Annotated in this window: 98 protein-coding genes and 2 pseudogenes (2 of these 100 running past the window's edge); 54 read left to right on the top strand and 46 right to left on the bottom strand. The window is 44.2% G+C overall.

What is annotated here, in order from left to right; genetic code table 11:
- The 18 genes from moeB to sps_RS03235 all read right to left on the bottom strand — a co-directional run.
- Positions 1-1,043 carry the 5' portion of a molybdopterin-synthase adenylyltransferase MoeB gene (moeB, locus tag sps_RS03150; protein ID WP_077751186.1) on the bottom strand. 379 nt of this gene lie to the left of the window's left edge, so the window shows 1,043 of its 1,422 coding nt (coding positions 1-1,043); the start codon lies at positions 1,041-1,043; the stop codon falls past the left edge of the window.
- Positions 1,044-1,133: 90 nt separating this feature from the next.
- Positions 1,134-1,565 (bottom strand): M67 family metallopeptidase, encoded by a 432-nt coding sequence (locus tag sps_RS03155; RefSeq protein WP_077751188.1) that lies wholly within the window; start codon positions 1,563-1,565, stop codon positions 1,134-1,136.
- A gap of 64 nt (positions 1,566-1,629) precedes the next feature.
- Positions 1,630-2,520 (bottom strand): PLP-dependent cysteine synthase family protein, encoded by an 891-nt coding sequence (locus sps_RS03160; RefSeq protein WP_077751189.1) that lies wholly within the window; start codon positions 2,518-2,520, stop codon positions 1,630-1,632.
- Positions 2,521-2,657: 137 nt separating this feature from the next.
- Positions 2,658-2,927: a DUF2897 family protein gene (locus tag sps_RS03165; RefSeq protein ID WP_077751190.1), complete on the bottom strand. Its 270-nt coding sequence runs from the start codon at positions 2,925-2,927 to the stop codon at positions 2,658-2,660.
- 64 nt (positions 2,928-2,991) lie between these two features.
- Positions 2,992-3,729 carry an 8-amino-3,8-dideoxy-manno-octulosonate cytidylyltransferase KdsB gene (kdsB, locus tag sps_RS03170; RefSeq protein ID WP_077751191.1) on the bottom strand — a complete coding sequence of 246 codons (738 nt, stop codon included), beginning with the start codon at positions 3,727-3,729 and terminating at the stop codon, positions 2,992-2,994.
- 127 nt (positions 3,730-3,856) lie between these two features.
- On the bottom strand, positions 3,857-4,927 hold the full coding sequence (gene kdnB, locus sps_RS03175) for a 3-deoxy-alpha-D-manno-octulosonate 8-oxidase KdnB (RefSeq protein ID WP_077751193.1): 1,071 nt from the start codon (positions 4,925-4,927) through the stop codon (positions 3,857-3,859).
- A 63-nt stretch (positions 4,928-4,990) separates the two neighbouring features.
- Positions 4,991-6,175 carry an 8-amino-3,8-dideoxy-alpha-D-manno-octulosonate transaminase KdnA gene (gene kdnA, locus sps_RS03180; protein ID WP_077751195.1) on the bottom strand — a complete coding sequence of 395 codons (1,185 nt, stop codon included), beginning with the start codon at positions 6,173-6,175 and terminating at the stop codon, positions 4,991-4,993.
- 198 nt (positions 6,176-6,373) lie between these two features.
- Positions 6,374-6,991, bottom strand: a complete 618-nt coding sequence (can, locus tag sps_RS03185) for a carbonate dehydratase (protein WP_077751196.1) — start codon at positions 6,989-6,991, stop codon at positions 6,374-6,376.
- Between the two features lie 168 nt (positions 6,992-7,159).
- A complete protein-coding gene (locus sps_RS03190; protein ID WP_077751198.1) occupies positions 7,160-7,579 on the bottom strand; it encodes a type 2 periplasmic-binding domain-containing protein in 420 nt (139 codons plus the stop codon).
- Between the two features lie 31 nt (positions 7,580-7,610).
- Positions 7,611-8,792 (bottom strand): porin, encoded by a 1,182-nt coding sequence (locus sps_RS03195; RefSeq protein WP_077751199.1) that lies wholly within the window; start codon positions 8,790-8,792, stop codon positions 7,611-7,613.
- Positions 8,793-8,990: 198 nt separating this feature from the next.
- Positions 8,991-9,830, bottom strand: coding sequence for an alpha/beta fold hydrolase (locus tag sps_RS03200; protein WP_077751201.1), 840 nt, complete (start codon positions 9,828-9,830; stop codon positions 8,991-8,993).
- A 124-nt stretch (positions 9,831-9,954) separates the two neighbouring features.
- Positions 9,955-10,617 carry a M15 family metallopeptidase gene (locus tag sps_RS03205; protein WP_077751202.1) on the bottom strand — a complete coding sequence of 221 codons (663 nt, stop codon included), beginning with the start codon at positions 10,615-10,617 and terminating at the stop codon, positions 9,955-9,957.
- 5 nt (positions 10,618-10,622) lie between these two features.
- Positions 10,623-11,753: a succinyl-diaminopimelate desuccinylase gene (gene dapE, locus sps_RS03210; RefSeq protein WP_077755528.1), complete on the bottom strand. Its 1,131-nt coding sequence runs from the start codon at positions 11,751-11,753 to the stop codon at positions 10,623-10,625.
- Entirely contained in the window at positions 11,750-12,094 is a 345-nt protein-coding gene (locus sps_RS03215; protein ID WP_077751203.1) for an ArsC family reductase, read from the bottom strand. The genes dapE and sps_RS03215 overlap by 4 nt, the downstream gene beginning before the upstream one ends.
- A gap of 235 nt (positions 12,095-12,329) precedes the next feature.
- Positions 12,330-12,839 carry a PTS glucose transporter subunit IIA gene (crr, locus tag sps_RS03220; protein WP_077751205.1) on the bottom strand — a complete coding sequence of 170 codons (510 nt, stop codon included), beginning with the start codon at positions 12,837-12,839 and terminating at the stop codon, positions 12,330-12,332.
- Positions 12,840-12,912: 73 nt separating this feature from the next.
- Positions 12,913-14,628, bottom strand: a complete 1,716-nt coding sequence (gene ptsP, locus sps_RS03225; RefSeq protein WP_077751206.1) for a phosphoenolpyruvate--protein phosphotransferase — start codon at positions 14,626-14,628, stop codon at positions 12,913-12,915.
- 43 nt (positions 14,629-14,671) lie between these two features.
- Positions 14,672-14,929 carry an HPr family phosphocarrier protein gene (locus tag sps_RS03230; RefSeq protein ID WP_077751208.1) on the bottom strand — a complete coding sequence of 86 codons (258 nt, stop codon included), beginning with the start codon at positions 14,927-14,929 and terminating at the stop codon, positions 14,672-14,674.
- 32 nt (positions 14,930-14,961) lie between these two features.
- Positions 14,962-15,348 carry an ACT domain-containing protein gene (locus sps_RS03235; protein WP_077751209.1) on the bottom strand — a complete coding sequence of 129 codons (387 nt, stop codon included), beginning with the start codon at positions 15,346-15,348 and terminating at the stop codon, positions 14,962-14,964.
- A 477-nt stretch (positions 15,349-15,825) separates the two neighbouring features.
- On the opposite strand from sps_RS03235, the gene sps_RS03240 reads away from it, so the two are divergent.
- Together sps_RS03240 and sps_RS03245 are read left to right on the top strand one after the other, a co-directional pair.
- The gene (locus sps_RS03240) at positions 15,826-16,533 is read left to right on the top strand and encodes a DUF3334 family protein (protein WP_077751210.1); all 708 of its coding nucleotides are present in this window, start codon (positions 15,826-15,828) and stop codon (positions 16,531-16,533) included.
- 137 nt (positions 16,534-16,670) lie between these two features.
- Positions 16,671-17,714, top strand: coding sequence for a LacI family DNA-binding transcriptional regulator (locus sps_RS03245; protein ID WP_077751212.1), 1,044 nt, complete (start codon positions 16,671-16,673; stop codon positions 17,712-17,714).
- 1 nt (position 17,715) lies between these two features.
- Here sps_RS03245 and sps_RS03250 read toward each other — a convergent pair whose 3' ends face one another.
- A complete protein-coding gene (locus sps_RS03250; protein ID WP_077751214.1) occupies positions 17,716-18,336 on the bottom strand; it encodes a 3'-5' exonuclease in 621 nt (206 codons plus the stop codon).
- A gap of 153 nt (positions 18,337-18,489) precedes the next feature.
- On the bottom strand, positions 18,490-20,583 hold the full coding sequence (gene fusA / locus sps_RS03255) for an elongation factor G (RefSeq protein ID WP_077751215.1): 2,094 nt from the start codon (positions 20,581-20,583) through the stop codon (positions 18,490-18,492).
- A gap of 365 nt (positions 20,584-20,948) precedes the next feature.
- Between fusA and sps_RS03260 the strand changes: the two genes are divergently transcribed.
- The 4 genes from sps_RS03260 (at position 20,949) to sps_RS03275 (ending at position 24,277) form a co-directional block, all read left to right on the top strand.
- A complete protein-coding gene (locus sps_RS03260; protein WP_077751216.1) occupies positions 20,949-22,091 on the top strand; it encodes a ribosomal protein uL16 3-hydroxylase in 1,143 nt (380 codons plus the stop codon).
- Between the two features lie 140 nt (positions 22,092-22,231).
- The gene (locus sps_RS03265; RefSeq protein WP_077751217.1) at positions 22,232-22,600 is read left to right on the top strand and encodes a hypothetical protein; all 369 of its coding nucleotides are present in this window, start codon (positions 22,232-22,234) and stop codon (positions 22,598-22,600) included.
- Entirely contained in the window at positions 22,590-23,144 is a 555-nt protein-coding gene (locus tag sps_RS03270) for a transcription elongation factor (RefSeq protein ID WP_077751218.1), read from the top strand. Before sps_RS03265 ends, sps_RS03270 begins: the two co-directional genes overlap by 11 nt.
- 131 nt (positions 23,145-23,275) lie before the next feature.
- Entirely contained in the window at positions 23,276-24,277 is a 1,002-nt protein-coding gene (locus tag sps_RS03275; RefSeq protein ID WP_237157980.1) for a transporter, read from the top strand.
- 54 nt (positions 24,278-24,331) lie between these two features.
- Here the strand turns inward: sps_RS03275 and sps_RS03280 are convergent, their stop codons facing one another.
- Both sps_RS03280 and sps_RS03285 read right to left on the bottom strand, forming a co-directional pair.
- Positions 24,332-26,833 (bottom strand): glycoside hydrolase family 15 protein, encoded by a 2,502-nt coding sequence (locus tag sps_RS03280; RefSeq protein ID WP_077751220.1) that lies wholly within the window; start codon positions 26,831-26,833, stop codon positions 24,332-24,334.
- A 55-nt stretch (positions 26,834-26,888) separates the two neighbouring features.
- Positions 26,889-28,481, bottom strand: coding sequence for an MFS transporter (locus sps_RS03285; RefSeq protein WP_077751221.1), 1,593 nt, complete (start codon positions 28,479-28,481; stop codon positions 26,889-26,891).
- 321 nt (positions 28,482-28,802) lie between these two features.
- On the opposite strand from sps_RS03285, the gene sps_RS27995 reads away from it, so the two are divergent.
- Entirely contained in the window at positions 28,803-29,117 is a 315-nt protein-coding gene (locus sps_RS27995; protein WP_149027207.1) for a hypothetical protein, read from the top strand.
- On the opposite strand, the gene sps_RS03290 is transcribed toward sps_RS27995, so the two are convergent.
- Both sps_RS03290 and sps_RS03295 read right to left on the bottom strand, forming a co-directional pair.
- Positions 29,073-30,566 carry a methyl-accepting chemotaxis protein gene (locus sps_RS03290; protein ID WP_169915665.1) on the bottom strand — a complete coding sequence of 498 codons (1,494 nt, stop codon included), beginning with the start codon at positions 30,564-30,566 and terminating at the stop codon, positions 29,073-29,075. The genes sps_RS27995 and sps_RS03290 overlap by 45 nt on opposite strands.
- A gap of 4 nt (positions 30,567-30,570) precedes the next feature.
- Positions 30,571-31,326 carry a substrate-binding periplasmic protein gene (locus sps_RS03295; RefSeq protein ID WP_077751223.1) on the bottom strand — a complete coding sequence of 252 codons (756 nt, stop codon included), beginning with the start codon at positions 31,324-31,326 and terminating at the stop codon, positions 30,571-30,573.
- Positions 31,327-31,695: 369 nt separating this feature from the next.
- Here sps_RS03295 and sps_RS03300 point away from each other — a divergent pair, with 369 nt between their 5' ends.
- Complete coding sequence (locus tag sps_RS03300; RefSeq protein WP_077751224.1) at positions 31,696-32,154, top strand: DUF4442 domain-containing protein; 459 nt, start codon at positions 31,696-31,698, stop codon at positions 32,152-32,154.
- 118 nt (positions 32,155-32,272) lie between these two features.
- On the opposite strand, the gene sps_RS03305 is transcribed toward sps_RS03300, so the two are convergent.
- Positions 32,273-33,172, bottom strand: a complete 900-nt coding sequence (locus sps_RS03305; protein ID WP_077751225.1) for a DMT family transporter — start codon at positions 33,170-33,172, stop codon at positions 32,273-32,275.
- A 217-nt stretch (positions 33,173-33,389) separates the two neighbouring features.
- Between sps_RS03305 and sps_RS03310 the strand changes: the two genes are divergently transcribed.
- Positions 33,390-33,794: a VOC family protein gene (locus sps_RS03310; protein ID WP_077751226.1), complete on the top strand. Its 405-nt coding sequence runs from the start codon at positions 33,390-33,392 to the stop codon at positions 33,792-33,794.
- Between the two features lie 162 nt (positions 33,795-33,956).
- On the opposite strand, the pseudogene sps_RS03315 reads toward sps_RS03310, so the two are convergent.
- Positions 33,957-35,943, bottom strand: a pseudogene (locus sps_RS03315) (glycoside hydrolase family 97 protein).
- A 324-nt stretch (positions 35,944-36,267) separates the two neighbouring features.
- On the opposite strand from sps_RS03315, the gene sps_RS29200 reads away from it, so the two are divergent.
- Both sps_RS29200 and sps_RS03325 read left to right on the top strand, forming a co-directional pair.
- The gene (locus tag sps_RS29200) at positions 36,268-36,402 is read left to right on the top strand and encodes an FMN-binding negative transcriptional regulator (RefSeq protein WP_077755530.1); all 135 of its coding nucleotides are present in this window, start codon (positions 36,268-36,270) and stop codon (positions 36,400-36,402) included.
- Positions 36,399-36,611, top strand: a complete 213-nt coding sequence (locus tag sps_RS03325) for a hypothetical protein (protein ID WP_077751227.1) — start codon at positions 36,399-36,401, stop codon at positions 36,609-36,611. The genes sps_RS29200 and sps_RS03325 overlap by 4 nt, the downstream gene beginning before the upstream one ends.
- 115 nt (positions 36,612-36,726) lie before the next feature.
- Here the strand turns inward: sps_RS03325 and sps_RS03330 are convergent, their stop codons facing one another.
- On the bottom strand, positions 36,727-37,197 hold the full coding sequence (locus sps_RS03330) for a hypothetical protein (protein ID WP_169915666.1): 471 nt from the start codon (positions 37,195-37,197) through the stop codon (positions 36,727-36,729).
- 198 nt (positions 37,198-37,395) lie between these two features.
- Here sps_RS03330 and sps_RS03335 point away from each other — a divergent pair, with 198 nt between their 5' ends.
- Positions 37,396-38,313, top strand: a complete 918-nt coding sequence (locus sps_RS03335) for an IS5 family transposase (RefSeq protein ID WP_077751229.1) — start codon at positions 37,396-37,398, stop codon at positions 38,311-38,313.
- A gap of 45 nt (positions 38,314-38,358) precedes the next feature.
- Here sps_RS03335 and sps_RS03340 read toward each other — a convergent pair whose 3' ends face one another.
- The 3 genes from sps_RS03340 to sps_RS03350 form a co-directional block, all read right to left on the bottom strand.
- Positions 38,359-39,090: a hypothetical protein gene (locus tag sps_RS03340; RefSeq protein ID WP_077751230.1), complete on the bottom strand. Its 732-nt coding sequence runs from the start codon at positions 39,088-39,090 to the stop codon at positions 38,359-38,361.
- Between the two features lie 506 nt (positions 39,091-39,596).
- On the bottom strand, positions 39,597-40,724 hold the full coding sequence (locus sps_RS03345; protein WP_077751231.1) for an ISAs1 family transposase: 1,128 nt from the start codon (positions 40,722-40,724) through the stop codon (positions 39,597-39,599).
- Between the two features lie 355 nt (positions 40,725-41,079).
- Positions 41,080-41,790 carry an SDR family NAD(P)-dependent oxidoreductase gene (locus tag sps_RS03350; RefSeq protein WP_077751232.1) on the bottom strand — a complete coding sequence of 237 codons (711 nt, stop codon included), beginning with the start codon at positions 41,788-41,790 and terminating at the stop codon, positions 41,080-41,082.
- 276 nt (positions 41,791-42,066) lie between these two features.
- Here sps_RS03350 and sps_RS03355 point away from each other — a divergent pair, with 276 nt between their 5' ends.
- From sps_RS03355 to sps_RS03370, 4 genes are all read left to right on the top strand, one after another.
- The gene (locus sps_RS03355; RefSeq protein WP_077751233.1) at positions 42,067-42,384 is read left to right on the top strand and encodes a heavy metal-binding domain-containing protein; all 318 of its coding nucleotides are present in this window, start codon (positions 42,067-42,069) and stop codon (positions 42,382-42,384) included.
- A 354-nt stretch (positions 42,385-42,738) separates the two neighbouring features.
- Positions 42,739-43,227, top strand: coding sequence for a hypothetical protein (locus tag sps_RS03360; protein WP_077751234.1), 489 nt, complete (start codon positions 42,739-42,741; stop codon positions 43,225-43,227).
- Positions 43,228-43,587: 360 nt separating this feature from the next.
- On the top strand, positions 43,588-44,250 hold the full coding sequence (locus tag sps_RS03365; RefSeq protein ID WP_077751235.1) for a potassium channel family protein: 663 nt from the start codon (positions 43,588-43,590) through the stop codon (positions 44,248-44,250).
- Entirely contained in the window at positions 44,247-45,614 is a 1,368-nt protein-coding gene (locus sps_RS03370) for a TrkH family potassium uptake protein (protein ID WP_077751236.1), read from the top strand. Before sps_RS03365 ends, sps_RS03370 begins: the two co-directional genes overlap by 4 nt.
- A gap of 145 nt (positions 45,615-45,759) precedes the next feature.
- Here the strand turns inward: sps_RS03370 and sps_RS03375 are convergent, their stop codons facing one another.
- From sps_RS03375 to sps_RS03390, 4 genes are all read right to left on the bottom strand, one after another.
- Positions 45,760-47,013 carry a D-amino acid dehydrogenase gene (locus tag sps_RS03375; RefSeq protein WP_077751237.1) on the bottom strand — a complete coding sequence of 418 codons (1,254 nt, stop codon included), beginning with the start codon at positions 47,011-47,013 and terminating at the stop codon, positions 45,760-45,762.
- Positions 47,014-47,110: 97 nt separating this feature from the next.
- Positions 47,111-48,238, bottom strand: coding sequence for a glycine cleavage system aminomethyltransferase GcvT (gene gcvT / locus sps_RS03380; RefSeq protein WP_077751238.1), 1,128 nt, complete (start codon positions 48,236-48,238; stop codon positions 47,111-47,113).
- An 82-nt stretch (positions 48,239-48,320) separates the two neighbouring features.
- Positions 48,321-49,709, bottom strand: a complete 1,389-nt coding sequence (locus sps_RS03385) for an alanine/glycine:cation symporter family protein (protein WP_077751239.1) — start codon at positions 49,707-49,709, stop codon at positions 48,321-48,323.
- Positions 49,710-50,228: 519 nt separating this feature from the next.
- Complete coding sequence (locus sps_RS03390) at positions 50,229-50,858, bottom strand: helix-turn-helix domain-containing protein (protein ID WP_077751240.1); 630 nt, start codon at positions 50,856-50,858, stop codon at positions 50,229-50,231.
- Between the two features lie 299 nt (positions 50,859-51,157).
- Between sps_RS03390 and sps_RS03395 the strand changes: the two genes are divergently transcribed.
- The 6 genes from sps_RS03395 (at position 51,158) to sps_RS03420 (ending at position 60,355) form a co-directional block, all read left to right on the top strand.
- Positions 51,158-52,525 carry an L-serine ammonia-lyase gene (locus sps_RS03395; protein WP_077751241.1) on the top strand — a complete coding sequence of 456 codons (1,368 nt, stop codon included), beginning with the start codon at positions 51,158-51,160 and terminating at the stop codon, positions 52,523-52,525.
- 16 nt (positions 52,526-52,541) lie between these two features.
- Positions 52,542-53,837, top strand: a complete 1,296-nt coding sequence (gene glyA / locus sps_RS03400) for a serine hydroxymethyltransferase (protein WP_077751242.1) — start codon at positions 52,542-52,544, stop codon at positions 53,835-53,837.
- A 104-nt stretch (positions 53,838-53,941) separates the two neighbouring features.
- Complete coding sequence (gene gcvH / locus sps_RS03405) at positions 53,942-54,328, top strand: glycine cleavage system protein GcvH (protein WP_218919625.1); 387 nt, start codon at positions 53,942-53,944, stop codon at positions 54,326-54,328.
- A gap of 15 nt (positions 54,329-54,343) precedes the next feature.
- Entirely contained in the window at positions 54,344-57,226 is a 2,883-nt protein-coding gene (gene gcvP / locus sps_RS03410; RefSeq protein WP_077751243.1) for an aminomethyl-transferring glycine dehydrogenase, read from the top strand.
- Positions 57,227-57,349: 123 nt separating this feature from the next.
- On the top strand, positions 57,350-58,423 hold the full coding sequence (locus sps_RS03415; RefSeq protein ID WP_077751244.1) for a porin: 1,074 nt from the start codon (positions 57,350-57,352) through the stop codon (positions 58,421-58,423).
- Positions 58,424-59,299: 876 nt separating this feature from the next.
- Positions 59,300-60,355 (top strand): GlxA family transcriptional regulator, encoded by a 1,056-nt coding sequence (locus sps_RS03420; RefSeq protein WP_077751245.1) that lies wholly within the window; start codon positions 59,300-59,302, stop codon positions 60,353-60,355.
- Between the two features lie 80 nt (positions 60,356-60,435).
- Here sps_RS03420 and nhaC read toward each other — a convergent pair whose 3' ends face one another.
- Complete coding sequence (nhaC, locus tag sps_RS03425) at positions 60,436-61,914, bottom strand: Na+/H+ antiporter NhaC (protein ID WP_077751246.1); 1,479 nt, start codon at positions 61,912-61,914, stop codon at positions 60,436-60,438.
- Positions 61,915-62,238: 324 nt separating this feature from the next.
- Here nhaC and glyA (sps_RS03430) point away from each other — a divergent pair, with 324 nt between their 5' ends.
- The 6 genes from glyA (sps_RS03430) (at position 62,239) to purU (ending at position 69,818) form a co-directional block, all read left to right on the top strand.
- Positions 62,239-63,504 carry a serine hydroxymethyltransferase gene (glyA, locus tag sps_RS03430; protein ID WP_077751247.1) on the top strand — a complete coding sequence of 422 codons (1,266 nt, stop codon included), beginning with the start codon at positions 62,239-62,241 and terminating at the stop codon, positions 63,502-63,504.
- Between the two features lie 57 nt (positions 63,505-63,561).
- A complete protein-coding gene (locus tag sps_RS03435) occupies positions 63,562-64,815 on the top strand; it encodes a sarcosine oxidase subunit beta family protein (protein WP_077751248.1) in 1,254 nt (417 codons plus the stop codon).
- 13 nt (positions 64,816-64,828) lie between these two features.
- Entirely contained in the window at positions 64,829-65,143 is a 315-nt protein-coding gene (locus sps_RS03440) for a sarcosine oxidase subunit delta (protein ID WP_077751249.1), read from the top strand.
- Positions 65,140-68,163, top strand: a complete 3,024-nt coding sequence (locus sps_RS03445; protein WP_077751250.1) for a sarcosine oxidase subunit alpha — start codon at positions 65,140-65,142, stop codon at positions 68,161-68,163. The genes sps_RS03440 and sps_RS03445 overlap by 4 nt, the downstream gene beginning before the upstream one ends.
- 100 nt (positions 68,164-68,263) lie before the next feature.
- Entirely contained in the window at positions 68,264-68,866 is a 603-nt protein-coding gene (locus sps_RS03450) for a sarcosine oxidase subunit gamma (RefSeq protein WP_077755532.1), read from the top strand.
- Between the two features lie 85 nt (positions 68,867-68,951).
- The gene (purU, locus tag sps_RS03455; RefSeq protein ID WP_077751251.1) at positions 68,952-69,818 is read left to right on the top strand and encodes a formyltetrahydrofolate deformylase; all 867 of its coding nucleotides are present in this window, start codon (positions 68,952-68,954) and stop codon (positions 69,816-69,818) included.
- 126 nt (positions 69,819-69,944) lie between these two features.
- Here the strand turns inward: purU and sps_RS03460 are convergent, their stop codons facing one another.
- Entirely contained in the window at positions 69,945-70,724 is a 780-nt protein-coding gene (locus sps_RS03460; RefSeq protein WP_077755533.1) for an AraC family transcriptional regulator, read from the bottom strand.
- A gap of 98 nt (positions 70,725-70,822) precedes the next feature.
- Here sps_RS03460 and sps_RS03465 point away from each other — a divergent pair, with 98 nt between their 5' ends.
- Positions 70,823-72,073, top strand: a complete 1,251-nt coding sequence (locus tag sps_RS03465) for an MFS transporter (protein ID WP_077751252.1) — start codon at positions 70,823-70,825, stop codon at positions 72,071-72,073.
- Positions 72,074-72,272: 199 nt separating this feature from the next.
- On the top strand, positions 72,273-73,619 hold the full coding sequence (locus tag sps_RS03470; protein WP_077751253.1) for a DEAD/DEAH box helicase: 1,347 nt from the start codon (positions 72,273-72,275) through the stop codon (positions 73,617-73,619).
- A gap of 133 nt (positions 73,620-73,752) precedes the next feature.
- Here sps_RS03470 and sps_RS03475 read toward each other — a convergent pair whose 3' ends face one another.
- The 3 genes from sps_RS03475 to sps_RS03485 form a co-directional block, all read right to left on the bottom strand.
- Positions 73,753-75,753: an alpha-amylase family protein gene (locus sps_RS03475; protein WP_077751254.1), complete on the bottom strand. Its 2,001-nt coding sequence runs from the start codon at positions 75,751-75,753 to the stop codon at positions 73,753-73,755.
- Between the two features lie 115 nt (positions 75,754-75,868).
- A complete protein-coding gene (locus sps_RS03480; protein ID WP_077751255.1) occupies positions 75,869-77,812 on the bottom strand; it encodes a glycoside hydrolase family 13 protein in 1,944 nt (647 codons plus the stop codon).
- Positions 77,813-77,937: 125 nt separating this feature from the next.
- Positions 77,938-80,757: a TonB-dependent receptor gene (locus sps_RS03485; RefSeq protein WP_077751256.1), complete on the bottom strand. Its 2,820-nt coding sequence runs from the start codon at positions 80,755-80,757 to the stop codon at positions 77,938-77,940.
- Positions 80,758-81,247: 490 nt separating this feature from the next.
- On the opposite strand from sps_RS03485, the gene sps_RS03490 reads away from it, so the two are divergent.
- From sps_RS03490 to sps_RS03505, 4 genes are all read left to right on the top strand, one after another.
- Positions 81,248-82,885, top strand: a complete 1,638-nt coding sequence (locus tag sps_RS03490; protein ID WP_077751257.1) for an alpha-glucosidase — start codon at positions 81,248-81,250, stop codon at positions 82,883-82,885.
- 85 nt (positions 82,886-82,970) lie between these two features.
- Entirely contained in the window at positions 82,971-84,248 is a 1,278-nt protein-coding gene (locus sps_RS03495; RefSeq protein ID WP_077751258.1) for a sugar MFS transporter, read from the top strand.
- 197 nt (positions 84,249-84,445) lie between these two features.
- On the top strand, positions 84,446-85,660 hold the full coding sequence (locus sps_RS03500) for an RsmB/NOP family class I SAM-dependent RNA methyltransferase (RefSeq protein ID WP_077751259.1): 1,215 nt from the start codon (positions 84,446-84,448) through the stop codon (positions 85,658-85,660).
- Positions 85,661-85,962: 302 nt separating this feature from the next.
- Positions 85,963-86,703: a cytochrome b/b6 domain-containing protein gene (locus sps_RS03505; protein WP_077751260.1), complete on the top strand. Its 741-nt coding sequence runs from the start codon at positions 85,963-85,965 to the stop codon at positions 86,701-86,703.
- 122 nt (positions 86,704-86,825) lie between these two features.
- Here sps_RS03505 and sps_RS03510 read toward each other — a convergent pair whose 3' ends face one another.
- Complete coding sequence (locus tag sps_RS03510) at positions 86,826-87,887, bottom strand: UDP-glucose--hexose-1-phosphate uridylyltransferase (protein WP_077751261.1); 1,062 nt, start codon at positions 87,885-87,887, stop codon at positions 86,826-86,828.
- Between the two features lie 305 nt (positions 87,888-88,192).
- Here sps_RS03510 and sps_RS03515 point away from each other — a divergent pair, with 305 nt between their 5' ends.
- Entirely contained in the window at positions 88,193-91,528 is a 3,336-nt protein-coding gene (locus sps_RS03515) for a DEAD/DEAH box helicase (protein WP_237157981.1), read from the top strand.
- A 76-nt stretch (positions 91,529-91,604) separates the two neighbouring features.
- Here sps_RS03515 and sps_RS03520 read toward each other — a convergent pair whose 3' ends face one another.
- From sps_RS03520 to sps_RS03530, 3 genes and pseudogenes are all read right to left on the bottom strand, one after another.
- Positions 91,605-92,291: a flagellin gene (locus sps_RS03520; protein WP_077751262.1), complete on the bottom strand. Its 687-nt coding sequence runs from the start codon at positions 92,289-92,291 to the stop codon at positions 91,605-91,607.
- Between the two features lie 174 nt (positions 92,292-92,465).
- Positions 92,466-92,841 (bottom strand): annotated as a pseudogene (locus tag sps_RS03525) (secondary thiamine-phosphate synthase enzyme YjbQ).
- 136 nt (positions 92,842-92,977) lie between these two features.
- Positions 92,978-93,952, bottom strand: coding sequence for a GGDEF domain-containing protein (locus tag sps_RS03530; RefSeq protein ID WP_169915668.1), 975 nt, complete (start codon positions 93,950-93,952; stop codon positions 92,978-92,980).
- A gap of 274 nt (positions 93,953-94,226) precedes the next feature.
- Here sps_RS03530 and sps_RS03535 point away from each other — a divergent pair, with 274 nt between their 5' ends.
- From sps_RS03535 to sps_RS03565, 7 genes are all read left to right on the top strand, one after another.
- The gene (locus tag sps_RS03535) at positions 94,227-94,907 is read left to right on the top strand and encodes a PepSY-associated TM helix domain-containing protein (RefSeq protein ID WP_077751264.1); all 681 of its coding nucleotides are present in this window, start codon (positions 94,227-94,229) and stop codon (positions 94,905-94,907) included.
- A 39-nt stretch (positions 94,908-94,946) separates the two neighbouring features.
- The gene (locus tag sps_RS03540; RefSeq protein ID WP_077751265.1) at positions 94,947-95,501 is read left to right on the top strand and encodes a DUF2271 domain-containing protein; all 555 of its coding nucleotides are present in this window, start codon (positions 94,947-94,949) and stop codon (positions 95,499-95,501) included.
- A gap of 116 nt (positions 95,502-95,617) precedes the next feature.
- Positions 95,618-96,460 carry a DUF4198 domain-containing protein gene (locus sps_RS03545; RefSeq protein ID WP_077751266.1) on the top strand — a complete coding sequence of 281 codons (843 nt, stop codon included), beginning with the start codon at positions 95,618-95,620 and terminating at the stop codon, positions 96,458-96,460.
- A 136-nt stretch (positions 96,461-96,596) separates the two neighbouring features.
- Positions 96,597-97,133 carry a TlpA disulfide reductase family protein gene (locus sps_RS03550; RefSeq protein ID WP_077751267.1) on the top strand — a complete coding sequence of 179 codons (537 nt, stop codon included), beginning with the start codon at positions 96,597-96,599 and terminating at the stop codon, positions 97,131-97,133.
- Positions 97,134-97,177: 44 nt separating this feature from the next.
- Positions 97,178-97,420 (top strand): DUF4266 domain-containing protein, encoded by a 243-nt coding sequence (locus tag sps_RS03555; protein ID WP_077751268.1) that lies wholly within the window; start codon positions 97,178-97,180, stop codon positions 97,418-97,420.
- A 94-nt stretch (positions 97,421-97,514) separates the two neighbouring features.
- The gene (locus sps_RS03560) at positions 97,515-98,810 is read left to right on the top strand and encodes a DUF3570 domain-containing protein (RefSeq protein WP_418346765.1); all 1,296 of its coding nucleotides are present in this window, start codon (positions 97,515-97,517) and stop codon (positions 98,808-98,810) included.
- 127 nt (positions 98,811-98,937) lie between these two features.
- Positions 98,938-99,825 (top strand): FAD:protein FMN transferase, encoded by an 888-nt coding sequence (locus sps_RS03565; RefSeq protein ID WP_077751270.1) that lies wholly within the window; start codon positions 98,938-98,940, stop codon positions 99,823-99,825.
- A 121-nt stretch (positions 99,826-99,946) separates the two neighbouring features.
- Here the strand turns inward: sps_RS03565 and sps_RS03570 are convergent, their stop codons facing one another.
- Positions 99,947-101,218 (bottom strand): GGDEF domain-containing protein, encoded by a 1,272-nt coding sequence (locus sps_RS03570; protein WP_077751271.1) that lies wholly within the window; start codon positions 101,216-101,218, stop codon positions 99,947-99,949.
- A gap of 355 nt (positions 101,219-101,573) precedes the next feature.
- On the opposite strand from sps_RS03570, the gene sps_RS03575 reads away from it, so the two are divergent.
- The 5 genes from sps_RS03575 to sps_RS03595 all read left to right on the top strand — a co-directional run bounded on the left by sps_RS03575 (position 101,574) and on the right by sps_RS03595 (position 106,659).
- Positions 101,574-102,749, top strand: coding sequence for a glycosyltransferase family 4 protein (locus tag sps_RS03575; protein WP_077751272.1), 1,176 nt, complete (start codon positions 101,574-101,576; stop codon positions 102,747-102,749).
- Between the two features lie 9 nt (positions 102,750-102,758).
- Positions 102,759-103,706 (top strand): glycosyltransferase family 2 protein, encoded by a 948-nt coding sequence (locus sps_RS03580; RefSeq protein WP_077751273.1) that lies wholly within the window; start codon positions 102,759-102,761, stop codon positions 103,704-103,706.
- Entirely contained in the window at positions 103,696-104,076 is a 381-nt protein-coding gene (locus tag sps_RS03585) for a GtrA family protein (protein ID WP_077751274.1), read from the top strand. The genes sps_RS03580 and sps_RS03585 overlap by 11 nt, the downstream gene beginning before the upstream one ends.
- A gap of 177 nt (positions 104,077-104,253) precedes the next feature.
- On the top strand, positions 104,254-104,889 hold the full coding sequence (locus sps_RS03590) for a class I SAM-dependent methyltransferase (protein WP_218919626.1): 636 nt from the start codon (positions 104,254-104,256) through the stop codon (positions 104,887-104,889).
- Between the two features lie 78 nt (positions 104,890-104,967).
- Positions 104,968-106,659, top strand: a complete 1,692-nt coding sequence (locus tag sps_RS03595) for a hypothetical protein (protein ID WP_077751276.1) — start codon at positions 104,968-104,970, stop codon at positions 106,657-106,659.
- Between the two features lie 42 nt (positions 106,660-106,701).
- Here sps_RS03595 and sps_RS03600 read toward each other — a convergent pair whose 3' ends face one another.
- Both sps_RS03600 and sps_RS03605 read right to left on the bottom strand, forming a co-directional pair.
- Complete coding sequence (locus tag sps_RS03600; RefSeq protein ID WP_077751277.1) at positions 106,702-108,738, bottom strand: sulfatase-like hydrolase/transferase; 2,037 nt, start codon at positions 108,736-108,738, stop codon at positions 106,702-106,704.
- Positions 108,739-108,791: 53 nt separating this feature from the next.
- Positions 108,792-109,088, bottom strand: a complete 297-nt coding sequence (locus sps_RS03605; protein WP_237157982.1) for a hypothetical protein — start codon at positions 109,086-109,088, stop codon at positions 108,792-108,794.
- 342 nt (positions 109,089-109,430) lie between these two features.
- Between sps_RS03605 and sps_RS03610 the strand changes: the two genes are divergently transcribed.
- The 7 genes from sps_RS03610 to sps_RS03640 all read left to right on the top strand — a co-directional run.
- Positions 109,431-110,915, top strand: coding sequence for a L,D-transpeptidase family protein (locus sps_RS03610; protein WP_169915670.1), 1,485 nt, complete (start codon positions 109,431-109,433; stop codon positions 110,913-110,915).
- On the top strand, positions 110,905-111,330 hold the full coding sequence (locus sps_RS03615; protein ID WP_077751279.1) for a helix-turn-helix domain-containing protein: 426 nt from the start codon (positions 110,905-110,907) through the stop codon (positions 111,328-111,330). Before sps_RS03610 ends, sps_RS03615 begins: the two co-directional genes overlap by 11 nt.
- Positions 111,331-112,052: 722 nt before the next feature.
- Entirely contained in the window at positions 112,053-112,250 is a 198-nt protein-coding gene (locus tag sps_RS03620; protein WP_077751280.1) for a Flp family type IVb pilin, read from the top strand.
- A 92-nt stretch (positions 112,251-112,342) separates the two neighbouring features.
- Positions 112,343-112,918, top strand: coding sequence for an A24 family peptidase (locus tag sps_RS03625; protein WP_077751281.1), 576 nt, complete (start codon positions 112,343-112,345; stop codon positions 112,916-112,918).
- A 2-nt stretch (positions 112,919-112,920) separates the two neighbouring features.
- Complete coding sequence (locus tag sps_RS03630) at positions 112,921-114,237, top strand: ATP-binding protein (RefSeq protein ID WP_077751282.1); 1,317 nt, start codon at positions 112,921-112,923, stop codon at positions 114,235-114,237.
- A gap of 42 nt (positions 114,238-114,279) precedes the next feature.
- Positions 114,280-115,086 carry a Flp pilus assembly protein CpaB gene (gene cpaB, locus sps_RS03635; RefSeq protein WP_077751283.1) on the top strand — a complete coding sequence of 269 codons (807 nt, stop codon included), beginning with the start codon at positions 114,280-114,282 and terminating at the stop codon, positions 115,084-115,086.
- 47 nt (positions 115,087-115,133) lie between these two features.
- On the top strand, positions 115,134-115,343 hold the beginning of the coding sequence (locus tag sps_RS03640; RefSeq protein ID WP_077751284.1) for a type II and III secretion system protein family protein. Its footprint extends 1,239 nt past the window's final position; the window shows 210 of its 1,449 coding nt (coding positions 1-210); its start codon is at positions 115,134-115,136; its stop codon lies off the right edge, out of view.

Raw genomic sequence — 115,343 nt, forward strand, 5'->3', positions numbered from 1 at the left:
ATGGATGGGGTATCGCCGCAGATGGGGCAGTCAGGGTTTCTGACTATGGCAAGAAACTCAAAATCCATGGCCAAGGCATCATATAAGAGCAGACGCCCGGATAGTGGGGAGCCGATACTGGTGATCATCTTGATGGCTTCGGTGGCTTGTATAGAGGCTATGATACTGGGTAATACACCGAGTACACCGCCCTCGGCGCAAGAGGGCACGAGACCTGGAGGTGGCGGAGCAGGATAAAGGCAGCGATAACAGGGACCGGCTTGATAGTTGAATACACTGGCCTGACCGTCGAAGCGAAAGATGCTGCCGTAGATGTTAGGTTTGTTGAGTAAGATACAGGCATCGTTGACCAGATATCGGGTAGGGAAGTTATCAGTGCCATCTATGATGATATTGTAGTCTTCAATGATCTTGAGTGCATTGTCTGAAGTGAGGCGTTCACAATAAACGGTGATGTTAATGTTTGGGTTGAGCCGCTCGAGACGCCGCTTAGCACAATCGACCTTAGGCTGTCCGATGTCATCGACGCTGAACAGCACTTGTCTCTGAAGATTAGATTCATCGACGACATCATCGTCCACAAGACCTAAGTGGCCAACGCCGGCGGCGGCCAGATAGAGTGCTAATGGGCATCCGAGTCCGCCAGCCCCGATGATCAAGATGCTGGCATTTTTCAGGGATTCTTGCCCTTGTATTCCAATTTCAGGCAAGAGGATATGTCGACTATAGCGACTGAGCTCATTGGGTGACAAAGGAGTATCGAGTTCGCTACCACCGGCAATGGCTGGGACTATCCTTACTTCACTGCCGGATTGGAGTTCAGTGTCTAGACCCTCTTGCTGACGGATATCTACCTTGTTGTGATACAGGTTAACAAAATTTCGTAAGTCACCTGTGTCATCCATGATCTGAGGTTTGATATCCGGATAGCGCTTAAACAGTTCATTGAGGGCTTCTTTTACTGTTAGGCCATCGAGTTCTATCTGCATCTGATTGTCGGTAAATCGGCGCAGTGGGGAAGGGATTTTCATTATCATCTTCATGACTCATCCTCTATTAGCATGACTTCTGCTTCTGATTGCCGGTAAATCGTCGTTGTGTGGAAGGGAGCTTAATTTTCATTATTTTCATTTTCATGATTCATCTTCTATTAACGTGTCTTCTGCATCAAATTGGCTGTGATCTTCCCTGAGTTGCCAGGAGCGATAACTGCTCACCTGGCCCTCAAGAACCGAAATGATGATGTAACTCAGCCCTGGCCAGGCATGTAAGCGGTCAAATTCGGAGGGATCATGGTTATGGTCTGGGTGAGAATGGACTATGCTGATGATATCTAGTCCCTGCTCATCGGCCCTGTCTTCTGCGTCTTGATACTGTAGAGGGTCGATAAGGAAACGCCGTGACTTTTCCACTAAGGTATTATGACAGGGGAGGTAATAGCTGGCCTTAGAGAATGCCAAGCCTGATTGTATACCCGTAATGAAGCCACAGCATTCATGGGGGTAACAGGTCTTAGCATGGGCTAAGAATTGAGCCTCGATTAATCTGGTTATTTCGATACTCATCTAAGCTCCTCTGGTTTGTCTAGTCAACAAGTTTTGGCTGACTGAATCGTTAAACTCGCCTTCATCACTGCCACAGCCCTGAACTGATATAGCGTTCACCTAAGTCACACAATAAGGTGGTGACGACGCCAGAAGATAGACTCTGCATTAACTTTTCACACGCGGCCAAGTAAGCGCCGGAAGACTGACCGAGGAAGTAGCCATAACTGGCCATCTTTAGACACATTTCCTTAGCTTCGTCGGCGCTGATGTCTACCCATTCATCGACTAGGCCAGCATCATAGATTGCAGGTATGATGTCCTCCGGTTGCCCCAGGGGCTTTAAGCCTTCTATGCCAGGCCAGACTTCTGGACGAACACCAACAATGCATATGTCGGCGTTAGTCTGTTTCAGCCGCCTAGCTATACCTGTTAATGAGCCGCCTGTACCGACACCGCAGACAAAGTGGGTGATAGGGTCGGGACTTTGCTGCAGTAGTTCGTTAGCGGTGCCGTGAAAATGAGCCTGGACATTGAATGGATTGCTGTATTGATCGCAGTAGAAATATTTGTCTTTTGAATCGGCATAAAGCCCACGCACATGACGTAGTGCCTGATCGTAGCCTTCTAGGGGATCGGTTTCGATGAGTGTCGCGCCATGGGCCAGTAAACGTTGCTTGCGTTCATTACTGGCGTTGCCGGGAATGACGATAGTGACTGGAAAACCCAGGGCGGCACCTATCATGCTGTAAGAGATACCGGCATTGCCGCTGCTGGAGTCGAGTATGGTTTTTCCTGATACTAGCTCGCCGGATCCAATGGCATTCAACAACATCGCTTTGACTGGCCTGTCTTTGAGGGACCCCCCAGGATTACGCCATTCGGCTTTAGCGAATAGTTTGATACGCTCTTGTGTTTTACTGAGAAAACTCAGATCCAGTAGAGGGGTATTCCCAATCAGCTCTAGTAGCGTCATGTCCATGTCTCATTATTTACTCAGACAGCAATGAGTATAGTGCATGAACTCGATAACAGAGCAGACGGGGATTTGTGCCTAGGAAAAAATGGCTAAGGAATAAACTGTGATTGGTCTAAGAGCTTAAATGCTTAGTGCTAATTTGATGTGCCAGATTTGCCATCTTTATTCGTCTTGTCATCTTCTAAATCATCGGTCTTAGTTGTCGGATTAACCGTGCTTTGATCGGATGGCTCTGAGTTTTCCTTATCCTTAGGGCTGGATGGCTTCTTCGTTTTAGCGCTGAGCTTAGTGTCTTTACCGAATTGAGTCATTTTATATTTAGCACTGTATTTGAGCACGGCAAGATTACTGGCTATCACGCCAATAACGAGAATGATGATGAGCCAAGTTTCAAGATCAGACATGAGTACCCTTAATCAATGTTCTCAAAGGAGTAAAACAAAGCCCGTAAGGTGGGCTTTGTCTTATTTAATCTACCGCCAGTCTTGCTTCACAGATGCGGATATCTTCAGGGGTATCGACCTCGGGTGAGTCGAAGGCACTGATAGCGACTTTGATCTTATGGCCATGTTCCAGTGCCCTGAGCTGTTCAAGCTTCTCAAGATCTTCTAAACGTCCTAATGGAAGTTTAGCAAAAGTGGATACGAAACTTCTGGTATAGGCATAGACGCCTAAATGCTTGTACACAGGATACTCGCTGGTGTCACGGCCAAAGGGAATACGAGCACGGGAAAAATATAGGGCATTAAAATCGTTATCGAACACCATTTTCACGTGTTTAGGATCGTCAAGTTCACTCTTCTCAGTGATCTCAAAACCTAAGGTGGCCATACCGAACTCACCGGGATGACGTTGGAACAAGCTAATGATCTGTTCGATTGAGATAGGATCGATCAACGGCTGATCGCCTTGAAGGTTGACAATAAGGTCATCATCTTTCAAGCCCAATTGGGTAATGGCATCTTCAATTCTGTCTGTACCTGAAGCGGCTTCTGGACTGGTCATTATTACTTTACCACCGAAGGCTTCAACAGCGTCTTTGATACGAACATCGTCAGTGGCCACATAGATGGAGGTCAGGCCTTTGGCTAATGATGCACGCTCAACAACATGCTGGATCATAGGCTTGCCGTTAATCGGGGCTAGTGGTTTTCCTGGAAAACGACTTGAACCATAGCGTGCCGGGATTAACAGGGTAACATTCATGGGATTTACCTATCATTTTACAATTCTAGTTCAATAGATGAGGGCTCAATTGAGCCCTCATTAGTAACAAGCAGTCAGCATTATTACATGCGATGACACATAGTGTGCCGTTAGCATCTCAATAGCTCTACATGCGACGATAGAGTGCAGTTAGCATCTCATCGGTGACTTTTTCTTCCCAACTAGGGCCATAGACATTTTCCCATAGTGGGCCCATGCTCTTAGCGACCTTAACCATCTTAGCGATAGTCTCATCGGGAAGATCTTTACAGATACCTTTCGGGATAGTGATGTTATGTTTTTCGATCATGGTACGGAATTCTGCAACCCCTTGAGGGTAGAAGTCTTCGAGTACATCGAAGGCGATACAGTTGCCTATACCGTGATGATAACCCAGTACGTAACCTAAACCGTAAGACACGGCGTGGCAGGCACCAACCTGGCTGTAGGCTATGCTCATGCCGCCCATGTATGAGGCCATCATCAACTTATCATCTTTCTCTGCATGATCGTCTATGTAGACTTCACGACAAAGATCCATAGATTTCTCAGCGAAGGCTTTAGCAAATTCGTTAAGGAATGTGCCCTGGAGTGATTCAACACAATGGATAAAGCAATCCATTCCGGTATAGAACCATTGATCTTTCTCAACACCATCGATAAGTTCAGAGTCCATAATGATCTGATCGAATACCGTGTAATCTGAGTTCAAGCCCAGCTTACGCACAGGTCCACACAACACTGCAGTGCGTGATGCTTCTGCGCCTGTGCCTGAAATTGTTGGAATACCAATATGGTGGATAGCCGGGTTCTTGATGAGATCCCAACCTTGGTACATGGCGCTGCCACCCGGATTGGTTAGCATCAAAGACACAGCCTTGGCTAAATCCAGAGTTGAACCACCACCCAGACCCACAACACTCACAGGAAGCTTACCATTGAAGGCTTGTACCTGTTCAGTTAATGCGTCGACTTGCTTAGTCGATGGCTCATCGTCAACGTTAACGTAGATAAGTAGATCATGGCCTTTAACGGAAACACGAGCCGCTAGCGGCTTGTCCTGATGCACATCATCCACAAGAAAAACGACGAAATCGTCTTCAGTCTTGCGCTCTTCGCTTAATACCAGATCTAGGTCTACGAATGAGCCACGTCCAAAAATCATTTTAGGCACGCATTTGAAATTTTTAAAACTCATTACAACATTCTCCGTTGAAATGTGAAATTGCGCCTTAATGTAAGGCGCAATTATAATATGGGGTTATGCGAAGGCTTTCTTTATGTTCTCGATGCGCTGGGCTATTTCTGCTTCAGTCCAGGAGAGTTTTATCAACATAGAGATGGTCTTGCTCATGATTGCATCAGACTTAGGCACCGAGACTTTAGTATAGTCTGGACGATCTTCGATTAATGTGATCGGCAGTGCAGAGCAAGATTTAAGCTCTTGAATGTGTTTCCAATTGCTTAGGTAATGCCAGTTGTTGATATACCAGTAGAAACAACCGTCAACGCCATTTTCAGCTAATTTTTTGTTGATCTCTATGGTGCGCTCTTCTGTTGGCATCATAAATGTTAGGAAACCAGCCGAATCACCTTCTGCATCAGGCAGCTCACGGAAGGTGATTTCGGCGATATCGCCAATGGCATCCTTGATGAGCTTCTTATGCTTGCGCTGGATCTCGATGATGGTATCGAGTTTACGAAGTTGTGCTAGACCCATGGCCGAGTTCATTTCTGAGATGCGGAAGTTGAGACCCATGATTGGATGGTCTTCGGCGCCGCGGTCGTTGCCCACATGGTCGTGGCCATGATCAGAGAACATATGAGTGTGATTGTAAATGGTTTCACTGTTAGTGATAACGGCTCCGCCTTCACCGCAAGTGATGGTCTTTACTGAGTCAAATGAATAACAGCCTACATCGCCGATTGTGCCAAGGGCTTGGCCCTTGTATGTGCCGCCGATAGCCTGACAGGCATCTTCTAGCAGAACAAGATCATGCTTATCACAGATGGCCTTTATTTCATCCATCTTACCCATAGAACCACACATGTGGACTAAGTTAACCGCCCTAGTACGGGGGGTGATCGCAGCTTCGATGCCTTCTGGTGATAGACAAAGTGTCTCATCAATCTCGGCAAAAACTGGTACTGCGCCGGCCATGAAAACCGCTTCTACTGAGGCGACAAACGTAAAGGGAGGGACGATAACCTCATCGCCGGCACCAATCCCCGCAGCGGCTAGTGCTGTTTGCAGTGCAGCTGTACCGCTTGAAAGAAGGTGAGCGTGATTCACATTCATTTTTTCACACAGTAGCTGCTCCATCTCACGCGTTTTCCAGCGGTCATTACGCATATGATCAAAGTTATAACGGAAAGTAAAACCGTTCTCCATTACGTCTGCAACTTCTTGCTTCTCTTCAGGACCAAATAATTCAAAACCGGGCATGGAAATTTCCTTAGAATTCGCTGCGCTTATCTGCGCGAGATATAAATCATAACTGAAGGATTATAACTGGGTTAGGCTAAAAACTGCGATGTTTATTAAGGATTATTTAATTAAAAAAGCAAGATATTGAAGAGATAGGGTAAAGCCTGTACATCAAGCCCCTAAATATTAGGGGATTTAAGGGCTGGTACAGATAAATTAATCGATTTCGGCTTTAAACTGTTCGTTGTCGACGGTAACATCAAGATCTGATAGCAAGCCATTTTCGACACTGTAAATCCACCCATGAACGGAGACATTCTGTCCTTTTGCCCAAGCATCTTGAACGATATTGGTGCTGCTGACATTGCCGACTTGTTCGATGACGTTGAGTTCACAGAGACGATCGAACTTCTCCTGTTCACCCAGTTGATTGAGCTCTGCGTTATGAAGGCGGTGAATATCTCTGATGTGCCCCAGCCAGTTATCGATAAGCCCGAGTCTTTGTTTACCCATAGAGGCTTTCACGCCGCCACAGCCATAGTGGCCGACAACCATGATGTGTTTCACTTTTAGCACTTCAACTGCATATTGCAATACAGATAAACAGTTGAGATCCGTATGAATCACCATGTTGGCGATATTTCTATGGACGAAAACTTCCCCAGGCATGAGATCGATAATTTGATTCGAAGGTACACGACTATCGGAGCAGCCAATCCACAGATATTCAGGGTTTTGCTGTTTCGCCAACAGCTCAAAAAAATCAGGCTTCTCTTGTACGATACGTTCGGCCCAACGGCGATTATTGTCAAATAGGGGTTTTAGTATTTTCATTTGTTCACAGAAATTAAGTAATTAAGAGTCGATTGTGACGAAAATGCATTCTAGCATCCTTTGTTCACTTTGGTGGTCTATTCAGTAAGATACAGGGTTAACATTAATTAACGATTAACAGAAGTTTTTAAATTTCTGTTAATCGAGTTGGTTTTTAGTGTGGAAGAGTTAGAAGGTGGCGACGACTTTGACACTGTTATTGACGGCTTGTGCGTCGACAAAGCCTATCATATTCGGGTTCGCACTGATGAGCTCCATGACATCAGCATTAGTATCAACGGCTATTGGCGGCTGACCCTGACCCGAAAATAGACGTTTAGACCAGTAGGATTTAAGCTGGCTCTCAGATTTATTGAGAACGTGTTTAACAAATGCCATCCTCTCAAGGCTTCCTTGTTTTTGATCCAGAGCAATAGCTTTAGAGCCACCGGGAAATGATTTGATCTTACCTAGATAAATTCTGGATATGTCTTGAATAGAGAGGCTAGCAGGATTAGAAGGGTGTACCACCACGGCCACTTCCGCCGTCGCCGCAAAACAGAACATAAGGCTGATCAGGGAGATAAAACAGCGAAAACATCTGTTCATTATGGACTCCTTATTCACTGCAAACAAATACTTAAAATACCATATCTACAGCCATTGCCAGCAGCTGCGAATCGCTGCCATCGCTATAGTCATCTGAGTAGTACGTGTATTCAATCTTCAGGGCTGCAGATGGATGAAAATCCCAGCGGGTGCCCACTATGTAATAGCTACTGTCCTCTTCTTGAGCCTTTAAGGCTGCTTGTGTGCCAAATAAGAGTGGCGCCAAGGCGACTTGGTTAGCCAGAGGGAGTGCCGTGTAGATGGGAAGCATAGACTCATAAGCATCCATCTGGGGCGTCCCTTCATCAACTCCATAGGTGAGATGAAAGGTTAAGTCATTGAAAATCACTCCGCCGGAGATGTACCCTGATGTGGTATCGGACAGTGAACTTGGATCCAATTCGGTAACAGTATATTCGGCAAGCATAAACCAATTATCGGCATTATATTTTATATGTGCACCTATGAGTGTTGCGCCATCATCTATGGGCAATAAGTCGTCAACAATTTCTTGGGGAAACACGCCCGTGTCTGAAATTGCTGCACCTAAGGCCAAAAGATCAGGGAGCTCGTAGGAGTACTCCTCTATCAGGCCGATGTTGAGCCCATATTCAAATGCTTCAGTGATAAAACTTAAATTGATGATGTGACCCTTAGCGGAAAAAGGCGAGGGCGTCGCATCTGAGCCTATGGGTTGATAATCTGAGATCGAGGATGTGATATATTTGTACGTGAGTCCAGCTTCTGTCTCCCCCCACAAATCGTTATAAAGCAAACCAACACCTTCACCTGAATTAAAAGGCAAAGAATAGACACCTCTGGGTGGAGTGATCCAATGGTAGGCGTATCCCACATCTATATAATCTGAATATTTGTATAAATTGAACCTCTGTCGACCCGCCATCAACATAAAATTATCGCTGATGTCATAGGAGATATAAGCCCACTCAAATTCAGGTTTAAAATCATTAGAACCCCTGGAGATTACTTGGGCGGTGGCTCTTAATCCCTCACCCAGATCAGCTGAAAACTGAAGCGCAATTTTACTATCATTTTCAAAGTTTATCTCTTTGTCGTATGCGTAATAGGCTTTGTCGTCATCTAAACTCGAGCCTGCAACAATGGAGGCAAATCCATTGATGTTGACCTCAGCTAAAATCATAGGTGTATATATTAATGCGGCTATGGTTATTGCCAGTGAACTCTTTCTCATTGCCAAACCTTTTTAATGACTTAACTCTGCTTAAAGGTAGTAGGTAATTGTTGAAAGTTCACATGGGCGCGATATTTTAATCTTAAATTCAATGGGATTATGGTGGGAAAGTCAGAGAGGGGGGGAATGTCCAGTTTAAAATTGTGGGAGGAGGTGATCCTCCCACAATGATTATTAGCTATTGATTTAATAAATTATTTAGCTATTAGATAAGTGCTTAGAGAGGAACTTACTCAACTCAGTATTGACAAAGTTTGGCTGTTCCAAACTCGAGATGTGACCAGCCTTGGGAATATGGATAAATTCACTGCCGTCTATGGCATCGTGCATCAGATAGCTTTCTAACACAGGTCGTACAGTGTCTTCTAGTCCAGTCATGATCAAACAAGGTAAAGCCAAATTATCTATGTCATCCATGGTGTCACGGCGACCAAAAATGATCTTGCCTAATCGACAAATACTTTCGATACGTCCCGTGCCTATATTGGCGAGAGATTGTTTAAATGTGTTAAACAGTTCGGGTGCATCCTGCTCTACATTTTTGGCGAAATACAGTGGCGCGATTTGCTCGATAAGTGGCGCCGGAACGCCTTGGGTTTCTTTGATAATATCCAGCATAGCGTAATACTTAGCTCTGGCGACTTCCGGCTCATAACCAATGAAGGAATTCATCATGACTAATGTTTTGACACGCGTCGGCGCGGCGAGTGCCAGTTCTGCGCCCCACATACCACCAACTGATAAACCAATCACTGAAAAATCGTCTATCGACAGGCTATCCATTAATTGCAGCATCTGCTGACTGATATGTTGTAATGAGCGTGTCGCTTCAGGAAGAGAGTCAGACTCACCATGTCCCCATAAGTCGGGCACGATACAACGATATTGCTTGGATAGGTGCTCTATTTGAGGGGCCCACATCTTAGAATCCCAAAGATAACTGTGGCCGAATAATAGTGCCGGACCTGTGCCTATATCTAAGTAATTCAGACTTTTGTTATCTATGGTTATCTGTTTTCTTGCGGATGAAAAATTCATATTTCCTGCTGTCTTCATGGGTCATAAGAGTTCGATTGGTGTGTTATCTAAACGGTGTTCGTGCATTAACTTTGAGGCCGTTTCTACTGGGTATAGCTTACTTAATCCTGTGACTTAAGCGTGCCTACTCAGGAGGCGGTGCGACCTTAAACACATATTCTTGTGTTAAAGCAGGCAGGCGTGACAGTATTTCATTTTTAAATATAATGTCTGAGTCTATTATCGTCTGCTTTAAACATTCCACATCGAAACTTTCTAAAATGTCACTGGATACCGGGTAATAGCTCAAGTGCCAAGGCTCTGGGCTGACGCCGCTTAATCCTTGTTGAAAGGGAAAGTAAAACCCAAAGTCAGCGGCATGTTCTAGCAACCAGAGGTGAAGCTTGGCACAAGGTCCACCTTGTGAGTATTCGGCGGTCACCAGTTGTAAATCACCTTGTTCGATACCTGTAGCATCAAAGACATCTATATCGGTTCCCCAATGGTGGCGTGAGGCGCCGGGCAGTGCAGACCAAATTAAGATCAAATCGATGATCTCATTGGGTGACTTACCCTTGAGAGAGACGGTCTGGGACTTAAGGTCTAAAACAGGCCGTTTACCATTGGCCTTGGCGTTCCAAATCTTAACTTGTCTTTTGAAGTCACGGTAACCGGAACAGAGCTGGAGTGTTACCCCATAGCAGTCGGCTGCACGGGCCATATCTATGAACGCATCTCGGGTTCTACGCTCGAGTTTATGACCTTGATGTTCTACTAAGTGGCTTGAATTAAGGCCATAGGCCGCCATGGAGTTTAGCAAAGTAATTTTTCCAATATCACTTCATAACAAAGTGCCAGTTGCTCGATGTCATCCACTTTTACGCACTCGTTCACTTTGTGAATCGTGGCATTAACCGGACCCAGTTCTATCACTTGTGCGCCAGTAGGCGCGATGAAACGTCCATCTGAGGTGCCTCCGGTCGTTTGTGGATCTGTGTCTGTTCCCGTGACTTGCTTGATTGCTGCTCGAGTTGCATCGAGCAGAGGCCCATCTCCGGTGAGAAAGGGCAGACCGTTGTAGATCCAGTCGATATCGTACTCTAAACCGTGGGTATCTAAGATATTTAGCACGCGCTGAATGAGTATTTCTGCGGTGACTTCGGTTGAATATCGGAAGTTAAACATGACTTCTAATGCTCCAGGGATCACATTAGATGCGCCTGTACCGCCATTGATATTGGCTATCTGGAAGCTGGTGGGCGGGAAGTATTCATTGCCCTTATCCCAATGCATCTTGGCCAATTCATCTAAGGCTGGCATCGCCTTATGAATAGGATTGTCCGCAAGGTGAGGGTAGGCCACATGGCCCTGAATGCCATTGACGGTAAGATTGCCGGTCAGGCTCCCTCGGCGTCCATTTTTGACGATATCACCTAGCTTATGAGTCGATGATGGTTCACCGACCAGAGACCAAGTGATCTTCTCATTTCTGGCTTCTAAAGTGTCTATGACGCGAGTGGTACCGTTGATGAAAGGTCCCTCTTCATCACTGGTTATCAAGAAGGCGATAGAGCCCTTATGATCTGGGTTCTTCTTCACGAAACGTTCGGTAGCGACCAACATGGCGGCGAGTGAGCCCTTCATATCAGCGGCACCGCGGCCGTGGAGGTAGCCATCGATAACGACAGGGTCAAATGGAGGCGTGTGCCAGCGATTGAGATCGCCTACAGGGACCACATCTGTATGGCCAGCGAAGCAAAATACTGGCTTTTCGGTGCCACGTCTGGCCCACATATTAGTGGTGTCTTCAAACACCATAGGCTCAATGTCGAAGCCAGCCTTAGCTAATCTGTCAGCCATTAACTGCTGGCAACCTTCATCTAGTGGTGTGACCGATGGACGAGAGATTAAATCTTGGGCAAGCGTTAATACATTCTGGCTCATAGCTTGAACCATTCTTGGTATTCGGCTTCTTTAAAGCCAACTTGTACTTTATCGGCGGCAACCAATACGGGTCTCTTGATCAGCGTAGGATGGGCGAGCATCAGATCAATGGCCTTGTCTTGATCGATATCTGATTTATCGGCATCGGACAGGTTTCGAAAGCTGGTGCTGCGCTTATTAAATAGGGTTTCCCAGCCAGCCATGGCGACCCAGCTACTCAATAGATCTTTCTCGAGTCCATCTTCGCGAAAATCATGAAAAGCAACCTGAGGTTGATTAACTTGGAGCCATTTTCTGGCTTTACGTACCGTATCGCAGTTTTTTATGCCGTAGAGAGTCAAGGTAGTTACTCCATTTTTAAAAGCAGATGTTCATGCTTGTGTCACTAATGTCAGTTGACTGGCTGACTTAGGAGATGCATGAATTGTTATTTGCACGCATTGTGGCATTGCCATGACTTTGGCTCAAGGCGAGACTGGTTTAAAGGTGAATTTTTCTTGATTGAAAGGGAAGTTATATCCCTTCACTGAGCTTAGAGTCAGTGAAGGGATGAGCTGTTACTCGTTTAGCTTGATATCAGAGCACGACGGTGAAGATGACATCTTTGCCAGCTTCGATAGAGCCTTGCCTTTTATCTAATGATTGAATATCTTCCATGTTGGCGAGAACGACCGGTGTCAGAAGACTCTCGACTTGTTCTTTGAGATAACCCATATCAAATTCTAAGATGGGTTCCCCCATTTTTACTTCCTGACCTTCTTCTGCTAGACGGGTAAAGCCATTGCCTCGTAATTCCACCGTGCCCACACCAAAATGAACGAACAATTCCAGCCCTTGTGGGGATTCTATGCTGAACGCGTGGTTGGTCTCGAATATTTTTCCTATAGTGCCATCAATTGGCGCGACGATCTGTTTACCCTTAGGGTTTATGGCTAACCCATCGCCGACAATTTTCTCGGCAAATACCACATCGGGTACCTTTTCAATTGGGACTATCTCGCCTGATACGGGGGCATAAACATCTATGCCTCCAACTAGGTCGGTTTGCCCTGACATTAATCGTCTGATACGGCTTAAAAAACCCATTTCTTATCCCCTAGTACAATTTCTATCTTATTGTTATTACGCTTGTCATCACCAGCATACTGAATAATATCAGTCAGTAACAGTGTGACACATAATCATTTAATTCATCTAATCTTTGTATCGATAATGCTTGTTGGCTCCATTGCTGATAGGTAGCCAGGGTGTGATTGCACAGTGAAGATTTAAGCTCCAGTAGGGAAGATGGGCTGACACTGAGCTCATCTATGCCCATTCCTACAAGAATTGCCGCGACATTGGGACTCGTGGCAAGCTCACCACACAAAGAGATAGGGACCCTAACAGGCTTAGCCGTGTTAATCGTCATCTTAATGAGTGCTAAAATGGCCGGTGACAGTGAAGGGTAAGCTTTAGTTAACACAGGATTAGTCCGATCTGCCGCCATGGTATATTGGGGGAGATCGTTAGTCCCTATACTGATAAAGTCTAGCCTGGGAAGCATAGAGGGCAGGTTCAGTACCGCCGCCGGCGTCTCTATCACTATGCCGTAACTAAGTTGGCCATATCCACGCTCCTCATCAACGAGTTCTGTTTTACATTCCTCGATGATGTCGAAAAGCTTGTCCAGTTCTTCCACTTGATTGACCATTGGGAACATCAATCTTATTTGACCATGATTTGCCGCCCTAAGTACGGCCTTCAACTGAACTTTCAGTAACTCTGGGTGAGCGAGTGAATATCTGGCACCACGAAAACCCAGTGCCGGGTTGTCTTCTGTTGGTAGAGACAGGCAGGGAAGCTCCTTATCGGCACCTATGTCCAAGGTTCTTATGGTGAAAGTCTTACCATCTAACAAGTGTAACGCATCACAATATAGCCTGTACTGCACTTCTTCCGATGGCATCTCGCTGGCATTCATCAACATAAACTCGGTACGAAACAAGCCTATGCCATCGGCTCCCACATCGGATAAGTGACCTATCTCGCTTAAACATCCTACATTGGCTAGCAAGGCGACTCTGTGTAAGTCCTTAGTTACCATAGGTTGGTCTTTGTATTTCTGTAGCTGAGCTTTTCTTAACGAATCATTTTCGCCAAGTTGTTTAAGCTTCACCAGAACATCAGAATCTGGTTCTATGTGGAAAACACCAGATAAGGCATCGAGAGCCACGGCTTGATTATCCTTTAGGGATTCATTTACATCTATGATGTCGAAATCACAACTGAGTAAGGCTGGGACCCCTGCGCTTCTGGCTAGGATGGCAGTATGGCTGGTTAAACCGCCTGTTTTCAGCACTATGCCATTAATCTTATCCAGTGGCAGAGTGGCAAATTCGGCTGGGGTGAGATCATATGCGAATAATATTGTCGGTCCACTGAGGTTTTGCAGCTCATGTTTGAGATTACCGTTGATTACTGATATCAAGCGGCTGCCCAGACACTCTATGTCTTGGGCTCTATTAGCAAGATAAAGATCTTCCATGGCCCTTAGCTGATTTGCATGTTGAGTGAAAATTCGCTCGACGGCGACACTGGCAGTGAATTGTTGATCGGCAATGGATGACTGTAATTGTGCAATAAGCTCATCATCTTCTAGCAGTATTATATCGGCCTCGATTAACTGATAATTTTCACAATCTGCTTGTAAACTTTGTAAGCTGATAGTCAATGAGGTGACAAACTGTGTTATCGCAGTAGAGAGCTTGGTTTGCTCGGCTGGAATTTGCGCTAATGGCAAAACCCGGTAATCCAATTCTGTGTTGTGTTGATTAAGTATTCTAGATTGACCGAAGGCGATACCAGGTGACACAACAATTCCCGAAATGGACATACTGTTTTCCTATGACGAATGACTTGATGATGGGGTACATCTTTTAGCTGAGTGTGATTAAAAGCTCCGAGACTCTCTCTACGGCTTGTTCTGCTTCTTCACCTTCGGCAAATACTCTAACCGTTACGCCATTATATAAGCCTAATGTTTGCAGTTTAAACAAGCTCTTGGCACTGGCTTGTTTACCGTTACATTCTACTAAGACATCACATGTATAGGTTTTGGCTTCTTTAACCAGTAGTGCTGCGGGTCTGGTATGAATACCATGAGTAGCCGTTATAGTGACTGATTTTTCGTACATAGCAAGAGCTCTTAAAATTGGAATGAAGGGACTTAATACTCGGTTATGATAAAGTTCTTTTTCTTTAATGCTGTGATGGCCTGGGCGAGTTTGTCTTTTTTTACCAAAATATAATCGGTATCGAAGGTTGATATGGCAAATATACTGATCTCTGCATCTGCCAGCGTGCCGGAGACACTGGAGAGAATACCAGTCATAGAGAAGCCTAATGGACCCATGACTTCGAAGCAACGCCAACCTTTTTCCTCTTCTAAGCTATCTAAAGGCAGATGTGTAGGCACTACAACGGATAGCTCATCCTTGGTTTTTCCCACAAAAAACATCTCTTGCTGAAAAATCTCAGGGGCTATCGGAGCATCCGGGCTGAAGCTATGTATGCTGTAGAGTTGAGAATGAACTGCTAACGTCATTCGCGCCATGATTATCCGTTACCTAATATTTTTGAAATTAGAGTCAGTAGCTTAGCATAGTTAACTAGGGCAAATCTTTTCAAAACTATGCATTATTCAATTATGCGTAGTCACAGGGATTACCTTGCTCAATATGGGAGCTGTTTGCTCCCATATTGAGCAAGTATAGGTATGTAGACTTTGAATTGACTCAACGTTTACGGTATCTGTATTCATAGTTTGCAGGGATTCGGCGGCGCAGCGATTAGCTTTTTCTAGGTTAATGCTTGTTCAGCTCATTCACTTTAAATGTTGTAAAGAGAACCAAGCGCTAATATCAACTTTTTCTTGCCATCTTTGAAATGTTGATTAAAATCATGTCTATTCAGTGGCTTAAGTAATAGGTTGAATGTTTTTTTAGATTGCGTCTGTTAATTTATTGTTTTCACTTTGATTTTTTTGCTGATTGGGCGCAGAATTAATTATTATTCTTTTTGGGTTGGCCTCATGACTACTACATCCCATGTCATCACATCTGATGATATTTTAATCAAACTTTGTAATTCTGTTGCTCATGTCTTATCGAGTACTACCGCAAGCCAAGTGACACATGCCGCCATGGTGCAGAGCATCACCCGCACTTGTCTTAAGCCCGATCTCGGTTGTTTCTCTATTTTCGATGGAGGCTTTTCGGGATTAGTCGTGATCAATTTCTCCGCCCCTGCAGCAATAGAGATTTATCGCTCTTACATGAAACAGATGGGCATGCCGGAATCTGAGCTGGCTTTTTCTCATACGTCCGATGAAGTCGGTGATGTTATGGGTGAGTTGATGAACCAGATTTTGGGTGACTTTATCAGTAAGGTGAATAAACAACTACAGACATCAATTAATCAAAGTCAGCCAAAAATGCTGACAATCAATAAAGAGTTAACCATCTCCATCGATACAAATTTAGATGAGGCTGTGGCGAGAAGAGTGTCTTTTCGAACTCAAAGTAATCATATATTCTATCTTGAGTTTGCCATGGATAAGACTGAGTTTATCAAGCTTAATGATTTCGATGATGAAGAGGAATTTGATCCCGATGATCTTCTGGCTGAACATGGACAAAATCAGAAGGGTGCGTCTCAAGCTTCTCCCTTAGTTCAGGTAATAGATAACAAACCAATGGCTGACGACGCAGATGATCTGCTCAATGAGCTAGGAATTTAGTGTTCGTTAATTGAAACGGCAATCAGGCTATACGTAAGGTATGGCCTAGATACAGGCTAACAGAGTCTAGAATTTATCTGCAATAATGTTATTACTACTTAGCGTTAGAATAAAACAATAATAAGGTGCTTAGTTTAATGGCATTGAAAGCCACTTCGATCGACATTGCATATCGCGCAGGCGTATCTCAATCAACAGTATCTAGGGCTCTGAGAAACAGTCCTCTGGTGAACCTTGAAACTCGTGAGCGGATCCAATCCATAGCGAAGGAACTTAACTACAAAGTCGATAAGAATGCCAGTAATTTAAGGACTCAAAACTGTAAGACTATTGCTTTGCTTCTGTGTGAAGATCCGACTAATGATGACTCATTAATTAATCCATTTTTCCTGTCCATGTTAGGTTCAATAACCAGAGCCACGGCTCAGCAGGGCTATGATCTGCTGGTTTCATTTCAGCAGCTCAGTAGCGACTGGCACGGAGATTACGAAGACAGTAATAAGGCCGATGGCATCATATTACTCGGCTATGGTGATTATTTGGATTATGAGTCTAAGCTGGAAAAACTTCTGGAGCAAAATACTCACTTTGTTATTTGGGGGGCGGAGCATAACAACAAGTCTGTCTTGTCTATTGGCTGTGATAATTTTCAAGGAGGCTTGATAGCGACTGAGCATCTATTGGATCAAGGCCGTAGACAACCCGCTTTCTTAGGCGACTCGAGCAGCCATAGCCCTGAATTTAGAGACAGGTACTTAGGCCATAGCAGAGCGATGAAACAAGCTGGTTTACCTCTCAATAAGAAGCGTCAGTTTAGTGCGATAAGTACTGAGGCATCAGGTTTTGAGGCGGCAAATAAACTGCTCGATTCAGGGCTAGCGTTTGATTCTATTTTTGCAGCCAGTGATCTCATTGCTATAGGTGCTATTCGGGCGTTAAAAGAGCTGGGGATTTCGGTTCCGGAGCAAGTATCGATCGTAGGCTATGACGATATACCTGTTGCCAGCTTCGCTAACCCTCCGCTGACGACTGTAAAGCAAAACACTCAACTTGCCGGTGAAATTTTGGTTGAGAGTGTGCTCAAATTGATAAAAGGTGAAGCAGTCAAAGCTCAGCTGATCCCAACCAAGTTAATCGTCAGGGAGTCGACGAGGCCTTTGGGCATTCAGCTAAACTCATAAGTTAGCCGACCATACTTAAGAAACGATTAACCTGAGCCTTAGGTTTTCGGGATAAGTCTTGCATCAACTTAAAGCTAGGTTCGTTGATGCTATGCTCTGTGAGCATATCATCAAGCATCTGCAACCAGAGCTTAGCTGTCATCTCTGAGTCGGCTAATGCCCGGTGAAATACACCATCATTTTCAATTTGTTTATATTCAACCAGGCCACCGAGTTTATGATTCGGGGCGGCTTGATATAGACGACGAGCTATCAACATTGAACAAGCAAATTCCCCTCCATAACTTAAATTAATTGCATCGAGCTCAGCATCTAAAAAACGCTGATCGAAGGAGGCATTATGTGCCACCAGGTTATGGTCGCCGATGAAGTCGGCGAAGCGTGGCATTACTTCTTCACACGGAGCAGCATTGGCCAACATAGTATTCGAAATACCAGTATAACCTTCGATAAACCCACTGACACGAAAGCCTGGGTTCATCAGTTCCTGAAATGTATCGACGACTATGCCGTTTTCTATTCTTACTGCGCCAATCTCTATGGCTCTATCTCCTTGGTTAGGGGAGAGGCCTGTGGTCTCGAAATCGAGGATGATGACTGAGTCGGCTGCTGGGGAGCTCATTTTACGTTTATACCTATTATTTTGCTGAATACAACGCCCATTTATTCCAATTTTTTGTGGTAAAGGTATAAATGTACATAGGTGCTCTAAACACAAAAGCCCGCGAGTTGAATCGCGGGCTTTTCGTGTTTAGAAAGTGCTTAAAAAGTAATATTACTTCTTAGCTTCAGCTGCTTTTCTTTCTTTAACCTCAGCGACAACTTTTTCAGCAACGTTGTTTGGACACTGACTGTAGTGAGAGAACTCCATAGAGAACTGACCACGGCCTGATGTCATAGTACGTAGTGTACTGATGTAACCAAACATTTCAGATAACGCTACGTCAGCCTTGATGCGAACACCTGTAACGCCAGCCATCTGGTCTTTGATCATGCCACGGCGACGGTTAAGGTCACCAATAACATCACCAACGTGGTCCTCTGGAGTGAACACGTCAACGGCCATGATTGGTTCAAGAAGCTTAGGATCGGCCTTTGGAATTGACTGACGGAATGCGCCTTTAGCGGCGATTTCGAAGGCGATTGCCGATGAATCAACGGCATGGAAAGCACCATCAAGAAGTACTAATTCAACATCTAGTACTGGGAAACCAGCAACAGTACCAGTATCCATCAAAGATGCGAAACCTTTCTCAACTGCAGGCCAGAATTCCTTAGGAACGTTACCACCAACAACTTTAGAGGTAAATGTTAAGCCAGTATTGGCTTCGCCTGGACGGATAATGTAGTCGATCTTACCGAACTGACCAGAACCACCAGACTGCTTCTTGTGAGTGTAGCTATCTTCAACTTCTTTAGTGATAGTCTCACGGTATGCCACTTGTGGCTCACCAACGATTAGCTCAACGCCGTAAGTACGCTTAAGGATATCTACCTTAATATCTAGGTGAAGTTCGCCCATGCCTCTAAGGATGGTTTCGCCTGAATCTTCATCTGTCTCTACGCGGAAAGTTGGATCTTCTGCAATCATTTTACCGATAGCGACACCCATCTTCTCACTGCCACCTTTGTCTTTTGGTTTAACAGAGATTGAGATAACAGGCTCTGGGAATACCATAGCTTCTAGTGTACAAGGGTGCTTAGGATCACATAAGGTGTGACCAGTTTGCACGTTCTTCATACCCACGATAGCGATAATGTCGCCCGCTTGTGCAGAAGATAACTCGTTACGCTCATCGGCTTGCATTTCAACCATACGGCCAACACGCTCAGTCTTACCTGTGAACGAGTTAAGTATGGAGTCACCTTTATTAAGACGACCCGAGTAGATACGTATGAAGGTCAGGGCACCGAAACGGTCATCCATGATCTTGAATGCAAGGGCTTTAAATGGCTCATCGGCAGATACGATAGCGAATTCACCATTTGGCTCGCCTTCTTCGTCGGTAAGCGGCTGTGGATCAACTTCTTGTGGCGCTGGTAAGTAATCAACAACGGCGTCAAGCAGAAGCTGCATACCTTTGTTCTTGAAAGCAGAACCACAGTATGTTGGGAAGAAATCAATTTTACGAGTACCTGTACGGATACAACGTTTGATGTCTTCCATAGAAGGCTCTTCACCTTCCATGTAGGCTTCTAGCAAGTCATCGTCCTGCTCTAGGGCAGTTTCGATTAGCATTTCACGGTATTCTTCTACTTGATCAACCATATCAGCTGGAATATCTTCAATCTTATAGTTTTCAGCTTGTCCGGTTTCGTCCCATATCCAAGCCTTACGAGATAACAGGTCAACAAGACCGGTGAACTCATCTTCGATACCAATAGGAAGAACCATAACGAGCGGGGTAGCACCCAGAACATCTACAGTCTGCTTAACAACGCGCAAGAAGTCAGCACCCATACGGTCTAACTTGTTGACGAAGATGATACGTGAAACTTCTGATTCGTTCGCATAACGCCAGTTAGTTTCTGACTGAGGCTCAACACCACCGCTACCACAGAATACGCCGATACCGCCATCAAGGACCTTAAGAGAACGATAAACTTCAACAGTGAAGTCAACGTGGCCTGGAGTGTCGATAACGTTAAAACGGTGATCGTTCCAAAAACAACTTACAGCAGCAGACTGAATGGTAATACCACGCTCAGCTTCCTGTTCCATGAAATCAGTTGTTGATTCGCCATCATGAACTTCACCGATCTTATGGATTTTACCGGTAAGCTTTAGGATACGCTCAGTTGTGGTGGTCTTACCCGCGTCAACGTGAGCGAAGATACCAATGTTTCTGTACTTTGATAAATCAGTCATTTTTCTACTCTAATTGGAGTTACGTTCTAAAATTCGGGGGGAAGTATATCAATACTTTGAGAATATCTTTATAGATTTTTATTAAAATCCTCCACTTTCGAATAAATAAGCTAAATTTATACGTATTCTAACTAAGAGGTTATTGTCTGTATGTCCTGCCATGACTGAGTTATATGTCAGTCAGCCTGGATTTTTTTAAGCCTATTTATACTTATATCATTTTTACTAAATGTGAGCTGCGTTCAGTACTATTTCATCTGTTAGCTGCAATTGTCCGACTAAAGCCTCCTTTTCTATGATCTTATCGAGCGTTTATAGGGATATTTATTGCTAGTATCGCGCAAATTCTAAATGGCTTTATTACTATGCATCTGCACTTAGGTGAACTTACACCGGAAACCTTCCTTAGGGACTATTGGCAGAAGAAACCTCTGGTTATTCGACAAGGCTTCAAAAATTTTGAAGACTTACTCACCCCCGAAGAGATGGCTGACCTTGCTTGCGATGAATTGGTCGAGTCCCGTCGTATCTATAAAGAGTTAGGACAATGGCAGGCCGAATTTGGTCCCTTCGATTCTTATGAACATTTAGGTGAGAACGATTGGACTCTGGTCGTTCAGGCACTCAATCATTGGTTGCCTGATACAGAGAAGCTTATTCAGTGCTTCGATTTTATTCCTCGTTGGCGTTTCGATGATGTCATGGTGAGCTATGCCACACCTGGTGGCGGTGTAGGTCCCCATATTGATCTCTATGATGTATTTATCTGCCAGGGCTCTGGCCGCCGTCGTTGGCGGGTTGGTGACAGAGGACCACATAAAGAGTTTGCTGCGCATCCTGCACTTCTTCACACTGAAGCCTTCGAGGCCATTATTGATGTTGAGTTATTACCTGGTGATATTTTATATTTGCCACCGGGCTTTCCTCACGAAGGGGTGACATTGGAAGCGTCTATGAGTTTTTCCGTGGGGTATCGCACCGCATCGGCAAAGGACATGGTGAGTGCATTAGCGGATCACCTTATCGACAATGAACTGGGCTGTGATCAGATAGCCGATCCGGGGCGTCCCCTTGCTAAACAGAGCGGCAAGATAACTGATGCAGATCTCGTTCGTATTAAGGCCCAATTACTCGACACTTTGGATGATAAACTCATTAGTGAATTTTCCGGTCGTTACCTGACCCAATCTAAATGTGAATTGGAGCTCGTTGATGAAGCGTTAGGATTTCAGTCTACAGATATTGTTGAGATTCTCAGCAATCAAAGCCTCACTCGTCTTGGGGGACTACGCTGTCTCTACTTTGAGCATTCAGTAAAACAGGGGTTTTTCTATCTCAATGGCGAGAAAATATCTATGGATTCCAGGCTGACAGCAAGCATTCCCATGTTATGCGATCATCAAAATCTCACCTCAGCAATGCTAGAACCCTGGCTTAGAGATGCGGACTTCATCGATATGCTCACTGAGTGGGTTAATGCCGGTTTCTGGTATTTCGAAGAGGATTAACCTCTTTAAACTCATCATAAAATGGAGCCATAAGGCTCCATTTTTGTTAGAGTATTGGTATTATTTTGGTATTATTTACATCGTACTTTGTCCTGTTTAGAGAGACGATGTCGTAATACCTCATCGAAGGAGAGCCAACTTTGGCGATTGAACACAGCGTAATTATGTCAGTTTTAAACTCATTGGAGTGCCGCACTAACTTTACCATCAAGAAGATCACTGAGTATATGTTGCCTCAGCTTAAGGAACCCGTGTATTTGCATGGTTCGGCCAATGATTGTCAACTGGTCATCAGGCCCGCTTATGAGGTGTTCCTTGCGGATCTCAGCTGTCTAGAAGGGGTCAAACATAAAGAGGGTTACTTTCACAATAATGAGATGACGCGTTTTCCTAAGCGAGTACAGAAGAGCCTTAACGGCATTCATTATGGCTTAGCGTTCAAATTTGAAGACGAAGCTGCGGTTAAGCGGTTTATCAAGCGTCTTATCGGCATCATTAATGGCGAATAATGCCAAACTTGATAAGCAGTTAATCCTAGATAGGATTATCTCGGGACTTGAGCTTGCTAAGCTGGCGGCCATGTCTGCGGCGAAGCAGGCCCACGAAACCGCCACACACAGTGAAACCGTAGCCAAGAGTAAGTATGAGACCTTCGGCCTGGAAGCTTCATACCTGGCTCATGGGCAAGCACAGAGAGTGGCGGAATGTGAAGCTGAATTAGTGGCCTATAGAGCATTGAATTTAGCTTGCTTCTCCGATATCTCTGGTATCGATGTCTCTGCCTTGGTGACTATCGAGGATGAGCAGGGGATAGAGAACACTTATTTTATCGGTCCCGGCGCGCCGGGAATGAAAATTTCTATCAATATAGGCAAAGATAAAGATATTGAACCTAGCTGTTGCAAGCTCCCAGATAGAGAACAGAGGGAGGTAATCGTTATCACGCCATCATCTCCCCTAGGAAAGTCACTTATGGGAAAGTACCTTGATGATACCGTGGGTCTCAATATTGGTGATCAACCTAAGGTTTATGAGATCAAAGGGCTAGAGTAAATAGAAATCCCCTCATTAGTTCCTATCTTTTATGACTGAATTTGTTAGTCTTTTTCTGATTTAACTTGATTTCTCGGCCATAATGGTTAATTTGGTTTGTATCGGATATGTTGCGGCTTGGTTTGAATACTGTGTCGCCATTAACCATTTTCTTGCCGGATAGCCAATCGATGTCGAGTATTGCTCCTGTTCATGCTTCCTCAAATCTAGTTCACAACCTTTCTTGTTCTTTTTGGGAAGCCAGAGGCGTGTTGCTGTTATCTCTATGTTTGCTTCAGTTTTGTTCTGGTGTTCAGGCCCAAGACCTCGAACCCAGAAGTTACACTAATATTCCCACCGGAATGAACTTTATGGTGCTGGGTTACGCACATTCCCAGGGGGAAGTCTCACCCTCTCCCGGTGCACCAGTGGAAGATGTACAGCTTAATATTGATGCTGCCGCTATTGGCTATGCTCACTCTTTCTCACTGGGTGGGCGTTCATCTAAAATAGACATGGGAGTATCGCGAGTTTGCTTCGATGGCAGTGCTATGTTAGCGGGTGAAACTATCTTTGCCGACCGGTGTGGCTATACCGATCCAAGTATCAGGCTCACCTGGAATTTTTTCGGTGCACCGGCGTTATCACCCAAAGAGTTTGCCACTTGGAAGCAAGGTGTTGTGATAGGTACCAGCTTACAAGTAACGGCCCCCCTGGGCAGTTATGAAGAGACTAGATTGCTCAATGCCGGTACAAATCGGTGGGTTTTTCGTCCGGGGATCGGCATGTCTCAGAAACTGGGTCGCTGGTATTACAACCTTATTGCCTCGGCGAGAATATATGCTGACAACGATGAGTATTACAATGATCTGGGTTTAACCCAAGAGCCTCAATATACATTTCAGGGCCACCTCATATATTCTATCAGTCCGGGGCACTGGATCTCCTTTAACTCGAATTACTTTTTTGGTGGTGAGACCACCAAAGGCGAGATTGAGTCCAATGATTACCAGGAGAACTCTCGATTTGGATTAACTTATTCCATCCCTCTAAGCAGGCATCACAGTATCAAGCTTAATTACAGCAAAGGGGTATTGACTCGAGTGGGTAATGACTTCGATTCATTTGGTGCATTTTGGCTGTACAATTTTTAAGGCTTGCTCTATGCCTGTTTAGTGCCATTTTTATTGAGACTCGAGATGGATCTTCTAGTTGTTTAACTTAGCATCTACTACAGGATAGTGATCCCAGACTTGTTTATCTGTTAGGGATCGTACCAGTTTTATATATTCTGCATGGGTCCAGGCGAGAGGAGTGGCCGAGTTAGTCCCTTGGCCATGTTGATAGTGATATCGACTAGGATTGCCTACGCTGTCCCACACTTGCTCCGGCAGCATGAGGCCTTGGTTGGCAAAGCTTTCCATGCCTTGAACATAAGTATCGACCAGCTCACTTCGGCGCTTATCGGTTAATGCATTATTTTCGGTGGATAGTGCCAGTTCATAATGGCCACGCTCACCGGTGAAGAAGGGCCACACCCGACCTCTTTGGTGAGGCGTGTTAGCGCCGTTCTCGGCATAACTCGCGCCAGTCTCGGTATCTTCACCGTAACCATCGTTACCATAGCGGCGGAATCCGGGAAACTGACTGCCGTCTTTGGTGGTGAATGTGTATTTGACCCTAAGATTATCATCCAATTGAGTGTTATCCATCAGTGCCAGAGTTTGCTTAATCACAGCATCATCTGCAGGTATGACACCGTATCGTACCAATTCGAGAAAGCCACCGTCTAATATGAGACGTTGATCTAAGCCGGCTCTGCCATTGTTATCGCCGAGTGTTGTTGCTTCATTGGGCTTACCCTGAGGCGAGATACGCAGATAATAAGGAGGAGTTATCTGCTCATCAGTGCGAGTCATGGAAACTCCATCGGTGCTAAGCAAGCCTACAGTGGTAATGACCAGATCTGTGAGCCCTTTTTTCATGGCTTTTGCGGTGTCGAGGTATCGCTTGGCACCAGTGAGATCTCCTGCAATCCGTGCGATATCACTGGCGGACACCAAACCTGAGATCACCGCGGCTGCGGTTGATGGTGAGTAGCCTTGCTGCTCCTCCCAGCGTTCTTGCTGGGTGTTAAGTGGCGTAATGTGAGTGTGATTCCAGTCAAGATTTACCTCACCACCAGTGACGAGAAATTCGGCTGCGGGTTTGAGTATCTGCTGATACCAATGGGCGATTTCTGTATCGGTAAATATGCCAGCCTGCCAAAGCTTCCAGCCGAGCATGATGGGCATGGCAGTTTGATCTAGTTGCACACCAACCCACTCTATTTCACCGTCCACATGGGTCTTCTGTAAGAACCAGCCGGGAGTCCCTGTGTAACCAGGGGTGCGCTTTGTGACTTGCACCTTCTGTAAGTATTCAAATGCTACCTTAGGTGTTTGAGTGTCTCCCATGGCGAGAAAGGCCATGGCGCATTGATAAAAATCTCGCGGCCACACGGCCTTGTAGCCTGTGCTGCCCACTTTTGCCGATACCGTGTCACCCCAAGGGTTAGAGAGGGAGGCGATAAGGGCGCCGCTATGTGTCTTATCCTCCTGAGCCTTGAGTACCAAAGCGCTGGCATACAAGAGTTTGCCCTCATCTTTGGTATTGCCGGACATAGCAGGCAGAGCGGTTAACGAGGTAAGGTAGTCTTGCCAACCTATCGCTTCGCCCTCGCCATTATAGTCGGCCAATACTTGATTATAGCCTCGTGCCAAAGTCGCATCGGCGTTGGCCATGCTCTGGACAGGGTCATTACCAAATCCCAGTACCAGGTTGAAGCTGAGACTCTTAATCTCTTTATCTGTGCTCTTTTCGAGTACAGGTAATTGCGCGGTGAGGGCCACATTACCTATGGTTTGCTCTTGTGGAGCTGATGTAGATCTGTACTGCCAGTTCATCTCGCCATTGTGTTTAATGTCGCTAAGGCCATCGGAAACCCCAACGAAACCAGCGCTGGCTTTGATGAAGGCCAGATCGGATTTCACCGTCATCACACTGGAATCTAGGTTATTGGTGTAAGACACCAGTGCCAGTTTTCCGTCTTGGCTCACCACATGGGCTATGTCGTTGGCGCCGCTATTATCCATGTGGGGATTCAGGTAAAGGTAAGGGGTGATCCCCTCCTCGAAGGCGGTAAAGGTCACCTGCATCATCAGGCTGGCGTGGAGCGGGTCGGTAAAGATATGTTTCTCTATTTGATACTTGCCATTCTTATCTGTGTTGATGACCTTGTAAGCCAGTGATAACGGGCGACCTAACTCATCTTTGTGAAGATAGTCTATTGTGCTGACTGTATCTTGTTTCTCCGTATCGACGAAACCATTTCCAGTGACGATAAACTGTAACTCTTTAAGTTGAGCGTTATGGATCAGACCATACATGGTCTCGGTCAGGACGCCTTGTGCGATGGAGAACCAGACCTTACTCTGCGCCTCAGCGTTATTTTTAGGGTTTAAGTAGGGTGTGTAAGAGGTGCCTATGCCAGTCTTACCGGCAAATGCCCATGTGGGCTCAGTCCCAGGAGCACCTGGGGAAAACATGTTTGCCCCTAGTATATCCATCACGGGTTTATCAGTTGTTGGCGAGCAGGCACTGAGCGCTGCAATGATGGCCAGAATCACTAGCGTCTTAGTTACAGGTAAAGGTAAATATCCACGGAACATATTAGTTAATCCCCAAGCTGATTATTATTGGTTTTATTGTTCGAGATGAGCTACGTCATCGGGTTTGAGTCGGCACTTTGACAAACAAGACGCTGATACCGGCTATCATCATGAGTACGCCGCCTGTGATGAGGGCAAAAATGGATTTGCCATCGAAGAGCTGTTTTATAATTAGCCCCAGTACGCTGGCGGCCAGCAGCTGAGGGATGACGATAAAGAAGTTAAATATGCCCATATACACCCCCATTTTGTGCGCGGGTAAAGCGTTCGCCAGCAAGGCGTAGGGAATAGATAAAATTGACGCCCAGGCTATGCCCACTCCGATCATGGGTAGCCAAAGCAGGCTGGGATCTGTGATGAAAAAGAAACTTATCAGGCCTATTCCACCGCAAAATAGGTTGATCATATGGGTGAGCTTAAGGCCTACAGACATAGCAAGCAGAGGAATAATTAAGGCGGCGAGGGCGGCGAATCCATTGTAGGAGGCGAACAGCATGCCCACCCAGTCTGCACCGTCATTATAGGCCTTAGATAATACGTCTTGGGTGCCATAGTGATGCTCTGTGACGGCCGCCGTGGTGTATATCCACATTGAAAAGAGCGCAAACCAGGAGAAAAACTGTACCACGGCCAGTTGACGCATGGCCCTTGGCATGTGGAACATGTCGTCGATGACACAAAATACCAGGCCCTGTTTATCTCGAGTATGGCTCTGTCCCCGTTGTTGGTTATTCTTGCTGATTTGTTTGAGCTTATGGGCGCAATAAAATTGCAGGGGTCCGAAAGACAAGATCCCTAAGCTTAAGATAAAGAGCTGTTTATCGAGGTCTTGCCCCCAGATGATGAGAGTGAGCAGCATACCTGAAGTGGTCCAGATGGAAGATGAGGAGCGGTAGGCTTGCTCGCTCCTCTTGTTTTTGACGTTTACATCAAGCTCTAGGCTGGAATTTACTTGCTCCAGACGCTCAAATACGGCTAATTCATCGGGTGAATACTCCTTAGTGGAGATGACAGTCCAGCCCACGGCTAACAAGAGTACGGCCCCACCAAAATAGAAGGCATAGCGTACCGAGTCGGCGATCTCACCTGCTGGCGCCATATTGGCCACATCAAAGTAATTAGTCAGTATGTAGGGCAGGGCTGAGGCGATAACGGCACCTATACCGATGAAAAAGCTCTGCATGGCGTAGCCAAGGGGGCGCTGACGTTGAGGCAAGTTATCGCCGACAAACGCTCTGAAAGGTTCCATGGCAATATTGATCGAAGCGTCCATGATCCACAGCATGCCGGCGGCAATCCATAGACTAGGGGAGTTAGGCATGATGAAGATGGCGAGGGTAGTCAAAATAGCGCCGATGAGAAAGTAAGGTCGGCGTCGTCCCAGCTTTCCCCAGGTGTTATCACTCATATAGCCGATAATAGGTTGTACCAAGAGGCCGGTGAGCGGTGCGGCTATCCAGAGAATGGGGATCTCATCGATTGAGGCGCCTAGAGTCTGAAAAATTCGACTCACATTGGCATTTTGCAGTGCGAAGCCAAATTGGATCCCCAGAAAGCCGAAGCACATGTTGAAGATCTGCCAGAAGCTGAGTTCCGGTTTATGGCGGCCATGAGTGGCCTGATTGCTATGGTGTATGGACTCAGACATACTATTGTTTACCCTTATATTGTTATTATTTTTATGTCGATGTCAGGTTAGAAAATCAAGCGAATACACGTCTCCCTTATTAGGGTATTCGCTCAAGAGTTAGGCTTTCAATCTATCGTTATTCATAGGTTGAAATGAGACTCCAAAATCGACCCGTCTAATTTCAAATATCACAAGAAAAAGCAGAAATTAAACACATTGGCATAGTACCCTCGGGCAAGATTTTGACACAACAAGATGCATACGTATTCATCATTCTTTATTAACTTTGAGGTATCACTGTGGCAACCTTGTTTTAGGTTGATAAGAGAGGAGCAGAAAGTGAGAAATCGACATTTATTGCTATTGAGTTATCTGTTTTTGTTGTCTGGGTGTAACTTAGTTATAACACAAACCTATCATTCAAATCTTGATGGGAGTGATAGAGAGTCTGTGGCGCTAGGTTTAGTGGAAGGACAGAGTTGCCAGACGTCAGCACTCTATCTCATTTCCTACGGTGAGTCGGCCTCTACCCAAGGGGCGATAGCCGATGTTAAATCTCGTATGCTTATGGAGAAAAACCAAACTCAATTCCTGAGGAGTAAGATTCGCCTAGGTGATAAATCTTTGAGCCAGCTCATCCAGGTCTTTCGATAGTGAAAGTAGCGCTTGAATGGTGTCGGAGACCTTGTTGAGGGATTCAGTATTATCGTAGCCTAGGGACACTATCTGATTAACACTCTTACTCAGCTCTTCGGCCACATGGGATTGCTCGTTAACCGCAGTGGCTATTTGTTCCGACATGCTGCTAATCGAGCTGGTGGCATCGAGAATATCTGTTATTGAGGCTTCGGAGCGTTTAGCATTGTCCACGGCAGTGGCGCTTAACTCAAACGATGCCAGAGTTGATTGGACGGCAGTGTTTGTGCTCGTTCTGAGACCATCTATCTTCTCTTTAATCTCTAAAGTACTGGCTTGAGTACGTTGAGCAAGGCCGCGTACCTCATCGGCGACGACGGCAAAACCACGACCATGTTCTCCGGCCCTTGCGGCCTCAATAGCGGCGTTGAGTGCGAGTAAATTGGTTTGCTCGGCGACGCCGTTGATTACATCCATCACGGAGACGATTCCTTGGACATTCTCATCCAATGAATTGATGGCATGTTCAGAGCTCTTGAGTTGCAATGCAAGTTGTTCGATGGAAGTGACCGTCTCTTGTAAAATCAATGCCACGGCCTGGGTATCTTTACGTGCTTGCTCAGCTGACTCTGCAGTCTGATTGACTCGGCTTGCGACCTCTCCTGCAGAAGATGACATCTGTGTGATGGCGGTCGCCATCTGATCGGTTTCCTGTTGCTGAGCCTCGATGAGCTGGATACTTTCTCTGGCATCTTCATTGGCCTGCATGGCTTGAATGCTGGTCTTGGCTACAGACTGTTGAAATGCTCTGACGATGGCTTGGATCATTTCGACAAATCGATTGAATCCCTGACTGACACGTTCAAACTCGTCTTTATTGCCCACATGGAGGCGATGAGTGAGATCGCTCTGTCCTCGATCCATATTCTCCAGCGCCAATGTGAGTTTTAGTAGGGGTTTTGCGATCAACATTTTATATAGGGTGTAGGTGATGAGAATAATTAATAACCCCAATGACAGGGCTTCTATAACCGAGGTCATGAGTAAGTCACCGAGCACAGAATGTATGCTGTTATCATCGATGTAGATGGCTAATTGACCTATTGAGCTGGACTCGTCATCTTCGACGAAAACCAGAGGCACACTCATTTTTTGTGGAGTCTTATTGTCACCGGCTGTGGCACTGACCTCGTCCTTATCGTTGATAAATTCGATAAAAGCGATATGTTCAGATGCCTGCTCTGACTTGAGAATATTAACGATACGTTCCTGCTCAAAATTCCATACAGCCGTGGGTAGATTTAATTCGAGTCGTGAAACTGCATGCTGGAGCTGTTGCTGTTGCCTCTCTTCGAGTAAGGTTTTTTGGTTGTAATAACTGACGGTGCTCATTCCCGTGATTAAGACACTAACCGCAATCAGGGTCGCGACTATCAATCTGAATGCGATTGAGTTAATGATCTTCATAGGGTTATTTCCAGTCTTTGAGCCCATAAACGGATAAAATCTGCTGTAATTTACCAGACTCTCTCAGCTGTTTAGTTCCCTTGTCGACGAGGTTAATATATTCCTGGCTACTCGCCTTACTGGGTGAGCAGGCGATAAATAACGGGGTAGGGTTTCCATCTTCACCACCAGATACTATGTTAGCCGATAGTCCCATCTCGCTGACTTTTGCGGCGCCTACCGCTTGAGATTCTATGACAATATCTAGCCTGCCAGCATTGAGCTTCTTGAAGTTCTTTTCAAGTGCATCGTTACCTGTCGCGGCTTTATATGAGCTGGGGTTTGCCTTAATCAGTGCATCAATCTTGTCGCCATAGGAGTAACCGGAAATAATGCCTATCTTCTTACCATTTAATGAGCCGTCACCATTGAAGCGCCAGCTGTCGTCAGCTTTTATATAAAAAGAGGAAACATCTGTACCCCAGGATTCTTTGGGGAAGATAAAATCAGGCGCATCGTCGGTATAAGCACCTATAACACAGTCGAACTTACCGTCACGTACCTGGTTGACAGCTCGTTCCCAGGGCATCGTTTTATATTCAATTTGATGGCCAGCGGCACCGAAGACTTCATTTGCAAAATCAACCATGTAACCAGCGGGTGTCGCACCAGGAGCTGCATTCATGGGAAACCATTCATCACTGCGTATGGTAATGGTCGCACTGTTGGCGAGAAAACTAACCAGAGACAGGATAATAAGAGGGGTGAACTTATTCATCATAATTCCAAAGTACTAAGAATTGAGCATACTAAGAAGTCTAGTCAATGAATGCTGCTTTATCGAACAGAGGTTTGAGCTAACAGAGAATGGCTTATAAATATAGATTCAAGGTGTTAACTGAGCCGAAGTAATCCTACTTAAAGGGATGTAAGTTATGAGCAGTAGGGTGAAGTAAGATTGGGAACTATTGGAGCATGATCCTTAAGTAATCCTGATTAACTGATTACACGAGTTTTATAAAGAGCACAAGATGGCGCTGTTTTGTTAGACTGGCCAGTCTAACCTTGTTGAAGTTCTGCGCTAGATTAATTACTCTAGCTGCTGGTTTGACTAGACAGTTATTTCTATATTGGAGCAAATAGGAGCAAAATGAAACTCAGTCCCAAATCCATGAAGCGACTGCTGAATCTTTATCCACCTTACATAGGAGCGGGGATAAAGATCACACATTTGAGTCCTGATTGGCGGGAACTTCATGTTGCCATGTCGGTGCGCTGGTACAACCGTAACGCCGTGAATACGCACTTTGGTGGCAGCCTCTATTCCATGGTAGATCCACATCTGATGTTGTTATTGATGCAGCTGCTGGGCAGAGACTACTTTATTTGGGACAAGGCGGCCGATATCGAGTTTTTAAAGGCAACGAAGAAAAAAGTCTCCTGTGTTATCAGTATTTCAGATAACGATTTGGGGGAGATCAAGCAAGGCACTCAAGGAGGGGATAAGTATTTCCCTACATTCATCTTAGAGATAAAAGATGAAATGGGTGATGTGATAGCCAAAGTGAATAAGACACTCTATGTGAAGAGAAAGCCTGCTAAAGTGTAATGGGCTTAGTGACAGTTAGTTCTGTCTGTGTTGATACATAAGCTTATCGGCTATTTCTATCATATCATCAAGGTTCATAACTTCATGATAATTGAAGATGAAACATCCAAATCTTGGTTTATTTGCATTCAGCAAGCTCAGGCCGTGCCTGTGACTGAATACCTTGTGATAACAAGCCCTGGGCCATTCCTGCCGTTATGATCAAGCTGCAACCTAGGAGTTGAATCGGTGTTAAGCTCTCTGCAAATAGCCACCATGCCTGACTGACCACAGCCACAGGTTCAAGATAGGCTAAGGTGCCGAAGGTGACTGCTGGTAAGTGCTGAAGTGCTTTTACCGCAAACAAGATAGCCAGAAACCCAGGCAGAAATCCGATAGCCAGTAAGTAAGCTACTTGCTCACCACTGATTTGAATTGGTTGGGTGATGATCAAGGGCAGAAGGCATAAACTGCCCACTGAAAGTTGAATCAAGGTGCTCTGATAGGCTGTTGCCTGGCTGGGTTTGCGATTGATCAACATAAAGCCGCTGTAGGTGAATAGGGCTAAAATGGAGAAGAACAAGCCCTTGGCTTCATCTGAGTTGGCTAGCGTATTGGTGTTTGCACTTGGGCTCATCAAGATAAAACCAAGAAGTGCTATACCAATGGCGATGATATTGAACAGTTTTAGTTTTTCACCTAAGACGAAGTGAGCGATGATGGCAGTGAGAAGGGGAGCTAGGTAGATCACCATGATGACATTAGCCATGCTGGTGTAGTCGATGGCCTCGACGTAGAAAGACATGAATCCTGCCAGCATGGCACCATTGATCAGGTGGCGCTTACTGGGCTTATGCAGTATTTGAGCTTTTTTACCTGAAATAAGCATGTATACGACTAAGAAAAGTGAGCCAAAAAGCAAACGGAAGAAGGTTATTTGCTCAGCCGGAAGTGCGGCATATTTAGCAAAGATGCCGATAGTGCCCATCAAGACTGCCGACATTAACGCCAACAAAATATATCCTGCTTGAGATTGCATTGAGCATCCTTATCTGTATTTCAAGCGCATTATGAGCCTGAAATATTTGCTTAACAAACCTTTATATCAAACCATGTCATTAAACAATGGGCTTGATTATCATCTTGATTGTGAAAATTAGATCCATAGTTAAAACCATAGTTAACGCGTTAAAATCAGAATCTGGAACTGCACTGATGAAACAAGAGGCCGCGGCACAGGTGATAGGACAATCAATATGAAGCAATCGATCGTACATATAGCATTAGTGGTCAGAGATTATGATGAAGCCATCGATTTTTATGTGAACAAGTTGAAATTTGAGCTGGTCGAAGACACTCATCAAGCGGAGCAAGATAAGCGTTGGGTCGTGGTGTCACCACCAGGATCCACTGGCGTGAGTCTGTTATTAGCTCGGGCGTCTAAAGCCGAACAAGAGAATTTTATTGGTGATCAGACGGGAGGACGGGTATTCCTATTCCTCAATACCGATGATTTTTGGCGTGATTATGAGCGCATGGTTGCAGATGGCATAAATTTCATTAGGCCTCCTAAGGGTGAGGATTACGGCACTGTTGCCGTATTTGAAGATCTGTACGGTAACTTGTGGGATCTGCTTCAGCTCAATGATGCTCGTGGCTAGTGATACTGATGTTTATCGTGCTAGTCGATGATTGAGATTATTGGTCTGTTGGGTTTTGCTGCTGTAAAAATTTTATTGGTTAAAGCATCTTGATAAGAAAGCGCTGAGCATGGGCCTTAAATCAAATTCCGGCTTAGGCCCATGTTTCGTTTTTCGCTTCTCCTATTGGGGGAGCTGAGTAAAGCGGATCGCCGTACCGCCACTGCTGGCTAATTTCAGCATTAATTTGTCTATACTGGTGACAGTCTTAGTTTCGATGACATAGTCATAGGGATTATTTTTCCAGTTCGCGTTATCGCCATCACCATCACGGTAAATTTGTGCCTGATACTGTTTACCTTGATGTAAAAAATCCAGTTTAACCTCGATTGTCCTCGCGTTATCATCGGTTATTGCCCCAAGAAACCAGTCTGCATCAGCCTGTTTGGTATCGACTCTTTCTTGTCTGGCGACCACCACAAATTCACTGACTTCGCCATCGATAGCAATACTCTTATGCCAATCTGTGACTACATCTTGAATAAATTTAAAGGCATCTGGGTGCTTGTTATAGTTACGCGGCAGATCGGCAGCCATCTGAATCGGGCTATAGAGCACCACATATAAGGCCAGCTGTTTAGTCAAAGTTGTCTGCACGCGATTAACTGCAGGGGGCTAAGTCGAAGATCCCGGGAGTGAAATCCATTGGACCAGCAAGCATACGGGTATAGGCAAGGGTAGTGGTATGTGCGGGATTATTGGGCGGGGTTCCCCAAGCATTAAATTCTTGGCCGCGAGCCCCTTCACGGGATATCCAATTGGGATAAGTGCGGCGCAGGCCGGTATCCTTGATAGGCTCATGGGTATTGATGCTGATATGACGCTTAGCGGCTTCTTTAACGCTGTGCAGGTACTCATTGACCATAAACTGGCCATCATGCCATTCGTGGCGGGTGATCCCTTGCTCATCTATGCGTTTGATATCGCCGCCATCGGCTACATATCCTGTTTTGATTTGAGTGACGCCGTACTCTTGATACAAATCGTAAGCATCACTAATTTGCTTGCGATAGTTAGTCACCGAGCCTGAAGTTTCATGATGACCAATCAGGCGTACTCCTTTGTCTGAGCCATATTGTGATACTGCAGCTAGATCGAAATCTGCATAGGCTTGAGTGAAGCTAAATACATCGCCATTATAGAACCAATTGCCGTCCCAACCGATATTCCAGCCTTCGACTAACACGCCATCAAAGCCGTTAGCGGCGGCAAAATCCATGTAACGTTTAGTTTCTCTGGTGGTTGCCCCGTGCTTGTCGCCTGAGCCCCAGGTATTCTCGTCAAGATGCATCCCCCACCAGATCCCAACGTACTTGCCTGGCTCAACCCAGCTGACATCGCCGAGTTTATTGGGTTCATTTAAATTAAGAATTAAATCTGAGTTAAGTAAACCTGTGGCTTTATTCGCAATTTGAATCGTGCGCCAAGGAGTTGAGAAGCCTGCGTGAGTTTTTACCTTGATGCCATCAGCCCAAGGCGTGAGATCGGCCCTTAATGTCCCACCACGTCTTTGATCTAATGTCATCGACGCATAATCGGTAAGCGCGGCCTCATGAATGCTCATATGCACGCCTGAGTTTAGCTTAAACGTATAGGGCGTATGGACTCTGTCGATATCTTGCACCGGACTCTGGGTATAAAGATATTCATAACGGTTCCAGCCACGAGCAGGGATCCACCAACTTAGGCTCTTATCCGCATCGGGTATGCTAAATTCGGTGAGTTCATTGGTGATGTTTAGTGTATTCAAGTCTGCTTGTTTAGGAACACTGTAGCGAAAACCTATGCCATCATCGAAGGCTTTAAACTCGAGGTAGAAGTGGTATTGATCATTGCTTAGTTTTACGTTTAATCGATTATGATTATCACGGATCCACTCACGCTCTCCCCAAGGCTGTTGCCAGCGATTATCATGACTAGTTTGCTCAATAGTTTCTATCTTAAAATCTTGGCCAAACTCACCAATAGACTGAAATACCAGGCCCAATCTTGAGTCATTTATGACTGGCTGACCGTGAAACTTAACTCGATATTCGGGGCGCTGATAATCATCACTGACTTCTATCACTATTTGTTTGTCAGGAGAGGCGAGCGAGACAGTCTGGGCCATAGCCGTGGTGCTTGCAATAGTAGAAATACCAGTAAATATCAGTGCGAAAATGCTGAGTAAGCCATATGGCTTAAATGCTACTTCTGTTTTATTTTTTTCAATCATCTTAGGTCTCATAGACTCCCCTGTACTGTGTTTTAGTTGTTATTTTCCGTTTTAGCTGAGATTTTTAACGCTGAGATGTCAAGCTCACATACTAGTGGGGAAGCATTAACCGGTTCAATAAACTGCATACGTATTCAGCTGGATTTACCTCTGTAGGAGTTTTGAGCCTAAAGCTATCATCGACTGTGAGGTTTATGCTAAAAGAGTGGTCTAGGCTAAATCTCACCGAGTTGGTACGCAAATTTCCCAGCTGTACCAACGTGGAACTACAGCGCAGTGCATATCAAAGGCAGAGCTAAGATATCAAGTAAAGCGGATACTGTTCACCTTTACTCGATAAACACGATGTCATGAGCCCGGAAATTATCGATAAGCTCAGTGGTGCCATCGTTGGTATATCAATTGAAATATCAGAGATACAGGGTAAGTTTAAACTAGGTCAACATAGAAAGGTTGATGACCAGCAAGGCGTATTCAAAGCTTTGTCTGAGAGTGAACATAATGATGCCCAGCAATTAGCACAATATATGACTAAATTGGGAGTAGGTGTTGGAGAGGTGTAAAGCATCGTCATTGAAAGCCCTTCATGCCAGAGCCTACAAGAAGTGATAGTTTTAATAGCCTGTGGACTAAAACCCACCTTCGTTAGAAGGAGAGTTTTAACCCATCTAGTTCAGGTTAATTCACTACCACTTCTTTAATCGCAATAATTTCACCATTTCTATCACCACTCCTCATCATAAATGTGACTTTATCACCGATGGATAGCGGTTCGCTGGTCACTCTGTGGACCTCTTTTTCATTGTTTTTAACACTTGATCTAGAGTAATAGCATGTTTGCTGGTCACAAGACATTTGATAATTGCCATTAACTTCCACTCTAACAAAAAAATCAGCGAACGAACTGTATGTATCGCTAAATGACATGGAAATAGTATTAGTTTTTAATTGTGCTTTTACCTCGGAAAAATGAGGGTTAACTATGACTTCTTTTTTATCTACAATTTCACCATTTGAACCACCAGTTCTCATCGTAAATGTGACTTTGTCACCGAATGATAGGGGGATATAGCTTTTTCTGTGGACTTCTTTTTCATTGTTATTAACACTTGGCCAAGAGTAATAGCATGTTTGCTGCTCACAAGACATTTGATAATTGCCATTAACCTCCGCTCTAACAAAAAAGCCTGAGAACGAACTGTAAGTATCGCTAAAGGACATGGAAATGGTATTGTCTTTTAATTGTGCTCCAACTTCGGAAAAATAAGGGCCTTGTTTCCTAAATCGATTGAACCTTTTGCAGCTTATGTGATCTGATCTTCCAATGTGGTTATTGGAAACATCAAGATGGGTAAAGCTAAGCGTAAAATGACCAATTGGTCTCAGTACAACAAGGCATTGATTAATCGAGGGTCCTTGACCTTTTGGATTGATGAGCACGCCATTAGCTCTTGGTGTTGCTCTGAACATCACGGCCGCCGTGGCCGTGGGTATATTTACTCTGATGTTGCTATTGAAACTGCATTGGTTGTTAAAGGTGTATTCAACTTATCACTGAGAGCACTAGAAGGTTTCACTACCTCGGTTTTCCAGCTTATGAATGTGCCACTAACCTCACCAAGCTATAGCTGCATTAGCAAACGTGCCAAGACCGTAAATATCAAATATCGCTCACCGAGTCGTGGCTCTGTGGCACATGTAGTGATTGATTCAACGGGCCTCAAAGTTTACGGCGAGGGAGAATGGAAGACTCGAAAGCATGGTAAAGAAAAGCGTCGTACCTGGCGTAAGTTACACCTCGCAGTAGATGCTAATACGCATGAAGTCGTAGCAGCAGAAGTCACTCTGGTTAACGTTGCTGATAATGAAGTGTTACCCACATTAATCAAGCCGTTAAGAAGACAGATTAAACAAGTTTCTGCTGATGGAGCATACGACACCAAAGCGTGTCACAAACTACTTCAGCGTAAAGGTTGCAAACCAACTATCCCACCAAGAAGCAGTGCTGGGTTTTGGGAGGATGGGCACCCTCGAAACGAGGCAGTGAGAGCCCTCAAAAATAATGAGTTAGCGCAATGGAAGAAGGAAAATGACTATCACTTACGGTCACTATCTGAAACAGCAATGTACCGATATAAGCAACTAATTAGTCCGAAACTTAGCCTACGAGATTATAATGCTCAAGTAGGTGAAGCGCTGGCAGGTGTAAAGGCAATGAACAAAGTCATAAGACTAGGAATGCCAGTTAGGAAACAGGCTGCCTAGTTAGCTCAAACCCTTGGAGTAGCTGCATCTATAGCGAGGATTTGATCAACAACGCCAAAAATAAGGGTTAACTATCACTTCTTTAATATCTACAATTTCACCATTTGAGCCGCCAGTTCTCATCGTAAATGTGACCCTATCACCAAAAGACAGCGGTTCGCTTGTTACTCTATGGACCTCTTTCTCATTGTTTTTAACACTTGGCCAAGAGTAATAGCACGTTTGCTGCTCACAAGACATTTGGTAATTGCCATTAACTTCCACTCTAACAAAAAAATCGGAGAGCGAACTGTAAGTATCGCTAAATGACATGGAGATGGTATTGTTTTCTAATTGCGCTTTGACCTTAGAAAAATGAGGGTTAACTATCACTTCTTTTCTATCTACTATTTTACCATTTTTGCCGCCAGTTCTCATCGTAAATGTAACTTTATCACCGAAGGATAGGGGGATATAGGTTTTTCTGTGGACTTCTTTTACATTGTTATTAACACTTGCTCCGGAGTAAAAACATCTTTGCTGTTCACAAGACATTTGATAATTATCATTGACTTCCACTCTAACAAAAAATCCAGGTGATGAACTATAATCATTGCTAAATGACATGGATATACTGCTATTATCCAGTTCGGCATGTACTTCAGAAAACTTTAATATTTCGCTCGAATTTTCATTGGTATAATTAGTACTCATGGCTTGAAAGGAGCTAGTGCTGAGCACTGCTATTAAGTACAAATGAAATTTTGTCTTTGACAATAATTGCATCAGTTTATTCATTGTTAATATTCCTGTGTATATTAAATGATTAGATTAGTTGTTTAATCAAACATTCATGATTGATTTTTATTTTATGGAAATTACGAAGTGAAACGTGGATTGTTTCTATATTTAATTCCCATATTAACTAATAAGGGATTGTCGATTGATCCCATTGCATTTTTTAACATCTATCAAGTGATGCGTCACTATTTTGAATGTATCCACAACGTAGCAGTATTAATTAAGGTGTGTTGTTTTTATTATTCTGACAATTAATTTATTTTAATCGTTAGAAGGTAAGTTTGGTAAACTAAATAAAGTAATATATGGAATGTATTCAGAATTCATACTAAGTCTCGATGGAAGTTTAAGTTATATTAAAGTTGAAGGCTATTATTCCCCATGTCATCATCTAGGGTGACAATACATAGACAGGTAAAATTTAGGAGTATTATCGTGGATGGTTAGAGTCAGAAATACTCAAGCGGACAGAGGTATTTTTCGCAGGGCGACCGCATGAGTGTTTATTTTTTAGTCGAGCTACATAATCCAGCGAGTAAAACTTTCTCTAGATGTTGAGGATTCATTAAGCAGCGCTTTTGTTTACCAACGATGCTGAGTTTGGTCGGTTCTTTTCTAAGCATGTTGAGAGCCATATGCCTCAAGTAAGCTAGATTTTCAGCGCCGTTATTTTTGTATATCTGGCATGTATCTTCGTTCATGTTGACATCCAAGACCCAGTGCATTGACTCGATACCCCAATGTTCACGAGTAGCACTTAAGGCTTGCTCTGCTGATAACTCTTTCGAACTAATATAGTAACGATATTCAAGGCTTATCGCCTTACCTTTAACCGCCCTAAAACTTTCAACCATAACAATGCATTTGAGTGCTTCCCAGCGTGAGAAATCACCTTCGAGTTCAGCCGAATTTAAAACATAGCACGTTCGATTTTCAATACGACCATGGCCTGTTTCTATATTGAAATCATCATTACTTAAGCCTGCTGAACGATGCTGACTAAAAGCTTGATTTACCGCTTTAGCTAAGTGGCCTTGATTGCTTTTTACAGCCAGTAGGTAATCACCACCTTTGTCGATGATCGCTTTAGCAATAGCCGTTTGACAGCCCATAGCATCGATTGTCACTAGCGCTCCGCGTAGATCTAGCATTTTTAAAAGCTCTGGGATTGCCGTAATTTCATTACTTTTTTGGTCTGATTTTAATTGACCAAGTACCAGCTTATTTGCTGAAGCATAAGCACTTATCATATGAATAGTGCTGTTTCGGTCATCACGATTATATGAGCCGCGTAGCGTTTTTCCATCAATCGCAATGACTTCCCCATTAGTTAGCTGGTGAACCGATTGCATCCATGCTAGAAAACACTCGTTAAAACTATCAGGATTAATCACAGAAATTGTTCTAGCAATTGTATCGTCAGTAGGGATCCCGCCTGTAAACATTTTTTGCGTTTTGAACCAATGGTGGTGACCAAGAATGTATTCTCGGATATCGAACCAACCATTCGAACCTGCAATAACAGCGCAAAGAGAACCGAACAATATATCGAACAATGGATAGGTGATTTTTGCACTTTGGCGGTGGTCGTCAATCGCGCCAAAATGCTCTTTGAATGATTCAATATACATAATGAGACTCCTTAAAAAGGAGTATAAGATCACAAGCACTTGATCAGGTCAATATTTTGCTGAAACGGCTCAAATAACGTTCACGATCTGACCCTGGTATTTTTCGCTATTGATGTTGTAAAATATGCTGTTATAAGTAGCGTCGGCACTTAGTATTACAGGTCGATGATGACTTGGTTCGAAGTTGAACTGGTTTTGATCTGGTGCCTCAATGGAAATGGCTTTTTAAAGGGGGGGAGCTTTAACCATGACTTTGTTAAAGGCCCACCGCTTGAATCCTATCAAAAAATATCATCAAAAAACGAATAAAAGAGTATCGGGTTAGAAATAGCAATGGGTGTCTCAGTTATAGTTTCTATTTTTCTAAATCAATAACTTTGCAGCGTATAGGAAGAGTTGCCATGGTGGCACCTGAGGACAAACTACGGACGAAATCGATGGCTTTAGTTAGATCTAGTGGTTCAATTTTTTGCTCATTAGCGATACGGCCATCATTGGTCATATCAGTATCCACTACACTTGGACATAAGCAGCAAACCTGAATATCAAAAGGAAGAAGTTCCTGATACAGTGATTGACTGTAGCTAACGATAGCCGCTTTTGTGGCTGAGTAAGCTGCAATCTTTGCAACTGGTTCTATGCCAGAGGTAGAGCCCAGATTATAGACTTCGCCGTGACCTTGTAGCTTCATCTTTTCGACCACCAAATTACATGTCGTAATTGTCGATACTAGGTTTACGTTCATCAACTCAGAAAGCTGATCGAGTGTGAGATTAGTGTGTCCAGCCATCAGAATACCTGCACTATTAACCAATACATCAATCGTGTCGTGGCGTGCAATAATTGATTTAATCGCTGATTCAACCTCAATGGGCTTGTTAAAGTCTACGGCAATGGTTTCTATTTTGCTTGCTGAGGATAGTGATTCTAGCTCTAATTTTGTTCGGTTAAGGTTTTCCTGATTTCGGGAAACTAAAATAAGCGAGTAACCTTGCTGAGAAAAGTAGTGAGAGATAGCTTTTCCAATACCACGACTGGCTCCAGTGATTAACGCAAGTTTTGACATGAGTGATGACCTTTACCATTAGTTTTTGGCAATATACATTTTTTTAAGGACTTCCGCAAAAGTTGAAATATTGTTATAAATATCAAGGGTGCCGTTCAACATAAACGTTAGTTTTAGCAGTTTTCTGGATTAAGGGCTCTAATACTGGGTATTATTGTCGGTGTTATACGTGATTATATCTGGAAGAGGGGGCAAAAAATATATAACGAAAGTCAATGGTATCAATAGCTAATTATACGCGCCTTTATAGTGGGGCTTTATTTTCAAGGAAGTTAAATGATTTACTCAACAACTGAAACCATTCCAGGTAAAGAAATTACTGAAATAGTCGGTGTAGTTACGGGTAATGTCGTTCAATCGAAACATATTGGACGTGACATTATGGCTGGGTTAAAAAGTATCGTGGGCGGTGAGATCCGTGGATATACAGAAATGCTGACAGATGCCAGAGATGTGGCAATTCAACGCTTAGCTGAAAGTGCTCGTGAAAAAGGAGCTGATGCTGTAATTGGTATTCGCTTTACTACGAGTTCAATCATGGATGGCTCGTCTGAAATCATGGTATTTGGAACAGCGGTCAAATTAGGTACATAATTTTTATAAAAACCTTCAAGATGACCTCAGCGGGGGGGTCATGATCCTGCTGTATCTTCTGCTTTGTAATGTTTTACGTTATAGCCAGCCTTATAGTTTACTCATTTTGGAAGTATCCTAATGGAATAACCTGTAATCATCTAGTGATGAATACATACATTATTACGGATATCATATTGTTTAAACAATTCACTAATAATTTTTTTGGGGAATGCTGTATAAAATGCCTGCAACACTTCTTGCAAAAAATAATCAACAAGAGGATAGTCAAAGTAAGTTGGATGTGTATTTGTTATACAATAATGAAAATAGATTATCGGATCATATTGCAGGCTATCTCATGGAGGAGAAGAAATGAAACTTTTTATTAGGCAAAGTTTTACTCAGGCAGATTCAGGACAAGAGTCTTTAGTTCAAAGTGTTATCGATGAAATTAGACGTGAATATGCTTGTGCCGATTTCTTAACTGGTACTCATGCTTTAAACAAAAATTCTTTTATAGAGTATTTTGAACATCAAATGAAGCAAGAGTTTACTGCAAAATCCTTTCGACAATATAGACTAGGTCTCATTGAGCAATGTGATGCTTTGATTTTTATTCGTACTTCTATGAGTGAGAGCGGGGCGTATGAACTAGCCTATAACCTACATTCACAAAAGCCGAAGCCTGTTTTTTATGCTCATTGGGTTAATGCACCAATAAAAACCACCTTGCTCAGAGAGTTAGATGATGAATATCCTTTAGTTTATAATGCGTTTAATTCGTCAGACGATATCCTAGCGGGGTTAAGTGTATTCTTTAAACGATATGATTTATTAGAAGTGGAGAGTGCACTTGCTTAGTCGATAGCAAATGTTTTACATATATCGACACTGAATTCTGGTTCATTTATTTATATCTGATCTTTAACTCCCTGCTGACTGAACTGTGTTTATTCAAAGGTGGTCAAGGTTAGGTGATGTGTGAGCAAGTCGCTAAGTCTCTTCCCCCTTTTCCCCTCGTCTCGACATTCTTCATTTCAAAATCATAACCATCACAGAATAAACCGCTGACGTTAGAGTAACTTCTTGGATATTTGCTAGTTTGTTTGGCTAGACAAATGGAAATATAGGGAGCAATATCCTTGTCGATAATTAAGTTATAGGCTTATTAGTTTAAATTAATGTACGCCATTTTTCGGCAATAACGTTCAGAGAAAACACATGACTCATGAAAATAAATATATTGTTATCATCGGCTTAGGTAGGTTTGGTATGGCGCTTTGTCATGAGTTGAGTCAAGAGGGGGCACAGGTACTCGCTATAGACATCGATGAAAAAAATGTACGCAAGGCGGCCGAATTTGCGACTGAGGCCATAGTTGCAGATTGCTCAGATGAAGAAACCATATCTGAGTTGAAACTCGATGATTACGATCTCGCCATGGTAGCGATAGGTGAGGATGTCAACGCCAGTATATTAACCACTCTCGTATTAAAAGAGGCTGGAGTGAAAACGGTTTGGGTAAAAGCCAAAGATAAGTTCCATGCGAAGATTCTGGACAAGATAGGGGCGGATAAAGTCATTCAGCCTGAGCGCGATATGGGAGTCAGAATTGCCCATCACATGCTAGATCAGCATATTTTTGAGTTCATCGATTTAGGCTGCGATATTGCTTTAGCTGAGGTCGCTGTCTCTGATAAGTATTTAGGCAGTAAACTTATGGAGCATCCTTGCGCTAAGCGTAGTGATATTAATTTATTGGCATTGAAAAGAGGCGTAGAAGTCGATAAATACCCGTCACCCGAGGCCACTTTTGATAAAAATGACATGTTGATTGTGACGGGGCAGAAAGATAAATTAATAGAAGTGTTAAGACGACTATGAAGTTTATTGCTCACAGGAATACTTTCTTTCCAATCAAGGCTGAAAAATCCGGTGTAAAATGGTCTGAACCTAAGATCATCTTGTGCAGTTTTTTTGTTATTTTATTTCCTTCCGCGATATTGCTGACCCTGCCGGTATTCTCTGTTACTGGTTTAAGCTTTACCGATGCATTGTTTACGGCGACGTCGGCGATCAGTGTGACTGGATTAGGTGTGGTCGATACTGGCACACACTTCAGAGCGAGCGGTAAAATATTATTGATGTTCTTGATGCAGATAGGTGGCTTAGGTCAGATGACTCTCTCTGCTGTATTGCTTTATATGTTTGGTCAGCGTCTAAGTTTGCGCCAACAAGCATTAACCAAGGAGGCGCTTGGCCAGGATAAGTCTATTAATATAAGGCGATTAGTGAAGCACATCGTCGTCTTTTCCCTGATTGCCGAATTGTTAGGTTTTATCTTTCTGGCCATACGTTGGGTGCCGGAAATGGGCTGGCAGACAGGCATGTTTACCGCTCTTTTTCATGCGGTATCGGCATTCAATAATGCCGGTTTTTCACTATTTTCAGATAGCTTGAGTTCCTACGCCACTGATCCCTTGATCACTTTCACTATAGCTAGTCTGATCATCTTTGGAGGTTTGGGTTTTACAGTTATCTCAGATCTCAGGCGCAATGGTGCAAGTGGTTTTCGCCATTTTCAGTTGCATACTAAGATAATGCTGCTTGCCACACCATGTTTGATCTTGTTCGGTACCTTGATGTTCTGGCTACTGGAGCATAATAATCCGAATACATTAGGGCAATACAATCTGGGGCAACAATGGTTGGTGGCCTTCTTTCAGTCCGTCACAGCGCGAACCGCAGGTTTTAACAGCGTCGATATCGCACTGTTCAGCCAGGGGGCCTTTTTTATCATGATCATTCTGATGTTGATTGGCGCAGGTTCTACATCTACTGGGGGAGGGATAAAGGTGTCCACATTTGTGGTTGTGGCTGTGGCTACCTGGTCTTTCCTAAGACAGCGTCCTCATGTATCCATTTTTAAACGTACCGTGCCATCGAAAACGGTGACTAAATGTTTGGCCATCATAGTGGTCAGCGGCATCATATTGTCACTGGCCATGTTCAGTCTTATGCTCACTGAAAATGCACCTTTCGAACAGATCATGTTCGAGACTATTTCGGCATTTGCCACCGTGGGGTTGACAGCGGGCTTAACGGGCAATTTATCGGAACCTGGTAAATACATCATGATAGTGGTGATGGTCATAGGTCGTATTGGCCCATTGACACTGGCCTACATGCTGGCAAGACCCAATCCCACCTTGCTAAAATATCCGGAAGATAACGTATTTGCTGGCTGATATTTGATAGTGATAAGAATTATTATCACTAGGTACAAAAAAACGGACACGTGCCTACTCGTGTCCGTTTGATTGTGTGTACTGTGTTTAAGCTCTATCTATTCAATTCTTCCATTAAAAGAAACAAAACAGAATCTTAAGTTCCTCAAGAATAGCGGAAGATGTCTAAGCCTTGGGGGTCGATATCGGGCGCGATACCACTCACCTGATCGGCTAGCAATTTTCCCGAACCACAAGCCATGGTCCAGCCCAAAGTGCCGTGTCCGGTATTGGTAAACAGGTTAGTGATGGGAGTCTTACCTATGATCGGTGTGCCATCTGGAGTCATGGGTCTAAGCCCTGTCCAGAATTCGGCCTTGTCTATATCCCCGCCTCCAGGGAACAGATCATTGACTACCATGGCAATGGTTGCCTTGCGTTGATCACTTAAGTCGAGATTATAGCCCGAGAGTTCAGCGGTTCCTGCCACGCGAATGCGCTGCTTAAAACGTGTGATGGCGACCTTATAGGTCTCATCCATCACAGTGGAAACCGGAGCGAGCGCTTCATCTGTTATGGGCAAGGTTAGCGAGTAGCCTTTAACCGGGTAGACTGGCGCTGACAGGCCTAATGGGGCGAGTAGGGCGGCGGAGTAGCTGCCTAAGGCGACCACATAGGCATCGGCTTTTAGCTCGCCGATACTGGTGGATACCGAGCTTATCTTACCATCAGTGCGATTGAGCCCTGAGATCTCGACGCCGAATTTAAAGCTGACACCAGCCTGTTTCGCCAAGGCGACCAGTTGCTGGCAGAACAGGTAGCAGTCTCCGGTTTCATCGTCGGGTAGGCGTAATCCGCCGACGAGCTTCTCTTTGACTTGTGCTAATGCGGGCTCTGCTTCAATACAGGCTTGAACATCAAGTTTCTGGTAGCGAGTACCACTTTCTTGCAGTAGCTTGATATCTTTAGCGACGGCATCTATTTGGGCGTGACTGCGAAAAACCTGTAAGGTACCTTGCTGGCGACCTTCATAGTCTATGGCATGGCTTTGTCGTAACTCAATTAAACAGTCCCGGCTGTAATTGGCCACACGTAACATACGTGATTTATTGATTTGATAGCTGGCTTGATTGCAGTTGGCCAACATCTTACTTGCCCATAGATAGAGAGCTGGTGACATGCCGGGCTTAATTTTTAAGGGGGCGTGTTTCTGAATGAGCCACTTTAATGCCTTAGTGGGAATTCCGGGAGCGGCCCAAGGAGAGGAGTAACCGTAGGAAATCTGGCCTGCATTGGCGAAGCTGGTTTCTTCTCCGCTGCTGAGCTGGCGTTCGATAACAGTGACCTCATGTCCGGCTTGCGCCAGATACCAGGCCGATGTTAGGCCTATGACGCCACCACCGAGTACAATAACCTGCATAAGATTCCTTCATTATATGGCTAAATTAACAGAACTCGACTCACATTCGTGGGTCGAGTGTACAGGGTTTATCCATGACGCAGTATCATGAATATCTCTAGCCTCGATAATATCTCTGCTCAACGAATGGCATTTTGGCAATTTTCATCGGCATCTTCTTACCGCGAACCTCTGCAAAGACTAAGGTATCTAAACTGGCGAACTCCTTGGCGACGTAACCCATGGCGATGGGAGAGCCAAAGCTTGGCCCTGCGGTACCACTGGTGATAATGCCTATTTCCTCGTTTTGTTCATTGTATAAAGCTGCACCTTCACGTACCGGAGCCTTGCCAAGGCCAATCATACCGACGCGCTTACGGCTCACCGCTTTGGTGGCTATCTGATCCAATATTAATTCAGCCCCTGGGAAACCGCCCGGACGAACGCCGTCTGCCCGGCGTGCCTTGCTGATGGCCCAGAGCAGGCTAGCTTCTACTGGTGTGGTTGTGGTATCGATATCGTGTCCATAGAGACATAGACCTGATTCGAGCCTCAAAGAATCACGTGCGCCAAGCCCAATCCACTCGACTTCAGCTTCACTGAGCAGTAGACGTGTCAGCCTGTCGGCATGTTCTGCCGGTATTGATATTTCGAAGCCGTCTTCGCCAGTATAGCCTGCTCGGCCAATGATGCAGTCTACGCCATCGAACTTGAGTACTCTGGAACCCATGAAGACCATGTCGGCAGAGTAGGGGATGTGGCGCGCCAGCACCTTAGCTGCGAGTGGTCCCTGAAGTGCGAGTAGTGCTCGGTCTTCAAGGATCTCTATTTCTACATCTTCAGGCAAGTGATGACGCAGATGTGCGATGTCCTGGTTTTTACACGCAGCATTGACCACAAGGAACAGATGATCACCAAAATTACTCACCATGAGATCGTCCTGAAGGCCACCATTATCATTGGTGAACAGGGCATATCTCTGTTTGCCTTGGGGAAGATCCAATATATCCACTGGTACTAGAGCCTCAAGTGCCTTGGCGGCATTGGGGCCATGTAAGCGTAACTGACCCATATGGGAAACATCGAATAGGCCGGCAGAGGCGCGGGTGTGCAGATGCTCCTTCTTGACTCCCAAGGGGTATTGAACTGGCATTTCGTAGCCTGCAAAAGGCACCATTCTGGCACCCGCTTCTACATGTAGCTCGTAACATGGGGTTTTTAATAACCTTGGTACTTCTTGTGTCATGTTTGACTCCAAAGAAGCCCCGAGAACGGGGCTTATCTTATATTAAGTGATGAAATAAAATTTGCTGGGTAACTAACTAAGTTTAACTTGGCTCTTTTACGCTGTTTTCATCTTCATCAATAGGACTCTTAGCTTGGAAGTACTCTTTACTCAACTTGAACACCACTGGGCTAAGGAGTACTAAGGCGATGAGGTTTGGAATGGCCATCATGGCGTTGAGGGTATCGGCTAATAACCAGATGAATTCTAATGATCCTGCGGCGCCAACGGGTACGACTATGATCCATAACACACGAAATGGCATCACAGCCTTAGGACCGAGCAGGTATTGCACACATTTTTCGCTGTATACACTCCAACCTAAGATGGTAGTGAAAGCGAAGACAGACAGGGCGATGGCGACAATAAAGTTACCGTAGGGGATGGCGCTAGAAAAGGCGGCAGAAGTGAGCGCCGCGCCTGTTTGGCCACTGGTCCATTCGCCGGACACGACGATAGCGAGGCCCGTAATCGTACACACGACTAAGGTATCGATAAAAGTACCTAGCATGGCAACCAGACCCTGAGCGACAGGATCTTTTGTCTGCGCCGCCGCATGGGCTATGGGGGCACTACCTAAACCAGCTTCGTTAGAGAATACGCCACGAGCCACACCAAATCGTATTGCTGCCCATACCGCTGCACCGGCGAACCCACCTTCGGCCGCCGTGCCTGTAAATGCACTGGTATAGATCAGAGCTAAGGCTGCTGGTAGTTCAGATGCATTGATGGCAAGAACGATGATACCTGCGACTATGTAGAAGGTAGCCATAAGGGGAACCAGCTTACCTGCGACATCTGCGATACGTTTTATCCCTCCCATGAGCACTAGACCGACCAACACCATCATGACGAGGCCAGTGATCCATGGATCAATACCGAAGTTGACATCGAGGGCGCTAGCCACGGAGTTTGCTTGTACCGTGTTACCTATGCCGAAGCCTGCGATGGCGCCAAATAAGGCGAATGCGGTACCTAGCCAGGCCCACTTACTGGAGAGGCCGTTCTTGATGTAATACATGGGGCCGCCGCTGAAGTTGCCATTTTCGTCAACTTCACGGTACTTAACCGCCAGCACGGCTTCTGCAAACTTAGTTGCCATACCAACCAGTGCGGTACACCACATCCAGAATAGAGCTCCGGGACCGCCGAGGAAAATGGCCGTTGCAACACCGGCGATATTACCTGTGCCTATGGTGGCTGACAGTGATGTCATTAGGGCGTTGAACGGACTGATCTCTCCCTTGATGTTTTTGTCTTTGTTGGGGATCCGTCCACTCCACAAGAGTTTAAATCCGCTGCCGAGCTTCAGGATCGGCATCATCTTGAGGCCGACTGTTAGGAATAAGCCCACGCCGAGAATAACGGCCAACATGGGTACTCCCCAGACAATTCCATTGATATAAGATAGTGCACTTGTAATAGTTTCCACGATAACCTCTTAATCTTCTTATAATTTTTTAGTAAGCATCCACACTGCTTCTATTTGGTTTTTTTATTACTGTGTCAATCATCGGAAACGTTAGCAATTTGTTAGCGTGAATTTCCAATAGGAAAAAAATTAGACAATTTAGAGAAAATATTCAAGGTTTAATTTTTGTTAATTTAGCAAAGTGGCATGCATACTCATTCTAACTTACTGAGTAATAAGCGATAAGTTGATCAAATTTTTTTTATGTTTCTTAAGTTTAATTTAAGGTAGTTTTGAAATTGTTTTCCATTAAAGTGATTGTTTATTCCTAAAGGGATAGGAAAATGAGCAATAGACGGCATTGGGGATAGATAGAAACTGGTCCATGGGGTGTTAATTGTATTTTTAGGGAACGAATGCTGGCTGATGGGATGTGTGTCGTTGAGGTTTTGTGTGTCAGGCTGCGTAAGCCTTACCACCTGGCCCGTGCCGGATCCTTGGCAAGGGGGGCGTTAAGTTATATATCTAGATGCACATGGACTAAGCTGAGGTGATCCACAGAATGTGCGCATCTTTTTCACTGAGAGATATGACAGCATGGCCCATGGTGGCATCATAGTAAGCTGAGTCACCCACATTTAAGGTGGCTGGTTCATAAAATTCTGTGAGTAACTGTACCTGTCCCTCTAACACATAGAGAAACTCTTCGCCTTCGTGGCGCACCCAATCCTTGTATTCGTCGAATGAACGAGAGTGGACACAGGTCCTGTAGGGCAACATCTTCTTGTTACTCAGTTGAGTCGAGAGTAGTTCATGCTCATAGGTCGGAGTGAGTTGTTGTTTTCCCTCTCCCGCCTTAGTGATATCTCTGCGCCCGGTTGCCAACAGAGTCTTAGGCTTAGTGAACAGCTGAGGCAGATCTATTTCTAACCCTGCTGCTAACTTCTGCATCACCATAAAAGTGGGCGATATCTGCTCATTTTCAATTTTAGACAGGGTGGACTTGGCTAATCCTGTGAGTTTACTGGCTTCTTCAAGAGTGAGCTTATTCTTGGTTCTGATGGCCTTGAGTTGCTCACCTATGTTTACGGAATCTACTTTACTCTCGCCACCTTCGCTTCTTGTTAGGGCGATAGAGGGATAAACATCGGTCACACCGTTCTCAATCATGGGATAAATCGACTTATATTTACTTGAATTGACTCATTGTTGCATATTCCCGGCACTTCATGAACCGAGATGAGGGATATTCACGTTTATCAGCGCTGGCCCCTTCCTATAAATCGTTCACTTATCCCGCATTACCTAGTGTTACAGGGTATTTATCCAGCTAAAGCAGGACTGCATAATTATTCATTGCTGACAAAATGTTTCCAATAGGAAACTTTTTTGTTGTTAATGAAAAATAAGCCTGATATGTTGTAAATGTGATCGGGATCAAGACAAACATCATCAGGAGACCCTTATTTATGGCTCACAGTATTTTCGATTTATTTAAGGTTGGCATAGGACCATCGAGTTCCCACACGGTAGGCCCTATGGTCGCGGCGAATCGTTTTGCGAAAGAACTGGTGACTCAAGATTTGTTGCAAGAGGTAGTTAAAGTGCGAGTCGAGTTATTTGGCTCTCTGGCACTGACTGGAAAAGGCCACGCCACAGATAACGCCTGTGTATTGGGACTGATGGCTGAATCGCCCGAGTGTCTCGATGCAGATAATATTCCCGGTCTGTTGGCTCTGGTAAAAGATACTGGCGAGCTGCCTCTGTCGGGTAAACGTTGGATCTATTTTTCATCGGAAGAAGATCTCATCTTTCATTATCACACCTCGCTGCCAGAACATCCCAACGCCATGACCATAAAAGCTCTGGATGAAGAGGGGGCAATCGTGCTGAGTCGAACTTACTTCTCTGTTGGTGGCGGTGCTGTAGTTGGGGAACATGATCCACAACAGGCGATAAGTTCGAGCTTAGCTTATCCCTATGCCAGTGCCCGTGAATTGCTAGCACATTGCAGTCAAACCGGGCTCTCAATCGCCGAAATAATTTTGGCTAATGAAGCTGCCCTAGGCGAGAAAGAGGCAGAAATTAAACTACTCTCGTTGTGGCGGGTGATGTCAGGCTGTATTGAGCGTGGCTTAGCACAAAAAGGTGTCTTACCCGGTAGCATCAAACTTAAACGCCGTGCCCGTGCCTTGCATCAAAGGCTGCAGGCTCTCGATGTCGAAGGGAGTATTCAGCAAGGCGGTATCGATACCTTAGACTGGGTCAACCTTTATGCCATGGCGGTGAATGAAGAAAATGCTGCCGGAGGCCGAGTGGTTACCGCGCCCACCAATGGCGCCGCGGGGGTGATCCCCGCCGTACTCGCCTGGTTTATCAAGTTTAAGTCAGATAAAGATGAAGATATCGTGACCTTCCTGTTAACTGCTGGTGCTGTGGGCTTGTTATTTAAACAAAATGCCTCTATCTCGGCAGCCGAAGTGGGCTGTCAGGGAGAGATAGGCGTGGCGTGTTCTATGGCTGCTGCCGGGTTAACGGCGGCGTTGGGCGGGAGCCCTGAGCAGGTAGAAAATGCAGCCGAAATAGGCATGGAGCATAATCTGGGGCTGACCTGCGACCCCATAGACGGCCTGGTACAGGTTCCCTGTATCGAGCGCAATACTATGGGGGCGGTAAAAGCCATTAATGCCAGCCGACTCGCTTTATTGAGCGACGGCACTCATTACGTACATCTCGATGACGTCATCAAGACCATGCATCAAACGGGTCTGGATATGATGTCCAAATACAAAGAAACCTCCCAAGGTGGCCTGGCCATCAATGTCATCGCTTGCTAATTAAAGGAATATAATAATGAAAAGCCAGTACACCTCACACCAACTCGCGCATTTTTTCGGCGCAGGTCTTGCCGCTACTGATGGGGACATTCAAGGCGCTATTGAGCTTGAATCTCAACGACAAGAGCAGCAGATTGAGTTGATAGCCTCGGAAAACATAGTGTCTAAGGCGGTCATGGAAGCCCAAGGCACGTCGTTAACGAATAAGTATGCCGAAGGGTATCCGGGACGCCGTTATTATGGCGGCTGTGAGTATGTTGATATTGTCGAGCAACTGGCCATAGACAGAGCTAAAGCGCTGTTTGGTGCCGAGTTTGTCAACGTGCAGCCTCATTCTGGTGCTCAGGCAAACGGCGCGGTTTTCCAGGCGCTGTTGCAGCCCGGCGATACGATATTAGGCATGTCTCTGGATGCTGGTGGTCACCTGACCCATGGCGCACGCCCAGCGCAATCTGGTAAGTGGTTTAATGCCATTCAATATGGGGTAAAGCAGGGAGATTGTCTGGTGGATTTCGAGCAAGTCGAAGCCCTGGCCAGAGAGCATAAGCCAGCGATGATAATCGCCGGCGGTTCAGCCATTCCTCGCGAGTTAGATTTCGCCCGTTTCAGAGCCATAGCCGATGAAGTGGGGGCTTATCTTATGGTGGATATGGCCCATATCGCAGGTTTAGTGGCCACTGGGCATCATCAGAATCCCATTCCCCATGCACATATCGTGACCACTACGACCCACAAGACATTAAGGGGCCCTCGCGGCGGCTTGATCCTCACCAATAACCAAGATATTGCTAAGAAAATTAACTCGGCAGTGTTCCCCGGTCTGCAAGGCGGCCCCTTGATGCACGTTATTGCAGGCAAGGCCGTGGCACTGGGTGAGGCGTTAGAGCCAGAATTTAAGACTTATATCGGTCAGGTGCTGGAGAATGCAAAAGCCATGGCGCAGACCCTGAAATCCAGAGGCTGCGATATCGTTACCGAAGGCACAGACACACATCTTATGTTAGTGGATCTCAGACCTAAGGGGCTCAAGGGCAACCGGGCTGAGGAGAGCCTCGAACGTGCAGGCATCACCTGTAATAAGAATGGTATTCCTTTCGATACAGAGAAGCCCATGGTCACATCGGGTATTCGATTGGGCACACCAGCGGGCACTACTCGGGGTTTTTCCCGTGAAGACTTTATTCAGATAGGCCACTGGATTGGCGATGTGCTGGACGGCTTAGCGTTAAACCCTGATGACAATAGTGACGTGGAGCAAAAAGTACTGGCACAGGTGCAGGGGCTTTGCGGTAAATACCCCTTGTATCGATAGCCCTAACGTAGCGTTAACTCAGGCGAATAGAGTCTGGGTTAACAAGAGTCAAATAATATCGTTACTCGTTGAATAAAAAAGAATTCAAGCCAGGAATAAGAATAATGAACGCAATCGAAAATAACTATAAATTTGCCACTACCCATGAGTGGGTGAAAGACAATGGTGATGGCACTGTCTTAGTTGGGATCTCACAACGTGCTCAAGAGCTGTTAGGCGATGTGGTCTTTGTTGAGCTGCCTGAAGAGGGCGATATCACTACAGCCGGTGAAAACTTCTCTTTGATTGAATCGGTTAAAGCCGCATCGGATGTGTATGCGCCTGTATCGGGTGAAGTGCTAGCCGTCAATGAAGCGTTAGATGACAGCCCTGAGACGGTGAATGAATCCCCCTTCGATGAGGGCTGGATAGCTAAGATAAAGCTATCAGATCCTGCAGATTTGGATAACCTCATGAGCTACGAGCGTTATCTCGCTAGCCTCGAAGATTAAACAGGGGCAAACAAGATGGCTAGAGATGACTTGAAAACCGTGAGTTTACTCACTCAACTTACAAGCAGTAATGAGTTTATCACCCGCCATAATGGCCCGGGTGAAAAAGAGCAGGCTGTGATGCTGGAAGCTATCGGTGCCGAGTCGATAGCGGCACTTATTAAGCAGACCGTTCCTGAGAATATTCGTCTTCCGGGGCAGATGGCGTTAGCAGGCCCAATGAGTGAAGCCGACATGTTAGCCTCACTCAAGGTCATTGCCGGTAAGAACATCATCAATCGCAGTTACATAGGTCAAGGTTACTACGATACCCATGTACCCAATGTCATTTTGCGCAATGTGATGGAAAACCCAGGTTGGTATACGGCGTATACCCCATATCAGCCCGAAATAGCCCAAGGTCGACTGGAAGCCTTACTCAATTATCAACAGATGATCATGGATCTTACTGGCATGGAGCTGGCCAATGCTTCTTTACTCGATGAAGCGACGGCGGCGGCGGAAGCCATGTCTTTGTGTAAACGCGCTGGAAAGAGCAAGAGTAACCTGTTTTTCGTGGCCGATGATGTGCATCCACAGACATTGGATGTGATTAAGACCCGTGCCGAGTACTTTGGCTTCGATATTAGTGTGGCTCCGGCAGCAGAGGTCGCAGAGCTTGATGTCTTTGGCGCCTTGTTGCAATACCCAGGCTCTACGGGTCAAGTACAAGATCTGCAAACGCTTATCTCTCAGGTACAGAGTAAAAAAGCCTTAGTGGCTGTGGCGAGCGATCTGCTAGCCCTCACTGTGCTCAAGTCTCCTGGCGAGATGGGCGCGGATCTGGTGATCGGTAGTGCCCAGCGTTTTGGTGTTCCTATGGGATTCGGCGGTCCACATGCCGCCTTTATGGCGACGAAAGAGAAGTACAAGCGTACAATACCAGGCAGAGTGATCGGTGTGTCTATCGACAGCAAGGGCAAACCTGCGCTTCGCATGGCAATGCAGACTCGTGAACAACATATCCGCCGCGAAAAAGCCACCTCAAATATCTGTACAGCACAGGCACTGCTGGCCAACATGGCTTCTTTCTATGCCGTGTACCATGGTCCAGGGGGACTGAAAAAAATAGGCCGCCGGGTACATCATCTGACTGCGATATTAGCCGCAGGACTCGAGGCATCGGGTATTGAACTGGCTTATAAACATTTCTTCGATACCGTGACGCTAAAGACGGGGGATAAGACGCAAGCTATTTATGAGCGCGCCCTTGAGGCGGGATTGAACCTGCGTCTGCTACCGGGTGCCTTGGGGATAAGTCTCGATGAAACCACTAAGTCAGACGATGTCGAAGCCCTGTTGCTGGCGATAACCGGCGAGACCCAGAGTATAGCGGACTTAGATGCCCGCATTTCTGCCAACGAATTTGCCGCTATTCCGGCAAATTGCATCCGTGAGTCTGCGTATCTGACCCATGAGGTGTTCAATCGCTATCACAGCGAGACTCAGATGCTGAGGTATCTCAAGACATTAGAGAATAAAGATTTTTCTTTAACACACGGCATGATCCCACTGGGGTCTTGTACCATGAAGCTCAACGCCACGGCGCAGATGATCCCGGTCACTTGGCCTGAACTGGGTAAGTTACATCCCTTCGTGCCTCAAAATCAAAGTCTGGGTTATCAGGAGATCGCCGAATCATTCAGTGAGATGCTCAAAATCGTTACTGGTTACGATGCCTTCTCTTTGCAACCTAATTCAGGGGCTCAGGGGGAATATGCGGGTCTTATCGCTATTCAGCGATATCATGCTAGCCGCGGCGATAGTCACAGAAACATCTGCCTTATTCCAAGCTCTGCCCATGGTACCAATCCGGCGAGTGCGGCCATGGTGTCTATGAAGGTGGTGATCGTCGATTGTGATGATAAGGGCAACGTGGATATTGATGATCTGGCAGCTAAGATAGCGTTACATGAAGCGCGACTGTCTTGTATCATGATCACTTATCCTTCGACCCATGGGGTCTATGAGTCTGGTATTCGTGAGATCTGCGAGCGGGTGCATCAGGCTGGCGGTCAGGTGTATCTCGACGGCGCTAACATGAATGCTCAGGTAGGCCTGACATCACCTGGCTTTATCGGCTCGGATGTATCCCATCTGAATCTGCATAAAACTTTTTGTATCCCCCATGGCGGCGGTGGTCCAGGAATGGGGCCGATTGGCGTTAAATCTCATCTGGCGTCTTTCCTACCTGGCCATGGTATCCATAATACTCAGGGAGCCGTGTCGGCAACGCCTTTGGGTAGTGCCTCGATTCTACCTATCTCCTGGGCTTATATCGCCTTGATGGGCGCATCGGGTCTGACCAAGGCAACTGAGCTTGCCATCCTCAATGCTAACTATCTGATGGAAAAGCTGCGGCCTCATTACCCTGTTCTGTATTTGGGAGATGAGGGACGGGTGGCTCATGAGTGCATCATAGATCTTCGTCCTCTTAAGGAGAGCTCTGGGATCAGCGAAGAAGATGTGGCAAAGCGTTTAATGGATTTTGGTTTCCATGCGCCGACCATGTCATTCCCCGTGGCTGGCACTTTGATGATAGAGCCAACCGAGAGCGAATCATTGGGTGAACTGGATAAATTTGTCCATGCCATGGTGAGTATTCGGAGTGAAATTGCCAAAGTGGAAAGCGGTGAGTGGAGCCTGAGTGATAATCCTCTGGTGAATGCTCCGCATACCATGGGCGATCTCAGTGGGGCTGAGTGGACCCATCCATATTCGCGGCAGCAGGCTTGCTTTGCAGGGCTCGATGCTCACAAGAATAAGTTCTGGCCCAGTACCAATCGTATCGATAACGTCTATGGCGATCGCAACTTGATCTGTAGTTGCCCGAGCATAGACAGTTATCGGGATGACTAATATTCAACCTTTTTAACACTCTCTGTGGGGCTGTTTCATACAGCCTCAAAGGGAGCGCTTTGCCGTCGTAATGTCAAGTTGAGTCGTCTGCCATTGCATTTATCTCGTACTAAGGAAAGAGAAATGAGAAATATAAAATCAAAAACAGTATTACTTCCTTTGATTATTGCCTTGCCTACCTTTGGGCTTCAGGCTAATGATGAAGATGTGAGTAGAGAAGCGTTGCAGACAGAGCTTAATCAGATCCGTTTACGGTTAGCCACCTTAGAGGAGCAGGAGAAGGCCGATGCTAATGCCAGCGGACAGACTGAAAGCATGTCCAATAGCATCAACTTCTATGGTTCTTTACGGCCAACGTTCGGGGTCACGATGTCGGGCTCAGATGATACCTGGGATGTGGGTGATGCCTTGTCTCGGATAGGGATCGCGGCGGAGCAGGAACTTGGCCATGGCTTAACGGGGTTTGCCAGAGGCGAGTTCAAGGTCAATATAGAAGGTAATGGTGATTTTGGTGAGGCACGTAAAGCCTATGTGGGAATAAAGGGTGGCTTTGGCCGCGTGGCTATCGGTAAGCAGTCGTCGACGCAATATCGTTTCATTGCCGAGCCCGTGGATATCTTCAACCGCGCCGCGACACCACTGGCCTATGACAGTGCCAGTCCGTTTCGGGTGAATAACTTAGTGACCTATCGTAAAGACCTAGGCGACTTTAGCTTCTCGGTAGATTCTCAGTTTGATGGCGACAAGGATGCCAACGCCAGTGACTTTTTCAACACGGGTTTGGCTTATAATAGTGACTTGCTTCGCGCTGCCGTAGCTTATTACAGTAAAGAGTTGGATGACGGTAAAGAGGAGACGGCTTATGGTGTTTCTTTGTTTAAGAGTCTAGGCGACTTGTATCTGGCTGCCGCTTATCAAGACAGAGATGTGGATAATGTCAGTGGTTCAACACTGGATTTGGTTGGCGCCTATGCCATCACAGAGATCTATAAGCTCAAGTTAGGGGCATCAAACTTTGATGACGGTATCGATGATATAAGCTCAGGTAACTACAAAGCCTATAACACCACGTTAGAGTGGCAAGGAACTGCGGATTTCCGCTTGTTCCTGGAATATCAAAAGACAGATTTCGAACACAGAGACGCCGATGATTCCATCATGGTGGGTATGCGTTACGATTTTGACTATAAGTTCTGATAAGCGCTTAGGGATGAAAACTTAAGATAAGTCATCAGGCTTATTTGTAAAAACGGAACTTGTTGCCATTAAGCTCAAGTTCCGTTTTTCATTCTCTGATCTGAAACGGGTTTAACGTCTACTAGAAGCACTGATAATTCGTGTTAAATAGGGTTTATCTCAATCAAGGTATTATTCATCACCCTTTAATCGAATTGACTTCATTTTTGTGATAAAACAAACCTCTCGCTTAACGAATTAACTTATAACACTAATCATCTGCCCTTAACTGTGCTGAAGACAAGCTAGTTTACTCACAATGGGTCGTTATTATTAAGACTGGCAATGTGCATGTTTAACTGAGGGGGGAGATGATTTCTTAGTTGTAGTCATCTATTTCAAGGCCATCTTTTAGTAAAATATAATAGTCAACTTCTTGTTTTTTACATCCTGATAACTGACTGAACACGACTCCCCATAAAATAATGTCCAATTATTATTTTACTGATATTGACTAATTAACCTGATGCTTTTTATAGTAATAATTCTCCATGTAAGCGCCGAATGTTTTTGTAGTCAATATTTGAGAAAATATGGCATCAATTAATAGGACAACCTATGTTAAATCTGATAAACAGTTGAGCGATAAAGAACTTCATTTTATTACGATCGTACGGACAATGAGGTACTATTTACTCGTCGACAGGCTAGGTCATATGAGGGAGCTTGACTAAGCTCCTAAAGACTGGCCGCCAGCCAGGGGATTTTATGACTCTGAACATCCCCTGTGAATAACTGACGATATAGTAAAGCAATTAGACTTGATTCGAACACTGGAAACTGGCGTCGCCTATCCGATTATTCATATAAATTGATCAATGTTCTGGATTTGATAAAATGGTAAAAGAAGTAGATAAACGAGAATTTAGTCGTGTTATGCGTGATGCAAATAGTGCATTTATCGCGTTAGATGAGGAAAAATGCAAGACAATAAGAGTAGGATTTGTGCTACTTGAGCATTTTTCCATGATGGCCTTTACGGCCGCCATGGATACATTAGTCACGACAAACCTAGTACGTTCAGCTCCCTTATTTACCATGTCTACCTTTGGATTGTACTCTTCATCTGTTAAAAGTGACCTTAATTTAAATATATCGACAGATTTTACCATTGAAGATCTGATTATTGATGATTATGTATCAATGGATGCGATCATTATTTGTGGTGGTTATCGCAGTTCGCTCAATGAATCAGTACATCTTTCCGCAAAACTGAAGTTATTGGATAAGAAAAATATTGTTTTAGGCGGTTTATGGAATGGAGCCGTAGCACTTGCTCATACTGGGCTGCTAAATCATAAAGCCTGCTCCGTACATATAGATAACCATGCCTTTATTAAAGAGCATTTTCCTTATATCTATCTATCTGAATATGTTTTCAAAATAGATGGTAACTATATGACTTGCGCAGACCCAAATAGTGCCTTGGAGATGATGTGCGTATTTATTGAATCTTGTTTTGGCGGTGATACCGTGCGGGCTATTCGCGAAATATTAATGTGTAACCAAGTCGAAAATAATAACGAAGCCACATTAATGAAAGCCGCCGATGATCCGGCTTTTCCCGATACATTGCGCAATATATTACAATTAATTAAATCTAACATTGAGGAGCCTTTACAGCCCCATGAAATCAGTTCCTATGTGGGATTATCACGACGATACATAGAGCGCTTGTTTCAAACTCATCTAGCAACAACACCATCACGGTATTATCTTGAATTACGGATCACACATGCTCGTCGGTTATTATTACAAAGCAACGATTTGATAGGAAATATAGCGGTAGCCAGCGGTTTTCATAGTACGACCCATTTCAATCACTGTTTTAAAGCCTATTTTGGTTTATCACCGAGTCAAATTCGTAAAAAGTACCGCTGTGAACCCTTTTAAGCTATTTATCGCTAACAATAACAAGCCTCCATTATCAAGTGGAGACTTGTACGTATGCTAATCGTTGATTTGTGGTTGTATTAATTAGGCTGAATGGGCTCAACTCCCAGTGTCGGTGTATTTTCGGCTTCTGTCTGTTTTTGTTCAGCATTGGTTAATTTAGGAGAGAAGCGTCCGGTTGCCGCATAAAAAAGTCCAATTAAGGGGGATATCCAACAGGCAAACGCCAAAGGGATATAGAGTAAATTTTCTATATTGCCGTCAGCAATACCTAAACCTAATGCGGTAATGACGACGGCTCCTCCTGCGTTCCAGGGAATAAGTGGTGAGATTAAGGTTCCACCTTCTTCAACTGCCCGTGAAAGGTTAAGCTTAGAGTAACCTTGCTTTATGTATGCAGGTGCAAACATTCGACCCGGTAGGCTAATCGATAGGTAGGGATCTCCAGCCACTAAGTTAGTGACGACGGCGGTTCCCATTGCCGCTGCCTGCAGTCCAAAAAAGGAACGGGTTTTGTTTAATATCACTTCAATAATGCTTTCTAAGCAATGTGTACTCTCTAACGCGCCGCCAAAGCCCAGTGAAATCATGACCAGAGTGATCACCCAGGCCATTGACTGAATGCCACCACGGTTAAGCAAGGAATCTAGCTCTGTTACACCGGTATGAATACTGAATCCATTCTGCATAAATTGAAAAATTTCATGTAAAGAGAAACCTTGAACAACCACCGCAAGTACAGCACCGGCAACCACACCAGCAAACAAGGAGGGTAATGAAGGCATGCGTTTTAAAGAGAGAAATAACACAATGGCTGGAGGCAGTAATAGCCATGGAGAGAGACTAAAGCTAGTTTCGAGTCCTGTAGTGATAGTATTAATCGTTGAAAAATCAACTGATTTTGAATCAATTACATAGAAACCAACAAATAAATAGATACATAATGAAATGAGCATCGAGGGGAGAGTTGTTGGAACCATATTCTTGATATGATCAAACAGATTTACGCCAGTCACTGCGGGCGCTAAATTGGTTGTATCCGATAATGGTGACATTTTATCACCAAAAAACGCCCCAGACACCACGGCCCCAGCAGTCCAATATATGGGGATATCAAACCCTGCCCCTATGCCGACTAATGCCAGACCTATCGTGCTCACCGTTCCCCAAGACGTTCCTAATGATACTGAAACAATCGCGCACAATAGCATGCCTGACGCGAGGAACAATTCAGGGCTTAGAAGCTTAAGGCCATAATATATCAATACTGGTACTGTGCCACTGGCTATCCATATCGCCACTATCATGCCAACAGTAATTAAGATGGCGATAGAGGGTAATGCGATCCGTAAGGCATTGAACACACCAGCTTCAATATCGTGCCATTTATACCCTCTGAACCGCGCAAGTATAGCGGTTATTCCGATTCCTATAGCCAAAGGAATGTGAGGGGTAAAGTCGTTAAATACAAATAATTGGATAGCGAGTAAAAGGAGTGTGAGCGCAATGGGGAGTAAGGCCATCGTAAAACTTGGTTTTATACCCTTATTATGATTCATGTACATGCTTCCTTACATTGAAGTGTTCAAATTCATTGTTCCGCTACCATCAAATTCATAATGAAAAATAAATGGCTTTTGTGTCAGTAAAACAAAAAATCCCAAACACTTATTAGTAAATTGTTGGTTTTTTATTTCTTGTTGTGTGAGCTGGAACCTAACATAACTGAATCAATGATGAATGGTGGAGCGAACCATTTGTCGTCAATCGACAATAAGTGGCCGCTTAAAAGCAATAAGGAGTTTTTAATTACGAGTATTGTCTCATCTATGTCATGGAAGTCATCGCTGTTGATGACGAGTACAAGTACAAAGGTGAATTTAATGTTTGATTATCGTAATAAGATTAAAGAGTTCGATGCTGTGGTTGATAAAGCCATTCAAAAAGAAAAAGTACGCCAAGAAGCGCACATCGAACTAATTGCTTCTGAAAACTATGCCAGTCCAATGGTGATGGAAGCACAAGGAACATCACTGACAAATAAATATGCCGAAGGTTACCCTGGACGTCGTTATTATGGTGGATGTGAGCATGTTGATGAAATAGAAGCATTGGCCATCGAGCGGGCGAAAGAACTCTTTGGCGCTGATTACGCCAACGTGCAACCGCATTCAGGTTCTCAGGCTAATGCGGCAGTATTTATGGCATTAGTTGAACCCGGAGATACAGTATTAGGCATGAGTTTGGCTCATGGTGGGCACTTAACCCATGGTTCCCATGTGAGCTTTTCTGGAAAATCTTACAATGCGGTTCAGTACGGTATCAATGACGCTGGCGAAATTGATTACGATGAAGTGACTGCTTTGGCTCACCAACATCAGCCCAAAATGATCATTGCCGGATTTTCAGCTTACTCTCAAATCATCGACTGGGCTCGCTTTCGTCAAATAGCCGATGAAGTCGGAGCCTATCTTTTTGTCGATATGGCCCATGTTGCAGGCCTTGTTGCTGCTGTTCAGTATCCAAATCCACTGCCTCATGCTCATGTCGTTACATCAACAACTCATAAAACTCTACGTGGGCCTCGTGGTGGTTTAATTTTGAGCCTAAATCATCCTGAGTTAGAGAAGAAGCTCAATTCAGCCGTCTTTCCTGGTGTTCAGGGAGGGCCTTTAATGCATGTTATTGCGGCTAAGGCTGTGGCATTTAAAGAAGCGCTACTTCCTGAATTTGCATGCTATCAAGCGCAGGTTGTTCGTAATGCCGATGTGATGGCTCGCACATTGATTGAACGTGGCTATGATGTGGTTTCCGGTGGTACCCGTAATCATTTATTCCTTCTGAGCCTCATTAAGCAGGGCCTCACAGGCAAAGAGGCTGATGCAGCCCTGGGCCAGGCTTCAATCACGGTAAATAAAAATGCTGTGCCTAATGATCCCCAATCCCCCTTTGTTACTTCAGGACTTCGTATTGGTTCACCTGCAATCACAACTCGAGGTTTTAAAGAAGAAGAGTGTCGTCAGCTGTCTACTTGGATAGCGGATATATTGGATGCTCTGCAAACTGAAGATGCCAGTACTGTGATCGCAGAGGTGAAGAATAAAGTAAGCCTGCTTTGTGGTGACTATCCGGTCTACCGTGGTCAGTGATGCTATCGCTATCTCATATTTAACGGCTATATAGCCAAAGATTGAAAGGGCTTTGGAATGGAAAAGTATTCTGGTTTTGGGCTAGTAACACATGCTCTAAGTCATCATGAAAACTGGCAACGGGTTTGGCGTAATCCCCAGCCAAAGAAAAAGTATGATGTGGTGATTGTTGGTGGTGGTGGTCATGGCCTTGCGACGGCTTATTATTTGGCAAGTGTTCACGGTATTACCAATATTGCACTGCTTGAAAAAGGATATTTGGGGGGCGGTAACACTGCACGAAATACAACGATTGTTCGCTCTAATTATCTTTGGGATGAATCAGCGCACTTGTATGAACATGCGATGAAATTATGGGAAGGATTATCGCAAGATTTGAATTATAACGTGATGTTCTCCCAGCGAGGGGTCTTGAATTTAGGCCACACTTTGCAAGACATGCGAGATATTGAGCGCCGGGTTAATGCCAATCGATTAAATGGTATTGATGGGGAAGTATTAGACACCCATCAGGTACAGGAAATTGTGCCTATGATGAACTGTGGTACCGATACTCGTTACCCGATATTGGGCGCCTCTTGGCAGCCTAGAGCTGGTGTTGCTCGTCATGATGCCGTTGCATGGGGCTATGCACGTGCAGCCGATGCCTTGGGCGTGGATTTAATTCAGCAATGTGAAGTGATTGATATCATCACCGAGGATGGCGCAGCCGTGGGGGTGAACACTAAGCAGCACGGTGTGATCAAAGCTGACCGAGTGGGGTGTGTGGTTGCTGGTAATTCCAGTGTATTAGCTAAAATGGCGGGCTTTGAGCTGCCTATTGAGTCGCATCCACTCCAAGCGTTGGTGTCGGAGCCGATTAAGCCTATTTTAGACACTGTGGTGATGTCTAACCAAGTGCATGGCTATATTTCTCAATCAGATAAAGGCGACTTGGTTATCGGTGCCGGTATTGATGGCTATAACGGTTATGGTCAGCGCGGGGCTTATCACACCATAGAGCATACTGTTCAGGCTATTTTGGAGCTATTCCCAATATTTAGCCGTGTCAGAATGAACCGTCAATGGGGAGGAATTGTTGATACCTGCCCGGATGCTTGCCCCATCATTTCGGCTACCCCGGTTGAAAATCTATTCTTTAATTGCGGCTGGGGCACGGGCGGGTTTAAAGCCACGCCAGGTTCTGGTCATGTTTTTGCCGATCTGTTAGCGAAAGGGAAAGCCAATACGTTAGCCGAGCCATTTTCTTTGTCCCGTTTTCACAATGGGTCTTTGATTGATGAACATGGTGCTGCCGGCGTCGCTCACTAAAGGAGGGGAAAAGATGTTTTATATTTATTGTCCTTATTGCCAGGAACATCGCGAGGAAGAAGAATTTCACGCAGCAGGTCAAGCGCATATCAGCCGTCCACTCGACCCTGATAATTGTAGCGACGTGGAGTGGGGGGATTATTTGTATTTTCGGAAAAACCCTCGCGGACTGCACCATGAGATTTGGTCCCATGCAGCGGGTTGTAGGAAATATTTTAATGTGACCCGAGATACTCAAAGTTACCAAATTAAAGAAGTTTATAAGATGGGTGAAGTCCCCCAAATTGTTGCTGAAAAAGCCTCGGATAGAGAGAGGAGTAGAGTATGAGCCAGAAAAATCGTGTTTATTCTGGGGGATGCATAGATCGCAATAAACCATTGAATTTCAGTTATAATGGTAAAAATCATCAAGGGTTTGATGGTGATACGTTGGCCTCTGCATTACTCGCTAATGGTGTCGACATCGTTGGCCGTAGTTTTAAATATAGCCGGCCTCGAGGCATTGTTGCAGCAGGCAGTGAAGAACCCAATGCCATTTTACAAATGGGGGCTAGCGAAGCGACTCAGGTACCTAATGTTCGCGCGACCCAGCAAGAACTCTTTGAGGGATTAGTTTGTCATTCAGCCAAAGGTTGGCCAAGCTCTGACTTCGATATGATGGGCTTACTGGGTAAAGTGGGCGGAAAAATGATGCCCCCAGGTTTTTATTACAAAACCTTCATGTACCCCCAAACGATGTGGCAAACCTACGAGAAATATATTCGTAAAGCCGCGGGGATCGGACGCTCTTCAACTCAAGCCGATCCTGATATTTATGATAACTTTAATCAACACACCGATGTGCTGATTGTGGGTGCTGGCCCGGCAGGTTTAGCGGCAGCGTTAAGCGCAGCACGCAGTGGCGCTCGCGTTATTGTCGCTGATGAACAAGCGAAAATGGGGGGGGCATTATTATTCAGCCGTGAACTCATCAACGGTCGACCTGCACTGGAGTGGGTGGAGGAAACGTTAACTGAGCTCAGTCAATATAGTGATGTATTGATACTTCCACGTGCCACAGTCAATGGCTATCACGATCATAATTTCCTCACGATTCATCAACGTTGTACCGATCATATTGCTGATAAAGCCCCCAATGGCCAGATCCGTCAACGTCTGTATCGAGTACGTGCTAAGTGGGTTGTCCTTGCAACTGGTGCCCATGAGCGGACTTTAGTTTTTGGTAACAATGACGTTCCCGGGTGCATGCAAGCCTCAGCAGTATCGACGTATATTAATCAATATGGCGTGGTACCGGGTAAGCGGTTAGTGTTAATGACGACGAACGATAATGCGTATCAAGCCGCTTTCGATTGGCAAGACAGTGGGCGAGATGTGATTGCCATTGTCGATACTCGCAGTCAACCTCAAGGTGAAAAAGTACAGCAAGCCCGTCTTCGAGGCTTGAATGTCATAACGGGCAGTGCAGTTATTGAGGTTAAGGGCAGTAAAAGAGTGTCGTCGGTATTAATCGCCAGCATCAATCTAGATGGCACTCAAGTGATAGGTGAAGCAAAGACAATAAAGTGTGACACCATCGCGAGCTCTGGAGGATGGAGTCCGGCGGTACACCTTTCTTGTCATACTGGCAGTCGTCCGCAGTGGAATGAGGATGTACTTGGGTTTGTACCCGGTGACACGATTCAGAAGCAACTGACTGCAGGTGCCATTAAGGGGACTTATAGCCTGAGTAAATGTTTACAAGAAGGCTTTAGTGCCGGACAAGAAGCGGCAATTAAATCGGGCTTCACTGATGTAGGTAATCACGAAATCCCCACAGTGGAACGACTCACAGAAGCCGCAACAATGCCTCTGTTTCATATTCCTCATACACTTCCAACCAGTCGAGCACCTAAACAATTTGTCGACTACCAGACCGATGTCACCGCGGCAGGTATAGAATTAGCGACACGTGAAGGGTTTGAGTCTATTGAACATATTAAACGTTATACGGCAATGGGTTTTGGTACTGATCAAGGCAAGCTGGGTAATATTAATGGTATGGCAATTGCGGCTAAATACTTGAATAAGTCGATACCTGAAACCGGTACGACTATTTTTAGACCTAATTATACACCGGTCACTTTCGGCGCGATTGCTGGACGTCACTGTAATGAGCTGTTTGATCCAAAGCGTTATACCCCGATGCAACAATGGCATGTGGATCATGGTGCCTTGTTTGAAGATGTAGGGCTGTGGAAACGTGCTTGGTATTACCCCAAACAAGGGGAATCAATGTTAGATGCCGTTAACCGTGAATGTAAGGCCACACGTGATAGTATCGGTATTTTAGATGCATCAACGCTAGGCAAAATCGACATTCAAGGTAAAGATGCCCGTGAGTTTATTTCTCGAGTGTATACCAATGCATGGGCCAAACTTGCGGTAGGTAAATGTCGATACGGTTTGATGTGTGGTGAAGATGGGATGATATTTGATGATGGTGTGACGTCATGTCTAGCAGAAAACCATTTTATTATGACAACGACAACCGGTGGCGCAGCCCGTGTTTTAAGCTGGTTAGAGCTGTATCATCAAACTGAATGGCCTGAACTTGAAGTGTATTTCAATACCGTAACGGATCAATGGTCCACGATGACGATATCAGGCCCTAATGCTCGCAAGCTTTTAGCGGAAGTTTGTCATGATATTGATTTAGACCGTGATAGCTTCAAATTCATGGATTGGCGACAAGGAACTGTCGCTGGGGTTCCAGCCCGGATATTCCGTATCTCATTTACGGGTGAGCTTTCTTATGAAATCAACGTCCAGGCAAATTATGGCTTGAAGGTATGGCAAGCACTCCACGCTCATGGTAAAAAATATAATTTGACCCCCTATGGCACAGAAACCATGCATGTCTTACGGGCTGAAAAAGGCTTTATTATTGTCGGTCAGGATACTGACGGTTCAGTTACCCCGATGGATCTCGGTATGGATTGGTGTGTCAGCAATAAAAAACCATTTAGCTATATTGGTAAGCGCGGTATGCATCGTGAGGATTGTTTACGACCGGGCCGTAAACAACTGGTTGGTTTAAAAACCAAAGATGCGAATGTTGTTATACCTGAGGGGTCACAGGCCGTTGCCGATCCCCATCAAGCGATACCTATGACCATGTTGGGGCATGTGACTTCAAGCTATTACAGTGAATGTTTACAGCGCAGTATTGCAATGGGGGTGATCATTGGGGGTCTTGACCGTATGGGCGAGACTGTGTATTACCCTCAGGCGGATGGTCGAGTTATTGAGGCTGAAATATGCAGTCCAGTTTTCTTGGATCCTAAAGGAGATCGACAACATGTCTGATGTTGAAAGTGTGATTAAAAAACCAGGATCAGCTCGAGTGGTTATATCGGAGAGACCGAAAGTGGATGCTCCTATATCGATAACATCTAAGGTTCTGGAAATGCAGCAACTTTCTATTGAAGGTGTGCAAGCCGTTAGTCCATTATCTAAAGAGATATCACAGGCAAGTCAGCGACAAAATATCGGGGTTCATCTGAGTGAATTAGCTTTTTTAGGTCACTTAGTGTTAAGAGGTAATAGTGAAAACAAACAGTTTTCAGCAGCGATAGAAACCGTGTTAGGTGTACCTTTGCCGAGTGCGTTACAAAGTGAAACGAAAAACGACTTATCAATAAGTTGGATTTCACCCGATGAATGGTTAGTTATTTTACCTATCACTGGAGCTTTTGAAATTGAGCGTCGATTACGTATCATGGTCGACGGTCACTGTGCGGTGGTGAATGTTTCTGGCGGGCAGACTGTGTTGAGCTTATCTGGGACGAATGCATTGCAAGTATTGCATAAATCTACGCCTTATGATGTTCACGAACGTAATTTTCCTGTAGGGAAAGTGGTGACGACGGTATTTGCAAAAGCACAGGTGATTATTCGTCGTACAGGGCCTGAAAGTTGGGAACTGACGGTTCGAAGAAGTTTTGCAGATTACGTGTGGCAGTGGTTAATGGATGCTTCAACGGAATATGGAGTAGAGGTCAGTGCCTAGTGTTTGGCTGACATTTTGGTTGGGAACTTTGGTTCAAGAGTGAACCAAAGTTTATCGTTTCAGGCTTAATTAAAGAGATATTATCGTGGGAAATAATGAAAACACTTGGATATTAACCGCTCAGTGTCCAAGTTGTCTTGGCACTGTCGATGTTGTTACTCGCTTTCTTGCTGAGAATAGTTGTTACATTGTGGATATACAATCATTTGATGATCGTGAACTTAATCTTTTCTGCATTCGTGTGCAATTTCGTCCACTTAATGATGAATTTAACTCTGATGTCTTTGAGCAAACATTTCAAGCGCGGGCTAATAAGTTTGATATGACCTGGTCGTTAACAGAGCCAAATCATAAAACTCGTGTAGCGATCATGGTTTCAAAATATGACCATTGTTTAAATGATTTGCTGTACCGATATAGAACGAAGGCATTACCCATTAATATTGCGGTGATAATTTCTAATCATCCTGATTTGGAAGCCTTAGCCGAATGGCATGGTATTGATTATTACCATCTACCTATTACGGCTGAGACTAAACCTCAGCAAGAAAAGCGAGTGTTGGAAGTTGTGCAGCAATACACTTGTGAGCTGGTTGTGCTTGCTCGTTATATGCAAGTTTTATCTGCCGATATGTGTTCTAAACTCAGCGGTAAAGCCATTAATATTCATCATTCCTTGCTACCTGGTTTTAAAGGCGCTAAACCTTATCATCAAGCGTGGGATAAAGGGGTGAAACTGGTTGGGGCTACCGCTCATTATGTTAATGACGATCTCGATGAAGGGCCGATAATTACTCAAGGTGTTCAGGCTGTTGGCCATAGTCACTATCCAGAAGATCTGGTCGCAAAGGGGCAAGATATAGAAAGTCAGACATTAGCCAGAGCGATTAAATATCATATCGAGAAACGGGTGTTTTTATTTGGCAGCCGCACCGTCGTGTTTGCTGATTAATTTGATCCCTAATAGGGCTAAAGACGAGAGGTTAACGTTTTTGTTTGGATACATAAAATGTGATATTAGTCTTTTTATGTAGCGCTTATGATGTGTGTTCTATTTTGCACGTTTGTCATTGGACACCTAATACTGGCTTATATATTGTTTTGGCGGCCGGCCTAAGGTTTTCTTGAAAAAAGTGATGAAGGCGCTGACCGACTCGTAGCCCAAGTCTTCAGATACCCGTTGTACTGAATATCCCGATGACAGCTTCTGCAGAGCGATGACAATATGTAACTGACCCCGCCAGCGACCGAAGGTGACGCCGACTTCTTGTTTTACCAGCCGCGCTAATGTCCGCTCACTCATGGCAAATTTAGCCGCCCATTGGCCAAGGGTATCCCGATTATCCGGCTGGTCTATTAAGGCTTGGGCGAGCTGATTGAGTCTTGTCTCTTTAGGAATGGGGAAATCAAATTGCTCCGTGGGCATTTTGACGAGTTCATGCATTAGCACATCGACAAGTTTCGCCGTGGGACTCTCGGGCTTGTAATCTTGTGGCAGGCTGGTTAAGTGTAAGATCAGCTCTCTCACCAGAGGGGATATGGACAAGGTGCAGCTCTTTTGGGGTAAATTCGCTATTTGAGGGTCGATAAACAACATGCAGACCTGGGCATCGGGCGATATTCTGTTGCTGTGGGGCACCAGGCTTGGGATCCACACCGCGCAATGAGTCGGCACCATCCAGATCCCATCACCGATATTACAAGTCACATGGCCATGAATTGCCAGTACTAATTGCCCCTTTCTGTGTTGGTGGAAGGGGGTTTCACACTCCCTGTCTCCGCCCGTTAACTTTAATGAGACCACTGTTTGTGGGTACAGATCAGAGTCAAATTCGGGGAATAATGCATCTAATGGCATAGGCTTGTCTGTTTTTAGCAATAATATGTCAATATATCTTAATTCGGCTATTGATTTAAAGGCTAGAGTGGCAATATTCAATGTTGTAGGAGCGTTCCATGACCAAAAATCATCAGATATTGGCCACTAAATCTATTTTTCTTATACTGGGGATCTTGCTGATCGCGGCTAATTTGCGTGGCCCCATCACCAGCGTGGCCCCCTTGTTGGACTCGATCCGCAGTTCACTGAACTTAACAGCGACTCAGGCAGGCTTACTGACGACCTTACCCTTGCTTGCGTTCGCATTTATGTCGCCCTTGTCCTCTAAAATTGGCCACCGTATAGGGTTAGAGCGGGCGTTGATGGTGGCACTCGTGCTTATCCTTGTTGGTATCATGGTGCGGGCGTTAGGCTCGATCAGTGCACTTATCTTAGGCACTTTTGTTATCGGAGCCGGGATTGCCATTGCCAACGTACTTCTGCCTAGCCTGCTGAAACGTGATTTTCCCACAAAGGTGGCGACACTCACGGCTGTCTATGTGCTCACCATGGGAATAGGCTCTGCAGTCAGCTCGGCTGTGGCGGTGCCTATGTCGAATCTTGCTGGGCATTTAAATATCTCATTTATGCCAGATTGGAACTTTGCTCTGGTTAGCGTGATCTTGTTTCCTCTGGTTGCAATACTATGTTGGTTACCCCAAATGGCTAGCCGTACTGATCCGGCTAAGAATACTGCCGAGCTTGATTCCCATAGCTATGTTTGGCGTTCACCTTTGGCCTGGCAATTGACTTTTTTTCTGGGTCTTAACTCATTCGTGACCTATATCATCATAGGCTGGTTACCCAGTATGCTGATGGATGCTGGATATTCTGAGATTGAGGCGGGGTTTAACGCAGGTTTGTTGCAATTAGCGACTGCACTTCCTGCCATCGCCCTGATTCCCATCATGGGGAAGTTAAAAGATCAGAGTTTACTGGCCTTTGGCACTGCACTCATTGCACTAAGCGGCATATTGGGTCTCTTGTTATTGCCACAATTTGCCACTGTTTGGGTATTGGTGTTTGGTTTTGGTGGTGGGGCGGGCTTTATTGTTGGCTTGTCCTGTATCAGCCATAGAACTCATCATACTCATCAGGCTGCTGCATTATCGGGCATGGCGCAGTGTGTAGGTTATTTGCTGGCGGCAACGGGTCCTATTCTTATTGGCTCGGTACATGACACGACAGGAAGCTGGAATTTACCTCTGATTCTCTGTGCGATTTCATGTGGTCTTTGCAGTGTATTTGGTTTGTTGGCTGGTCGGGATCGTATTCTTGAAAATAAGCAGAGTGGGGCCATAGTACTCTCAGATGCTGAGCGAGCCTAGATAGAGGGTGAGTTTTTAAGGGAAGATTTAATTGGATTAAGCCGATGGTGCTTCAAGTTATCGGCACAGCCCTGCTATAATGGCGGCACTTTCTCTGTTTTGCCCCAATGATCTATTACTTTATGTTGAGTGCCTTGTATTAGCTAGTGTACTCCAAGGCGTAAACAGTTATTTATCCGTTACTATGTTGAGACCTTAAATGTCATTCTCTAATCTTGGATTAAGCGATCCGATTTTAACTTCCCTGGCCGAGTTGGGTTATTCAACGCCAACGCCTATTCAAGCCGAAGCTATCCCACTGGCCCTTAAAGGCAAAAATTTAATCGCGGCAGCTCAGACGGGCAGCGGTAAGACTGCTACGTTTGTGTTGCCTATGCTTGAGATGTTGGCAAGGGGGGAAACTCAACGTAAGAAACGTGTTCGCGCGCTTATTCTCGCTCCCACAAGGGAGCTGGCTATTCAGGTCTGTAATAGTATAGAAGCCTACGGCAAGCATCTTAATCTTAAAGCTGTGGCGATATATGGTGGCGTCGATTACGGGCCACAAAAACAGGCTTTGATTGAAGGGATAGACATAGTCGTAGCCACGCCGGGTCGCTTGAGAGATCTCTATACCCAAAGATCCATACATTTCGACGAAATCGAACTCTTGGTGCTCGATGAAGCCGACAGAATGTTGGATATGGGCTTTATCGAAGATATCACTAAGATCATAGATACCTTGCCGGTCGACAGACAAAATCTCTTGTTCTCGGCGACCTTATCGCGTCAAGTGAGAGAGCTCGCCAAAGAGACCATTCCCAATGCCATTCAGCTCTCTGTCACTAAGGAAATCGAAGGCAAGCCCAATATTGACCAGTGGTTAGTGACGGTGGATAAAGACAAGAAGTCGGCGTTATTGAGCCATCTGATCAAAGAAAATAGCTGGCAGCAGGCGCTGATTTTTATTGAGACCAAGCACGGCGCGGCTAAGTTAGTTACTCAGCTTGAGAAGCGGGGCATTCAAGCCGAGTGTATTCACAGTGGTCGTACTCAGGCCATTCGAGAGCAGATCTTGGCGGATTTCAAAACAGGTAAGATACAGTATCTTATCTCTACTGGGATCTCCGCCCGTGGCATTGATATCGATGAGTTGCCTTTAGTGATTAATTACGACTTACCTTATCCAGCCGATGAGTATGTACATCGTATCGGTCGTACCGGACGTGCGGGAGCGGCTGGTGAGGCGATATCTCTGGTGTCGAAAGATGATTTTAAGAACCTGTGTATGATTGAAAAGCGTCTCGATCACTTGATCGAGAGAAAAATAGTTGAAGGGTTCGAGCCGCGTAAAGAAGTACCTGTTTCAGTCTTGAATTTCGTGCCTAAGAATAAGCCGACTAGAGAGGATTCAAAAGATAACAGCGCTAAGTCAAAAAATAAGCGCGTGGCATCGAAATCAAGTGCATCGACTCACAGTTCAAACGGGTCTTCGACACCTAAGCAAACTGACACAAAAGAGAACTCTGCCGATAACAAGTTGCCACTTAACCCCTGGGACCGATAACTCATATCCAGTTAGCCAAGGCTAAACATGATCGAGCTTTGGTCGAATAAAAGCTCGAATTACACCTCGAAAGGCGCGTGAATTCACGCGCCTTTTTTGTTCTTATTGTGTCTCGTCCTGAAACTAACTTAGATTATAGTGAGAGGACCTTAGATTCTAATGGCTTAAGCTTAATTTTCACCCATCCAGCTCCTGTGCTATCAACCACAAGCTCTTCTGTTACGAGTCTCTTTAGTCGCTGAGTTAATGGTTTCGTAAGCAAGTCTGTTAACGGATATTGATCGGGCTTGACCTGCCATTGAGCGATTAAGTCTGCGGGGAGTTTGAGCTTAAATGTTTTGCTTTGTGAACGGCTGAAGTTACTGACAATCACTAACTGCTGATCTTGACTAAAACGGGCGAAGGCGAATGTCATGTCATCATAAACTGAGTCAGGTAGGCTCATCTCGTCCGTTTCCCTGTGAATGTCGCCCCTACCAGATCGATTCACTGTATCTAAATTATAATATTCACCTAACAAGGCGGGAGCCGTGTGGCTTAGGTTTAACAAGCGGGCGTAATCATCCCTGAGTGTTAGTTCAGCCTCGGTTGATTGTCCGCCATCGAATTTGCCATTATTCATAAAGCGCTGGTGGGCAGGCACGCCAATATAATCGAAGATACTGGTTCGACTCGGTGCACCAAAACCGGCAGTTTCGCTGCCATCTTCACCCAGCTCCTGGCCAAAATAAACCAGTGTCGGGGAATGACTCTGTGTGAGTGACACCACCATGGCGGGCAGGGCGGCGAAAGGATTGCCGGCAAATTCGGGGCTGGCGATACGCTGCTCATCGTGATTTTCCAGAAAGTGCAGCATGTGAGGAGCGATGTCTGCGACATTTAAGCGATCCGCTTCTATTGCCGCTGTAGATTGTCTTCCTTGAATAACAGCCTTTAAGGTGTCGTAAAGTCCTACTTTGTCATAGAGATAGTCCATTTTGCCTAAATGAATATAATCTCGATAACGTGCTGGGTTATAGACCTCGGCCAGTAAGAAGGCATCGGGGTTTATCTGTTTGATATTACTGTTGAGATAACTCCAGAATTCGACAGGTACCATCTCGGCCATATCATAGCGAAAACCATCGACCCCCAAACTCAACCAAAATGTGGTGATCTGTTTAAATTTGAGCCAAGAGTCGGGCAGCTGCTTTTCATCCATGCTCTGCCAAAATTGGAAATGCGAGGCAGTTTCCAGCTTAGCGTAGCCTTTGGGAAGAGCCGGGAAGTCGTTGTTGCCATCAGGTTTGACACCGTAATTTATCTTTACCGTTTCATACCAATCATTAGGATTTGGCTTGGCGAGGCGTGAACCATTACCAGTCCATTTTGCGGGGAACTCATCAAACAGCCCGTCACTAAGTGCATGTGTTTCACCACCGAGTGGCTTGTTATCACCGATATCTGGTACCTGAAAAGCCGTGTTTGGAACATAATAGAAGTTATTATTTTTAGCGTATTCGATGTGTGTATTATCACTATCTCCAAAGTTTTCGACACCTGTTGGCATAGAGGTGGAGGCATAACGGCGTGCCACATGGTTAGGTACGATATCGATAATGACCTTCATGCCGAGACCATGGGTGCGCTCGATAAGGGCTTTGAATTCATTGAGTCTATTTTTAGGATCATCGGCTAGATCAGGATTGACGTTATAGTAGTCTTTTACCGCATAAGGTGAGCCTGCCCGACCTTTTACGACGTCAGGATCATCATTTGTGATCCCGTACTGACTGTAGTCATTCACCAAGGCATGGTGGGGTACTCCTGTGTACCAAATATGGGTTACCCCTAGAGATTGAATGCTTTTAAGCGCTACATCATCGAAATCGCTGAATTTACCTATGCCATTTTCTTCGATGGTGCCCCAAGGCTTGTTGGTAGTGTTTCTGTTACCGAACAAACGGGTGAACACTTGGTAGACAACGGGTTTCGTGGCTAGATTTATGGGCTGTTTCTCTTGTGCTTCACCGCTTAATGCCGATACATGTACGCCTGCAAAAACTGGCTGATAGCCACCAAGTAGAGTGACGAGGATGAGCTTCTTTATCGTTATTTTCCAAGGGGCTGTGAATGTTGATATTTTTGTTATCATAGTTTTACTCAACGTATTATTTTTATGTCTATTACTTCGATATCTATGTCTTTGCTTTCAGTTTACTTAATCGTTTGCCTCTTTATGTGTAAAGTAGTCAGAATATATTTTCTGACTAGTGCTTCATCGATAATACCAATACGTCGTGAGCTGGTATCTGAAGGCTTGATTGAGCAGATGTGTTTAGCTCAACGGTCGATTTAGTGAGTACGTTTACACCTTGGGTGAAGCCATCAAGCTGAGCGTTAAAACGACGGGTTGCTAAAGAGACGGGTTTATTATTCTTATTGATGATCACCATGACAGCTTCATCATGATTAAACCTGAAATATACGTAGATACCGTCTATGGGCACATAGTGTCTGAGTTTACCCGAGTGAATGGCACTCGAACTCTTGCGGAAGTTGAGCAAGGCCTTGATAAAGTCTTGTGCACTTTTCTGCTTTTGGGAAAGTCCGCCCCCTGTAATGGCGCTGACCTTGTCGTTAGTCCAACCACCGGGGAACTCCCCACGTACTGCGCCATCGTGTCGACCTTCCTTAGGGCTGGTCATCAAAACTTCGGTGCCATAAAACAGCTGAGGAATACGATTGGAAGTTAAGACGTAAGTGATGACCATCTTAAACAAACCCAGATCTTCATTCATCAGGCTGTATAAACGGTTCGTGTCATGGTTACCTTCAAACAGGACTAGATTGGTGGGGTAGGCATAAACCACATCGTTGGCTAACATCTCATATAATGAGATGAGTCCCGTGTCCCAGCTCTCGTCCTGATTAAATGCTTCTAGCATGACTTCATAAAGTGGGAAGTCCATTAGACTTGGCAGGTTTGAGGCGTAACCGTCTTGATTGAGCTTGCCCGCTTGCCAATAAGAGACGGTGATGGGGTTATTGCTCCATTCTTCACCGACTATGTTGAAATTGGGGTATTCGTTCATGATGGCTTTAGACCAAAGACTCAGGAAGGATTTGTCGGCATAGGAGTAAGTATCTTCGCGTATGCCACTTAATCCTGCATATTCTACCCACCAGATGCTGTTTTGGATAAGATAAGTGGCGAGTAGGGGATCTTGCTGATTTAGATCTGGCATGGAGTCGACAAACCAGCCATGGACGAAGTTACCGCGATCTGAATCTACGGCGTAGGGGTCTTGTACTGTGGTGCGTCTGTGGCTGGTGAACTTTAATGAGGGGCTATCTTGTACTAATTTTTTGCCATTTATCCAGCTTGTGCTGGGCAAATCTTTCATCCACCAATGCTCTGAGCCTATATGGTTGACCACTATGTCTTTAATGATGCCGATACCTTTCTCTTTGGCGCTGGCGGCCAGTTGTCGATATTCTTCGTTGTTGCCAAACCTTGGGTCGATACGATAGTGATCTGTGGTTGAGTAGCCGTGATAGGAGTATTTGGCTTGATTATTCTCCAGCAGTGGGTTTATCCAAAGTTGAGTGACACCTAAGTCTGCGAGGTAATCTAAGCTATTTTCAATGCCTTGGATGTCGCCGCCATGCCTGCCATTCACAGCTTGACGATTAACCCGCTCAGACATGCTCGCTTGATTATCATTATCTGTATCGCCATTGGAAAATCGGTCTGGGGTGATGAGGTAAATAACATCCTTATTGCTGAAACCTTGGCGAATAGCCGAGTCAGCGCCACGTTCAAGCAAGGAATAGCTAAAGGAATGTATGCTGTTACCGGCACTAGTGAGCATTAAATCAAAGGTGTGTGGTTTGGCATGGGTCAGATCTAGGGTAATAAAAAGGTAATTGGGATTATTGGTTTTCTCGACCTTGATGATAGTAATATCGCTATCTTTATTAGCCGGATTATCAAGCATCATTGGGGTTAATTCAGATATATTTAGCCCATGAAGCATCAACTGCAATTTGGGGTTAACCATATCCGCCCACCAAAATTCTGGCTCTACTCTGAGATTAGGGTGTTGCTTAATCTCTGCTGGTGCGGCAAGTGTCACTGGTGCTATTAACAATAGGAACAGTGATAATGCGGTTAAGAGGCGTTGACTAAAAATAGAGGTGATTGGTTTCATATGCCGCTCGAAATCGTGGTTGAGGAAGGGCTGGCTACATTAAATTGTAAGAATTTTATGTGGTGAAACGTAATTTAAAATGATAAAGCCTGCTTCATGGCAAAGTAGGCTTTATCGATATCAAGTTACAAGGTATAACTTAGGCCTAGGAAGTACTGACGTCCAAAGGTCTGGATAGTCCCCGTTTGATACTCCTCACCGAAGTGAGTCTTGCTTGGTTCATCTGTCAGGTTATTCACCTGAAAGAGAAACTTCAGGCCATTATCCAAGGCATAAGATGCTTGATAATCGATAATTGTCTCCGGGGCAAAGTAGGCTAGCTGAGATTCGACTGCCACTTGCTCTGATACATATTCGCTACGGTAGCGCATGCTGACGCGGGTATCGAAGCCTTCGTAGCCATAAAACAAGGTCGTATTGACCACATGCTCAGAAAGACCAGGTAGCGGAATAGGACGGGACTCACCGCCTAAGTCAGTTTCAAATTCAACTTCACTGTCAGAGAAGGAGTAACTGCCGGTGAAACCTAGGCCACTCCATGCATCGGGAAGGAAATCGAAGACTTGAGTATACGCTAGCTCGATACCGCGGATATAACCGCCATTATCGTTGTTGATCGCGGTCTGATATTGACCCTCATCTTTCACTACCGGGTATTCAATACCATTTTCGACAATCGTATCGGGTACGATAAAGCCTGCGGCTTCGAAATCGAATGGTTGGACAGTAAAGTCATTGATGAATGATTTAATGTCTTTATAGAACAAGGCAATCGCAATCGCGCCTTCTGTGTCCGAGAAATAGTGCTCATAGGAAATATCATATTGATCGGCATAGAAAGGATCCAGTAGTGGACTGGTGTTGCCCCAAGCATTGTACTTTTTCTCGCCAGGTGTAGATGTATCGTCATACCAAGAGCCCATACCAGATTTTAGCTTGTTGATTGGAGGGCGAGCCATAACAGATGCAGCGGCGAAACGAATTTGATCATTTTCGGTTAGGTGAAAATTCAGGTTTATCGAAGGTAGATAATCTGTGTAAGTTTTACCTATCTCATTGCGGATATAGTCAGTGCTGATACTGCCATTATCATCGGCTATCTCTTCGCCTAAACCAAAACCAACTTGTTGTAGACCTTTGCTGGATTGATCGGTATTGACGACACGTACGCCGATATTACCAGTAACGGGCAGGCTGCCGATTTCAAAATCCAGATTTGCCTGAACATAACCTGCCAACACATCCTCGTTGACTGAGCCGCTCTGGATCATGGTCCAATTATTTTCCCAGTTGGCGCTCGGAGAGAAAGGATCGTTACCCGTCGAGGCCAATTGAGCATTAACCAGGTCTACCGCCTGATCGAAGTCAATTTTTAAGAAGCTTGGGTAACCTGAGAGTTCACCACCAAAATTGACCACATCTGTCATATCATCTGTCAGTCTGATAACCGGCATATGATCTGGATTGTTGCCAAATTCTGAGCCGTATCCGGCCTGAGAACGCTGAGCGTTAAACTCTCGCTGAGAGTAACGAACCCCAACATCCACTGATGAGATAAAAGAATCTGATAATTGATAATTTAGATCTAGTTTATAGGCAATAAGATCGTTCTGTTGATCGTATGGCCACATGCCTACTTCACGCAGGCCTAATGTGGATGTGTCTGTATAGTCTTTGGCAAAGTTCACATCGGCAGGATTTAGTCCGTTAAGCTGATAGGTAACCGATTCCGCTGAGCGGATCTGATTGTCCATATCATCATAAATCACCGCGCGTGTTCCACCGTTAACGAACTTACCATCGGCCTTCGAGTAGCTGATATCCGCTGCTATGGTTAAGGCATCGCCATTGTTCCATTCGATGTTGAATGCGCCAGACGTCAGTTCCGAGTATTTTGAGTCGTTGTCATTCACCACAAATACCGCGAAATTATCTGTGCCGTCGGTAGTCACTGTGCCGCCAGTCATGGTGCCATCTTCGACTGTGGCGTCACTGATATTGCCATTGGCTAAAGACTTGACTCGAAAGCCTCTAGCAAAGGTTTCGGAATCAAATTTTGAGTGAAACAGATCGCCTTTTATACTCCAGTTATCATTAGGCTGCCAGTGAATAGCCCCCATGTAACCGTCACGGGTCTCTTCACCGCCTTTTTGCTGTACCTCAAAGCCTTCACTGATATTGTCATCGCTGCCATCATCGTTCACGTCTCTTCTCTGCCAAGATGGATAGTGTAGACCTATGAATTGGCTGGAAACGGAAGGTTGATATAGATGGGCGTAACCCAATGCAACTCCTAAGGTCTCTTCGAGGAACTTACCTTGATAAGAGAAGCTTAAACGGTTACCTAAGTCATCGGCGTCAGTCACATCTCCGGCTTTGTCGTTGAAGCTGCCACGTAGATTGACGGTAAAATTGTGTTCTTTACTGGCTTGAAGTGGATCGGCGGTTTTTAGCTCAACGGTACCTGCAACACCACCTTCAATGAGTGAAGCTTTAGGTGATTTATACACTGTCGCTTGATTGATAAGCTCCGATGGGTATTGATCGAACTCAATAGCTCGCTTATCGCCTGTTGTTACTTGCTCACGGCCGTTTAAGGTCGCGAATACGAAGTCACCATCGAGTCCGCGAATGTTAAGACCGCTGGCCTGGCCACCGGTACGCACTGCGGTAATACCGGGTAGACGGGTCAAGGCATCTGCGATGGATTGGTCCGGTAGTGCGCCCAAATCATCTGCTGAGATGCTCTCTGATACTGTGTCTGCAAAACGTTTAGTGTTAAGAGACTTAATTAAACTGGTTCGAAAGCCTCTAACTTCTATGACTTCAATAGAACCTTCTGCGGCCGACTCTATTTTTTTTGTTTCATCGGCGGCGTAGGTGTGCATGCTAGCGCCGGCTGCAATTAGCGCTATGGTTAGCAAGCTAGGTTTAAATTGAAACATCCATCTTCCCCTTATTTACTCTTTTCACTTTTATTTTTTATTCTAAGCAGTCACGGCAAAACACAGATAATGCATATGAAGTTGTGAATTAGAGCTGCCTGTTATTGTACTTGTTTGCAACTTGTTACGGTACGGTGAAGATGTTACTCCCGCCTATCCTAGCAAAACAATCTTGTGCATACGTATTCAAAAGATTTGTGTGGTATAAAACCAGGCAGCTTATGGCCCGTAAGGAAAATATTCGACCATGGTCTATCCGATTAACTTGCTGTTATCTTAGTGGTTAACCTGCTGTCTGAGCTGTGGTTAAGAGTAAGTTAAGTTATGCATACGTATGCAGAGATATTGAACCCTATTTCCCTATTCACGTATGCTCGTCTTATTCAAATAGGACATGCAGCCAATAACCTCAGACATACGTTCAAGCAACAAAGGTTTGCCGAGGTGGGTTTGTCTGTTTCATATCTTTAGGTTTTTATTAGGGGCGACAATGACTCAAGTTTCTTGGTGGCGGGGCGCCATCATCTACCAGATCTATCCGCGTAGCTTGATGGACTCGAATGGTGACGGTGTTGGAGATCTCAAAGGGATCATAACTAAACTCGACTATATATCGAGTTTGAATGTCGACGCTATTTGGATCTCTCCCTTCTTTAAGTCGCCGATGAAAGATTTTGGTTATGACATCAGTGATTACCGAGCGGTGGATCCTCTGTTTGGCACCATGGACGATTTCGATGAGCTAATAGATAAGGCCCATGGTTATGGGATAAAAGTGATTATCGATCAGGTTCTGAGTCATACGTCAGATCAGCATGGGTGGTTTCTAGAGAGTAGAGAGAGCCGGACTAACGACAAGCTAGACTGGTATGTATGGGCCGATCCTAAGGATGATGGTTCGGCGCCTAATAACTGGTTAGCCATTTTTGGCGGCTGCGCCTGGGAGTGGGAGCCAAGAAGACAGCAGTATTATTTACACAACTTTCTCACCAGTCAGCCAGATCTCAACTTTCATAACCCAGATGTCAGGCAAGCGGTGCTCGATAACGTCGAATTCTGGCTTAAGAAGGGCGTCGATGGCTTTAGACTCGATGCAATCACCTTCTGTTACCATGATCAAGACTTGAGAGATAATCCGGCTAAACCTAAAGATAAGCGTCAGGGAAGGGGCTTTAGCGAAGATAATCCCTATGCCTACCAATATCATTATTACAACAATACCCGGCCCGAGACAGTGGGTTTTATTGAAGATCTACGAGGCCTTATCGATCGCTATCCTGGCGCAGTGACTCTAGGCGAAGTCTCATCTGAAGACTCGTTAGCTACCATGGCAGAATATACCCGAGGTGAGCATAGATTACACATGGCTTATAGCTTTGAGTTATTGACCGATGATTTTAGTGCGGGTTACATTAAGCAGACTGTAGAGGCACTAGAGGCGAGTATTGGTGACGGTTGGCCTTGCTGGGCGATAGGTAATCACGATGTTCAGCGCGTCGTTAGCCGCTGGGGAAAGGGCTGTACTCGATTGCCTATGATAAAAATGCTTACGGCTATGTTATGTTCATTGCGAGGCAGTATTTGTAGCTATCAGGGAGAAGAGCTAGGTCTAAGTGAAGCCCCTATTGAATATCATCAGCTACAAGACCCTTTCGGTATCGCGTTTTGGCCCATGTTTAAAGGCAGGGATGGTTGCCGTACGCCTATGCCCTGGTTACATGACAAGCTTAATGCTGGTTTTAGTGACACTAAACCTTGGTTGCCAGTACCCGAACATCATCTCGCCTTTTCGGTGGATCTACAAGAGTCGGATGAAACCTCTGTGCTTAATGCTTATCGTCATTTTTTAAGTTGGCGGCGTCAACATCAGGTGTTAATTACAGGAAGCATCAAATTCATTGATGCACCTGATCCTATGCTTGCCTTCATCAGAGAATCTCACGGGGCAGCGTATCTTGTGTGCTTTAACTTGTCCGATGAACCTGTTAGATATAAAGGGGCTGTTGCTGGGTTTGGGGAGATTAGTCGAGAGCAGGCAATCATAGGTCATGGTTTACTTCAGGGGGATATTATCGACAATGAGATTTTTCTTCCTGGCTATGCGAGTCTATATATCAGATTGAAGTGAAAAATATTCATCAGTAGTAATCAAGATGTTTGGCACAGCAAATAGTTAGCATCAATATTGTCAAAATAACATAGAGAATAACAATATGGCTTCATCGTATAATCCTGATACATCGAGTAACTTAGGCGTCACTGCGGGCAGCGAGCCCCAAGAAAATTACCGCTTCGCTTTAGTTTCACTGACTTCGCTGTTTTTTATGTGGGGGTTTATCACCTGTCTCAATGACATCTTGATCCCACATCTTAAGGCAGTCTTTTCACTCAATTACACCGAGGCAATGCTGATCCAGTTTTGTTTCTTCGGCGCTTACTTTCTAGTGTCTATTCCTGCGGGTAAGCTGGTTAAACGCTTAGGCTATCAGAAAGGCATTGTGACTGGGTTGGTGGTCGCGAGTTTGGGTTGTGCATTGTTTTATCCCGCCGCCGAATACGCCACCTACGGCCTTTTCTTAGGGGCTTTGTTTGTGTTGGCTTCGGGCATTACCTTGTTACAGGTCGCAGCTAATCCCTATGTCAATGCTATGGGGAGCAGCGATACAGCATCGAGTCGCTTAAATTTAACCCAAGCTTTTAACGCGTTAGGAACAACTGTTGCGCCTTTCTTTGGCGCTGTATTGATATTATCAGTGGCTTCATCGGCAGCCTCTGATTTGGCACACGCCCAGGCCGAAGCCGAGGTGGTTAAGCTGCCTTATCTCTTGCTTGCGGCCATGTTGGCTAGCCTAGCGATTATCTTCGCCAATCTGAAATTGCCGAAAATAGAAGCCCATACAGCAAGTAACACTGGCCAGATCAGTTATAAGGGCAAGACCAGCGCCCTGCAGTCTACCCATCTGGTATTGGGAGCTGTGGGGATTTTTGTCTATGTGGGCGCCGAAGTGTCTATTGGCAGCTTTCTGGTGAACTTCCTCGGTGAGAGTCATATTGCTGGATTGAAAGAAGCGGATGCGGCGCACTATATTGCCTATTACTGGGGCGGTGCCATGATTGGGCGTTTTGTGGGCTCGGTTGTGATGCAAAAAGTTGAAGCGGGTAAGGTGCTGGCGTTTAATGCACTGATGGCCGCTCTGTTGGTGGCTGTAGCCATGACAAGTACTGGTAGTATTGCCATGTGGGCGATACTGGCGGTTGGCTTGTTTAACTCAATTATGTTCCCGACCATCTTTAGTCTGGCTTTACGGGATCTCGGCCCTCATACGTCACAAGGGTCAGGTATCTTGTGTCTGGCCATTGTTGGCGGCGCCATTTTACCGCTCCTTCAAGGTGTAACTGCCGATGCCATGGGGATCCAACAGGCGTTTTTCTTACCGATTATCTGTTATGGTTTTATCTTGTTCTATGGGGCGAAAGGCTCAAAAATGTAGACGTTTTCTCATTCAGACATAGATGTAAAATGGCGGCCTCATGGTCGCTTTTTTTGTTATGTTCAGTTGAATTAGGCTTGGGGTCAAAAATACTTAAGCCTAAGTCAGTCTTTACTTGCGTATTGATGGCTTAACTCCTATGATCCACTCGTTTTTATTTCAGTCTTGATTTTCAGGCATCCACCGCAGGCGATTTCATGCTTAACTCACCACTTTCTCCCAGCTCGACCGAATTAGTCATTAATGTTTTAGATATGGTTTTATCTGAAGGAAAACCCTTAGACAGAGCCTATTCTCATCATTTCTCGGGCTTACAATTAGCGCCGTCTGAACAGGCTCGTATCACAGTGGTTGCCGGAGATATCCTACGAAGGTTAAACCTCTACTGTTATCTTTCCGATGTGAAATTCGAAGAGATGTCACGCATGGGCACGCGTCTGCTTAACGTCTGGCACCTGTTCCATGAACTCGATCTGCCTAAGATGCAATATGCATTACAAGTTGATGAAAAAGAATATTTTGACCGTTTGGAAAAAGCCAAGGCACAACCCGCTCTGTGGGATGGCTGTCCTGAATGGCTAGATACCATGGGTCAGGCCCAGCTTGGTGAGGCTTGGGCTAAAGAAAGAGCGGCGTTAAGTACCCAACCTAAGCGTTATTTACGAGTGAACTTACTTAAGTGTACCCGTGAAGAGTTAGGCAAGAAGCTGAGAAATGAGCAAGTTCAAACGAAAGAGGTCGAGGGCGTCGATACTGCACTGGAAGTCACTTCTGATTCGGCACTGTTTCGCACCGAGAGTTTCAAGAAAGGTTGGTTCGAGCAACAAGATGCCGGTTCACAACTGGTGGCTACGGCAGTAGATGCTAAACCGGGTATGCGGGTGATCGATGCCTGTGCCGGTGCTGGCGGAAAGACTTTGTCCATCGCGTCTCAGATGCAGGGCAAAGGACGTTTATTGGCTATGGATGTTGAGCAGTGGAAACTTGATAGTTTGAAACAGCGAGCTCGCCGCGCCAACGCCCATAACGTTGAGACCCGTATCATTGCCAGCTCTAAGACTATTAAGCGCCTTAAGCTCAGTGCCGACCGTGTGTTGCTGGATGTACCATGTTCTGGCCTAGGGGTACTTAAACGTAACCCGGATGCCAAGTGGCGTGACACCCCTGAGCGTTTACCTGTGTTGGTTGAGCTACAGAAACATATTCTGCAAAGCTACAGCCGTATGGTAAAAGTGGGTGGTATCTTAATCTACGCTACTTGCTCTATCATGCCTGAAGAAAACCGAGATCAGATTGATGCCTTCCTGGCTGAAAATGAGCATTTCAAGTTTATCGAAGATGAAAACATCAGCGTGGCAGATTCTGGATTTGATGGTTTCTATCTGGCTAAGCTCGAGCGTATCTCTGAGTAGCATTTTCTTGTTGTAGCTAAGAACTGAAATAGAGGTGGCTTATCCGCCTCTACTCTCTCAACTTTAACTGCTTCTTTTATTGCTAAATCCCGCCTTTATATACCTAATACCCCTCCCACTTTGAGCAAGTTTATGGTCTCAAAGAGACGCTCTTACCAATAAAGAAATCTTGCTCACATTTATTCGACATATCATCTTGTTTAATTAATAAAACTTAACCCTATTTATTCCTGATAGGCGTAACATACTAGCTAGCTTCAAGTTTGTTGAAGTTATGTACTAAAAGATCTGGGGGGATCATTATGTCATTATCGACTACCGAAGACACAAATCAGAGTAAAACCTACCGAGTATGGGACAGACCCACACGTGTGTTTCATTGGGTTAACCTGCTATTGGTGCTCAGCTTGATGTTTGTTGGCTTAATCATGTTGTTTAAGAGTGAAGTTGGCATCACGGGATTAGAGGCTAAGATAGGCCTGAAAGAGTTACATACAGTTATTGGTTATTTGTTTGCAATCAATCTAATAATAAGGCTTTCATGGGGATTTATCGGCAATCGATTTGCTAAATTTTCTGGCAACTTACCGAAACTTGGGGCAATAAAACGTTATCAAACAGCCTTACGTGCAGGAGAAAATCCGCAATACTTAGGTCATAATCCCATGGGCAAGTTGGCTGTGCTAGTCATCATGATCACGTTAATGCTGATCATGGCGACGGGATTACTCCGTGCTGGCACGGATATCTATTATCCGCCATTTGGGGGAGCTGTGACTCAATATATCGCCGCCGAAGGCGTCGATGCCACTCGCATTAAGCCTTACGATGAAACTGGCGTAGATAAGGCTAAGCTGGCCGTGCTCAAACCCTATAAGAGTCTGGCCGGAACCGTACACCTGTATAGCGTCTATTTTCTTATGTTATTAATTGTACTGCATGTTGTTGGGGTGATTATCGCCGAGGTACGTCATCAGCCTGGGATAATATCGGCCATGTTCTCTGGGAAGAAACAGATTGAAGGTACGCCGCTGGATAAATGAGCCTAGGTGTGGATTGTTTGCTCTATAACCTTATCTAGATCCTAGGGCCTAGTTTAGTCATGTCAGCCAGCTTAACTTACTTAAGCTGGCTGAATTATTTATCTTACTTTTATATAATGCCATCAGCCTTTGTCTAAATAATGGATATCGGTAGCATCCCTTAGCCTGGTTGCGGCTTGCTCCGGGGTTAGATCTCGCTGGGATTCGGCCAGCATCTCATAACCCACCATAAACTTCTTTACCGTGGCTGAACGTAGTAGAGGCGGGTAAAACACGGCGTGTAACTGCCAATGGTCGTTATTGGTTAATTCACCTTCTTGATCTCGCTGAAATGGTGCGAAGTGCCAGCCCATAGAGTAAGGAAAAGAGCAATTGAACAGGTTGTCATAGTGGGTGGTCAGCTTCTTAATGGCCAGGGCCAGTGAGTCTTTGTGCCCATGGCTTAATTCATCGAAGCGGCGAATGTGACTTTTTGGCATCAAGATGGTTTCAAAAGGCCAGGCAGCCCAGTAGGGCACAACTGCTAGCCAGTGTTCAGTCTCGACAACAGTACGGCTACCATCTTTCATTTCTCGTTTTACATAGTCCAAGAGTAGATTGCGGCCATGTTCTTGCTGATATGCTTTTAAATTTTGGTCTTTCTTTCTGACTTCATTCGGCAGGTAACTATTGGCCCATACCTGTCCATGGGGGTGGGGCTGAGAGCAGCCCATGACAGCGCCTTTATTTTCAAATGCCTGTACCCAGATATACTCCTTTCCCAAAGCTGTAATTTCACTCTCCCAGGTATTGATAACCTGGCGGAGTTGCTCTGTGGTGAGTCGAGGTAGTGTCTTGCTATGATCTGGTGAGAAACAGATCACCCGACTCAGGCCGCGGACGCTTTCATTGCGCATCAGGGGATCATCATTAAAGGGTGCTGCAGGTGTGTCTGGTGCTAACGCCGCAAAATCGTTACCAAACACAAATGTGGATTGATAATCAGGGTTAACTTCACCGCTGATGCGTTGATTACCGGCACATAAGAAGCAGTCTTTGTCATAGCTCAGATCTAGACCATCGGTCGCCGTTTCGTCCTGACCTTGCCAGGGACGCTTAGCTCTATGGGGAGAGACGAGCACCCAATCACCCGTGAGTGGGTTATATCTACGGTGAGGATGTTCAGTAGGATCGAAGCTAGTCATAGGAAATTCAATGTGAGGATATTGTATACGATGGATTATATAAGAATGAAGCCAAAAAGCGATAAGAGAATTGTACCCTTATCATATGTTTTAATATAAATGGCTTATTCAATAATCGATCGCCTCACTATGAGCATGAAAATGGCGTTTATCACACAATAATATATAGGCCTTAACCTCATCAATGATATAGTTCTCCCTTTCGTTTTAATTTAAATAGTTTACAAGCTTGAGCGCGGTGATCTGTTAGATATCACCTTAGTGTGTTTTTGGTTTGAATCGACAGTTATGATTGGAAGGCGAGATTGACCCAACTAGAAAATTTTTTTAGCCAGTCAGTAATATTTGACGGGATGCAGGTTTTACTGGATATGCCGCAAGTTGATTTCGACTATAGTGGGCCTGTGTTGTCTGCACAATTTAGAACAACTAAAGAGCTGAGCAGAGTCATTAAGGACTTTGATGTCAGTGATGTAAATCAGTCTATTGTGACAGCCACATTAGACTGGTCAGCGGGTCCTGTCATTGCTTCCGGTAATACGGGGTGCAGCCAATGCGGCGAGTCGCTGTTACCTTGTATTCACCTTGCCGCCATCGCCATTGATTATTTAGCCAGACAAGACCCTATCATTCCTTATCCAAGTGAGAAAAAACGTGCCGATACAGCACTCAGGTTATTGAGAACCGAGCTCAATCAACGCTACGATCCTTATCCAAATATGGCCAGGCATAGAGTGGTGTACTTGTTATCAGCAAGAGATGGTGCGCTACATTTACGCGTCCATAAAGGCTATGTCAGCAAAAAGGGGAAATACTCAACCAAGACAGATTTAGGCTTCGAAGTGCTAGGGAGAAGCAGCTTGCCAAAGTTTGTGACTCAAACTGATCTTTACTTACTGCATAGGTTAAAGGAGCTAGCCCAAGTACTGGACGATGAAACCCGAGATGCTCAGCAAGAGACGCTTTCCTTAGGGTTAGGCGATACCTGCGATAGTGAGTTCCTTTATTATTTAGTGTCTACTCAACGCTGTTTTTGGCAGCATTGCGAGCAAGCTCCTCTTAAAGTCGAACAACATTATCTCGGTGATTTTGTCGAGCCAGGAGCATTCCACCAAGTGGCTTCAGGACAATACCTAGACCTTGCAAGTATGAGTCTGGTGTTGAGCGAATTGCCCTCGTCTCTGAGTAAAATCAGCGATAAACAGTGCACTGAATATTTGCAACAAGTAGCAGATGATGACAGGGAATGGCAGCCCACACTGAAGGTTTATCGTAAGGGTATCGAGTTTCCATGGGATGAGCTGAGCCATCTGGATATACAGATTGCTAGCTTTACCCTCATCAGCGATAATTTGGAATGTGGGTTAACCGACATTTTTGATCTCGCCAATGAGTCACCGCATCTGCTCAAGCTCGCCTCGGAACTGAGCATCCAGCTATCCGATTTCCCCCTCCTTTCATCTGGCTTTGAACCTATTGTCTGGCATCAATTCCTACTGGGCGATCGCCAGTTACCTGAGATGCTGAGTCAACAGATGCTTGCTATAAGGTGTCTGATGTTGGCTGGCTGGACAATAGACTTTCAATTAATCAATCGATTTAGTCTGGTACAGGTCCAGACTTGGTATGGTGAGGTGAGCCATCAAGCCGCAAATAAGCAATGGTTCGACCTTGAACTGGGTGTTGAGGTGGATGGCAAGAAGATTAATTTATTGCCCTATCTGGTCAAAGCGATAAGACAGGGTTTACTGCAAAATCTAAGCGATACCGAAACAGTACTCATGGAACTCGACTCTGGTCAGCGCCTGTCTCTGCCTGCCGACAGAGTGAAGCATATTCTCACTGTATTGGTCGAGTTGTATGAGAGAAAACCGCTGTCAGTTGATGAGACATTAACCATGTCTATGAATCAGTTGACTCGAATTGCAGAACTGGCTGATCGAGATAAAATCAACAAGAAAGAGTGGCATTGGCAGGGCAGTCAGTGGTTACAGAATAAAGCTCAGCAACTTTACGCTTATTTGGACATGAGTATAGGCGATCAGGACTCGGCAGGTAGAAAGGTTAAAGCTAAGCAGATAGATTTTTTTGTTCCACCACCTGTTGGGCTCAATGCAGAGCTCAGAGAGTACCAGCAGCTGGGATTAAACTGGTTGCAGTTTTTAAAGGAACACGAATTTTGCGGAATACTTGCCGATGATATGGGTCTGGGGAAAACGATCCAGACTCTGAGTAGTATTTTACTCGATAAAGAGGCCGGTAAACTATCTCGTCCTTGTTTAGTGGTTGCGCCAACGAGTTTGTTAGCCAATTGGCAGCATGAAGCTAAAACATTTGCCCCCGAGCTTAGAGTGCTTCTCTGGTCAGGGCCTAAGCGCCACAGTCTACAAGATGAGATCGATAGCTGCGATCTCTTTATCACTAGCTATGGCACACTGCAGCAAGATGCAGAGTTCTTGGCCAAGCAACACTTTCATTTAGTGATCTTAGATGAGGCCCAGACAATCAAGAACGTTCGGAGTCGAATTAGCCGAGTCGTAGCCAGCTTATCTGCGACCCATAGACTCTGTTTAACCGGTACGCCCTTAGAGAATCATTTGGGAGAGTTATGGTCATTGTTTAATTTTCTCATGCCGGGCTTCCTCGGTACCTACGCTCAGTTTCAGCGGCATTATCAAGTGCCCATTGAAAAAGAGCAAGATGATGAGCGTCGTCGGGCATTGGTGCAGAGGATCGCTCCGTTTATGTTACGCCGGCTTAAATCTGAGGTCGCCAGAGAGTTGCCAGATAAGACGGTGATCAATGAGTATATAAATCTTACCGAAACACAGGGAGATCTGTATGAAACGATCCGTTTGACCATGTCTGAAGAGATGAGAAAAGCAGTTTCAGTCTCAGGAGTAAAGCGTAATCGTTTAGCCATCAGTAATGCCTTACTCAAACTCAGGCAGGTTTGTTGTCATCCCGACTTACTCAAACTCGATCATATTGAGCAATCAGACTTAGTCGGTGCCGAAATAGACACGGGCTCAGTAACCTCAGAGTTTAATGGGCTTGATAAGCAAGATGCAACCAATGGGTTGCCACTTCTCGATGGGGTTAGCAGACTCGATACTCGCTCGGGGAAATTGAATTGGCTTGCCGATAAGCTTCCTGGCATGCTCGAAGAGGGCCGGAGGGTGTTAATTTTCTCTTCTTTTACCAGCATGTTGAGTTTGATTGGTGAACACTTAGAAAAGCTAGGCATTAGTTTTGTGGAGCTGACGGGAAAGAGTCGAGACCGGGGCGCATTGGTTGAGCGGTTTCAACAGCGAGAGGTGCCGATATTTTTGATCAGCTTGAAGGCGGGGGGCGCAGGTCTGAATCTAACCGCTGCCGATGTGGTAATTCATACCGATCCCTGGTGGAATCCTGCTGCCGAGCAGCAGGCCAGTGATAGGGCTCACAGAATAGGCCAGGAAAAATCTGTGTTTGTCTATAAACTTATTTGTAAGGATACCGTTGAGGAGAGGATACAGCTGCTGCAGGAGTCTAAACAGAACTTAGCACAGAGTATCTATCAGCAAGAGAGTTTGGCTGTTTCTGAGATGACAGGGGATGATTGGCTCGAGTTACTTAAGCCTATAGATTTGGATGACTAGTCCTGTATAAACAGGTTTATTTGAATAGTATTGGAAAATCCGCCTTGAAATAAAAGCGCTATTTTTAAGAGTAGGGCTAGATAAACTGATTAAATAGCAGACCTTTTCGCTCCTCTTCATCTTTTTTCAGGATCACGGCGATTTTCAGTTGCAGCTCTGTCTTGAGTAAGTCTGCCGAGCTTTGTGCATAGTCAGTGTCTTGAATCCGCGAGCGTGCAGCGCTGTTATTGATGCTGCTAACTTGGTAGTTATTGATACGACTATCGAGGGCATTATATTGAGCACCATTGGTGCCTGCACTGTCACTTATGCTCGCACCAGCATCATCGATTGCAGTCAGTGAAGCATTAGGATCGCTGGCATCGAGTCCTGACATGAAATTATCCTGTCCCAGTACTTCCTGTGCGACGACATTGATCTCTTCGGTTAGTTGATCGAGCTCGGATTGTATTGCCTGTTTATCGTAAATGGGGTTTCCAGCCAGTATGGTGAGCTCTCTGGCCCTGACGAGGTTGTCGGTAATGGAAGCGTATTGACCCGCTTCAATATTGAGCTGTCCCTGTTCGTCTCGGGCATTTCTGGCACGTATATCTGACTCATTGATACTGGATGTGAGCCTATTGGCTATCTGCAGGCCTGCGGGATCGTCTGATGCCTTGTTTATCTTAAGTCCGGTACTGAGCTTCTCTATCTGCTCTTGGCGTTTCTCTTGCTGCGTTTGGAAGTTACTAAGTAGTGAGGATTGTGTGTTAGGCAGTTTCATCTGCGTTCCCCATGCCTGTTTCATTATCACCCAAGATTAATTATCCATCTCCGGTGTTGAAAAAACAAACAATTTAGCCGGGTGCTTAGAGTAAATTGAAGTAATAAAATGAAGGTTATACTTACAACTTCTAAAGAGGTGTTAAACGGGTTTGAACTGTTGCCTAGAAGTAAGTTACTCTCCTTGCAGGGTAACAACTAGCCTGCGTTTACCGCCACAGTCTCTAGGCTCACACAGATAGATCCCTTGCCATGTGCCCAAATTTAAACGGCCATTCGTGATAGGAAGGGATCGTCTGGCCCTTCGTAGGTGTGGGTATAATAAAGCTCATTTCAGGCGCGAGGCGATTAAAGTAACGCTCGAAATCGACCCGTACACTGGGATCGGCATTTTCATTGATGGTTAACGCGGCCGAGGTATGCTGCAGGTGGATATGGGCTATGCCTATTTTGAATTTTTTTAGCTCTGAAAGCGCATCATAGACTTCATCTGTGATTAGATGAAATCCGCGAGGCTTAGCGTTTAATTTAAATTCTTTTTGGTACCACATGACATACTCTTTAAATCGGATAGCTATCGGGATTGTAGCTAGGCTAACTCATTGGTCGTATTAATGATGCTGATATTTATGATACATGTACTCATTACAGGTACATAGTGAATAGGTTTACTGGATAAGTATGAATTTAGCCCGCCTGAATGACTCGGTTTCTGCCGGCATTTTTCGCCTTGTAGAGCGCCTTGTCACAGGAATTAATCCATTCATCTAAGCTGTCACCTTCCAGTTCTTTCACTCCTATGCTGCAAGTGATGAGTTGGGAAACTCCTGTGAGAGTAATTTGTGAAATCCTCTGCCGTAACTGCTCGGCGAAAATGAGGGCGTGCTCGCCGTCGGTGCCCGGTAATTTGATTAAAAACTCCTCCCCTCCGAAACGTATCACCTCGGCGCCGTCCGGTTTGTTGCGCGTAATTGTTTCGGCTACTGCGCGTAATACATTGTCACCCGTAATATGGCCATAAGTATCATTAATTTGTTTGAAATGATCGAGATCGAGTAAGAGCAGGCTAGCTTTGGTCTGGTGTTTTATTTTGTTTTCTATTGCGCTATTTAAGCTTGGTTTTAGGCGCTTGCGGTTATAGACACCTGTGAGTTCGTCGGTGTTGGCAAGATAAAATAGGGCATCTTTTTGTTTATTGATGATATGCGAAAATAGGGTGCCGAAGACGATACAGTCTATGATGGCGATGGAATAGCGAGCGATGACAGAGGAAGGCTCTATGTTGAGTGCAAAGCCGAGCCCGAATAAAGAATATAGACAAGATAAGAGCAGGGCATGTTTAATGCTAAACAGGAAAAAATAGACAAAAATAGTAGGGAAAAGATAGATAAGTCCTTTGTAACCTAAGTAAAAGCAACTATAACAGATGGCAATACTCACGATGATGAGCGTTATTTGTTTCTGTATTATGTTGGCCTTGTATTGCCATTCTCGCAGCAAGGAGAAAAGTAGCGGAGTGATGGCTAAGGAGAAGAATCCAGCGTGTTTGTAGTCACCGATCCAGATCCGATATAGGCTAAAAACACTCAAAGTCACGATCGCAAACAGATGAAATACGATCGAAGCGTTTCTCGGTATTTTATTCACACTCTCTAAATTCACTACTACTTGCCTCGACACTCAGGATACATATTTAAGTTGAAAATACTTAATTGACGGTATTTTTATCGGTATTTAACTAATAACCTTTAGTTATTTAGGGGAATATGGGTTTGTGTGCGTATTTTTTGCTCGCTTCATGTGGCTGGAGGTGGAGTTATGTATTTAAGGTAAGGTAAATAACGTAAATTCGCTAATAATGATAATTGTTATCATTTAGTGTTGTGGCACGTTTTAACATTTTTATGGTCGATTTTACTCGCCCGAACTATTCGTAATGAAGTCATTGAATGCTTTACCAACAGATGAACCTCAGCTTGTTATTCGTGACAAGGCCACAAAAGCCGCCAAGGTAAAAGCAAAAAAAATCCGTGTCAGCAGAAGCTCTCTGTCCATTGCACGGACCATTCATATTTATGTGTCTATGGCTCTGCTGTTACTTATGCTGTTTTTTGCCGTAACCGGCATTACTCTCAACCATCCTGAATGGTTCGATACTAATCAAGAAGGGGCTAAATACTCAGAGATCCCGCTGCCGGATTATTTAATCGCATCTCAAAGAGACGAAGCACAGTGGCGTGAAGCTTTAGGCCATTGGATGAAAAGCCAATGGTCTGTAGATATAACCCAAGCACAATTCAGTGAAGATGAGATTTCACTGGTACACAAGGCGCCGGGTACCTATCAGGTTTTTACTTTAGACCTCTTGGATAATCTGGTTTTTGTCGAGAGCCATCATTACGGTGCAATCGCCGTACTGAACGACCTGCACAAGGGGAGAAATGCCGGCCTTGCCTGGCAATGGATACTCGACATTAGCTCTGCGCTTATCATTTTGTTTTCTATGAGTGGTGCTTACTTGCTACTTCCTCAAACTAGAAAGCTGAAAAATTCACTATTTTATATGGTCATTGTGAGCGGTAGCTGTGGCTTGGTATATGTCACACAAGTGCTTTAAGGCATTTGATTTGGATAGATTAATCAACGAAGGAGTTCCATGAAGCCAGCACAGAGATACGTTAATGACATCAGCACAATTAAGCGGTATTTGGCTCGCTTACTGCTTCTTACCTCCTTGATAACTCAGTCGTCTTGGGTCAAAGCAGAGGTTGAGACTGGACTCGATGTCGAGATTAACTTACCGGAAATAACTCAAGGCCAGTATTTAAGGCCTTATACCGCGGTATGGATTGAAAATGCTAAAGGTAAGCATGTCAGTACGCTCGCTTTGTGGCGTTGGGATGAAGGGTACAAGTGGCTTAAAGATATCAGGCGTTGGTGGAGAAAAGCCGGCCGTGAAGATAGCCAATTAGTGGACGGGGTGAGTTCTGCGACTCGCCCTGAAGGAAAATACTTGCTCCATTGGGATATGACTGGTGTTGACGGGAAAACGGTCCCGAATGGCAGATATACCTTGCTGGTGGAGGTGGTTAGAGAGCATGGAGGTAGGGATCTAGTGAGACACAAGTTTGAATTAGGCTCTGAGGAATTTACTGCCCATATCGCCCCAACTCATGAAACGGGGGAGATCAAGATCCATTTTCAACCTTAATTTTCTAAATTTGAGATGAACCTTCTAGCCATCATTTTTAAGTTGCTAGTCAGCCAAATACTGGGCTAATAAGTCATCCATTTTCATATTTAATCATGTAATTTATAGGTCAGTTAATGAAAAAAACACTGTTAGTTACCGCAAGCCTTACTTTAATAAGCACTATGTTGAGTCCCTTTATGAGTAACCAGGCTCAGGCTCATGACCGTTGGATATTACCTAGTCACTTCAATGTCTCAGCCGATACAGGGAAAGGTGTGTGGATCACTTCTGATGTTTCTGCCAGTAACCAAGTGTTTATCTATGATAAGCCCTTTGGCAGTGAAGATGTTCAGATTGTGATGCCCGATGGCAAGCTAGCTTCTCCCTCTTCAAGTTATAAAGGCGGTCGTAAGTCAGTATTTGATTACAAGCTGACACAAGATGGCACTTATCGTTTCGAGAAAAAAACCAAACCCAAATATTACTCCCGTTACAAGGTGAAGGGCCAAGATAAGCCTGTGCGCGTTGCAATGGATAAACAGGCTACTAGGGCTGTGATGCCAAAAGAAGGATATGAGTTACAAGGTGCTATGTACTTTTCTCGTGTCGAGTCTTATGTGACCCTCAATAAACCTAACTATATGGCTTATCAGGTTAACAATGAATACCTTGAGTTACAGCCTGTGACACACCCGGCAAACATCATTGAAAATGAAGTCACTGAGATAAACTTCCTTTTCCATGGTAAGCCCGTAGAGGGCGTGACCGTTTCTGTGGTCAAATCCGGTACCTTGTATCGCAATAAGATCAATGCCATTGAGCTTGTATCGGATAAAGCGGGTTCGATCAGCTTTACTCCGCCAAGTGCGGGACTTTACTTACTTCACGCGAGTCTCGAACAGGTAAATACTGATACTCGTTTAGCCGATAAATCTGTTAACGAAATTTTCCTGACCTTCGAGGCAGGGTTAGAATAATTGACAGCAGATAGTCGAAACTAGCTTTAGCCCAAATCAGTATCTGGTTTGGGCTTTTTATTATCGTTAGGCTATTTCCAGATGCTGGCGCTTGGTGTATAACTAGTTTAATACACAGAGTTTTTTGGGCTTGAATATGGGATCGTCAATTATAAATTGGTTAACCCAATGGGTTAAAATTTGCTTGATTTCGAGCATATTCTTGCAAGTTAATTCACTCTCGGCGGCTCCAAGTCTAGCGCTTAGTGTCCAGGATGCAAACGGGCAGTCCTATGTATTATCTCAATTCTCCGGAGAGCTGATTTATATCGATTTTTGGGCGTCTTGGTGTGGACCATGTCGAAAGTCTTTCCCTTGGATGAATGAAATGCACCATAAATATGCAGATCAAGGGCTTAAGATCATTGCCATCAATTTAGACAATGATATGTCACTCGCCCGCCAGTTTCTCGGGCAGATCTCCGCCGATTTCACTATCGCCTATGATCCGGATATCCAGGTCGCAGGACAATTTAATATCTTGGGGATGCCCAGTAGTTACCTATTCGACAGACAAGGTAAATTAGTCGCTAAACACGTGGGTTTCTATTCGGAGCATAAGGCGGACTATGAAGCCGAGATTTTATACTATCTTAAGCAAGAACAAGCGGAAGTCCATAGCGAAGAAAAGTGAGTTGAATGAGTTGGTGTAGGATATTCTATTCAAGTTGAGGCGAGATGATGATAATCGGTACAGTGCAAATTAAATCAGCCAAAAACCTGCCGATCTTGGTCTGTTTATTTTTGACGGCCTGCTCGAGCCTAGGTGTGGAGCCTTGGCAGCGGGATCAGTTTGCTCGTGAAGATATGGCGCTGGACAGTGAAAAACTGGATTTGACTTTGGATGACCACATCTATTTCAGCAAAGAGGGCACGAGTGGTGGTCGGGCCCTCGCCGGGGGCGGTTGTGGCTGTAACTAAAACACTAGATAGGACAATAATTCAGACTGGCACTGAGCCAAAATCATGCATTGAAAGTAGGCTTAAAACTGCTAATTTTACGAGTGAACCTTCAATTTACGAGGCTCTGTCGGCTGCCAGTTTTGCGCTTCTAGGGATGACTAGCTCGGTGGCCATTGCCGCTGAAACCAGCCCATCAGACACAGATGAGACGGATTCACCTAAAATAGATGCCGCCTTACTCTATTATCAGGAGCAGGACAGGGTGACGGTAGCCGAGGGGATTTTCAATCTTAAGTTACCTGTAGGCGATAAACGGGTTTACGAAGGCAAGTTAGTGCTCGATACCTTAACTGGCTCTTCGGCAAATGGCGCCGTGGCTCAGGATGAACGACAGACTTTTACCCGTCCGTCAGGCAATGGCGAGTATAATATTGATGCTGGTATTATCCCGTTAGATGATACTTTTAAAGACACTCGAGTGCAGATCAGTGGCAACTGGGCTGAGATATGGTCACCTGACTGGAGCAGTAATCATGGTGTTTATCTGTCGAGAGAATATGATTACACCTCCTTGGGTATTAACTCGGCACTGGAGCGCTCGTTTAACAAGAATAACACTCAACTTTCATTAGGTATGGCCTATTACTATGATTTGGTCGATCCCGTAGGCGGACGGCCCGTGGCCATGAGTAAGATGGTGTTTCGGGATGATTTTGAGTCTCAAGCCCAATTCAGAACTGAATTTGATAAGACTCGTGAGATAGCGAGTACCGATAAACAGACAGTGGATCTAAGTGTTGGCTTAACCCAGATAATTAATCGGTATATGTTAGTGCAGCTCAGCTATAACTTATCTTCTTTGAAAGGATACATGACTGATCCCTACAAGGTACTCAGCTTGGTTGATGCATCGGGAACCAGTGAGGCATACCTGTATGAGAGTAGGCCCGATGAACGTCTTAAGCAAAGTCTGTATTTGTTTAGTAAACACGCGTTATCTACCGGGGTGACAGATCTGGCTTATCGTTATAGTTCTGATGACTGGGGCGTGTCCTCTCATACGTTTGAGACCCGTTATAGATACAAGTTCACTTCATCTTTTTTTGGCCAGCTTCACCTGAGATATTACCAGCAAGAAGCGGCTAGCTTCTATCGGGCCTTCCTGAACTCAGGAGAAGTGCGACCTGAATTTGCGTCGGCAGATTATCGTATCGGTAACATGAATACTTATACCTTAGGAGTAAAAATAGGTCATACCTTAATTGATGGTACTAAGGCCAGCTACCGTCTGGAGTATTATCAACAAGATCCCTATGCTAACGGAGATCAAGCCACCGGCCAGTTGGCTCATCAAGAGTTGTATCCAAGTCTTAAGGCGATCATCTTTCAGTTGGGACTATCATTTTAATACACCTAAAGTGATCATTTTACAAAGATTCACGCGTTTGGTGATATGAGGCTGAATCTTACAATGGCTGTCATGATGAGTATGCGATGATTGGTAATGACATGTACTAAAGTGAGGAAAGTACACCATGAGTGGAGGTTTATCATTGGCTCCCACATCCTGGGGGCATCTGGCGAGCTTTAATGCCATGGCCAGTCGGTGTGAGGTGCTTATTCGCACAGCAGACAGAGAGCTGGCTTTTCTCATGGCCTATCAGGTTATGCAGGAAACACGGCGCATAGAACAAAAGTACAGTCGCTTCAACCACTGCAGTTTACTTAGTAGGCTTAATGTTAATGGGGGCAACTGGCAGAACATAGACGCCGAAACATCTGCGCTGTTAGTGTTCTCTAAGCAGTGCTTCGACGCCAGTAATGGTATGTTCGATATCACGGCGGGGCCCATATTGAAACTCTGGGACTTCGGGCCTGATGCAAGTTTGCCTTGTCCTGCATCCATTGAGAACGCACTGACACTCGTTGGATTTGACAAGCTGATTATAGAGACATCACGCTTGTTTATCCCTAATGGAATGAGCTTAGATTTTGGCGGTATTGCCAAGGAGTATGCCTGTGACAGGGCGGTGAGTCTGTTGACGCTTCATTATCCTCAGGAATTGGCTCTGGTTAATTTAGGTGGTGATATTGCATGTACTTCGATAGCCGAAAAGCCCTGGCTGGTGGGAATAGAAGATCCTTTTGCATTGGACAATCACAAATCTACCATTAGCTTAATTGGCGGAGGTCTGGCTACCAGTGGACATACCCGGCGTTTTTTACTGGATAAGGGCAGGCGATACGGGCATATATTAAACCTTAACACAGGCTATCCGGTGGAACAGGCACCTCTATCTGTGACGGTTATTGCTGAAAACTGTGTGATGGCAGGCATGTTATCCACCATAGCCATGTTAAAAGGCGCCAATGCACAGCCTTTTATGGCCAGTCAGAATGTTGAATTTCATATTTGCAGCTAGCACACGTTTACTGGTCACTTGTAGAATCATCATGTTTTTGTTAGTAAACCTAAAAATAATAAGTGATTCATGCTTATTGTAGTGACTGTTTGTAGCGGCATGTGGACTGGGGAGAGAGGTATCAGGCAAACCTTAAGTTTGTCACTCTGTTCCTACCGCCACTCTTGGCCCGGTACAAGGCTTTATCTGCAGCCTTGAATACTTCATCAGTGCCTAGGTCATGTCGTTTAGTTCTGGCATTGATGCTGTCCGCGACGCCTATACTGACAGTGATATTCACGGTTTTATGTTCTCCTACATCTTGGCTATAAATTTTGGCATCTTTATCAAGGATTGGTCTTTCATGGTGGTCACGTATGACCAGATCATAGTTGGCTATCTTACTCCTTAGTTCATTGAGATAGGGTAAACATTGATTCGAGTTTTTACCCTTGAACAAGATAATAAACTCCTCGCCGCCATACCTGAATACTGAGGCATTTCCTTCTGTCTGCTTCATTATTTGTGCTACTAGCCTCAAGACTTCATCTCCGGTTCTGTGTCCATAGGAGTCGTTAAACTGTTTGAAATGATCAACATCTAGCATGGCTATAGTGTAAAGGCCGTTTATGTGTTCCATTTCAATTTCTAATGCCCTACGGCCTTGTAATTCAGTCAGTTGATCGATAAATGCCAGTTCATGACTTGAAGTGATAATACTCAACAGTAGTAGTGTCGCAGCTAATGAAAAGCATATTGCTGGAATGGCAGGGGTATCAAAAAAGACTAAGGCTAAAGTACAAAATACTAGATTAATGAAGATGGTGTGGTCAAAATTTGAGTTTCTGAATAAGACGATGAATCCGCTAACTAAGGTTAGAGCCATTGAGATGATGATCAGTAGCAGCGGTGATGAAGACAATGAAGGTAATGGTTTAAGATATGCGCTCCAGAGCCAGCTGACATTTTCATTGGTGAGCTGCTCCAGCAGCAACCAGCACCAAACTACCTGAAACAGAATGAATAGTAGGTAGTTAATGCCAAATCGAGATAGCAAACGTTTTTCCGGTAGAAAGTGAATCAAAAATAGGTTTACAGGAAGAGCAAATACCAATAAGCAGAAAGTGAATCTCTGAATATCCGTTAGGTCGTCAATACCGACATAGTTTTGTATCAAATAAAGGCTAACAACCATCAAGAGAGCCACAAGTCCTGTTGCTCCCTGGTTAAAAGGTTGGCTTAAGAAGATGACGACGGAGAGCATGATGTAAGGGAAGGTTGATATTAAGTTTTGATAGGGGGACAGTAATATTAATAATGACTCGCTAGACAAACACAGCTGCACAGCCAAGAGTAGCGGAAAAAACACGCGAAACAAGGCACTTCTGAATAGTGCAAATGAAAATAATGACATTCATGTTTCCCTAATTTGTCCCTTGATGACGATTCCTTTTAGTAAACCATGTACTACTCATGAACAAGATTGATTTTAAACTAATTATTATTTTTTGATACTCGAGTTCGTTAGTGCCCAGTATAGTAGTTAGACTGACTCGCCGTATGAAAATATTTACAAGCAATAAACGGATAGCTAAGTATTCAGGATTAGCTCCTAATAGCCTGAATGTTAGTTCGACACTCAGGCGAAATATGCTCAGCTACACCAAGATTTACGTGACTCACTCTATTTATATTTGTAGTTTGTATTGTCTAACTTCAGTTACTTAGACTATAAGTCATGATGGGTATTGGTTTTTGCTGGGAGTCAGATGGAAAAAATATGCTTTGCCTTGCATCGGTTCCGTGCGGATAAGAAAGAGGCCATGAGTAAAAATTTTGTCAACCTGGTGGAAGGCATCTCCCAGAAAGGTGAGAAGGTGGTCACCTATACACCGATAGATTTTATAACTGTAGCGAAAGTTGAAAAGTTTTTCTATCGCTCTACCAGTAGATATTCCTCTCTAGCCGAGTCGGTAAACAATTTGTGGTTAATATGTAGGGATATTAATCGAAATCATCTCGACTATAAGTTTATTAACTTTCATATAGCGACGCCGGTGGAGTCCTTTCTGTTAACGGTGTTCCTGTGTCGCTCAGCGATAAAAAAAACTGTGGTTTCTATTTGGCAGTCTTATCTGACTTTTGATGAACTTAAAGGTAATTTTAAATACTTTTTTTCAAACTCGATAAAGTACTTACATATATTGATAGGGAATTCTTTTGCCTGTTCTTTTCTGTATACCTTGTCTTTAAAGCAATTTCACAAAGTCATCGTTCACTGTGAGTACCAGCGTAAGCAGTTGGTAGTCCATGGCGTTAATGACATTACTTTGATCCGAAACGGAGTATTTTCTCTTAATGATTTTCCTATCGATGTCTTGCCTGACACGAAAGTACAAAGTGATGATTTTGTACTACTCTATCTAGGACATGCTAAAGCTTCTAAGGGAGTCAATACTCTGATCGAGTTGGCGGCTTCTTTGGAAGCTAGTAAAGCGTTAGAGTTTACACTGATATTGGCCTTGAGCGGCTTTGGCGAAAAGAAACATCTTTGCCGATTAGTAAAACACGCAAATTTAGAGCATAGGGTATGCTTTAAAGATGAGGTGAGTGTGCTGGAGGAGATGACCAATGCTGACTTATTGTTATTGCCGCTGCGTACTTGTGTTGGAACAAGTTTGATGCCCAATGTCATCATAGAAGCTATGTCATTAGGTTTACCAGTCGCTGTGCCAAGCTATCCAGAGTTACAAGAGCTTGTTAGCTTAGGGGAAAATGCCTTTGAACTGGATATCTCTGATATAGATTCCACTAGTAGGATGATTTCGACTTTATCGAAAAACAGAAGTTTACTTGAAAAGGTAGCACGCTCCCAAAAAATGCGGATCAGAGACGGTATGACGTTAGACAATTTTGTGGACGGTTACTTTCAATCTTTAACTTAGGCAAATACGATGCGGATAATCAGCCTGATAGCGCCTTGTTACAACGAAGACTCAGTGATAGAACAGTACTACCGGAGGATATGCTCCGTCGCTGAAAAGTATAAAGAGTATGAGTTTGAGTTTGTGGTTGTCGATGATGCCAGTGTCGATCAGAGTCTGGCCATATTAGACAGGCTAGCTCAGAGCGACCCACGTTTGAAAGTGATTCATCTGGCATCTAACGTCGGCCATCAAACGGCGCTTTTTGCAGGTATAGAAAGTGCTTCAGGTGATATCAATGTGACCTTAGATATAGACCTTCAGGATCCGCCGGAACTCTTATCTGAATTTTTGGCTAAAATCGATCTTGGCTTTGATGTTGTCCATGCACAACGTAAATCGAGAAGGGGTGAGACTCCCTTTAAGCTTATCTCAGCTAAACTGTTTTACCAGATCATTAAACATACATCTAAAGTGAAAATAATCAAAGATTGTGGGGACTTCAGAGCATTTACTAAACCAGTTAGACTAACAATAATTAGGTTCAGAGAGAAACATAAGTTTTTACGTGGGCTGTTCGTATTAGTTGGATTTGAACAAACGATTATTCAGTATGAACGTTGTGCTCGTTATGGAGGGGAAACTAAATATACCTTGCTTAAAATGACCAATTTAGCAGTCGATGCCATGTTAAATTTTTCTCAGTTTCCCATAAGGTTGATGTTTATTGTATCGAGTTTAATGTGGTCTCTTGGCTTTATATATCTGATTAAGGCCATGTTTAGCCGTTTTGTTTTCGGGACAGCGATAGAGGGCTGGACATCAATCATTTTCTTTCAGGTCTTATTCACCGGAGTGTTACTCTTTTTTATCGCCTTGCTCGGTGCCTATATTGGTCGAATATACGAACAGGGGCAATCTAGACCCTTGTATTGGATCCGGTATACCAAGAATATAGATCAAGACAATGATGGCTAAGTTTGCTTTGGTTGGGGTAGTGAATACCTTGATAAGCTATGGTTTTTTCTCTGTACTTGTATATGCAGGCTGCCATTACTTATTGGCCTCTGTGATGTCTTATGCTCTGGGGGCATCTGTTAGCTATTGGCTGAATGCGGCTTATACATTTTCTGTGATGAGAACCACAAAGGGGCTGTTTAAATTTATATTGCTCAGTACGGTTGCCATCTTGTTTGGCATGGCAGTGCTGCATATTTTGATTGAATTTATGTTCTTTAGTGCCTATATAGCCCAAGCTTGTGTGGTGGTTTTACGGTTTCCTCTGGTCTATGTTTTGTCCCACTCTCTGGTTTTTAATCTAGGCTTACAGAAGAGAAAAACAGACTAGTTTTGTGTTAGCGAGTGTTGGTACAGGATTTCCGTGAACTACTTGGTCTAAGTTTGTTTGTGACAGACATCGAAACTAAAGGAGAACGGTAAGATCAAAACCATAAAAGAGCAAAAAAAAGCGTTTTATAGCGATGAAGAGACTGTTCAGGAGTACGATGATTTAAGGTTTAATAAAGTGGGTGGGCAGTACGTGCACTTGAGTGAATCATTAGCCATCATAGGCTTTCTTGAACGAGTGAAAAATAAAAAATCGCTATTAGATATTCCTACGGGTACGGGAAGAATGTTAGTCAATCTCCTCGGGTTTAAATTCGATCATCTGTGCGCTGCGGATTATTCCGATGCCATGTTATCACTATGTCGGATTAAGTATAGAGATCAAAAAATTCATTTTACTAAACAAGATATCTATCGTACTTCCTTCGATAACGAGGCATTCTCCTGCTTGTTATCCAGCCGTTTTTTATTTCATAGCGACACCCAAGATCGAGTGTTTAAAGAGTACTCGAGGATCATTTGTCCGGGAGGATTTCTTATTGCTGATACGCTCAGTTGGTCGCCGAGAACTTGGACCCAAGTATTTTCTACCAAACTGGGAGGTCAACTGTATACCAATAGTGAGCAAAGCATACAGCAACTCGCTCACAACCATGACTTTTCTATCTTAGGGATCAAGAGTCTGCTGATATTACCAAGTTTTTTTTATAATTTTATGCCGCAACCCATCCTATCCTTTTTCATCTGGTTAGAAGGTTATTGGCCAAAGCGATGGATGACCAAGCGAGTGTGGTTGTTTCAGAAAAATCCATAATACGGAATGGCTACTAGGCTAGTGCTCATTTGATTGGCTAAGGTCGTCTTTAAAAATGAATAAGGCAGGTTCAGAAAAATGAATAAGGCTGGATTGCTATATAGTCTGAGGCTGAGCTCACTCTTTGTGGTCATTTTTCTTTATCTGTGTGTTCTGCTTAATTCAGCCATGATAAACGATGACTATATGGCTCTGTACACCATCTGGAGAATGAGTATTGGCCATGTAGGTGGAGTTGATTTTAATATAGATAGTTACACCTTATTGTTCGACCTCCTGACATCTATCGCTACTTTGCTCGAACCTAAGTTTGAATTGATATTCCTGTTCAGGGCGATTATGTTGTTGATGATATTACTTATATCCTGTCAGCTGTCTTATCTGTTGCAGATAGTTGTCAGTAAGCGTGTCTCTTTCATTGCCGTGATTTTTTTATTGATCTGTACACCAATGTACCTAAGGGGGTTAGATCTCAGGCCCGATCTGTTTATTCTCCTTATTTGGCTACAAATTATCATTATTTTTAGCGGGAAGACCGCCATCCTGTCACCGGTTAAGATCACTTATGTGGGTGTACTCATAGGCCTGGCATTTCTATTCAAATTTAAGTCCATTATTATCGTCTTGCCTCTGGCGCTGTTCTTCATACAAGAGATGATAATCGAGCGTAGAAATATAAGGGTTCTGATTGGGGCTATAGCCTACCTCTTGCTGGGTGTGGGGCTAGTGATTATCTCTTATGCTTGGATGTTAGGATTTGACTCCGTAATACAAGGATATGTTGTGGTTACCGCTAAGCTGATGACAAGCTCGATAAATGGTGACATTTCTGTATCAGGACTTAAGTTTGATATTTTAAAGCAAGCATTCATTCAAGATGCCCTTTTTTGGATCTTTGGCTTAATCGGAGCCATGTTGTTTGTGGTGAAAATAAATAGATTTAGCACCAAGCAAAGGTTCACTGTATGCTATTTATTACTGCTGGCCTTGGCATCTGTAGCGCTAAATCCGCATTATTTCGCTTATAACTTGATTAGCTTGTACCCCTTACTGTTGATCTTAGTCGCAATAACGCTGCAAGAGCTATATAACCTTTTAGTTAATGCAACTGACTTATTTTATTCTGTGTCTATCCTCCTTGGAGCCGCTTACTTAACTCTCTCTATATTTCATTTTTACACTTATGCTTCAACTGATCGCCTCAGTCACCAGGCTGCTCTCAATGAGTTTATTCTAGGAAACACAGAAGAGGAACAGGCCGTTTTTGCCTATGAAGGGATAGGCCTATTCAGGCCTTCTACCTTTCATTGGCGTACTTCTAAGATCAGGTTATCTCAATACTTCCGTGGTGATTATGATCTCTGGCAAGAGATTAAAGAGGCTAAACCTGTGTTGATTATTCTTAATTATAGGTTGCCACATTGGTTACTCCAGCGAGATAAGCAAGCATTGTTCGACCACTATATTATCGTTGCGCCACAAGTGATGGCCCCAGGTTTTTCAACTTTTAATCAGCGTGACTCGTACCTGATCTTAAGTGGTGCTTACCGGATGAACAACACTCGGGGTAAGCCTTGTAAACTCGATGACCAGTGGGTGGAGGATGGCACTATTTTAACCCGACAAGAAGGAAGGGTTAAACTAGAAGTCGGTACAGGCGGGGTATGTAGCTTATCTTGGGCTTTCTCAAAGAAGAGCATAAACCGCTTAACGACAAGTAACCCTCATGGATACCCCTATCTGTTAAGATCATCGCTTAGATTTAATTAGGTATTACATCGATTGGGATTAATTAATAATAAGAAAATAGTATTATTTTGAAGCTGAAAGGACTTGTTGACATGCTTTCTTTGGGTCGAATCCTGGATCGCCTTCATAGTGGTCACATATGCTAGCTAGCATCTTCTTCCATGGGGCTTCTCCCGCATATTCCGATAGGTTATGCCATTTTTTATTGTCTGTGTCGATTAAAACAAGCTCATCATAGCTAGGTATAAATGCTAGCTGCCATTGTTTGTAATATACAGATCTTTGTTTCTTTGCCACCATCTCTTTATAAGCTGTTGGGATCAATACTGCTCTACCATTTTCTCTTACTTCATAATTAGATGCCGTTTCTGACATGACTTTGTTTTCGTCTATAAAACTGGCATTAATGGATCGAAAAGGAACAGAAGATTCTACAAATACGGTTCGTTCCGTTATGCTTGGCATGGATTTTGTCAGGACTGTACCATCAAATGGCTTATCTGTGGCCTGCAGTGCTAAGTTCAGTTCATTAAAAAGGCTAGGAGCAATGTCTACTAACGAGAAAGTGCCTTTAATCTGTTGTGGTGTTTGATTATCAATAGACGAGTTAAACCTGCGGTAAGCCATCAATACATTTGTTTGTTCCTGGCTCATAACATTGGTTCCATGGCCCCAAGAATTAGGGGACAGTGTGGTTCCCTCTTGTGTTGATTGGCTGCTGATAACATCTCTCTTTAACATGAACCCTTCACCATGATCTGAAATAAGATAGACAATAGCATTGTCGAGAAACCCTCCTTCATTTAGATCTGTAAGCAATGCATTCACCTGCTCATCTACTTTTGATAGTAGGGCTTGATACATAAAATGGTTATAGTTTCCTTCCCAGTGGGCTTTGTTTACATCGATGAAATCTTTAGAAGTAAAAGGCCAGTGTAGTTGGCAAAAATGAACTGCTAAGAAATTGGGCCGCTTGGTCGATAGGCTAGCAAGCACTTCCTGATTAAAATGTATTGGAGAATAGCCTTTTCCGTAACCTCTATTCATATAAAGGTATGGAAAAAGTGTTGAGGCCATTGGGGTATTTGAAAGCAAGTTGATTAGAGGAAAGTCTGCCATGCTTGAAATTATGGCATCAGCAGCCCCGACTTTAGGACCTACTATCTCATCAAAGCCATAGGCTTCATCAATTTGATTAAACCGTCTTTCGTCAATTGCGTAGGTGGTTTTGTAGCCTTCTTCATTCAGTTCGCGGATTAAAGGGATGTCTTTATCGATGAGTTCTGGGGGGGCGAGGTTAAATCGTGCTCCATGACTCTTGGGGTACAACCCCGAAAGAATACTCATCCAAGCCACATAGGTACGACCGAGCGGGCTATATGTATTTGTATAAACCTGAGACTTTTTTATAAATCCATCTATATGGGGAGTAAACTGGTTTTCACTGTTTCTATATTCGAGATGATCAGGCCGCAATCCATCTATTCCTATGATAAACACATTAGGATTATTGTTATCATTCAAAGCATAGACTCGTTCCGGAGAATAACTCATTATAGATATAATCATTCCCGTACCCAGCATAGCGCAAGCCAATACTTTAGGTCCAAAATCATCATAGATGGCCCATATAAATTGTGATACCAGCAATAAGGACACAAGCGTTATTCCGAATGAGGATGCCAGAGGCGTCCCCCTGAAAAAGCCTAATAATGACGTAGGATAAAAGTAGGCATTGGCAGCAAGTATTGCTGTTAGGTGGAGTATGACAATAACTAACCAAATTTGTGTTCGTATTCCTTCATGAGCAATCAATCGAAACCAAGGTTTACATGAAAAGGTGATGATGAATGACCAGAGAAGGTGAAAAAGTATCACGAAAAAAATAAACTGAGTGAGGTCTAACAATAAACCTTGACTGTAAAGGTCTTCACTTCTTACGTGGGTCATGACTTCTGCAAGAGAAAATGAAGAAAAGTACTGAATGAATAATTTAAAATTATATAAGGCAACGAGAAACAGCAACATGAGTGCATTCGTTCGCCAAAAAGTCCTTATCATGGATATCTTTTTAGGTTCCAAACGTGTTCCAACCTCCATATCTACCCCTACTAGTCTAAGTTACCTTTAACCTACTGAGTAGAGTAGGGCAATTACTGCATATCGGCATTGCTATCGATGCCTGATGTTGAACCAGAGTTTGTATTTATCTTTGCAGAGGTCACGATGAATTTATCATTGTCTCTTATCACACTTGAAAGCTCTGATTCTGCAGGCCAGTCTCCAAGAATAAGATAACGTTCGGCTAGGCTCGAACCCGATGGAGCATCTGTTTTGATAGACATCCTTGATTGATAAACATTCCAAGCTGGTACAAGGTTCGACATGAGTAAAATGAAAACCATTAGGGATAAGCTGGCTTGTGTGAGCATCTCAGCATTCTTGGTCATATTTTTCTACCTGAGCATTCATTCTATTCAAAGTTGACGTTTTCAGTCAACTTGATACGTCGAGTCAATTAACCTACCAAAAGTATAGTTGTAATTTAGGTATTTCGAATGATCTTTAGATAAAAATACTGTACTGAAGTGTTAGCCTAAAGTTTGTCATTGGTTAGGTTATGTACTAAATATTAAGAGACTGAGCAGGCAGGCAGATTTAAGTAAGTATGATTAACCATCTAATTTTTAATTAAATAAATCTATATTAAACAATTGAATAAGTGATTGTTAATGTTTCAGGAAACTCTTTGAATGACAAGTCCACCAGATAATGTGTCGAGGAGGGATAAAATGAAAAATAAAATATTTTTGATCAGCTTATTATTCTGTTTATTCATCATTCCTATTCCCTCTTTTTCTGATGGTAACTCTCTAGCATCAAATTTGTTAGATACTCAAGAAGTGGAGCTTATTTATGAGCTTAACGGCCAGGAGTTAATTTGGTTTGACTCCTATGGTTTAAGTTTAGATGGCCTTTCATTGGCGCAATTATTAGAAGATCTAGGAATAGGTCTTGAAAAGTTTCTAGTTGTTGAACAAGTTGATCGGACAAAAATGAGTAAGATCGAACGAGATAGAGCTTATACCCGAGCTTGTCTCTATCTTTTAGATAGAGTCTCAAGGTTAAGCCTGAATACAAATGTAAACTTAGAAAACAAATTCACACAAGCGGTTATAAACCATAGGTTATCTAATTTTATTGAACAAGTTTTACCTCTTTATGATGAAGTCTCAAAATTAAGAGGAATGATAAGGAAATATAAAAAATTGACTCACAAACCTTGGCCTAATATAGAGCAATCGGAGTTCCGGCTCGGCCAGAGCTCAGATAAAATCTCGACACTAAGAGGAATGCTAATTGAGCTTGGAGATTTAAGCGTTAAACCTGAACTAAAACAAAGAACGTCGATATATGATCCAGATATAGTATTAGGGATTAAATCATTTCAAGTGCGCCATGGACTCGAAGTTAATGGTCAGCTCGATACTCAAACGGCAGAAAGCTTGAGTATTAAACCGGAAACGAGAATAGTTCAAATGCAGTTAAATTTATGGCGCTGGTTCAATTTACCGAAAGCCTTGCCTGAACGATTTGTTTGGATAAATATCCCTGGTTACCAATTACAACTATTGGACCAAGGCGACAAGGTATTGGATATGAAAGTGATAGTTGGTAAGCCGCAGACACCAACACCTATTATCACTTCTTCCTTAACTCGTTTAACTATCAACCCTAGCTGGACACCTCCCTGGAGTATTGTGAGTAAGGAACTGCTCCCTTTGGATGAAAATCAGCCTGGATATTTAAACCGACAAAAATTTGAATTACGAAAATATGGGGCAAACACCTCTCTTGACTTGGTCGATATTAGTAGTTCTTCGATACTGTATTTATTGTCAGAATATCAGCTGGTTCAAGCTCCAGGTCCTAAAAATGCCCTTGGTAAGTACCGTTTCTCTATACCTAATAATCACTCTATTTATTTGCATGACACACCATCGAAATTTCTTTTTTCTAAACGTATAAGAGCCATGAGTCATGGTTGTATCAGATTGTCAGATCCTAAGGGTCTTTCGGATTACTTGATGCGATCAGATGTTAGAGCCGCAGATGTTGCAAGAGCCGCGAAAGGAACTCTGACGCACTATTATTCTATAATCAGTCCCACACCTGTATATATCACTTATCACACAATCTGGGTCGATGAGCTTGGTAAATTACAGCTTAGACCTGATATCTATGGTTTAGATAGGATCTCCGCATATGATGAATGACAGTTATGATAATCCTGACTTTATGAAACTGATCAGGCAGGAAAAAAATGCCAGGATGAGGTTAAAGCTCCTAGCGCTTTTACATTTCCATGAAGGAAAATCAAGATACCAGATCTCAGATTACCTCAAAGTTAGTCGTACCAGTGTGAATAAATGGGTCAGTAATTATTTAACTCATGGATTAGAAGGACTTAAGGATAAGAAACACTCTGGCAGGCCGGCTTCTTTAACGGCTGAACAATTAAAACAATTATCTGTGTATATAAAACATAGATCTGCAAGCTATGATAAGGAAAAATTACATGGCAGTGAAATTCAAAGTTATATATCTGATAACTTTGGTGTGAGTTATGAGATAAGTAATATTTATAAAATTCTTGAGAGGCTAGGTTATGCTTGGGTGACGCATGTATAAATGAGAGCCTGTGACCTAGCTGAATAGTAAGCTGGGCTATTAAAGCTGTATTAATATGATTTAACGACTAGACTCATATTATCTGAAAGAGATGAATTTTATCTAACTTAAAAACACTACAAACTATTTATCTCTTTCGCGTTGATTTATTCTGTGGTTGATGCGTAGCGATAGTCGGTGCACTTTTTTAATCTATACCCTCTATAGCTTTATCAACTCTCTTTGTTCATGTCGCTTACAATACAGGCTCTGCTTACGAATTGCTTTATCTTTAGATGAAATCACATTGGAAATTGATTAATTTATTGGTCTATTTTTACTTAATTTCAAAATAAACTAAAACTCTATTTTTACATTCAATAAATGACTATGTATATCTAACCCAGTGTTTTAAATGTGTTTTTTTTGACCTGGCAATCTTGTCAATGTAGATTTCAGATTCTCTTTATCTATTGAGCTCTTTTCTCTTTATTAACGGCTATATAAATCACGACTCTTAATATTAAACACTGGATCAGTTATTTTTTCCACATAGAGTGAACAGCTAGTGTTTGCTACTTTTAAGTTAGCTTTAAATGTTTATGTTTAAATGTAAGTGAGCACTTAAGGCAGATGGAATAAGTGACGGTCATGCAAACAATATAGTTAGAGATCGCCACATATCTAAAGTTCTATGAAAAGTCTTTGGCCATGTGCCGACAGTATAATTAGGAGAAACACCCATGAACATTAAACAATTACTAACAGAATTTATCGAAGATGAAAGTGGATTAACTGCCGTGGAATATGCTATCGCCGGTGGCTTGGTTGTAGGCGGCATGATCGCTGCGTTCAATCAACTAGGTTCAAATGCTACAGCCAAATTGAATTGTTTGGCCTCCGCAGTAACAGGTGCGAGTAGTGACTGTACAGGCTCTTAGAAACTCATTCTTTGATATTAAGAATTGCCCATATGGATATGGGTAAGTTTTCTAACTCTGTTCCTTTGTGATTATGTCCATGGTGGCGGGTTATGACAGATACTCAACTAACACTTCAGCTTTTACTCTCGGGTCTCTTCTTTACCTCAGCGATTATTATGGACCTTTATCAAGAAAAAATTCCCAATAAACTTTGTTTACTTGCTATTTTCTGTGGATTTGCAATTAATGCTTATTACGCACAATTAGCAGGGATATTGATGGCAAGTTTTGGTTTTGGCCTTGCCTTTGTTATTCTTTTCCCTACATTTTTATTTAGAATATTAGGGGCTGGAGACATAAAGTTAATGATGGGAATTGGTGCTTTAATGGGACCTGAATTATTATTCTCAAGTATCGTTTATGGCATTGTTGCTGGTGCAGGAACCAGTTTAATATTAATCATTTGGAAAACAGGCTTCATTGGTTTAGGGAAAACATTTAAACGATATTGGGATTGTATTTATCTTCAAAGTTATTTTAAACCAGAAGCTGGTGAAGCTGCTGGTGAGAAAGTACCTTATGCACCTGCACTTGCTATTGGTTGGGTATGGGCTTGTTCACTCGACAGTAATATTTTAGAACTTTTCTTTAACTGGAATCAATATATAAGTCTTTGGGGAGTGTGACTATGTTGAAACTTAGTACAGACGAAACGCAAACACTTCCTACGATAGATGAGCTAGATAGCGACCAATTAGCCCCTCGCCCTAAAACAATCGAACAAACAGGTATCCATGAATCGGTTTTACTTGAGTTAATACTAAAACATCTGCTTTCTGGTGGGGTACTAACTAAAGCTGAACTTGTGTCTTATATGGGGATCACCGGAGGGATAATACAAGGGCTTCTTGATAGTGCAAAACAGCTGGCTTGGGTTGAAAATCGTCAATCAACATCAGATGGACAGATGCGCTATGCATTGAGTCATGGTGGAGAGGAGTTTGCTAAACAAGCATCGGCAAAGAGTGGTTATAAAGGATTAGTCCCGATCCCTATATCTCAATACTCAGAAATTTGTTGCAAGCAATCTAGCCGACGAAATTCGATAACATTTGAGATGCTTCAGAATGGGCTAAAGTCATTAGTATTACCTAATGAGCTCCTACACAAAATAGGTCCAGCCCTAAATTCAAGTCGACCTGTTCTTATTTATGGACCACCAGGCACAGGTAAGAGCTATCTCTGTCGAAATTTGAATTTAACCCTAGGTGACTCAGTGTTAATTCCATACGCTATTTCAATAGGTAATGAAATTATTCAAGTTTATGATCCCCAACTTCATCATAAAGTTGGTGAAACGGATTTAAATAGTCAGTTAGACTTGGTCCGTGGTCATGACCCGCGTTGGATAAAATGTAAGCGACCATTGAGGATTACGGGCGGAGAGTTGAACGCAGATATGCTGGAAGTTCAATTTGACAGCCATAGTAGAACTTATATGGCACCCATTCAGTTAAAAGCAAACAATGGCATCTTACTTCTCGATGATTTAGGGCGTCAAAAAATTAGTGCTAAGCAGTTGTTTAATCGTTGGATTATTCCAATGGAGGAGCGACGAGATTTTCTTTCACTGCAATCAGGTGAACATTTTGAGATACCTTTTGAGCTTATTTTGCTTTTCTCTACTAATCTAAATCCTAACGAACTTGTCGATGATGCATTTTTAAGAAGGTTAGGTTACAAGATTCATTTTGATGCATTAGATGAACCTCTTTATAGGAAGATTTGGTTTCAGGTGTGTGAGGAGAAAGGGCTTAGGTGTAGTGAAGAGATGTTTCAATACTTGCTTACAGATTTTCATGCGTTGTTTGAGAAGCCATTAATTCCCTGTTACCCAAGAGATCTGTTGGGGATCATGTCGGACCAAATAAGCTTCATGCAGCTAAAATCAGAGGTGACGAAGTCATTGATTGTTGAAGCCTGGTCAATATATTTTGTGTCGTAATCATAATCTCGTTGATCTCAATAAGCATCTAAGGAGCTTTTGATGAACAATAAAACACTGCTATTTGTGATTCTTTCATTAGTGTTTGGTGTTACAGCTGTTTTTTTAGCACAAAGTTGGCTTAAATCGAATACAGAAGCCAACACGCCGCAAGCTTCTACGAGTGTGATCACTATGGCCACAGTAGTTCCCTTAGGTGCCATCCTTGAACGCAAACATCTAAAACAAACAGCTATGCCAAATGCGATAATACCTGAAACCGCTGTTACTACATTTGAAGCAGCCGAAGGTATGGTTGTTAAGCAAAACCTTTATGTTGGTGAGATTCTTCGTAGTGAAAGGTTAACAAAGAAAGGTGAAGGCAGTACTTTAGCAAGTCTTATCTCACCTCAAATGCGCGCGGTGACAATTAGGGTTAATGATGTGGTAGGAGTGGCAGGTTTCCTACTGCCGGGGAATCGCGTCGATGTGTTAAACCTGTTTAAAAGACATGGACGGTTGCAAACAGATGTAGTGCTAGCGAATGTGAAGATATTAGCGATAGATCAACGTTCCTCTAATGATGAAAATAAACCTAAGCTAGTAAGAGCGGTCACTCTTGAATTGAATCTAGAGCAAGCAGAAGTTCTGATGATAGCCAAGGGGCGTGGCAAATTGCAATTGGCACTAAGAAACCCCAATGACTCAGCTGTGGTTGAACTTGCTTTAATCAATGAAAATCAGGAGGCGTCACCTGTAAGTAATGTAGTGATACCACCTAAGGAAACCGGTTATGTTTCATCAGAATCTAAAGTTAAGGTGTATCTGCTCAAAGGGATGAAAGAGCAGGTTATTAAGGTCAGTAATTAGCATCAGGTGTTAGTGGGTTCCTCACAAATAACGTATAGGAGTGCACCATGGCACGTTCAATACTTCAAATGGCTAGGCTAGCAACTTGCATATTCTTTTTGTATTTTATTTCTCTCTCAAGCTATGCCGGTGGCCCAGTAGGTGCCGATAGAGAGATTAAAAAGATCCCAATATTTAAATCACGTGTATTTAAAATAGGTCATGCAGTGCATCGAGTGTCTGTAGGTAACCCGAAAATAGGGGATATTAAGTTACTG

It is taken from the genome of Shewanella psychrophila, assembly GCF_002005305.1.
GTDB classification, from domain to species: Bacteria; Pseudomonadota; Gammaproteobacteria; order Enterobacterales; family Shewanellaceae; genus Shewanella; species Shewanella psychrophila.

Bases quoted from the DNA above. Each gene is read 5' to 3' on its own strand.
- sps_RS03155 (WP_077751188.1), bottom strand. From the start codon at position 1,565: ATGAGTATCGAAATAACCAGATTAATCGAGGCTCAATTCTTAGCCCAT.
- sps_RS03160 (WP_077751189.1), bottom strand. From the start codon at position 2,520: ATGACGCTACTAGAGCTGATTGGGAATACCCCTCTACTGGATCTGAGT.
- sps_RS03165 (WP_077751190.1), bottom strand. From the start codon at position 2,927: ATGTCTGATCTTGAAACTTGGCTCATCATCATTCTCGTTATTGGCGTG.
- kdsB (WP_077751191.1), bottom strand. From the start codon at position 3,729: ATGAATGTTACCCTGTTAATCCCGGCACGCTATGGTTCAAGTCGTTTT.
- kdnB (WP_077751193.1), bottom strand. From the start codon at position 4,927: ATGAGTTTTAAAAATTTCAAATGCGTGCCTAAAATGATTTTTGGACGT.
- kdnA (WP_077751195.1), bottom strand. From the start codon at position 6,175: ATGCCCGGTTTTGAATTATTTGGTCCTGAAGAGAAGCAAGAAGTTGCA.
- can (WP_077751196.1), bottom strand. From the start codon at position 6,991: ATGAAAATACTAAAACCCCTATTTGACAATAATCGCCGTTGGGCCGAA.
- sps_RS03190 (WP_077751198.1), bottom strand. From the start codon at position 7,579: ATGAACAGATGTTTTCGCTGTTTTATCTCCCTGATCAGCCTTATGTTC.
- sps_RS03195 (WP_077751199.1), bottom strand. From the start codon at position 8,792: ATGAGAAAGAGTTCACTGGCAATAACCATAGCCGCATTAATATATACA.
- sps_RS03200 (WP_077751201.1), bottom strand. From the start codon at position 9,830: ATGAATTTTTCATCCGCAAGAAAACAGATAACCATAGATAACAAAAGT.
- sps_RS03205 (WP_077751202.1), bottom strand. From the start codon at position 10,617: ATGGCGGCCTATGGCCTTAATTCAAGCCACTTAGTAGAACATCAAGGT.
- dapE (WP_077755528.1), bottom strand. From the start codon at position 11,753: ATGAGCCAGAATGTATTAACGCTTGCCCAAGATTTAATCTCTCGTCCA.
- crr (WP_077751205.1), bottom strand. From the start codon at position 12,839: ATGGGTTTTTTAAGCCGTATCAGACGATTAATGTCAGGGCAAACCGAC.
- ptsP (WP_077751206.1), bottom strand. From the start codon at position 14,628: ATGTCCATTTCGGGAATTGTTGTGTCACCTGGTATCGCCTTCGGTCAA.
- sps_RS03230 (WP_077751208.1), bottom strand. From the start codon at position 14,929: ATGTACGAAAAATCAGTCACTATAACGGCTACTCATGGTATTCATACC.
- sps_RS03235 (WP_077751209.1), bottom strand. From the start codon at position 15,348: ATGGCGCGAATGACGTTAGCAGTTCATTCTCAACTCTACAGCATACAT.
- sps_RS03240 (WP_077751210.1), top strand. From the start codon at position 15,826: ATGACTACTACATCCCATGTCATCACATCTGATGATATTTTAATCAAA.
- sps_RS03245 (WP_077751212.1), top strand. From the start codon at position 16,671: ATGGCATTGAAAGCCACTTCGATCGACATTGCATATCGCGCAGGCGTA.
- sps_RS03250 (WP_077751214.1), bottom strand. From the start codon at position 18,336: ATGAGCTCCCCAGCAGCCGACTCAGTCATCATCCTCGATTTCGAGACC.
- fusA (WP_077751215.1), bottom strand. From the start codon at position 20,583: ATGACTGATTTATCAAAGTACAGAAACATTGGTATCTTCGCTCACGTT.
- sps_RS03260 (WP_077751216.1), top strand. From the start codon at position 20,949: ATGCATCTGCACTTAGGTGAACTTACACCGGAAACCTTCCTTAGGGAC.
- sps_RS03270 (WP_077751218.1), top strand. From the start codon at position 22,590: ATGGCGAATAATGCCAAACTTGATAAGCAGTTAATCCTAGATAGGATT.
- sps_RS03280 (WP_077751220.1), bottom strand. From the start codon at position 26,833: ATGTTCCGTGGATATTTACCTTTACCTGTAACTAAGACGCTAGTGATT.
- sps_RS03285 (WP_077751221.1), bottom strand. From the start codon at position 28,481: ATGTCTGAGTCCATACACCATAGCAATCAGGCCACTCATGGCCGCCAT.
- sps_RS03290 (WP_169915665.1), bottom strand. From the start codon at position 30,566: ATGAAGATCATTAACTCAATCGCATTCAGATTGATAGTCGCGACCCTG.
- sps_RS03295 (WP_077751223.1), bottom strand. From the start codon at position 31,326: ATGATGAATAAGTTCACCCCTCTTATTATCCTGTCTCTGGTTAGTTTT.
- sps_RS03300 (WP_077751224.1), top strand. From the start codon at position 31,696: ATGAAACTCAGTCCCAAATCCATGAAGCGACTGCTGAATCTTTATCCA.
- sps_RS03305 (WP_077751225.1), bottom strand. From the start codon at position 33,172: ATGCAATCTCAAGCAGGATATATTTTGTTGGCGTTAATGTCGGCAGTC.
- sps_RS03310 (WP_077751226.1), top strand. From the start codon at position 33,390: ATGAAGCAATCGATCGTACATATAGCATTAGTGGTCAGAGATTATGAT.
- sps_RS03325 (WP_077751227.1), top strand. From the start codon at position 36,399: ATGAGCCCGGAAATTATCGATAAGCTCAGTGGTGCCATCGTTGGTATA.
- sps_RS03330 (WP_169915666.1), bottom strand. From the start codon at position 37,197: ATGTCTTGTGAGCAGCAAACATGCTATTACTCTTGGCCAAGTGTTAAT.
- sps_RS03335 (WP_077751229.1), top strand. From the start codon at position 37,396: ATGGGTAAAGCTAAGCGTAAAATGACCAATTGGTCTCAGTACAACAAG.
- sps_RS03340 (WP_077751230.1), bottom strand. From the start codon at position 39,090: ATGAATAAACTGATGCAATTATTGTCAAAGACAAAATTTCATTTGTAC.
- sps_RS03345 (WP_077751231.1), bottom strand. From the start codon at position 40,724: ATGTATATTGAATCATTCAAAGAGCATTTTGGCGCGATTGACGACCAC.
- sps_RS03350 (WP_077751232.1), bottom strand. From the start codon at position 41,790: ATGTCAAAACTTGCGTTAATCACTGGAGCCAGTCGTGGTATTGGAAAA.
- sps_RS03355 (WP_077751233.1), top strand. From the start codon at position 42,067: ATGATTTACTCAACAACTGAAACCATTCCAGGTAAAGAAATTACTGAA.
- sps_RS03360 (WP_077751234.1), top strand. From the start codon at position 42,739: ATGAAACTTTTTATTAGGCAAAGTTTTACTCAGGCAGATTCAGGACAA.
- sps_RS03365 (WP_077751235.1), top strand. From the start codon at position 43,588: ATGACTCATGAAAATAAATATATTGTTATCATCGGCTTAGGTAGGTTT.
- sps_RS03370 (WP_077751236.1), top strand. From the start codon at position 44,247: ATGAAGTTTATTGCTCACAGGAATACTTTCTTTCCAATCAAGGCTGAA.
- sps_RS03375 (WP_077751237.1), bottom strand. From the start codon at position 47,013: ATGCAGGTTATTGTACTCGGTGGTGGCGTCATAGGCCTAACATCGGCC.
- gcvT (WP_077751238.1), bottom strand. From the start codon at position 48,238: ATGACACAAGAAGTACCAAGGTTATTAAAAACCCCATGTTACGAGCTA.
- sps_RS03390 (WP_077751240.1), bottom strand. From the start codon at position 50,858: ATGATTGAGAACGGTGTGACCGATGTTTATCCCTCTATCGCCCTAACA.
- sps_RS03395 (WP_077751241.1), top strand. From the start codon at position 51,158: ATGGCTCACAGTATTTTCGATTTATTTAAGGTTGGCATAGGACCATCG.
- glyA (WP_077751242.1), top strand. From the start codon at position 52,542: ATGAAAAGCCAGTACACCTCACACCAACTCGCGCATTTTTTCGGCGCA.
- gcvH (WP_218919625.1), top strand. From the start codon at position 53,942: ATGAACGCAATCGAAAATAACTATAAATTTGCCACTACCCATGAGTGG.
- gcvP (WP_077751243.1), top strand. From the start codon at position 54,344: ATGGCTAGAGATGACTTGAAAACCGTGAGTTTACTCACTCAACTTACA.
- sps_RS03415 (WP_077751244.1), top strand. From the start codon at position 57,350: ATGAGAAATATAAAATCAAAAACAGTATTACTTCCTTTGATTATTGCC.
- sps_RS03420 (WP_077751245.1), top strand. From the start codon at position 59,300: ATGGTAAAAGAAGTAGATAAACGAGAATTTAGTCGTGTTATGCGTGAT.
- nhaC (WP_077751246.1), bottom strand. From the start codon at position 61,914: ATGAATCATAATAAGGGTATAAAACCAAGTTTTACGATGGCCTTACTC.
- glyA (WP_077751247.1), top strand. From the start codon at position 62,239: ATGTTTGATTATCGTAATAAGATTAAAGAGTTCGATGCTGTGGTTGAT.
- sps_RS03435 (WP_077751248.1), top strand. From the start codon at position 63,562: ATGGAAAAGTATTCTGGTTTTGGGCTAGTAACACATGCTCTAAGTCAT.
- sps_RS03440 (WP_077751249.1), top strand. From the start codon at position 64,829: ATGTTTTATATTTATTGTCCTTATTGCCAGGAACATCGCGAGGAAGAA.
- sps_RS03445 (WP_077751250.1), top strand. From the start codon at position 65,140: ATGAGCCAGAAAAATCGTGTTTATTCTGGGGGATGCATAGATCGCAAT.
- sps_RS03450 (WP_077755532.1), top strand. From the start codon at position 68,264: ATGCAGCAACTTTCTATTGAAGGTGTGCAAGCCGTTAGTCCATTATCT.
- sps_RS03460 (WP_077755533.1), bottom strand. From the start codon at position 70,724: ATGCCATTAGATGCATTATTCCCCGAATTTGACTCTGATCTGTACCCA.
- sps_RS03465 (WP_077751252.1), top strand. From the start codon at position 70,823: ATGACCAAAAATCATCAGATATTGGCCACTAAATCTATTTTTCTTATA.
- sps_RS03470 (WP_077751253.1), top strand. From the start codon at position 72,273: ATGTCATTCTCTAATCTTGGATTAAGCGATCCGATTTTAACTTCCCTG.
- sps_RS03475 (WP_077751254.1), bottom strand. From the start codon at position 75,753: ATGATAACAAAAATATCAACATTCACAGCCCCTTGGAAAATAACGATA.
- sps_RS03480 (WP_077751255.1), bottom strand. From the start codon at position 77,812: ATGAAACCAATCACCTCTATTTTTAGTCAACGCCTCTTAACCGCATTA.
- sps_RS03485 (WP_077751256.1), bottom strand. From the start codon at position 80,757: ATGTTTCAATTTAAACCTAGCTTGCTAACCATAGCGCTAATTGCAGCC.
- sps_RS03490 (WP_077751257.1), top strand. From the start codon at position 81,248: ATGACTCAAGTTTCTTGGTGGCGGGGCGCCATCATCTACCAGATCTAT.
- sps_RS03495 (WP_077751258.1), top strand. From the start codon at position 82,971: ATGGCTTCATCGTATAATCCTGATACATCGAGTAACTTAGGCGTCACT.
- sps_RS03500 (WP_077751259.1), top strand. From the start codon at position 84,446: ATGCTTAACTCACCACTTTCTCCCAGCTCGACCGAATTAGTCATTAAT.
- sps_RS03505 (WP_077751260.1), top strand. From the start codon at position 85,963: ATGTCATTATCGACTACCGAAGACACAAATCAGAGTAAAACCTACCGA.
- sps_RS03510 (WP_077751261.1), bottom strand. From the start codon at position 87,887: ATGACTAGCTTCGATCCTACTGAACATCCTCACCGTAGATATAACCCA.
- sps_RS03520 (WP_077751262.1), bottom strand. From the start codon at position 92,291: ATGAAACTGCCTAACACACAATCCTCACTACTTAGTAACTTCCAAACG.
- sps_RS03535 (WP_077751264.1), top strand. From the start codon at position 94,227: ATGAAGTCATTGAATGCTTTACCAACAGATGAACCTCAGCTTGTTATT.
- sps_RS03540 (WP_077751265.1), top strand. From the start codon at position 94,947: ATGAAGCCAGCACAGAGATACGTTAATGACATCAGCACAATTAAGCGG.
- sps_RS03545 (WP_077751266.1), top strand. From the start codon at position 95,618: ATGAAAAAAACACTGTTAGTTACCGCAAGCCTTACTTTAATAAGCACT.
- sps_RS03550 (WP_077751267.1), top strand. From the start codon at position 96,597: ATGGGATCGTCAATTATAAATTGGTTAACCCAATGGGTTAAAATTTGC.
- sps_RS03555 (WP_077751268.1), top strand. From the start codon at position 97,178: ATGATGATAATCGGTACAGTGCAAATTAAATCAGCCAAAAACCTGCCG.
- sps_RS03565 (WP_077751270.1), top strand. From the start codon at position 98,938: ATGAGTGGAGGTTTATCATTGGCTCCCACATCCTGGGGGCATCTGGCG.
- sps_RS03570 (WP_077751271.1), bottom strand. From the start codon at position 101,218: ATGTCATTATTTTCATTTGCACTATTCAGAAGTGCCTTGTTTCGCGTG.
- sps_RS03575 (WP_077751272.1), top strand. From the start codon at position 101,574: ATGGAAAAAATATGCTTTGCCTTGCATCGGTTCCGTGCGGATAAGAAA.
- sps_RS03580 (WP_077751273.1), top strand. From the start codon at position 102,759: ATGCGGATAATCAGCCTGATAGCGCCTTGTTACAACGAAGACTCAGTG.
- sps_RS03585 (WP_077751274.1), top strand. From the start codon at position 103,696: ATGATGGCTAAGTTTGCTTTGGTTGGGGTAGTGAATACCTTGATAAGC.
- sps_RS03595 (WP_077751276.1), top strand. From the start codon at position 104,968: ATGAATAAGGCTGGATTGCTATATAGTCTGAGGCTGAGCTCACTCTTT.
- sps_RS03600 (WP_077751277.1), bottom strand. From the start codon at position 108,738: ATGGAGGTTGGAACACGTTTGGAACCTAAAAAGATATCCATGATAAGG.
- sps_RS03605 (WP_237157982.1), bottom strand. From the start codon at position 109,088: ATGACCAAGAATGCTGAGATGCTCACACAAGCCAGCTTATCCCTAATG.
- sps_RS03610 (WP_169915670.1), top strand. From the start codon at position 109,431: ATGAAAAATAAAATATTTTTGATCAGCTTATTATTCTGTTTATTCATC.
- sps_RS03615 (WP_077751279.1), top strand. From the start codon at position 110,905: ATGATGAATGACAGTTATGATAATCCTGACTTTATGAAACTGATCAGG.
- sps_RS03620 (WP_077751280.1), top strand. From the start codon at position 112,053: ATGAACATTAAACAATTACTAACAGAATTTATCGAAGATGAAAGTGGA.
- sps_RS03625 (WP_077751281.1), top strand. From the start codon at position 112,343: ATGACAGATACTCAACTAACACTTCAGCTTTTACTCTCGGGTCTCTTC.
- sps_RS03630 (WP_077751282.1), top strand. From the start codon at position 112,921: ATGTTGAAACTTAGTACAGACGAAACGCAAACACTTCCTACGATAGAT.
- cpaB (WP_077751283.1), top strand. From the start codon at position 114,280: ATGAACAATAAAACACTGCTATTTGTGATTCTTTCATTAGTGTTTGGT.